The following is an 89740-nucleotide window of genomic DNA, read 5'->3' as shown; positions in this document are numbered from 1 at the left end:
TGACCACTCTTCATCTGTTAAACTGCTTGAGTACATAAGTAATAAAAAATACTTTTAATCTCCCGGTACACCAGATCCCAAATGGGTTCTATAGAAGTTACTGATGTATTAGTATAAACTACTACTATTATGTAAGTATGGGGAATGAGTGAAATTTATGTGTCGTTTGATTTGACTATGCGATGCCTACGGCGGTCACTGACTTGTACTGAGTATCTCGGCTTCTCTACGAGACGCTACGCGAACGCTCGATGGAGCCGCAGTCCTTGGCGCAGCCTCTCCAAGAGTTGTAGCTTTGTCGTACCCCTACGGGGATCTTGCTAGCAAGAGCGTCTCGTAGAGAAGTGCGGTAAACTACGCACTTACAAAATTAGCTGCAAGTAGCTTTTAACTAAGCAGCTAGGCAATAATCAACAATTAAAAATTAAAAATCAAAAAAATTCTGATTTTTAATTTTTAATTTCTCTCCCTTAGGGATTAATTTGTAGTTTGTGCAGCTAGCATCTGCTTCAGCTTTTCTAATTCCGAAGCCCAACGAGGATCTGGACGAATAGCGTCTGAATCTGTAGTTGTAGTCGTACTTTCACGAGAAGCTCCGCCACCGCCACGACGAGGCTTCTTAGAACCTTTCTCACGACGGCTACCTTCTCTATTAACGCTAGGAATGGGGGTACTCGTAGTAGTAGCAAGAGTAACTGCTTTAGGAGCTTGCTCCTCGCCCTCCTCACCCTTTGTCCGAGGTAATGCCTTCTCTAGCTTAATGGGAGTGTCTTTGAACATCTGACCATTATACTTTTCAATGATTTCGTCAGCTTGTTCGTCGTTGTTGACGGTAAGAAAACCGAAACCACGGCATTTGCCAGTTTTGCGGTCTTTAATTAATTTAGTAGTTACAGCATCACCTTCTGCTGCAAAAACTGCTTGCAGATCTTGACGATCTATTTCTTCTTTAGGCAAATTACCTATATATAGGCGAACGGGCATGAACTATACCTCCAGAGTTAAATGAACATGGCAAGGCGAGAAAACAATCACTTGGCTTTGGCTTTTAAATAGATGCTATTGACCAAGACTGCCATCAACCAATTTTTTTGCTCGAAACTGTCAACCTATACAATACAGTTTTTCGTCGGGATCAAGCTTGTTTAATCCAAAGGCTCACACTATTGTGAGCTAATAACACCTTAATTCTAAGAATTGTAAATTTAATAGCCTAGTGCCTGCTAAAATACACGCTTTCTTCCATGCCTTTTTCGCAGAATCAAATACCATTCCTTACATTACCACGGTATTTTCTACGTAGCTAGTTTAGCGCATACATTTGCGACGTTAGTATTATTGCATCGTAACATAACATAAAACCCATTTTTTTATTCAAGGGAGAATATTTTGAAACAAAAACCAGCCAGTGGCTGGTTAATTTCCTGCTGTGTTGGGAGGATAAAAAGGTATGGAGTGGGGAAAAAGCATCCGAGTTCATAACTAAGCTGTAGTGCTGAGTTATGTCGGTTGCTATTGTTTGTGTAAATAAATGTAACACTTTTCCAGAAAACCTGCAATTTTTGTTTACATTTCGGTTTGTCCTTCGTCAGTTGTTTATTTTCTTCTGACCAATGACTAACCACTGAGAAAAACGTATGCGCCCCAAGCCTGTGCTGCAACTGCCAAAAAAATAGACCAAATAGGATGAGGGCTATGAATGGTTTTACCACTTTGAGTTTCCAGGGTTTGGATATCGATCCAAGGTGTTGCTCCTCGTCGGAACCAACCTGTGACGATAATTTGCCGACCGATCAGATCCTGGTGATTGACTGACTGTCCTAGCCAAGAAACGTGGTGTAATTTCACTAAACCTGCACTGGATTGGAGGATTAAATCTTGCGCTAGGGAATTGCTAGTGCCTTGACGACCTAATAGTTTGCCCACAATCCGCACGCTGATACTGTCAATTGGTAAGGCACAAGGGTCAGCTAACAGGTTGGGTAGGCAATCAGTTTGCACGGTGGCAGGTTTAATATCGGGGAAAAAAGAATTAATCCGCATCACTGTACCGATGCTAAAGCCAATTAGAAGGCAGCCTGTAATGAAAGACCAATCTTCGTATATCCACTTTAGATTTAAAAACTTGAGTGCGAATGCTAGTTGCCACGTTAGCCAGACCAAAGCTGCAAACACAACCCCTAAAGGAATTCCTAACCAGGGAGCGATTTGTAATAAGAAAGACTGACGCTTAACCTTTGATGGTTCACTAGGAAAATGTAGTTCGGTGTCTAGATGCCAGTGACGGGCTATTTGGCAGAGGCGTTCGATGCGATCGCCCATCAGCGGATGGCTATTGTTAATTGTAAACCATTGGCGATAGGGATTGGCAGTATCCCACTTCAAAAAGGATTCAAAAGATAGATTGCTGGCAATAGTGCCCAAAGACAGGCTTTGTTGCTGACTCACTGGTGTCAAGAGATTTAAGCTTTCCAGTTGCCAACTGGTGTATTCTTGTTTTTCGATATCAGCTGCAATTCCAATGGCGATTTTGAGTAAGGCGCGAATCAGGGCATTGGGATTACCAGTAATTTCAGCGGCGACGCGATCACTATAATAAAGCCGCAACCGCGACAACCACAATGCAGTTCCAGTCAGCAAACACCAAACTCCATAAATTAGACTAGCCAGAATTGTCACCGGCCAGCGCCAAATTTTCCCTGATATTTTGTCTGCTAACGCCGACACTTGCTGATATAGCTTATGAGTTGGTAGTGTCACCAGCAGCAACAAAGACATCACAGCAAAATCCCAGTGAGCAATATGCCCTAGCTGCGTAGCGTAGATAGTGGCGATTTCATCATCTGCCAGTTGCTCTAATAGCCCTTGACTGACAACAATCCTGGCATTACGTGGTAAACTACCATAGGTCAGGATAATTGGTGCAGCCATTGGTAAAATCCGCAGTTTGGGTAACGGCCAGTGCCGCTGTTGGCAACAACGTTGTAGCACCCGAACGGCTTCGCGGCTATGGGCATTCAATACATCCTTGGGAAACTCTCGCTGACCATACAAGTTCGCCAGTAGCAGATCCAGCAACCAAGGTGATACTCCGATCAAAATTACCAATACTACTAGCAGCAATTGAGTAGGGTCGCGGTATAAAAGCTGCAACGGCTCCACATAGGGTAGTTTGACTAAAGTCAGGTTGATGAATCCCATTGCTAACTTGAGGATTTCTCGCATCACCCAAAATAGGGCGATGAATGTTCCTGCTGCCAGCAACCGCAAAGGAATTAATTTCGGTTTACGTAGGGGTTGCCATGCTCTGGCGCGTTGGGCTTGCCGCCAATAAATAACGCCGAATAATTTGGCTTGGGTGCGGGTAACGGAACCCATGAAACCGTTTAGGGGTGCAGTTGGTGGAGGTAGTGGTGTCGCTACTGTAGCTTTGAGTCTACCTAGTGGCACCATTGGCGGAGTTTCGTCGCTCTTGATTTCTATTACTTGATCTTCTGGCTTTTCCTCTAATGTAGAAGTTGTTGGGGGAGTAACTGGAGGAGAATCTGGGGGAGAATTCTCAAAGGCAACAAATCCAGTTTCGACATTTTTTGATTCTTGATCAGGTTTTTTACGTTTTGTCAGGTGTTCGAGAGCGCGTGTTGCCCACTCTTGAACTTGCGGATTGTTACTCTCAATGAGATTCTGGGAAATAGCGATCGCTTTGGGAACTTCGCCACAGCGAGCATAAGCCATCACTAAACCAACCTGGGCTTGTAAGCTAGCAGTCGCATGATTTTGGCTGCTAGCAATAGGTTCTAGTTGAGCGATCGCTGTTTGATAATTTCCCTGCTTGAGGGCAACTAAACCAGCCTCCAAAGACGATTTGGCATGTGAAGGCATACAAATTCTGGCACTCCAATCTTTTCTAGGTGATCCACGTTTGTGTAAAAGCGCGAACCTCGGATGCCGTGGAACTCAACCGCGCCAAGTTTTGCTTGTCAAGTGAATTATTCCTCCACTGGTTGTTGACTAGAAAATACTGGAGCGATGCCTACGGCGGGCTTTGCCAACGCGCTTAATTTTAACTCTGGATGGTCGCCAAGTAACTGTTGACAATTCCATTCATTCCGGAATAGCAATACTGGGCGTCCCATGCTGTCTTTAACTGTAGTGGTATTGAATATCCGTCCCACCTGTTCTAATGCTTCCCAACCACCCTCAACCCAACGGGCGACACTGTAGGGCAATAACTCTAGTAAGGTTTCTACACCATACTCGTTTTGTAAGCGAAACTGTACCACCTCGAATTGCAACTGACCCACCGCCGCCAAAATTGGATCGCGCTTGGCTTCATCAGTTGAATACATAATCTGCACAGCACCTTCTTCTCGCAATTCCGCAACGCCTTTTTGGAATTGTTTAGACTTCGAGGGGTTGGGATTCCTGAGAGTCGCAAACAGTTCCGGCGAGAAATACGGAATCCCCTCATATTCGAGCTTTTGCCCCGTGTAAATTGTATCCCCGATCGCAAAAACACCGGGATTGTTTAAACCGATCACATCGCCAGGATAAGCCACATCAATCGATTCCCGCTCTTGGGCAAAGAGTTTTTGCGGGCGAGACAGACGGATGAGTTTACCAATGCGGGCGTGATTCACCATCATATCTTTTTCAAACTTACCAGTGCATACCCGGATAAATGCGACGCGATCGCGGTGCTTCGGGTCCATATTAGCTTGCAGTTTAAAAACAAACCCCGAAAACTCCGGGTATGTAGGAGGAACTTCCCCAACACTACTGTAGTGAGAACCGGGTTTAAGGGCATAGTCGAGGAAGTACTTGAGGAATAACTCTACCCCGAAGTTAGTCATGGCGCTACCAAAGAACACTGGCGTCATTTTGCCTTCATGTACCAACTGCAAATCTAGCTCTGGGCCAACTCCTTCTAACAGTTCTAAATCATTTTTCAGTTGGTAGTAGAGGTCTTGTTCTAGCTGCTCTTCTATTCTCGGATCACCTAATTCTATGATCGTATCACGGGCTTCTCGGCTGCCGTGGGCGCTGCGTTCAAACAGATGAATTTGTTGCTTATGTCGGTCAAAAACACCTTTAAAGCGATCGCCCATACCAATCGGCCAATTTACCGCATAGGTTTGCAATCCCAATTCTTGTTCAATTTCATCCAACAGTTCCAGAGGTTCCCTTCCTGGACGGTCGAGCTTGTTGATAAATGTAAAGATCGGGATACCCCGCAACTTACAAACTTCAAACAATTTGCGGGTTTGGGTTTCCAAACCTTTTGCCGCATCAACCAACATTACTGCATTATCGGCGGCGGCGAGGGTACGATAAGTATCTTCACTGAAGTCTTGGTGTCCAGGGGTGTCTAATAAATTTATTTGACAGTCGCGATATTCAAATTGCAACACTGTGGAGGTAATGGAAATGCCCCGTTGTTGTTCCATTGCCATCCAGTCAGAGGTCGCCTTACGCTGTGCCCGTCGCGCTTTGACCGCGCCAGCTTCGTGAATTGCACCTCCGTACAGGAGTAGCTTTTCTGTTAGTGTAGTTTTACCTGCATCCGGGTGAGATATAATCGCAAAGTTGCGGCGAAGTTCAACCGCTTGAAGAAGTTCAGACTGAAGTTCAATTGACATAACTGTATTTGTTTGTGACTTAACTTAATTTTTTTCGACTCTGGCAAGTCTTTTAATCTTAAGACAACGATGCTCGTGATAGGGTCGTAATATAATCAACAAGCTAACTAAATAGGAGAAAGGAATGTACGACACAGACAAGCGAAAGCTTCTATCTGCCTTGTCTCATGGAGCGATTTTTTTCAGCACAACGTTGGTATCTGTAGGTATACCTATTGCCATATTGCTGGTATCGGATGATCCTGTTGTTAAAGAAAACGCCAAAGAATCCATCAATTTCCACTTTAATGTCTGGTTTTATGGAGCAATTCTGGCAGTGCTGTTTTTTCTATTCGGTTGGTTGGTGTTACCTCTATTATTGCTGGGGCCACTAGCGGGTTTAGGATATCTATTGCACTGGGGATTAACAATTTGGGCGCTCGTCGGAGTTTTTAACAATCCTGATATACCCTTCCGTTATCCCTACATTTTCCGATTTATTTAGCAGAAATTAACATTGGGCACTTGTACTGAGCGTTCGCGTAGCGTCTTGTAGAGAAGCCGTTGGCGCAGCCTCTCCAAGAGTTGTATTGGGCAAACAGGGCATTTGTACTGAGCGACTTGTGCCGAGTTTAGCCTGAGCGGCGTCGTTGGCGCAGCCTCTCGTAGAGAAGGGCAAAGCCGAGGTAAGCCGTTGGCGCAGCCTCTCCAAGAGTTGTATGGGGCATTGGTAATTGTGAATTATTTACTATTAAGCTGTTGTGCCTTGAGTTTGCTCGAGACCCGATAGCCAGGATTTTTATTACCAACAGAGGGTCTTACCATTTTGAATTTTGAATTTTGAATTGCTTACTATGTTGTTTTTTTTCTAGTCCGTCGGATAAATGCAAGCAAGCTGTAAAATACAAAATTGCCCCACAGCTTGATTAAGAGTAGGGCAAAAGACAGTTAAGCACTGTTTGTAGTCTGTCTGACGGCAGGAAAGTTTTAGCCTGCTTTTGTGACGCTTTGTTTTGTGTCCATTTGCGTTGTTTTTCATCATAAAATTTTATGTTTCCTATACATCGCCCCCGTCGTCTGCGTACCCATCCCCAACTGCGCCGGATGGTTCGTGAAACTGTTTTGACAACAAGCGATTTAATTTACCCACTATTTGCCGTACCAGGTGAGGGAATCGCTAATGAGGTGAAATCGATGCCCGGAGTCTACCAACTTTCGGTAGATAAAATTGTCGAAGAAGCAAAAGAAGTTTACGACTTAGGAATTCCTTCGATTATTCTATTTGGTATTCCAGCTGATAAAGATGTGGATGCCACTGGCGCTTGGCATGATTGCGGTATCGTCCAAAAAGCAGCGACGGCGGTAAAAGCAGCAGTGCCAGATTTGATTGTAATTGCTGATACTTGTTTGTGTGAGTACACCAGTCACGGTCATTGTGGTTATCTGCAAGTTGGTGATTTAACAGGACGAGTTTTAAATGACCCAACTCTGGAATTGTTGAAGAAAACAGCAGTTTCTCAAGCGAAAGCCGGTGCCGATATCATCGCGCCTTCAGGAATGATGGATGGGTTTGTGCAGGCAATTCGTGTGGGTTTGGATGAAGCCGGATTTCAAGATACGCCGATTTTGTCTTATGCTGCTAAGTATGCGTCGGGTTATTATGGGCCATTTCGGGATGCAGCAGACTCGACACCGCAATTTGGGGACAGAAGAACTTACCAAATGGACCCAGGTAACGCCAGGGAAGCAATTAAAGAGATTGAATTGGATATCGCTGAAGGTGCTGATATGCTCATGGTTAAGCCAGCTTTGGCATACATGGACATTATCTGGCGGGTAAAGGAAGCGAGTAACTTGCCAGTTGCAGCTTACAATGTTTCTGGTGAGTATGCGATGGTGAAAGCTGCGGCTCTCAATGGTTGGATTGATGAGGAGCGGGTGGTTATGGAAACTTTAACTGGGTTTAAACGGGCTGGCGCAGACTTAATTTTGACTTATCATGCCAAAGATGCGGCGCGATGGTTAAAGTAGGCTGGGCGATTCAAGGGTAAGAATTTAATAAATCTCACGCAAAGGCGCAGAGGCGCAGAGTTGTGTTTTGGTGTCTGGGCGTGAGATTGTAATATTTTGGCTAGTATTGAAACATTGCTTTCGTAGTCTTTCTAGGTTCTGTTGATGCAACTCTGGGAAGTTTTCTAAATCATCTATTGACTGTGGTGCAGGAAAGATTACAGCGTCTTCAGAGGTGAATCTATCTAGATAAGTTTGAAAAGCTTCATCATCTTCTCTATGGTCAAGGATATATTAACGCAATTGGGCACGGGGCATTGTCATAAAATCTAGCTTACTCATACATATCTCCACTTCCCGTCTAGGTAAATTATAATTTCATTTTCTTCACCAGCGAGAATTACAATGTTTTTTGTTCGTTCATCGTATTCGTACTAAAAACAGAGGTGAATACATTTTAGTAGCCCAAAAACTTAAGATAAACAACGTTTTCAATTGATTCTACAGTAGGCATCTTTAAATTATTGCTACAACAGATTTTTTCCTCTGACGTGACTTCAGTTAAGTTGGGATCTTTCAACCGGGAAATTTTATATTTATTTTATACATTAGTTCTAAGTTTTATTACGTAAAAAATAGCGATATTTGCCAGAGGGGGAGGCGATCGCTCATAAAACCTCTAAAATCTAAATTAAATAGCTTTGATATAGTTATGGCAATTACTCGCTCTATGCTTGGAGCGGCTCGTTTAAAAAACCAATCTCTAACTAGTGCGATCGCTCACCGTATTTGCGACAGCAGCACGATAAAATTCTAAAACCATAATCATGCTAAAAGGTCTAAATGGCAGAAACACTATTCTTCAACGCCTTACGGGAAGCCATTGATGAAGAAATGGCGCGTGACTCCAGCGTATTTGTTCTTGGTGAAGATGTTGGACACTACGGCGGTTCCTATAAAGTTACCAAAGACCTGTACCAAAAATATGGCGAACTCCGCATTCTAGACACGCCTATTGCTGAAAACAGCTTTACTGGTATGGCAGTGGGAGCAGCGATGACTGGGTTGCGTCCCATAATCGAAGGTATGAATATGGGCTTTTTACTGCTCGCCTTCAACCAAATATCCAATAATGCTGGGATGCTGCGCTATACTTCTGGCGGTAACTTTAAAATTCCGATGGTAATTCGCGGCCCTGGAGGTGTGGGAAGACAGCTAGGAGCAGAACATTCCCAGCGACTAGAAACCTACTTCCAAGCTGTGCCAGGGTTGAAGATTGTTGCCTGCTCCACACCAAGAAACGCCAAAGGATTACTAAAATCTGCTATCCGCGATGATAACCCTGTGTTGTTCTTTGAACACGTTCTGCTTTACAACTTGAAAGAAGATTTACCAGAAGAAGAATATTTACTACCCCTAGATAAAGCAGAGGTTGTGCGCCAAGGAAAAGATGTCACAATTATAACTTACTCACGGATGCGGCATCATGTGTTACAAGCAGTAAAAACCCTTGAAAAACAAGGATATGATCCAGAAGTTATCGACCTGATATCTCTCAAACCATTAGATTTTGATACTATTGGCGCATCAATACGAAAAACCCATAAAGTCATTGTTGTGGAAGAATCCATGCGAACTGCGGGCATTGGAGCAGAAGTCATCGCCTCAATAAATGATCGCTTATTTGATGAATTGGATGCGCCAGTACTACGACTTTCTTCCCAAGATATCCCCACACCTTATAACGGCAATCTGGAACGACTAACAATCATCCAACCAGAGCAAATAGTGGAAGCTGTAGAAAAAATGGTAGCTTTGCGGGTTTAAAAGTTAGGAGTGAGGAGTTAAGAATTTTAAAGTATGAGTCTTAACTCTTAACTCCACCAATTTTGGATTTTAGACTTCGACTGAGCGCTCACACCGAAGTCCAAAATTCAAAATCTAAAATTGAATGACTATCCAACTCCTAACTCCTAACTCATAACTCATAACTCCTCAAAAGAGCGCTATTATAGCGTTTGTCAGTTGCGAGTTATGGTATGCAAAGACAGCGATCGCTATTAATTTTAATTTTAGTCCTGATAATCGCCGCGATAACGGTGATTGCCACAATTCCGATACCCCTTGGGCTGGACTTGCGCGGAGGCTCACAGCTAACAATTCAGGTGAAACCATCACCGGAAATTCCCAAAATCACCGAACGAGAATTGGAAGGTGTGAAGAAAGTTGTCGAAGGTCGGATTAATGGTCTGGGTGTTTCTGAGCCAGTCATCCAAACAGTCAGCTCAGATAAAATCTTGGTGCAACTACCAGGGGTCAATGATCCAGAGCAAGCCGAACGGGTGCTAGGGGGGACGGCGCAGTTAGAATTTCGTAGCCAAAAGCCGAATACAGAAACCCAACTGTTTGCTTTCCAAGCATCTAGATCCGAATTGAAAGTCAAGCAAGAAGAATTGAGAAAGAGTACTGACAAAGCAGCAATTGCTAAGAATCAAGAAGATTTACAAAAAAGTAATCAAGCGATCGCCCAATTGTTTGAAAGCACTAATCCACCGCTAATTGGCAAATACCTCAAGGATGCCTATGGTGAACCCACTCAAAATAACAACTGGCATGTTGGCATTCGCTTCGACCAAAAGGGTGGTGAACTGTTTGCCAATTTGACAAAAAATCTTGCCGGTACTGGGCGTAGTATTGGTGTTTTTCTGGACAATGAACTGATCAGCGCTCCTACCGTGGGTATAGAATTTGCCGCCGCTGGTATTAGTGGTGGCTCTGCCGTAATTACAGGACGTTTTACCGCACAACAAGCCAATGACTTAGGTGTGCAACTACGCGGTGGGGCATTACCCGTACCAGTAGAAATAGTTGAAAACCGTACTGTCGGAGCAACCTTAGGTAAAGATAGTATTCAACGCAGTATTTACGCTGGTATTGGCGGATTGCTGTTAGTATTGATTTTCATGTTAGTTTACTACCGACTACCAGGATTAATTGCCGACTTTTCTTTGATTATCTATGCGCTATTGACCTATGCCACCTTCGCTTTGCTAGGCATTACATTAACTCTCCCCGGTATTGCTGGGTTTATCCTCAGTATCGGTATGGCAGTTGATGCTAACGTATTGATTTTTGAGCGCACCCGTGAAGAACTACGTGCTGGTAAAACTTTATATCGTTCTGTAGAGTCAGGATTCTACCGAGCTTGGTCTAGCATTTTAGATAGTCATGTCACATCATTAATTTCTTGTGCAGCACTGTTTTGGTTAGGAGCAGGTTTAGTTAAAGGCTTTGCTTTGACATTGGCGCTAGGGTTAGGGGTGAATTTATTTACTGCAATTACTTGTAGTCGCACACTGCTGTTCCTAACATTGGGATTTCCCAAATTGCGTAAGCCAGAGTTGTTTTGTCCCAATCTCTCAACGTCAATTAAGTCTGGTGCGGAGGTGCAGTCATGAAATTTAGTGTCGTCAAACAGCGGAGACTTTGGTGGACAATTTCTGCCACCCTGATGATCATTAGCATCCTGGCGATGCTGATTTCTTGGCAACAACTAGGCGCACCGCTACGTCCCAGTTTAGATTTTGTTGGTGGTACACGACTACAATTTGAACGCGATTGTACACAACCAGACAAATGTACTCAACCGATTAATATCTCTGATGTCAGAGAAGTAGTTGACGCTCAAAAGCTGAATAATAGTAGTATCCAAGTTGTTGGTAAAAACCAACAGGGAATATCCATTCGCACCAAGACATTAGATGTGGAGCAACGCACCCAGTTACAAACAGCTTTGAGTGAAAAAATTGGAGCCTTTAACCCGAAAGCTACTCAAATTGACACTGTTGGCCCGACACTTGGTCGTCAGCTATTTACCCAAGGGTTATTAGCTCTGGTTGTCTCCTTTGCTGGGATCGTTATTTATTTGAGTGTGCGGTTCCAGGTGGACTATGCTGTAATCGCAATTATTGCCTTGTTCCATGATGTTTTGATTACGCTGGGTGCTTTCTCCATCTTGGGATTAGTAGCAGGTATTGAAGTTGATAGCCTTTTCGTCGTTGCTATTTTGACTATTACTGGTTTCTCGGTGACAGATACTGTGGTCATCTACGATCGAATTCGGGAAATACTAAATCTACATCCTAACGATCACATTGACAAAGTTGTTGATGATGCAATCAATCAAACTTTAACGCGATCAATTAATACCACGTTCACCGTTTTGCTAACATTGTTTTCCCTATTCCTATTTGGCGGCGAAACCCTGAGAAACTTTGCCCTTGCCTTAATTATTGGATTCACAATGGGTGCATATTCAAGTATTTTCATTGCCGGTTCTCTGCTCGCTTGGTGGCGAGAGCGCAGGAGTCAATACCAGGTGGTGGAGAACGCAGAGCCAATTGATACATCTGCCAGTTCTCAGGATAGTTAAACTTGTGTGCATTTCACAATTGGGTTAAAGCATTTTGAATTGCTCATCTATGCTTTGCAATTTTATTCACCTATGGATCAACCTGAAGAACCATTAACTACTGACTCAGAATTTGAGAACTCTGACGCATCCTTTATTCAACAAGTACAAAGGCTACACAAACTGACAGTATATGGAAGATGGCTGTTTGTCGGTTGTTTGTGGCTTACCATTGCGCCTGTTAGCTTGTGGGATCTACGTGCAGAAATTTCTCTGTGGGAACAATATTTTACCTGGGTAGCGGTGCGATATGGACTTTTCTTCCATCCACTGTCTACCTTCGGTTTAGCCTTTTGTATTGGGATGACTGCTGCTGTTTTAGTTTGGCAAAGTCGAAATATCTTACTCGGACTACCACAGCAGGAAAAACAACGTTTAGAAAAACAAGTTTATCGGATACGTCAGCAGGGGCCTACTCATCCTCTGTGGAAGTGGGTTTGTAATTAATTTTTCTTTCTCGTTGCATATACATATACACGTACAGCAATTTCTCGCAAAATATGACTTAACTATACAAAGATACTGCCAAAAGTGGATGCCATATGAACGAGTCTCAGATTCAATTTAGCGATCGCAAGTCTGAAATTGACCTTCACCAACTGCAAGAACTGTTAAACGTTTCAGCTTTCTGGGCAAAGGGCCGCAGTATTGAGGATTTAGGTATAGCTATTGCTAATAGTGAGCCAGTGATTTCCGTCTGCCTTCGCGATCGACTAATTGGCTTTGCTAGAGCAACATCTGATGGCATATATCGTGCCACGATTTGGGATGTTGTGATTCATCCAGAGTATCAAAGTAGTGGGTTGGGAAGCAATTTAGTAAAAACAGTTTTGAGTCATCCTCGCATCAGGTGGGTTGAGCGTGTTTATCTGATGACTACTCACCAGCAGGGGTTTTACGAAAAGATTGGTTTTCAGCCCAACACCACCACTACGATGGTGCTATACAACCTAGCTAACCTTGCTTTCCTTGCTGCTACAGAAGATCAGCTTCAGGAATCACTAGGGGGATAGAGATTTGTAGTCTGGTAACCTGCCCAGATGCTTCCTTCACAATGGTAGAGGGCAGGATTTCTAACTTTCCTCCCATAACTTCCACTAAAGTCTGATTGATTAATAGCCTCATCCCGGGCGAAAGAGCAGCGTTATTTTGGTTAATCTGGCTTGGCTGCTCTTCAGATGTGATCAAATCAATCGGCTCGCTCCAGGGTATAGCATGGGTTGGTATATCCAGCCAAATGTTAACAAAATTACTTGTAGGCACAGTGCTGCTGGAAATACAAATGCTGCCTTCCTGCATCTGAGTAATGGCAATGTCTATTAAACTTATCAATATTTGGCGGAGCCAGAGGTAATCTGCCAAAACATAAATTTCTGGGTTGGCGGGTAACAATTGCAAGGGAAAATTGCGATTTGCCGCCAGCATATAAGTTAAGTTATGAACCTCTTCCAAAATTTGGGCTAATGGTCTGGGGTGAATATCTAATTTATTGCTACCATGTTCAGTTCTAGCAACGCTGAGAATTTCATCCATCAGCTTGAGTAGCTTCAGCGTTCGCTCGTGAGCTTGGGCGATAAATTCTCGCTCTTCAGCGGCGTCTTCACACAAATCTGACAAAATTAACTGATGCAAGCCAATCAGACCATTAAGGGGCGATCGCAATTCATGGGTAGTCCGCGCCAAAAAACCAGCTTTAAACTGGCCCATTTCCCTTGCCATTTGGTATGCCAGCTGTGTTTGCTGTAGCTGTTGCGATACTGGTGGCATATCCTCTTGATCTAATGGTGCTGGTGGGGATGAGCTAAATGAAACGTTTGACGATCGCGCAAATAACCGATGAAAACTTATACCTAGTGCTAGTCCTGCTCCTAGATATATCCAGTTGCTCCAATTCATAATTTGGCAATTATTAAGTTATTAATTAACCACAACAGCGCAAACTAAAGTTCCAGATATCTCTGTTGTTCAAATCAGGAAAACAATATTATAGCCACCTATATCTGGTTATCAGTTGAAATCTCTAACTTTATCGCACCTTGCCGCAAAATTTGCCAATTTATCCCTGTCCATTTAGCAACGGTGGAAGGTACACCCACCCCTAGTATTTCACCCTGGTATTTTGTGGTTGCTAGAGTCAGAACCTTGGGAAACTGAACCTCAATTTCTGCGATCGTTTGCAAAGGCGGTTGACCGGAAAAATTAGCGCTAGTGGTGGCAAGAGGGCCTGTTTGCGCCAAAATAGTTTGGGCGATCGCATTGTTTGGGACTCGGACGCCAATTGTTGTCGGGTCGATGGGGTTCATAACTTTTGGCAGGCGATCGCTTGCTGGTAAGATTAATGTCAGCCCTCCTGGCCAATATTTGCCTGCTATTTCTTGCCAAACTTTATACTCTTTTTCATTACCTTTAACATACAGCCACAAATCTTCAGCACTAGCAGCCATCAAAATCAAAGGTTTGTCTTGACTGCGTTGCTTCGCCACAAAAATTAATCCTGCTTTTTCTGGTATCGCTGCAAGTGCAGGAACAGTATCCGTGGGAAAGCTCACCAAAAGACCAGCGCGTGCGCCAGCTATTAAATTTGTTAGAGAAACTTGTGTCATGTTTACAAAGTTAGGAGTGAGAAATTTTATAACTCATAACTCATCACTCCTAACTTTTATAAGCAAGGGCAAAGCGTTCAATTCCAGCTAAATCAGCGTGAATTTGAATTTTACAATAGCTACCTTGATTTTGCAAAAGTTCTCGGACTGCATCCGCCTGTCCTGCCATCATTTCAATTAACCACACCCCACCAGGTTGCAAATAGCTGGGAGAAATTTCTATCAAATGGCGAATGCAATCTAAGCCATCGGTGCCACCATCCAAAGCTAGATGTGGTTCATGGTTAACTACTTCTGGTTGCAAAGTCGGTAAGGTACTGGTGGGGATGTAAGGGGGATTAGATACCATACCACTGAACTGACCTTTGAGAAATGCCAGTGGCTCCCACCAGGAACCTTGATAAAATTTAATCCGGTCAGCAAAACCCAAATTATGGGCGTTGGCTTGGGCGATCGCCAGAGCTTCTAAACTGTAATCAACTGCATGAATTGTTGCTTTTGGCAAGACATCTGCTAATCCGACGGCGATCGCTCCACTCCCAGTCCCCAAATCCGCCCAATGTCCTGACACACCGCTAGCAGCTGCTAGAGCTAAATCAATTAAGCACTCTGTTTCTGGTCTGGGAATTAATACCGCACTCGACACCGCGATTTGAAAGTGACGCCAAGGTGTAACTCCAGCAATATACTGCACTGGTAAGCGGTCATTTAATCGCCTCTGCCATAACTGGTCTAGCTCTTCTAAAGGCAACTGCATCTGAATTTGCGGCCAGTTTTTAAAAGACTCCAAACGCAGTGTCAAGCGGTCTAACCCAGCTATCTCTTGCAGCAGCCAATCTACCTCCATTGGTGGCACATCAGTGGCTCCTGCTGCTTGGTGAGCTGCATTCCGCCACTGCCAAAGTTGTAAACCAGAAACTATCAGATGTTTCTCCCCCATGCCTCAACCTTGGAGTGCATATCCGTTATTTTTTCGGAGCGGGCGCAGCAGCAGGCCTGGCAGCTGGTGATTGATTCGGGGCAAGCGATCGAATAAAATTGATTGACTCTCTTGATGGATAAAGAACAATTTTATTTATACCAGGATCGTTGCTGCTATTGAGAGCCTCCATAACACCGTACAAATCCACCACCTGAATCTCAGTATTGTCTGCTTCCTTTGGCACGGCTTTTTTGAATTGGTCTAACAGAGCCACTGCTTGCTCTTTCTCAAAAAAGAATGGGATTAATCGCTCGTTGCCTTTGGGGACGGGAATGGTCAAATAGCTATTATCTTTCTTAAATTTGGGTACAAATAAGGGAATACCATTGAATTGCTGCCCTTTTTTACCATTTTGATTCAGCATACTAGTTGCTGATGCTATTTGTTCTTGCGTCGGTACTAAAGTATAAATTATAGAGTCTGATTTCTTTTTGCTTTCTTGGAGTATTTTATAGTAGTCTGCCAAGGACAAAGGTCTGACCTGTAGCGTGCTTGCCAACTGAGGGTTTTCTTTTTTGAGCCGATTGTCAAGGAATTTTTGAGCATCTTGCTTGCTAATAAAAAATCCCACTTGAGAGACAGGCTTGGATGCGTTGTTTCTCGAAAGAACTACGAATTCGCCTTTAGGATTGGTGAGCGTGAATATAGGTACTTCTTGGAGCTTTTTCACTACCTGATCTTGTGGCAACGCCATTGCCTCTAGATTGTCTATTCCTGGTAGATTGCCTATTCCTGAAAGTCCCGCTAAAAATACACTGCCAGCTATACCTAATGTTGCGCCCAAGCGAATAAATGATTTCATGACTGCTCCTCGCATCAATAATCCAATTAAATTAAACAAATGGTTGGATTTGCACAGCACCAACTAGCTTTAGTTATATAGCAATCTATTTCAGTTGTAAAAAATTCATTGTGCGCCTTGAGGTTAAATGTTAACCGTCAACGGTTCAAATCCAATATTCCACAACTATTTAGGGTTGCTATAGTATAGTATTGTTTTCCCAAATTGACTCTGCTAAAGTTGTGTTTTTCTCGATTTCGCTTTGCTATTCATCACGAAATGCTGTAGATGCATATTATATGTCTATTTCAAACAGCGAAAAGTCTCTCTGGATCTCGGTCTTGGAAATGATAAATGCCATTTTACCGGCTTTTTCTAATATCGCGTGACGCTATTAGTTAATCAATCGTTCCATCTGCGCTTGCTTTAATATCTTCTCAAATTTATACAAAGCTCAGTGTCAGGAACATCTTACTGCTTAAGAAGGAAATTTGCCTGTTAGGCTTTAACAGCAAACCCAACATCATAACAGCCTAATTTCTCTTCTGCCTAAAAATGTACAATTTAATTGCACATCTTACCAAGAAAACTCTAGTTAATCCACCCTAACTGTTAACTATATTAATTAAATCGGGATGACAGGATTTGAACCTGCGGCATCCTGCTCCCAAAGCAGGCGCGCTACCAAGCTGCGCTACATCCCGGTTAGACTTATCTACTTTTTGGGGTTTAGTTTAAATTTCCCACCAAAGCGATCACGCTTTACCAAAAGTATTAACTTAATTATATCAGATAACACGCCTCATGCCTAATATATTTTATTTCCTGTAAAGACGATTAAGATTACATCCTTACACTGATAAAGGTTTTTTGCCGACTTAGTTTTACAAGATATATACTTGCGCCTTCGTCGGCTGAAAAAAAGCAAAACCACATCAAAATAATAGAGTTTCACTATTATACCTGATTTTCTTGGGCAAATCTGGTTTTATTTTGATTGAGCGCTAGTGAGGATACCAGAACATGCCTTTAATACCTTCCGGATCAGCCATAAACCCCATAGTTCGGTAGAAATCTACAACATGGGGGTCGGCGAAGAGAGTGACATTACTAATTTCTTCACTCCTAAGTTTTTTGAGAACGTATTTCATCAATGCTTTGCCCAGTCCTTGACTTTGAAAGTCTGGGTGAACCACCACATCCCAAATAGTGGCATTAAACGCGTGATCTGAGGTAGCGCGGGCAAAACCAATGAGCCGCTTTTGGTTTCCTCTCACCTGCCACATTGAGGCAACAAGAAAACTATGCTCAATAGCTTTTTTCACTTTTCTTAGAGGACGACGCGACCAACCAACTGCATCACAGAGTTCTTCTAGCTCATACAGGTCAATATCTCGCTCCGTGCTGAAGACGATGCGAGCCTCCTTTAAAGAAGCTTCGCTAATGCTGCTGGGGTTGGAGTTGCCCGCAGCATCCACTGTATGTTCTTCAAAGGGGTTTGTCCTACTTGTCGCTACAGATTCAGGAGTACTAAACCAAGTTTTCCAAAAACCCATGCCAACGTGGTTCGGGTAGTATAACTGAATTGGTTTCCACTCTCAGGAGTGTTGATTCACGTTTAACATGGCTACTCCCATTTACTACCCCTTACACTCGAAGTTTTTCAGTTGTTTTCGGGATTTGCAATGGTAACAGGCAGTTAGAGCGTGTTTCACACCAATCATTTTCAACTTTAGCATTTTGTTGCAGAGGCTAGGAGAAATTCACCAAAAGGTAAGGATATAAGCAATTAAAAATTCACTCATTCAAAATTAACTCATTCAAAAACTAAAAACCTAATCCTGGCAATTGCTCGTATAGAGCTTAAATGCACGTTAGCTTAGGAGTGAATTGTATACAAGAGATTGAGTATTTAGGAAAATTCTTCCTTAATCCCCAGTCCCCAGCCCCCAGCCCCCAGCCCCCAACATCCAGCCCCTAGTCCCCAGGTGACGAAAGCAAGCGAGTCTTACCCTTAACAATGGCTTCTGGTTTAAAATCTTCGACACTGGAACTCCTAAAGCGCTTTAACCGAGCGTTTCCCCAGTTTTATGAGCAATTCGTCAGCAGTGAGATTCAACTGCAAAATTTGCGCCTAGCCTACCGTCTCTATAAAACTAGACGCGCTGTTATTGAGCTGAAACCGGAAGGTAGCAAAAGTGCCCTGCATTTTGCTTACCGCAACCAGTCTTTTCTCCTCAGCGATATTTTTGGTGTGCTAGCAGCTTATGGGTTGACTATCCACGGTCTAAGTCTATACGGTCAGATCCGTCCGCCGATGTTAGTTTTTATCAAACTGTTGGTGTCTCGTGGTAGTAAAGCCTTGACCGAGAAAACCGCAGAAAATGTCTGTCGCGCCATTCGTGAGGCTTTAGGAGGTAGGTTTGAGGTAGAAGAGATGCTAGCAGTGGAATTCAATCTTGACACTGGCTTAGAGCAGGTACAAACCGAGTTCTATGTCGATCCGGTCTTTCATCTCCCTGCCTTAGTGATTGAAGCCGATAATCAACCAGGATTATTCTACAAAGTGATGTACGCCATCTGGCAGGAAGACCTGCTGGTAGTCAATGCCAATTTACTGGTTTGGCGTGGACGTACACGCCTAATTCTTTACTTGTTGGGGCCAAATGAAAGCCTCATTCCTGAATATCTCGGTCACAAAATTGCTGAAGGGGTGCGACAGAGGTTGCTGGGTAAATGAAAAAAGTTATGAGTTATGAGTTAAAAATTAACAACTCCTCACTCCTAACTCTTAACTCCTAACTCTTCGCATTCCGTATTTAGTCGCACCCGCCCTTAGGGGTACGATATAAGTATGGCAACTATTGAAATCTTGGGCGTTCCACACGCATACGAGCTAACGGCTCCCACTTCCTGCCCCCATGCTTTAGTATTTATCCACGGTTGGCTCAATAGCCGTGGGTATTGGCAACCTGTGATTTCCCGCCTATCAGATGATTTGCAGTGCCTGTCCTATGATTTGCGGGGTTTCGGTGAATCCCAGTCCCAGGTAAAAACCGATTTTAGTCGGGCACAAACGTCTCTGAGCCTGATGCCCATCTCCAGTAGTGCTGTTGGCTCACCAATCGATTCTCTTTACACTCCTGTTGCCTATGCTCAGGATTTAGCAATTCTCTTGAAACAGCTGAATATTAACAGTGCTTGGCTAATTGGTCACTCCTTGGGAGGCACGATCGCTCTCTGGGGAGCAGAGCAAATACCTGAATGTGTTAAGGGAGTCATCTGTATCAACGCTGGTGGTGGTATTTACCTCAAAGAAGCCTTTGAGCAGTTTCGCTCGGCGGGTCAGAAATTTTTGCAAGTCCGTCCGCGTTGGCTGTCCCAAGTGCCTTTGATTGATTTGCTCTTTACCAGAGCCAGTGTGGCTCGTCCTTTGGAGCGCTATTGGGCACGTCAGCGGCTGATTGATTTCGTCGTGGCTGACCCCGAAGCATCTCTGGGAAGTCTGTTAGACTCCACAACTGAGGAAGAAATCAATCGTTTACCTGAGCTAGTATCCCAATTGAAGCAGCCAGTTTATTTTTTGGCTGGTGCCGAAGACAAGGTTATGGAACCCAAGTATGTGCGCCATTTAGCTAGCTTTCACAGACTGTTCCAATATTGTGGTGACAATGTTTTGGAAATTCCTGATTGCGGACACCTGGCTATGTTGGAACAGCCGGATGCAGTGGCTGATCACATCCGGTCGATTGTCAATAGTCAATAGGTCTTGGGCATTGGGCAATTCAATTTTGGATAATGGAATTGACGATAGCGCAGCGTAAAGCCTGCGGCATGGCAACTCTTAGAGAGGCTGCGCCAACGCTTAGAGCGAGTCCGCGTACCCCTACGGGGAAGCAAGCTAGCAAGAGCGTCTCGTAAGAGAGCGTCTTTTGGATTAAATTTCAATTCTTTAATCCAAAATCGTTCGACTGAGCGTAGCCGAAGTCTAAAATCTAAAATTCTTGCTCCCCTGCCCCTCTGCCCCTTACGACTTCGGGTGATACAACTTCATCACTTGGGTAAGCGCTAACCTAGACTCAACGCTTAGTGTGAAGCGAGATGTATGACCACAGGATAGATGGTCAGCGGCGGCACAGCCGATCATGGCGGCGTTATCGGTACAGAATTTCAAAGGTGGGAATAGGACGCGTAGGTTATGTTCAACGGCGGCGGCTTGGAGATTTTTTCTCAACCCGCTATTAGCTGCTACACCGCCACCAACAGCAATTGTGTCTAGACCATAGTCCAGGGCACAGGCGATCGCTCTTTTAGTTAGCGAGCGCGCTACGGTTTCCTGAAAACTAGCCGCTACATCCGCCACTGGTACTTGTCCACCATCTTTCTCTAAGTGCTGCACTAAACGCAATACAGCCGTTTTTAACCCACTAAAACTCGTATCGTAACGATGAAATCCCCCACCAGGTAAAGAAACTTTTCCTTCTGGTAGGCTAAAGGCTTGGGAATTCCCCTGTTGTGCCAACTTGTCAATCACTGGGCCACCCGGATAACCCAGCTTTAACAATCGTGCCACCTTATCAAAGGCTTCACCCGCAGCATCATCACGGGTTTGTCCCAGTGTTTCGTAAATACCACAACCTTTGACATAAATCAAGCTTGTATGTCCGCCAGAAACTAATAAACTCAAGAAAGGGGGATTTAAAGTTGATTCGCTCAAATAAGTTGCGTAAATGTGACCTTCGAGGTGATGAACTCCCAAAAATGGTTTGTTGTGTACCATCGCCAGGGTTTTGGCAGCAGTTAACCCCACCAACAGCGCTCCTACCAGTCCTGGGGCACAAGTGGCGGCAATTGCGTCAATTTTTTCCCAGTCTAGTTGGGCTTGCTCTAGGGCTTGTGCGATCGCAACATTTATCGTTTCCAAGTGCTGGCGAGATGCTACTTCCGGTACTACCCCGCCATACTGCTGATGGACTAGAATTTGCGAGGCTACAATACTACTGCAAACTTTACGATTGTTAACAATTGCGACGGCAGTTTCATCACAGCTGGTTTCTATTGCTAAAACGGTTGCCATTGAGAGTGTTGAGTCTTGAGTGCTAGGTGCTGAGTCTTGAGTAGTAGAGACAAAATCTTGCTTCTTTACTACCCTACAACAACAATTCTTATCCTTGGCACTCGTGACTCAGCACTCAGCACTCAGCACTCAGCACTTCATTTTGGTTGAGAAGCTTTAACTTTTATTTACTTAAACTTTACTCGGTCACCACCCAAGAGTATGATGACTTTCTAGTTATGCAAATAAACAACTGTACAAGCCGCTTCGTTTTGTACAAAAAACTTCTTGTTTTGTAGTAAAAGGAAACAACTCCATGCGACGATTGTTTGCTTTGATTTTAGCGATTTGTCTTTGGTTCAACTTTGCCTCCCCAGCAAAAGCTTTAGGGGCTAATTTGACACCGTGCAGGGACAATCCCGCTTTTCAACAGCTAGCAGCTAATGCCCGTAATACCACCGCTGACCCCGAATCCGGGATAAAGCGATTTGAGCGTTATTCTCAAGAACTGTGTGGTCCTGAGGGTTACCCCCACTTGATTGTTGATGGTAGTCTAAATCATGCTGGTGACTTCCTGATCCCCAGCATTCTGTTCCTCTATATTGCTGGTTGGATTGGTTGGGTAGGTCGTGCCTACCTACAAGCGATCAAGAAAGAAGGCAACAACGTGGAATTGAAAGAAGTAATCATTGAAGTACCTTTGGCACTGCCAATTATGCTCTCAGGCTTTACTTGGCCCGTAGCAGCCATAAAAGAATTTCTGTCTGGCGAATTAGTAGCTAAAGATACAGAAATCCCCATTTCGCCACGCTAACCTTTGCTGCAACTTTTGATTTATTTAGGAGAATGATTCATGCAACAGAATTATTTCGTGAAATATCTATCCTTGGGACCAGTTTTACTTTTTGTCAATTTGGTTTTTACAGCCGTTGTGTTGATTTTATTTAACTACTGGTTTCCTGACCTACTTTTCCACCCATTACCATAAGCTGAAGATAGGATTAAAAAATTTTGTTAGCTATTAGTTGACAATTAACTACTAACTACTAACAAAATAGTTCTATGAAACTCGTAAGCTGATCCCAGCATCACGAGTTTCATAGTTTTGAAAGCAGCTAAATTAATTTTTCTAAACTTCCCAATCAAAAAACATCTTTAGCCTCAATTATTATTAATATAAAAATGCCACCATTTTAATTTAGAGGCGAACATAAAAATATGGCACAAGCAGTAGATGCATCAAAGAATCTTCCCAGCGATCCCAGAAATCGGGAAGTTGTTTTTCCCGCATTCGGCGATCCACAGCTAGGCAACCTAGAAACCCCGGTTAATGCTTCTCCCTTGAGCAAGTGGTTCATTAATAACTTACCTGCCTATCGTCAAGGTATTAGCCCTGGTAGACGTGCGGTAGAAGTTGGCATGGCTCATGGTTACTGGATATTTGGCCCCTTTGCCAAATTGGGTCCACTGCGGGACTCAGCTGATGCTAACTTAGCTGGATTATTAGCAGCCATAGGCTTGGTTGTTGTCCTCACCGGCGCTCTATCCCTATATGCGAATAGCAATCCGCCCAAAGCACTTCCTAGCGTTACTGTACCCAAACCTCCAGCAGATGCTTTTAACTCTAAAGAAAGCTGGAACGACTTTGCTTTTTCTTTCTTGATTGGTGGTATTGGTGGTGCAGTAGTTGCTTACTTTTTGACTAGCAACCTAGCATCAATTCAAAGTTTGTTTGGTTAATTTAGAAATCAGAAGTTAGGAGTTAGGAGTTAGGAGTTCAAATTCCTAACTCCTAACTCCTAACTTATTTAAACAAAACTGCTTCAATATCATTTAAAGCAGTTTCAAAATCGTCATTAACGATTTGAATATCAAATTCGTCTGCGGCTTGAATTTCTACTTGGGCGCGGAGTAGACGACGGGCGATCGCTTCTTCAGAATCTTGGGCGCGATCGCGTATTCGTCTCTCCAATTCATCAAAGGAAGGCGGTAAAATAAAAATGCTGAAGGCACTGGGGAAGGAAGCACGAATTTGTCTTGCCCCTTCTAACTCAATTTCCAGCACCACCAACTTGCCGGAATGAATTTGGTTAAGTACAGCTTCACGCAAAGTACCGTAATAGTTACCAGCAAATTCTGCCCATTCCAAAAATTCCCCTTCAGCCACTAATTTTTCAAACTGACTACGGCTGATAAAGTAATAATTTTTGCCATCGATTTCCCCTGGACGGGGAGAACGAGTCGTCACCGATACAGAATAATACAGTTCTGGATGACGTTGTAGGAGCGATCGCATTAAAGTACCTTTACCGACCCCACTGGGGCCAGTTAAAACAATCAATCTGCCTAGATGTAAGCATTCTTCGGTAGTAGCATTACTCTGGATGGGTAAAACTGGCATCATCCCTTCAACCTGTGAATCAATCAATAGATATTATTCATTAGTCTTGTGTTCCTGGCCAAGTCCACTATTGACTAAAGAATTTCTAGCATGAGTGAGAGAAAACTTATCTAATTCAGATGGTACTGCCGATATGGTGCAAAGAAGAGTGAGAATAACCCACTGCTAATTAATTATCTACAGTCTGATGATCGCGGGAAATCACAAAGCGATTTGCTACCGTTTCCGGCTGAATCGCTGATAGAATTATGTGGCTGGAATCGGTAATAATTACAGCTCTAGTCCGACGACCGTAAGTTGCATCAATCAGTTGACCTCTGTCCCGTGCATCGGTAATAATCCGCTTAATTGGAGCAGACTCTGGACTGACAATGGCAACTACTCGGTTGGCAGACACGATGTTACCAAAGCCGATGTTGATTAACTGAATCTCCATAAAAAAACTGACGCCAAACGTGGTGTGAGAAGCATGAAATAAACTTATTCCCATGTTATCGCCAAAAAACGGGAGTCACAACGCTTAAATTCAAGCCAGTCTTCGTTTTTAAATAATGTCTGCTTTTTTTCGCTGTTTATCAGCTATATTTCCTGAAAATATTCCTAAAGATATAGGCGCAATTTCACTGATAGAAGCTAGTTGGGTGATGTAAATTTATTTTGTTTTAAATAAGTATCTAACTCAGAAATTGATGCAGGGTAAAATCGATTGGAATCGCCTCGCTTTAACCGTGCTGGCTCAATACAATGTCGGTGCAGCTCAATTAGTATTCTTGGGTCATGGCGAAAATGTAACGTTTAGCGTTGACACTAGAGATGGTGAAAATTCTGCTACTTTTAAAGTACTCCGTATTCATCATCCGATCGCCCAACTGAGCGATCGGATCTGGCAACAACACGCCGTCATTGAGTCGGAACTGATGTGGCTGACTGCTTTACATCAAGATACTGATTTGGCCGTCCCATACCCCTTGCAGAACATCAGTGGCACTTTCATTACCTCTGTAGCAATTGATGATACCAGCGCAACACTCAACTGTACGCTACTAAACTGGGTCAATGGTTCACCCCTCGACAGCGAACCTACATCGACGCAGGCTAGGCGAGTCGGGGAACTTATGGCTCAGTTGCACCAGCACGCCAGCCTTTGGGAATTGCCTTTAGGCTTCACTTCACGCGACCAAAATACGACTGGGAGCAACTACACACCTCACTCATGGGGCTGCGATCGCTAGTAGATACTGGTACGATATCTGTTACTGATTTCGCTGTGCTTGAGAATGTGGTTCAGCAAATTAGTAATGTGATCACAGCACTAGAAAAAACACCTACCAATTGGGGTTTGATTCACGCAGACCTGAATGAAAATAATTACATCTTTTATGCAGGTGAGGCGCGGCCCATCGACTTTTCCTGTTGTGGCTTCGGCTACTACCTTTGTGACATTGCCCATACCCTGTTGCATCTGTTTCCCGAAAACCGTATGATCGTTCCTCAGTGGCTATCAAAGCGTGCGTCAACTGCCTGATGAGTATCAGAGGATCTTGGAGGCGTTCTTTCTCGGAGCAACGGTAAACAATTTTGCTTTTTTGGCGTCGCAGCCAAATGAACACGATTACTTATTAGAAACTGTACCCTACGTTACTGAGAGGTTATGTAGCAAATATATTCAAAGCGAAGCATTTTTGTTCGAGTCATAGCTATTCTGCTTTGATATTAACGTGAGTTCGACGAAGTTCAATTTTGTCTCCCATATTCACAGCACGCATCCGTCGTACACTTCCAGCTTGACAATCGCGTAACCAAGTATTAACCGCTTGGGCAACAGTGCCGTTACTACTATCGCGTGGCGGAGACAGTGGCTGCTGTGCTGAATGGGAACCAGTTTGAGAAAATACCATCACTAAACGCCAACCAGTTTTAGTTTTAGTCAACAACAGCCAGTAGAATTCCTCCAATTCTACCGCTTTCTTGCCTATGTACTGCCGCTCCAAGGTAGTAAAGAAAACTTGCTCAACTCCTGATGCAGAGCTTTTAGGCGCGTCTGCACTATATTCTTCAAGGTTAAGGGGCAGAGGAGTAAACTCAGGTCTTCCTGCCACTAACATATAACTGTAAACATCACTGCTTCTACTGAGGCGGCGGGCGCGTTGACTAACGCGATTGGTATAACTAGGTAAATCTTCCAGTAGCTGTATAGTAAATGTTTCTAAATTTTGCTCAGAACACAAAGACCTCGCCCCACCGTTGACATTTTCCCTTTCTGCTAGCACAGAGGGTTTAGGGGTGAGGTTTATCGATAACGCTGGGTAAGCAAGGCTATTTGATCCTAAAACCCAGAAGCCACAAGCTAAAAGCCAACTATAATTTTTCTTCCTGAGCGAAGAGGTAAGATTGTTCTCCCCTACACCCTGCATCCTATTCCCCGGTTTCTCACTGACTTTTAGCTTCATGCCACCGTGGTTAACTCCTCAGAAATCCTCTTCCAGGCTAACTCCGGCTCAGTAGCAGTAGTAATGGGACGCCCAATCACTAGATAATCTGCACCAGCAATGATTGCTTGTGCTGGGGTGAGCGATCGCTTTTGATCGCCTTTATCTGCCCACGTTGGTCTAACCCCCGGACAAACTAGCAAAAAGTCATCTCCACAAGTTTGCCGTAGTTGTGCTACTTCTTGGGGTGAACAAACTGCCCCATCCAATCCTGCCTCTTGAGCCAGCAATGCCATTTCTAGGGCGTATTCTGGTAATTCTAAAGGAATCTTTAAATCAAACGCTAGCTGTCTTGTAGAAATGCTCGTTAACAAAGTAATAGCGATTAATTTAGGCGGTTTTACCCCTGCTTGGGCTGCCCCTTCTTGTGCCGCTTCTGTTGCAGCTTTGAGAGCATCTATACCACATGCAGCATGGATTGTCAACAGATCCACGCCATAACTAGCTGCACTACGACTTGCACCAGCGACTGTGTTAGGGATATCGTGAAACTTTAAATCCAGGAAGATGCGTTTTTGCCGAGACTTTAGCTGTTTTAGAATTTTTGGGCCAGTGCTGGTAAATAACTCTAAGCCTACCTTCCACCAAACCACTTGCGGAAGTTGATCCACAAGAGCGATCGCACTTTCTTCATCTGGCACATCCAAAGGCACAATAATTCTTCGTTCTGCGTTCATCTCTGGTTTACCATTCCCCATTTAGGGCACTAAGCGCACAAACTTATTTTTTCCAACTTGTAAAACCTTACCTTGTAACTCAGCCGGATCAGCAAAAGTAGTATCAACATCAGTAATGCGATCGCCATCTAAGCGCACGCCACCTTCTTGAATTTTCCGCTTTCCTTCACCTGTACTTTTGCATAAGCCAGTGACATTGAGAATATACGCTAACTTAGTAGGAAACTGCTGCACGTCAACTAGAGAGAATTCTGGAACTGCACCATCCTTTCCGCCGCTTTGGGCTGCTTCTTTTGCCTCTTGGGCTGCTGTTTCGCCGTGGTACTGTTTGACAACTTCCCATGCTAGAAGTGTTTGGCAATCGCGGGGATTTTCTGGCAGATTATCCAAAGGTAAATCCGTCAACAGTTCAAAATACTGCTCCAGCAGATGATCTGGAACTCCTTGTAACTTCTGATACTTTTGTGCCTGATGTTCCGACAACCCGATATAATTACCTAAAGACTTGGACATTTTTTGCACCCCATCCGTGCCAATCAAAATTGGCAGCAGCATCCCAAACTGGGGCTTTTGACCAAAATGTCGCTGCAAATCTCTGCCCACAGCAATGTTAAATTTCTGATCAGTCCCTCCCAATTCCACATCTGCCTCAACGGCAACGGAATCAAAACCTTGCATTAACGGGTATAGGAACTCATGGATAAAAATCGGATTCTCTTTTCTATAGCGATCGGCAAATCCTTCCTTCGCCAACATCTGCCCCACCGTCATCGTGGAGAGTAACTCCAAAATTTTCTCTAAGTTGAGCCCAGAAAGCCATTCGGAGTTATAACGCACCTCTAACCTTCCTGGTGTGTCAAAATCCAAGATAGGACGTACTTGGTCAAGATAAGTCTGAGCATTGTGCGCTACATCTGCTTCTGTAAGCTGACGGCGGACTTCAGATTTCCCAGTCGGATCACCAATGCGTGCTGTAAAATCGCCAATAATCAGAACTGCTATATGGCCTGCATCTTGAAACGCTCGCAGTTTCCGTACTGGTATGCTATGACCGAGATGAATATCAGTACCCGTAGGGTCAATCCCCAATTTGATCCTCAAAGGTTGGTTTGTAGTTACCAAGCGCTTTTCTAGACTTTCACTGTTAACATCAACTGGTTGTGGGAAAACTTCTACTACACCACGACGCAGCCAAGCCAAATCTTGCGTCATACTAGAAAATTCACTATTAGCTATGTTTTGCACACTAGAAGTTAAGTTGGTTATATTCACTGGCAATTTATCCGCTTTCTCATCTGCCAAACTACTATAATTGCAAAAAATTAACCGCCTTGCTTCGTCCAATCAATTACAGTTAACTTTACAAGTGAGGAAGTGAAATCGCCGTGTCGTCTTCTAGGACTTTTGAAGATAAACAGCCACAACGTCGGGCTTCATCAGGTTTTGAGTTTTTGAAAGGAGTCGGTCAGGTTACTGGCGGTACTCTCCTCTCAATCACCATGCTGGCAAGTTCCATTGTAGCCGGAGGACTGGTTGGTTTAGCCATTAGTTTCCGTAATTTGCCAGATGTGAGACAGCTACGTAACTTCTTTCCCTCAGAAACAACTTACATCTATGACGTTAAGGGTAAACTTTTAACGAGTATCCACGGGGAAGCCAACCGGGAAGTCGTACCCCTGGATAGAATTTCCCCGAATTTAAAACGGGCGGTATTAGCAAGTGAAGATAGCCACTTCTACGATCACCACGGGATTAACCCCACTGGTGTTGGCCGGGCTGTAGTAGTTAACGCTGTGGCGGGTGGAGTCCGAGAAGGTGGCTCTACTGTTACTATGCAATTGGTAAAAAACCTGTTTTTGTCTCACAAGCGTGCCTTTACCCGGAAGTTAGCGGAGGGGGTGCTGGCAATCCGGTTAGAGCAAATTCTCAATAAAGATCAAATTTTAGAAATGTACCTCAATCAAGTTTATTGGGGTCATAACAATTATGGTGTACAAACGGCAGCCCGCAGTTACTTTAATAAGTCAGCAGAATATTTAAGCTTGGGTGAGTCAGCAATGATGGCGGGTTTGATCCAAGCACCAGAAGAATTCAGCCCGTTTGTGAGCATGAAGCTGGCAAAACAGAAAGAAAAAGAAGTGCTAGGACGGATGCTGGAATTAAACTGGATCAACCAGTCAGAGTACGACAATGCGCTCAAGCAAGAAATCAAACTTGGTAAAATCAAATCCTTTCAAGGTAGTGCCCTACCTTATGTAACCAATACCGTAGCGCAGGAATTAGCTAAAAAGTTTGGGCGTGAGACACTACTCAAAGGCGGGATGCGGGTGCAAACTACGGTTGACGCCAACTTCCAAATGATGGCAGAGGAAACCGTCACCAAGTGGCATAAAACACTTTTAGAGCAGGGATTATCTAAGAATCAAATGGCTCTGGTGGCAATTGATCCGCGCACACATTTTATCAAAGCCCTGGTGGGCGGTATAGATCCAAAGACCAGTGAATTCAATCGTGCAACTCAAGCTCAACGCCAGCCCGGATCTTCTTTTAAACCATTTGTATATTATACTGCTTTCGCTACTGGTAAGTTTTCACCAGACTCAACGGTGGTAGATGCTCCAGTCAGCTATCGAGATGGTAACGGTTGGTACTTTCCCAGAAATTATGATGGCAGTTTTAGGGGAGCGATGCCAATCCGCACAGCTATAGCTCAGTCACGCAACATTCCTGTAATCAAGGTTGGTAAGGCTGTGGGGATGAATAGAGTGATCGAAACTTGCCGTACCTTGGGCATTATGAGTCCGATGGAACCTGTTAGCTCCCTGCCTCTTGGTGCAATTGGTGTCACACCTTTGGAAATGGCTAGTGCCTATGCTACCTTTGCTAATTATGGCTGGCAGTCACCACCAACTGTAATTGCCCGTGTCACCGATAGTAGTGGTAACGTCTTGCTAGACAATACTCCTAAGCCTCAGCTAGTTCTCGATCCTTGGGCATCAGCAGCAATTATTGATGTGATGCAATCGGTAATTACTGAAGGTACTGGTAAAGGTGCTGCTATAGGCCGCCCAGCCGCAGGCAAGACGGGAACAACATCATCAGAAAAAGATATTTGGTTTGTTGGTACTGTGCCACAGTTAACAACTGCTGTCTGGGTAGGGAGAGACGACAACAAACAATTAGCTGACCATGCAACAGGTGGTGTTATGGTCGCTCCCATCTGGAAAGATTTTATGCAGAAGGCACTTAAGAATGTACCAGTAGAAAACTTTAAGTCAACTTCTCAGTTTTCTCGCCCCAAGTCACAATAATTTGAGATTTTAGGCCGCACCTTTGGTGCGCTGACAGCGCAACTTAGATTTTGGATTGGCAATTAATCCAAAATCTAAAATCTAAAATCTAAAATTGACTAAACCTGTTTTTCTAGCTCGGCTTTCATCCGTTCTAAAGTGAGGTTCATTTGGTCAAACATTTGTTGCGGAGTGACACCAAACTGACCTAATTGGGTTTTCATCTGCTCTACTGTCATTTGTGCCATAAAATCTTCTGATAGCTCGAAGCGCTTCATAAAGATGCGATACCGATCCATCATGGCTTCCATTTGCTCAATAAACACCTTTTTGCCCTCGCGGTCAAATTTGCCGTAGCCGTTACCAAGCTTGATCAGCGCTTGATAATTGTCAAACAGCTGTTTTGCTTCTTGCTGAACTATCTCGGAATCGAAGAATCCCATATTGCTTATATTAAACTGAGCGCCCAGACCCAGTAGCTTAATAGTTTTACTTCTATTTATTATTTTAGTCTAGAGGAGTAATTTAATAACGAAGCTTCGGTTTTAGCACGGTTTTTTACCGAAATTTCAACACTTGACTTGAGAAGCTTTCCACTGTGTAAACCGACTTAATAAAGCCGCAATACTCATAGCTTTAGCCATTGATTTAGGATTGGTGTTTTCACCCGGTTGAATTTTCAGTCTGGGAGCGTATTTCAAAGCTAGTGAATTTTGCGGGTTTAGTTTTAATGCTTGACGGATGTAAACCCTAGCCATCCCTAGAAATTTCTGTTGGATATGTACCAAACCTAATAAGGCATAAAAGTCGCTGTTATTTGGCTCTAACTTGATGGCATCACGCAGTTCTTGTACAGCTAACGTCCAGTTGGCTAGTCTGACGTACTCAATAGCTCGCTGGTAGTGACGTTGAGCGTAGTCTGTCAAAACTGGTTTGAGATTAGGTTTTTCATCTAATGTCAATTCAACTGGCTTGACTTCTACCTCAGGGATAATGGGAACAGTTTTTTGCGGTAGTAACAGGTCTGGTCTATGCAACCGTAAGTAAACTAAATTCAGTATACTAATCTGTTGCGTCACCTGATAAAACTCATGTAGTGATTTGTATTGAGCTTCTGCATAGCAGGCGATCGCTTCTTCGTAAAACAATTCTGCTTGGGGTGGAGACATTTCCATAATTTCCTCAGCTATGGCACTTTGAGAAGACAAAGCTTGCTGCTGTAAGGCTCTTACGTCTGATCGCAGCATGGCTATGGCAATAAAGCGCTTGTGCCGATGTTTCAGGTGTTCATAAGCCGGATTGATTAAACGGCTAAATATTGCCGTTGCTAATTCTTGGTCGGGATTGCTGCTTTTGGTATAGCAATCGGGATGGAGAAACTTCGCTAAAGTGTGATAGCGTTTGCAAATTTGACGATCATCAGCACTCACAGAAATTCCTAGCACAGCGTAAGGATCACAAAGCTGTTCAAGCCATTTTGGCGGTAGAAAGGTCTGTGACATCGTAGTAATCTAGATCCGTTATAAAACTTAAAATTAGCATCAAAGCTCAATGCATAGTCATGTGAAACCTACTCAAATTTACTTAAAGAGTCAGTGTCCTATAGAAGTATTTGCAGACTTTACCGATAAGTATGAAATTCAGATATAAACTCACTACTACCGCTACGCGTAATTTGTAATGGACTACGCCCGGCTACGCTAACGTAATTTGTAATTCGTAATTCTTATACTGCAAGCGTTTCATTGATTGGGAATGGGTGGTTTATTTCCGCGGTACTGTACTAGCTACCAAATCTAGCTTTTGCACATAGTTCCCCTTATGACTGTGATTTGGTAGCAGTTCGACATACCCATTACCATAAATCGAAGCTGTCTTACGATTTAGTTGACTAGAATAGATTCATATAATTGCTGGTAAAGTAAAAATTCTGTAATGCTTAATTTATCAAGGTGCTTTACTACTATGGCTGTCTTGTTGTAGAAACTGTGGTACTGGTAGATTTATTATAAATATGTTAACTAAGCGCAAAAGCCGAAGTGTTGCTGCTGTTTTAGCTTTTTCTGGCACATTGACAATTTCAGGATTGCATAAATTTTATCTGGGACAGCCTCTGTGGGGTATTTTGTATGTTTTGCTTTCCTGGACGCCTATCCCCAAGGTAGCTAGTGCCATTGAGGGAGTTTGGTATTTAGCCCAAGACGAAGAAGCTTTTGATCGTAATTTTAATCTAGGCAAGTCAGCGGCAAGGAACTTACAGGGGGTGAGTAATCAGGTAGGAGCGATCGCTGACGCAATGCGTGAATTAGATGCTCTGCGCCAGGATGGACTGATTTCAGAGTATGAGTTTGAGCAAAAGCGCCGCCAATTGCTAGACCAGATTTCTTGAGGTAAGTGACAATCATGAATAACTGGCTACCTTTAAACTCAAGATTGCAAAAACTCCGGGCCAAGCTCCTCAACGATCCTTACTATCGCTTACAATCTGGGGAAGAAATTCAGATAGCGGCAAAATTAGGTATTCGCATTGATGCTAATCAAGCGACTGTAGATGATTGGTTACGTTTACCGGGTTTGTCAATTCACCAAGCGCGATCGCTTGTAGAACTTTCGCGTTCGGGTGTTAAATTTTACTGTATTGAAGACATTGCCGCGGCTTTGGCTATACCAGCGCCGCGGCTAGAGCCATTAAAGCCTCTGCTGAATTTTATTTATTATGACCACGAATCTCTAGAAAATCCGACCCATTTAGTCAATCCGAATACAGCAACAGTTGAAAAGTTAGCACAAATTCCATTTATAGATTTGTCTCTAGCACAAGCAGTAGTTCAAAATCGGCAATCAGTTGGGCCTTACCATAACCTGGCTGATTTCCAGCGGCGGTTGGAGTTACCTGGTGATACGATCGCCCAGATGATGTATTATTTAAGGTTTTAAATTAAAAGTTAGAAGTTTTAAAATAACTCCTAACTCTGCCAATTTTAGATTTTGAATCGCACCTTTGGTGCGCTGACAGCGCAACTTGGATTTTGGTGAAGCAGCGCGTTCTTCTCACATTGGGAGAGGCTAGCGCCTGCCGTAGGATGCCCGAACGCAAGAGCGTCTCCTGTCTTGAGAAGGGCTGTAGGGGGTCTCCCCCATGAGCGACTGCACCAAGCCGTTCGCGCAGCGTCTCCCCTTGGGAGAAGGGATTGAAGGAAAAATCTAAAATCTAAAATCTAAAATCCAAAATTGATTAAATGAACCCAATGCGGTCGAGAGGCCAAAAGCGAAATGTTGCTCGACCGATGATATTTTTTCTGGGTAAAAAGCCCCAATAGCGAGAGTCATTACTATCGTTGCGGTTATCGCCCATAACAAAAAACTCATCTTCTGGAACTTTCACTGGTCGATATGGTTGATTTGGTGGTTCAGCGATGTAGTCTTCTGCCAAGGGTTGACCGTTGAGATAGACTTTGCCAGAAGCAACACTAATTACCTCACCAGACTTGCCAATAACCCGCTTAATGAAGGCTTGGTCTTTGGGATATCCTCGACGTTGTAGTTCTGCGGGTGGCTGAAAAACAATAATATCCCTAGTTATCGGCGGGTGAAAATGGTAAGAGATTTTTTCAACTACCAAGCGATCGCCAGTATGTAAGGTAGGCAACATCGAATCAGAAGGTATAAAGCGGGGTTCGGCGATAAAAGTCCGGATCAGGAATGCCAAACACAATGCGATCGCAATCAAAATCAGATTTTCTTGCCAACTACGCCATACTTTTAACGACGCACGCTCTTGTTTTGCATCACTTTCGTGAGGAATCATAAAAGTTTCTAGCCAGTTTCAGAAGTGGGACAAATACCTTGATTATTTTGACTCAAAAGGTATACTGATAAACAAGCTGGGTACTGCATAAACCCATACAGATATTAAATAATACAGTTATCGCATCTACCAAAGACAAGCAAAAGTACTGTAAATAAAGCATGACCTGTTTAATGCAATATAAGCTAATGATTAGGATTACTAGATAGATAATTAAAAATCCTAATTCTAATTGCTGCAATTATAAGGCAAGTTATTAAATAATTTTCAGTTTTGCTTTCTCCTGCTAAAAAAGTTAGTTACCGATTGGTAGAGCGATACAGCCAGTCGGTTTTTTCTTTGAGCAGAAAATTGGTCGTTGAATGGCAAAGAAGTTTACCACATGTCTGACAATATCTGCTTTACTTTACTGAAAAAAGGCAGAGGCAGTCTTGCTAGAGGCTGAGTTGAAATAAAATATATTTTGATCTGTATTATTAAGTTATATTACATAAATTTAAAAATTTAAATGTATTTTTAAATACAAAAATTTGGCTTGGTTAAGTGTTCTTAGTAAAAAATATTACACCTAAACCGATAATTTAATGCTTCAATAGTATAGATGCCATACTATTAACGTAAGTTGCTAGTTAGTGCCACGGATGGTATTAGCATCTGACAAAAACATTGATTTTTAGTATTGTGAAATACTAAGTTTTCTGATTGTGTACTTAAAAATAGGCGTTTTTTGATAACTAGCAACTTGGGTTATTACGATTTTAACGACTTGCCTATTATATATGCGATTATTTTCCGTAATTACACGGTGACAGGGCATATGAAATTGTACTATATAATTAAGATATAAATTTCCTTAATTATCTAGAAAAACATTAACAGACAAAAAGCCACTAGCAATTTAGACTAGAGTATGAGCATCAAAAATAGAACTAAACTGCCGAGAAGATTATTTTTGCTGAATAAGTCAAAAGTATCTAAATTAACGAATAAGTGCCCCTTGGCAATGAGAAACCATATTGAATCAATTTTCGTCTGTCTATTTCATAGAAAGTACAAGGTAACATTCTGTCAGTTGGAAATTTAACTTTTTCTTAAAAAGGAAGCAATCACAGTAGGCAGTAGAATATATCTTATCAAGAATAGAGCTAATAGTTTACTAGACTCTTTTTTGAAAAATACCTCGCCTCTTGTAAGTAGTTTTGGATGTTAATCAAATAATTCACTAAGTTGTAAATTATACAACTTTCTTCTCAGAAGTCTGACGATAAAAACTTCAACCTGCAAAAAATAAGTGCAAATTGTAGGTGCGAAAGTTTAGCTCATCTTATTTGTAAAGCTATAAAACTTGAAAGGATTATGCTGCCTTACCAGTGAAGTGAAAGGCAGTAACTAATTCAGAACTCTATTAAGAGGATTTTGGGGTGTGATTAATTGTCTAATTGTGCTCCTTCTTAGAGCTAGCGGTAAAAATGTGGAAGTGCAGACCTTGCCTTTTATGAATGGGTTGATATTAGATAGTACCAAGTATTGTATAAGCGTTCGTCCAAATCTAGAGCATCTAGATTTCAGTTAAAGCCGTATAGTCTGTCTTCTCGATTCTAAATTTCCGTTAGTCCCAATTCCAATTTTCAGGATTACCAGAAAGTAACTGGTATCTAAATATATAAAAAAATATGCTATAACGTACCGTCATCACCGAGGTTGATGGTTTGATCTTTGAAGGAGCTATGAGGTGGAAAACAATAAATCGTTTCTGTGGCCAGAAGGAATATTAATTGCGTTACTTGCCTTAGGTGGTGTTTTTAGCGTTGCTTTCATGATGCTTCTAAGACCAAATGCTTCGGAAGCTCAGAGTAGACAAAGTATAAATGTAAAAGATGTAGCTGCAAACGTAGGAACTCAGCAGCGCATTGAGAAATTAAAGGCGGCGATGCTTACAAGCTGGCAGCAAGAAGCACAAACAAAAGGACTATCTTACGCTATACCACCACATTTTCAAGGGGCAATAATTGCAGCCGCAAAACTCACTCAGGGTGAAAAAGTGATTGCTCTAACCTTTGATGATGGCCCATGGCCTCAGAGCACAGAGCAAGTGCTAGATATTCTGAAATCAAATAATATCAAAGGGACATTTTTTGTCGTCGGGCAGAACCTAAAAAATTATCCAGAAATAGGAAAGCAAATTGTCGCTCAAGGTCACGTCATTGCCAACCATACTTGGCATCACTGGTATCACTTCTTTAATCCACAAGCAGCAGCTTATGAAATTGATCGCACAACAGACTTAATTTATCAAGTTACAGGTGCTAAAACAAATCTGTTCCGACCGCCTGGTGGCATCATGCACAATGGATTAGCTGCTTATGCTAAAGGGCAGAAATATACTGTAGTGATGTGGTCAGCTGACTCCACAGACTACAAATTACCAGCTGTACCAAAGTTGATCAATAACGTGATTAAAGATTCCAAACCTGGTGGTATTGTGCTAATGCATGATGGTGGTGGTAACCGTTCCAGAACTGTACAAGCTTTACCAGAAATTATTAGCTACTTTAGAAAGCAAGGCTATCACTTTGTTACTATTCCAGAACTTTTACAAATAGAAGATACAGACCAAAAGTTGCTCGTTAACAAAAAGTAATAATTATTAATTATCGGTAATTGGTTAATAGTAATTGGCTAAAAAATAAAATTATGTTTTTTGGTTAAGATGCATTATTTGTGACTTGAGTTTAGACTAGTACGCCACGGCGTAAATAGAGCAACCATTTAAAATCCCTAAAAAGCCCATTCCATAATACTTTTGACTTTTGACTTTTGACTTTTGACTTCCGCCTTGCGGTACTAGTTACTTTTTCACTTACTCTGTTTTTTAATAGGATTGAGCGATCGCTCCCAGCGACTAAACGCTTGGGAACAAAGCAGTGTCAGAAATAAATAAACCAAGGCAACAGTGGCGTAAATTTCAAACGAGCGATAGCTTTCTGCTACAATCAGCTGCCCCTTGCGGAACAACTCTTCAAAGCCGATGACAGCAACTAAACTAGTGTCTTTGAGCAGGCTAATGAACTGATTGCCAAGGGGTGGCAGCATCCGCCGCAGGGCTTGAGGAAAGATCACATAGCGCATCGTTTGCACTGAACTCAAGCCCAGTGATTGGGAGGCTTCTGCTTGCCCCGGCTCAATTGATTGAATACCTGCGCGGACAATTTCCGCAATGTAGGCAGCGCTATTGAGACTTAATGCAATCACCGCTGCCACCAGACGATTTAAATTCAAGGTGAAACCAAAAGTTTGGGCTAAAGCAGGCAACCCAAAGTAAATCATAAAAATCTGCACCAGCAACGGCGTTCCTCGGAAGAAATCCACATATGCTCCCGCACAAAAGCGCAAAGGCAAAGCAGGAGAAAGGCGAACAATCCCAATCAGTGAACCGCCGACTATTCCCAGCAATACTGAGAGTGTTGTGAGTTCAAGAGTCACCAAAGCCCCACCCAGCAGGACGGGTAGTGACTTGAAAATAATACTTAGTGAGGTAAATAGCTCAGATACGCCTTTTTTGCTAGTCTGGTTTTCAATGAGCGATTTTTCTGGGAGTTGTGGCGGTTGAATACCAAACCACTTTTGGTAAATTTGGGCGTAAGTGCCATTTTTCAGCACCGTTGCCAGACCTTGATTAATCAGGTCTAGGTTAGGCGATCCTTTGGGTGTGGGAATGCCATAGAATTCTTCTGTAAGCAAACTGCTGACTACTTTTAGTCGGTTCAGGTTGCCACTCTTTATGCCGTATAAGATAACGACTTGATCGTTAAGAACGGCATCGACATTGCCGTTGATTAATGCCTGAAGAGTTAAGGGTGAATCATTAAAAGTGCGAATTTCAGATCCAGGAAGACTTTTAGCCTTAAGTGCGCCGGTGGTTCCAATTTGCACACCAATAATCTTGTTTTTAAGGCTGGCGAAATTGGTAATATTTTGATTGTCTGTGCGTGTGGCGATCGCTACGCCCGATTTGAAGTAAGGACGCGAGAAGGAAATTATCTTCACCCGTTCAGCAGTAATTGCCATAGCCGCAACTGCCGCATCTACAGTTTGCGTCTGCAATGCTGGAATCATACCAGCAAAAGGCATATTTTGGTACTTAACTTGAAAGCCAGCAGATTGCGCGATCGCATTCATCAAGTCAACGTCAAAGCCTTGCAACTCACCAGTTGCAGATTGAAACTCAAAAGGCGGAAACGTAGGTTCTACTGCCACCGTAAGTGTTTTACCAGCAGTGGAACCGTTCGTGAAACTACAACCTGAAAGCAGAAATAAACAGCTTAAGCCAAGAATTAGCCAACGGATAACAGTCAATCGAGCCATATTTTTTAGATTTTTCTCATCTCTCCATTTCATTCAAAGGATAATTGCTCATTCCTTCAGATGATGAATTTCGAGACAACAAATCGTATACAAAAAACCAGGTTAAAGAAACCGAGTTTTTGACTAGTTAAGCATAATTCCTGCGATCGCAATCAAATTTTATCAACTATTTTTAACCTGTCACACATAAGGGAGAGGCAATAAATGTCCAACTTGCCCAATATGTTCCAACGAACTTACTTGAATAGTCAGTAGAGGCATCCGGAACAAACCACTCAGGAATCGCTTTTTGCTGTGCAATTTTTTCTTCCAAGCCAATCTGTAGGCACAGATTTTCGTAAACAATGTTTGCCTTCGCAGTTTCCAGCATTTTTTCTACTAACTTTTGTAGCCATTCCGCTCGAACAAACAGGTTATGATCTGGATGGTTGCCATAATTAAGTCCGACAATTATCACCACATATCCTTTGTCGCTTATTATATTGTCCAGACAAAATTGAATAATTTCCTGCTCATCCTTGTGTTGTTGGCTTTCCTTATCAACGGTATGATATATCATCCCGCATAGTACCACTGCATCAAACTTTTTATTTTCTGTAGCAAGTTGACGCAGAAACACCCATAAGTCTTCGCACACAAAGGTTCTGTTGGGGTATAGGTTTAAACAGTATTTAATGGCATATTCACTGTGATCTACGCCAACGTAGTTGCATTGAGAAGGTAGATATTTGAGCAAAGCCCCATTTCCACAGCCCAGATCCAATAAAGAGAATGACCTTTCTTTAAAAGCATCCTTTAGAAAATGAACTGGTAGTGTATAGCGGGTAGCATTTTCTGGCTGTTCCAAGTAGGAATAACAGTCTGATTGAAAACGTTCTTCTTCAGACATTTTGTATTCAAGGTAATTATCTTCCATTTTGTAAGGATGTCAAATGAATGGTGTCAAGAGCGGAAACTTGTAAACTACCTTCTCGGTAATGGTTTTAGTGGTGGGTAAAGTTTTCACCTGCTTGACTATTTATTTTACAAGTAATGCTACTTATTTAACGGTTGGGCACATCGGATTGTTGGTATTTTTGGCGGCATTAACAGTTACTTAACGTACTCAATGCCAACCATAGGCGCATAGTCAAGGAGATTCTACCAAAACTCTTGACCGTCCAAAGTCCAATTGTGAATCAGTTAGTGAATATTCTCCCTAAAAAAGGGAGAATATTTTTTTCTCTATACGCTCTTTTTAAAGAGTAAATTCAGGCGATTACTTTGGGCATCCAAAGGGTTTTCGCACAGTACCTGTTTATGCAGCTTCTCTGACGGGAGAATGGCTTAAGGCAGAGGCTGAGAACGGTTACAGCTACTAATGACTGCTTACTAAACTGAACTCAGTTGTTTTTTTTTCAGGATCAGCTTCTAGACTATCAGCTTCAGAAGGTGGAACCAACTGCCAGAATTTCGGCAAGAATTCTTGCCAGTTTTGCAGAATCTTCTTCGCCTTTGGTGAACCAGTGCGTTCTGCATGAGTTTGGATTAACTTTTGCAGTTGTTTTACACCTGCTTCTGTAATCACCCGCTGGATTTTGACAATTTCCGGGTTGACTAACTCACGAAAAGAGTCGTCTTCATCCAAGAAGTATGCCAGTCCACCAGTCATTCCAGCTGCGACGTTACGTCCTACCTTACCGAGGACGACAATTACACCACCAGTCATATATTCGCAGCAGTGATCCCCAGCGCCTTCAATCACTGCTATGCCTTTGGAGTTTCTCACAGCAAAGCGCTCTCCTGCTAGGCCGTTGGCAAATAACATGCCACCAGTAGCACCATAGAGGCAAGTATTGCCAACTATCACGTTTTGTGATGCGTTATAGGTAGCATCAGTTGGAGGTTTGATGATGATTTCACCACCATGCATCCCTTTACCTACGTAGTCGTTTGCTTCTCCTTCTAAGGTGAGAATTATGCCTGGGAGGTTGAAAGCACCAAAGCTTTGCCCAACACTACCTGTAAAGTTGAGATTAATTTGTCCTTCAAAGCCACTGTCACCGTATTGAGAAGCGATCGCTCCCGCTAATCTTGTGCCTACTGTTCTGTCAGTATTGACAATAGGGTAAGTCTTGGTGACGGTAGACTGGTTGCGAATGGCAGCTTGAATGTCAGGTTCAGCAAGGAATTTGTCATCCAAAACCACGCCGTTGCTATGGACTTCTTCATGCACCAACCAACTACGATTTTCTCTGGTATCTGGTAACTGAAGTAAACAGTCCAGGTTCAGTGATTGCGTTTTGCTGAGTTTTGCTTCTTGGCGCAGTTTCAACAAATCTGCACGTCCAATGATTTCTGACAAAGAACGGTAACCTAGTCGTCCTAACAGACTACGCACTTCTTCGGCGATGAAGTAGAAGAAGTTGACAACCTGTTCCGGTATTCCCGTAAACCGCTTGCGGAGTTCTTCTTTCTGAGTAGCAACACCCACAGGGCAGGTGTTCATGTGGCAAACTCGTGCCATAATACAGCCTTCGGCAATCATGGCGATGGAGCCAAAACCGAATTCTTCACCGCCCATCAATGCACCTATTACCACATCCCAGCCACTCTTAAGACCACCATCCACGCGCAAAATCACGCGATCGCGCAGGCCATTTTCCATCAAGACGCGATGCACTTCACTTAAACCCAATTCCCACGGGGAACCAGCATGTTTAATCGAACTTAGTGGCGATGCACCTGTACCACCATCATGACCAGAAATCTGGATGATATCAGCGTTTGCCTTGGCTACACCAGCAGCGATCGTGCCAATGCCAACTTCTGCAACTAGCTTCACCGATACTTTTGCTTTGGGATTAATTTGGTGCAGATCAAAAATCAGTTGTGCTAGGTCTTCAATCGAATAGATATCGTGGTGCGGTGGCGGCGAAATCAGCGTCACACCAGGCTTGGAGCGCCTTAACATCGCAATGTATTCGCTCACCTTGGGCCCTGGTAGTTGTCCACCTTCCCCAGGCTTGGCACCTTGGGCAATTTTGATTTCGATTTGTTTGGCGTTGACTAGGTACTCTGGCGTGACACCAAAGCGTCCCGATGCAATTTGCTTAATGGCACTATAGGCTTTATCACCATTCCGCAATCCTTTTAAATGAGGTAGGGTTGGCGAGTGACCATCGTTTACATCATCTAGAACTGTATAGCGCACTGGGTCTTCGCCGCCTTCCCCAGAGTTTGATTTACCACCAATGCGGTTCATAGCGATCGCTAAGGTTTCATGGGCTTCTCTTGACAAAGCGCCTAAAGACATGCCACCGGTGCAGAAGCGCTTGACAATTTCAGATACCGACTCCACTTCTTCTATGGGAATCGGCGGGCGTAGCTTGCCGCCGTAGGCATCGCCTTGGAAGTCTAGCAAGTCCCGCAAGGCTGTTACTGGTCTGCCTTGGAGGTGCTTTTTGTAAACTTCGTAGTGGTCGTAGTTTTTATCATCTACAGCCTTATGCAGTGCCTTAACCATTTCTGGACTATTCATGTGATACTCGCCGCCAGGACGGTACTGCACAAAGCCGAGGTTTTCTAACTTCTTGGTCGTCAGTTCTGGGAAAGCCTTGCTGTGGAAGGAAAGTACTTCATCAGCGAGTTCGCTAACACTCAAACCACCAATGCGGGAAGTCGTACCCCGAAATCCTAGTTCTATTAAATCCCCACCGATGCCAATAGCTTCAAAGATTTGGGCTGCTTGATAGCTGGAGAGCAGAGAAATTCCCATTTTGGAGAGAATTTTTAGCAAGCCTGACTCTATCGCTTTGCGATAGTTTCCTAAAGCTTGCTCTACGGTGAGGGTAGGAATTTTCTTCACAGCCATTAACTTTTGAGTTTTGGGATCAATGCACCAATCACGCACCGTGTCCAAAGCCATATACGGGCAAACTGCACCAGATCCGTAGCCAATCAGACAGGCAAAGTGATGAGTACTCCAGCATTGGGCAGTATTGACAATCAGGGATGTTTTCATTCGCAACCCTTCACGAATCAGGTGGTGATGCACAGCACCCACCGCTAACAGAGGAGGAATGTAGGTATATTCTGTACTGATCCCTTCATTGTCCTCCTTATTAGGAGTTGCTGGGATCTGGTCGCTTAATATTAAAATCTTTGCACCTGCCCGGACTGATTCAGCTGCTTGTGCTTGTAAAGACTGGACTGCGGCTTTCAATCCTTCGGGGCCAGTGGCGATCGCAAATAGGGTTGACAACTCGGCTGTGGCAAATCCTGACAGCTTAATCGCCTCTAATTCAGCATCCGTTAACACTGGCGATTCCAGCTTCAATCTCCGAGCATATTCTGGCTTGGGTTCTAATAAGTTACCTCGTTCACCCAGTTCGACTTTCAAAGACATTACTAGCTTTTCCCGGAGGGGATCGATCGCCGGGTTCGTCACCTGAGCAAAGCGCTGTTTGAAATAGTCATAAAGCAGGTGGGGCTTTTGTGACAGCACTGCTAAAGGAATATCATCCCCCATACAGAAAGTCGGCTCTGAACCTGCGATCGCCATTGGGTGAATCACCATTTCGACATCTTCTGTGGTGTAGCCAAAGGCCATTTGACGCTGAAGCAAGGTTTGCTTGTCAATTTGGTCAGTTATACTATGCCCGTTACCATTTTCAGTAGCCAAATGTCCATTTCCATTCACATCTGACGGCTGACTACTGACAATTTTTTTGAGTTCTTGACGGTGCTGTTGCAGCCATTCTCCATATGGGTGCTGCTTGGCGATCCGCTGCTTAATCTCCCAATTCTTCAGCACTTCATGGTTTACTAAATCTACGGCAATCATTTGCCCTGGGCCGAGTCTACCTTTCTCAACAATATTGGCTTCTGGAAAGTCCACTACACCAGCTTCGGAAGCTACGACAATATAGTCATCCTTGGTGATCAGGTAGCGAGCTGGTCTTAAACCATTACGATCTAGTGTTGCACCAACTTTTTTGCCATCGCTGAATACTAAAAGTGCTGGCCCGTCCCACGCTTCTTGCAAACCACTGTAATATTCGTAGAAATCGATAATTTCTGGAGAGTCACGTAAAGAAGGCTGATTTTGGTAAGCCTCTGGAACCATAATCATTAAAGCTTCCAAGGGGCTGCGTCCAGAACACACCAACAATTCCAGTACGTTGTCTAGGGTAGCTGAGTCACTGTTATCAATATGAACCAATGGCTTGAGTTCATCGATGCGATCGCCCCATACAGGATGATTCAGGCTAGCTTCTCGTGCCATCATCCAGTTGATGTTACCCAACAAAGTATTGATTTCGCCATTGTGACCCAAAAGCCGCATTGGTTGAGCTAGGGGCCACTTGGGCATCGTGTTGGTGCTAAAGCGGCGGTGATAGACAGCAAAGGCGCTTTTGTAAACCGGATTTTTTAAATCTTGATAAAATTCTCCCAATACAGCGGAACGCACCATGCCTTTGTAGACAATTGTGCGATTTGACAAGGAGCAGATATAAAATTCTTCTGAGATGTTGTTTGCTGCTTTACTAATTCGGCGGCGGCTAATATACAACTGTCGTTCCAATTCATCGCCACTTTTGTCAACAGAAGCTAGCAAAACTTGTTCAATCTGGGGTTGATTTTCTCTTGCTTGTACACCGAGTAAATCAGGTTGCACTGGCACTACTCGCCAACCCAGTACGATCAATTTTTCTTCAGCAGCTACTTGCTCAACTGTTGTCCGCGCTTTTCGTGCTGCTTCTTGGTCTTGTGGTAGAAAGATCATCCCCACAGCTATATTATTGGTGGATGAAAATTCCTTTTCTATTTGGGCAAAGTCTTGTTGGAACAACTCCCAAGGGATAGCTGTCAATACTCCTGCACCATCACCAGAGTCTTGATCAGCGCTACAACCTCCCCGGTGTTCTAAGCAGGTTAAAGCAGCTAAGGCTTTTTCCACAATTTCATGGCTGGTATGATTCTGACGATGAGCAATAAAACCGACACCACAGGCATCTCGTTCCTCTACTAACCACTTTTGCCCCTGATAGGTATCTCTTGAGATTATATCCGCTGTGATTTTCTGGTCTTGATTCATCGGTTTATTATTCATACCCTGTTCCTGAAGTATTGAGTTACCAATTTTGCCACTACATTATTGGGAAAAATTTCTAAATTCAGCGATGGAGAAATATATAAGCACCGAAATTTAGGGAAAAAAAATTTTAACTTCGGTTTTACTTTATTAGTTCACCCGTGTTAAAATAGTTGCGTGTTATTTATGTATTTATGCGGTGTTAGACAAGCTACCTCCGCCAAGACATGATTTTTGCCCTGACAGTTTCTTTTTTATATTGTGAAACTAAGTATTTTCTCAATTCTCTTTTTCCAGATGCACGCTAGCTACTCACAGAGCCTATTTCGGCTCACCTGAAACAAAACTAAAACTGAACGCTGTTTTATGTTTTAAAGCCAAACTGATCCTGATCCGGCAATAAAATCAGCGTATTACAATATATACCCATTTGACAATTCCCAAATATTTTTGTTGTTGTCTGGAGTTTTGCTGCTTACCAGTTGCCACATGTCTTACTATTAACTTGACCTTACTGAACTAGCAACACTAGCAACGTTCAACAAGGATTGAATATCTTAATCCAGTTTTGATAACCAAGACTACCGTGTATAGTATGGTTATAATTAGTGCTAGTTAAAACACTTGAGTGCAGTAGCTTTAGCGTCTAAATAGTTTTATATCTAAAAGAGATAACTATCCACTATATAGAATATCATGTTTTTTCAAAAATAAACTCATGTTTTTTTATAGTTCCAAATAATTAGTTAGTTTATACCTTGGCTGATAGTTTTCAAAAGTACCTAGTAAATTATGGTAAAAATGCCGAATTGTTGGCAATCAGGGATTAGCGAACGCAGATTTTTCCGGGTTACTGTGTCACCAATACTTTTAACAATACTGTGCTTAACTACTACCTGTGCTACCAACGCCCAGGAGTCCCCGAAAACCATCAAATTAATCCGCAGGTTAATCTCACAGTCACCTGCACCCCCTTTAACAGGTGTAGCATCCTCTGGTAATCAAATTTCCCTCAATGGGCGTAGTTTACCAGGAACTTGGTTGCAGCGATCTGGAAAATCTGGTCAGAGCACAACTCATCTCAGTGACGGGGCATTCAAGCAATTAATTGGAGTTAATTTCTTAAACAGTAGTAATTCAGATAGGCAACCAGTACAGTGGTTTTCGTCGGTGACAACGCCACTAGTTTTAGCCACCAAGCTACTAGGAGCATATCGCTATTTGGATATTACTAATTTTGCTCAAACATCTGGATGGCAAATCCAAGCCAATGGCAACATTTTGGTGATTGCGACTCCAAAGGCGCAAGTGACAAATATTGTTCAGAGTCAGCAATCTTCAGACACGAGTGTAAATCCTTTGCAACAAGTTCGCATTCTTGTCGATTTAGATCGTCCAACTCCCTGGCAAGTTACACAAGGGTCAACTATTAAAAAAATTCAACCTCCGTCTTCTGATCCAGACACATTAATCCCCAAATCCACTGCACCGCCAAATCGAGAGTGGACAGTTACCCTGGATGGAATAGCCGATCCCGTTTTGATAGAACGCTATACCCCGCAGCCACCAGCACCAACAACTGCACCACCAATATTACTGCCAAACCTGCTCAAACAATTATCACCAGCTACACCAACACAACCAATACTACGAGCACCAGCACCAGCCCCTGAACCACTGATTCAACAGGTGCAGGTGGTGAACAACCAAACCATTATTTCTCTGAGCCTTCCCTTTGGTTTATCGCCTCAAGTTAGTACTGTCGGTAGCCCCAATCGCCTGATTATCGATGTTCGACCCGATCCTTTAGAAGAACGAGATATTACTTGGGCCCCAGGATTGCGCTGGCGACAGCATTATGTCAACTTAGGTACAGAACGCTTTCCGGTGGTCTGGTTAGAAGTTAATCCTCGTAAATTTGGGCTAACGTTGAAACCCATGTGGGCTAGTCTTGATGGGCTTGCGGGTACTGCTCCCTTAATTCAAACAGCACAACGTTACTTAGCAGTAGCTGGAATTAACGGTGGTTATTTTAACCGCAATAACAGATTGCCCTTGGGTGCAATTCGTCGGGATGGTCAGTGGTTATCAGGCCCCATTCTTAACCGGGGTGCGATCGCTTGGAATGATTCTGGCCAATTTTACTTCGGTCGTCTCACCTTGGAAGAAACTTTGATTACGGCAAGTGACCAGCGCTTACCAATTCTGTTTCTCAATAGCGGCTACATCCAAAGCGGTATTGCCCGTTACACCCCAGTTTGGGGAGCAACTTACACGCCTTTGACAGATAACGAAATTATCCTAGTGGTACAGAAAGACCAAATTATTCAACAGTTAGCAGGCGGCAAAGTTGGTGAGACAGCGATTCCGATTCCTCAGGATGGCTACCTACTAACCTTACGCGCCAACGCTGCTACTGCTGCCTCACAGTTACCTATTGGAACTGGAGTAAGTATTTCCAGCGCCACTACTCCCACTGATTTTAGTCGTTATCCCCACATTATCGGAGCCGGGCCGCTATTAGTCCAAAATCGTCAAATTGTCCTTGATGCCAAAGCCGAAAAATTCAGCAATGCCTTTATTGCCGAAAAGGCTATTCGTAGCGGTATTTGCACAACGGCAACAGGCACACTAATGATTACTGCCGTGCATAATCGTGCAGGCGGTTATGGCCCTAATTTGGCAGAACATGCCCAACTAATGCAACTGATGGGCTGTGTCGATGCCCTAAATTTAGACGGTGGTAGTTCTACCAGCCTTTACTTAGGAGGGCAACTACTCGACCGATCGCCTAGTACCGCTGCTCGTGTTCATAATGGAATTGGTATTTTCCTGAAACCACGATTATCAGGGAGTAGGGAATAGGGAAGTGAAGTCTCTTAATCACCAATGTCCCATCCTTTTTTTAAAGTTTAGAACAAGCTATCATTTTGCTTGATGAAGACTTGGTGTAGATACAAGAGTTTTAGTAGTGATGATTTACACCATTACCTCTGACTTTGCTATGTTTATCAAGGTGCGACAAAATTGCTGATTTCCAACGTTGCAAGATAGCGCCAGATTTTTTATCAATAGTTAAGAGTACCGACGGTTTGTTATGTCTTCAAATGAGGTAACTATGGCTCGATATCAAGAAACTACACAGACTGACACTCTCCACCTACCTTCAACTATCACTTCCAGAGGCGTTGCTGCAACTGAGTTACGTCCTTGGGGTGCTTTTACAGTTTTAGAAGAAGGACGCGGATACAAAATCAAGCGCATTGAAGTTAAACCCGGACACCGCCTCAGTCTACAAATGCACCACCACCGCAGCGAACATTGGATTGTCGTATCTGGTACAGCTAGGGTAACTTGTGGTGAGCTAGAAGTACTACTAAGCAATAATGAGTCAACTTATGTACCCCAATGTACATCTCATCGTTTAGAGAATCCTGGCGTGATCCCCTTAGTGTTGATTGAAGTGCAAAATGGCGAATATTTGGGAGAGGATGATATTATTCGCTACCAAGATGACTATGCCCGTACTAAGGATTAAAACCAAAAGAATGTTATTAAAGCTCTAATTCCAAAACTGAATAGATTTTTCGGCAAACCGTCTTTGGTAACTACTACACCCCAGATGTCCCTACTTAGTTAAGGTGGGGACTGAAGCATGTTGTGCTATAAATGTAGTAATAGCGATCGCGCTCATCCCTTCGGTAACTTGGAATTTTACAGAAGCCAGGGCCAACCCAGCTGTAAAATGAAGATGGAATATTCAATTGCAAAAAACGAGTTCCATGATTCATCTGAGTCAAGCAGCCGTGAGTGAGATTGGGCGAATAAAGTCCAAGCAGCAGCCAAATGTCTTGTTTCGATTGGCAGTAAAACCAGGTGGTTGTTCCGGGTTTTTTTATGATATGTCCTTCGATGAAGCGATAAAAGTTGGCGACCAGGTTTTCGACTTGGATGAGATTCAAGTGGTCATAGATAAAGCAAGCTTAAATTACCTCAACGGTTTGAGGGTGGATTATTCAGAAGACTTAATGGGTGGTGGTTTTCGCTTCCACAACCCCCAGGCGATCGCTACCTGTGGCTGTGGTAATTCCTTCTCCATAACTAGTTAACAAATAATTACTAATTCGTAATTTTTAATGACGCTCTCTAGGAAACCTCTTGCGTTCGCGGACTCGCTAACGTAATTAAAAAACGGTCCAGAGTCTGAGACTTGGATTCAAGGTTGACAAAGTTATGGTTGGGGTCTAAATCCCCATCCATAACATAATCACGAATTGTTCATAGTCGTTAATTAGTGATCATTTGCCAATAACAAAGGAAAAATCACAATTGACATAAAACCGTAAAAAACGATATAATCAGGATTTGTTAAAACTTAGACATATAAGCAGCTTTACGCGCTGTAACTCATGCCAACAATACAGCAGCTAATACGTAATGAGCGCGAACAAGCGCGTCAGAAAACCAAGTCCCCAGCTCTGAAGCAATGTCCCCAACGTCGGGGAGTTTGTACCAGAGTCTACACGACTACACCAAAAAAGCCTAACTCAGCTCTACGCAAAGTAGCAAGAGTAAGACTTACCTCTGGATTTGAAGTTACAGCTTACATTCCAGGCATTGGTCACAACTTACAAGAACACTCAGTTGTGATGATTCGTGGCGGTCGGGTTAAGGACTTACCAGGCGTGAGATACCACATTATCCGTGGCACCCTAGATACAGCCGGAGTCAAAGACCGCAAGCAAGGCCGTTCCAAGTATGGAACCAAGCGTCCTAAAGAAGCGAAAAAATAAAATTAGGCGATTAATCGCATCCAACACGATTAATCGTCTAGCTTAGAAGCGCTGAAGGACAAAAAAACTATCAGGGTCTGTGTTCTAACAGCACTTATGAAGGCTGGTAAAGTCTGTTTCAAAAAATCAAGCAAGCTACACCTACACTAAGCGAGCAAGTGTAGAAGTTCTGAAGAGAAGGCTGTAACTGACAGCATAATTCTCATCTGGACATTAAGGTTTACAATCTTGTCGCCTTGAGTATTTAGTTGCAGGTAGCAAGTCAAACAATTTTAGATTTGCGATTTGCGATTTTGGATTGGTCGAACCCACAAGGGGATTAGGCTTACAGACTCTTGATTTTTGATTTGTTTCGACCCTTGGGATCGGAACATATACCGAAAACTTTTAATCCAAAATCAAAAATCAAAAATCAAAAATTGGCAGTAGATTAGGTCAGCCTCGCTGCAACTGTCGAAAAAAATGAGGAAGTCTGAGGGTTGGGTTCCACCGCTTTTAGTTTCCGGTGTCTGATAGCATATAATTTCGTTGCCAATTCCGAATTAAAGGTGAAGTATGTCTCGTCGTGGTGTTATTCAAAGGCGCCCAGTTCCGTCTGACTCCGTATATAACAGTCGCCTAGTGAGCATGATTATCAGGCGGATCATGCGTCATGGCAAGAAATCACTTGCCGCACGGATTGTTTATGAAGCATTAAAAACTATTGAGGAACGCACTGGTAGCGCTGCCTTGGAAACCTTTGAAAGAGCAGTGCGAAATGCCACGCCTTTAGTAGAAGTAAAAGCTCGGCGAGTTGGCGGAGCAACCTACCAAGTACCAATGGAAGTGCGTTCAGAACGGGGCACTACCCTAGCGCTGCGTTGGTTAGTGCAATATTCCCGGTCTAGACCAGGCCGGACAATGGCAAGCAAACTGGCAAATGAGTTAATGGATGCTGCCAACGAAACTGGAAATGCGATTCGGAAACGAGAAGAAACGCACCGGATGGCGGAAGCTAACAAGGCATTTGCACACTATCGTTACTAAGTAGAAAAGCGATATATCGCCTTACCGAAGCGTTATATCGTGGATTTACAAAAAAAAGACGGTTTTCCCTAAAAGTATAGAATCTTAACAAAGAGTAATATACAAGATATCATGAGGCAAAAACTATAGGAGGTAGCTGTGGCACGCACGATCCCGCTAGAGAAAGTACGCAACATTGGTATTGCGGCGCATATAGATGCGGGCAAAACAACAACAACAGAGAGAATATTATTTTACTCTGGGATAATTCATAAAATTGGCGAAGTTCATGAAGGAACTGCCGTCACAGACTGGATGGAGCAGGAGCGGGAGCGGGGAATTACCATTACTGCGGCTGCTATCAGTACCAGTTGGAAAGATCATCAAATTAACATTATCGATACTCCGGGTCACGTAGACTTCACAATTGAAGTTGAGCGTTCCATGCGCGTGTTGGATGGTGTAATCGCAGTATTTTGTTCTGTGGGCGGCGTGCAACCGCAGTCCGAGACAGTGTGGCGTCAAGCAGAACGCTACAAAGTTCCTCGGATAGCCTTTATCAACAAGATGGATCGGACTGGAGCGAACTTTTATAAAGTTCACGAGCAAATCCGCGATCGCCTGCGGGCGAATGCGATCGCCATTCAACTACCAATCGGTAGTGAAAACGACTTCCAAGGTATCGTTGACCTCGTACGGCAACGTGCGTATATTTACGCCAATGACCAAGGAACCGATATCCAGGAAACCGATATCCCAGAAGAATTGCAAGCGCAGGTAGAAGAATACCGCACCAAGCTAATAGAAGCGGCGGCAGAAACCGATGATGCTTTAATGACTAAGTACTTCGATGGCGAAGAACTTACAGAAAAGGAAGTTCGGACTGCCCTGCGTAAAGGAACAATTGCCGGGACAATTGTGCCAGTACTTTGCGGTTCAGCATTCAAAAACAAAGGCGTGCAGTTGATGCTGGATGCTGTTGTAGATTACCTGCCAGCACCAAGTGAAGTGCCGCCAATTCAAGGCTTACTGCCGAATGGCGATACTGTTGAGCGGCGGGCTGATGACAGCGAACCCCTAGCGGCTCTGGCATTCAAGATTATGGCTGACCCTTACGGTCGCCTCACATTTGTTCGCGTTTATTCTGGTGTTCTGAAAAAGGGCAGCTACGTTCTCAACGCTAGTAAGAATAAAAAAGAACGAATTTCTCGCTTAGTTCTAATGAAGGCAGATGATCGGCAAGATGTCGATGAACTGCGAGCGGGTGATTTGGGAGCAGCTCTTGGATTGAAAGACACCTTGACAGGTGACACAATCTGTGATGAAGGATCGCCAGTAATTCTGGAATCCCTATTCATTCCTGAGCCTGTGATCTCGGTGGCGGTTGAACCCAAAACCAAGAACGACATGGACAAACTGTCCAAGGCTCTGCAATCTCTCTCAGAAGAAGACCCCACCTTCCGTGTCCACGTCGATCCGGAAACAAACCAAACCGTGATCGCAGGGATGGGAGAACTCCACCTAGAAATTCTAGTAGACCGGATGTTACGAGAATTCAAAGTGGAAGCGAATGTCGGTGCGCCACAAGTAGCTTACCGCGAAACGATTCGGAAACGTGTCTCCAAAGTGGAAGGCAAGTTCATCCGTCAAAGTGGTGGTAAAGGTCAATACGGTCACGTTGTGATCGATTTGGAACCAGGAGAACCCGGTACTGGCTTTGAATTCGTCTCCAAAATTGTTGGTGGTACAGTACCTAAAGAGTATATTGGCCCCGCAGAACAAGGAATGAAAGAAAGCTGCGAATCTGGTGTCCTGGCTGGATATCCGTTGATTGACGTCAAAGCGACGCTAACTGACGGGTCATACCACGATGTAGACTCTTCGGAAATGGCTTTCAAAATCGCTGGCTCAATGGCGATGAAAGAGGCTGTGCTGAAAGCTTCACCCGTCCTTTTAGAGCCTATGATGAAAGTTGAGGTTGAAGTTCCTGAAGACTATATCGGGAACGTCATTGGCGACCTGATCTCCCGCCGAGGGCAGATTGAAAGCCAAAGCACTGAACAGGGACTTGCTAAGGTCGCATCCAAAGTTCCACTGGCGACCATGTTTGGCTACGCCACTGATATCCGCTCGAAGACGCAAGGTCGGGGTATCTTCACGATGGAGTTCAGCCACTACGAAGAGGTGCCTCGCAGCGTAGCTGAAACTATCATTGCTAAAAGCAAAGGGAACGCTTAGTTAAAATAAGGAAATGAGCATTCATGGCACGCGCAAAGTTTGAAAGGAATAAACCCCACATCAATATCGGTACAATTGGCCACGTTGACCACGGTAAAACCACGTTAACAGCAGCCATCACTATGACCTTGGCGGCTATGGGTCAAGCTATAGCTAAAGGCTACGATCAAATCGATAACGCGCCAGAAGAAAAGGCACGGGGTATTACCATCAATACCGCCCACGTTGAGTATGAAACTGCTAGTCGGCACTATGCTCACGTAGACTGCCCTGGACACGCTGACTATGTGAAGAACATGATCACCGGCGCTGCTCAGATGGATGGTGGCATCCTCGTAGTTGCTGCTACCGATGGTCCTATGCCCCAAACGCGCGAACACATCCTGTTGGCAAAACAGGTGGGCGTTCCCAGTCTGGTTGTCTTCTTGAATAAGGAAGACTTGATGGATGACCCAGAACTCTTAGAACTAGTGGAACTAGAACTGAGAGAATTGCTTACCAGCTACGATTTCCCTGGCGATGATATCCCCATTATCAAAGGATCTGGTCTGCAAGCTCTTGAAGCAATGACCAAGAATCCCAAGACCAAACGGGGTGAAAATGAATGGGTAGACAAAATCTACGAATTGATGGATGCTGTAGATTCTTTTATTCCCACCCCTGAGCGGGATGTTGATAAGCCCTTCCTGATGGCTGTAGAAGACGTATTCTCCATCACAGGTCGTGGTACTGTCGCCACTGGTCGGATTGAGCGGGGTATAGTCAAAGTTGGCGATAACGTTGAACTAGTGGGTATCAGAGATACTCGCGCCACTACCGTAACTGGTATTGAAATGTTCAAGAAGAGTCTTGACCAAGGTATGGCTGGGGATAACGCCGGCGTACTACTCCGGGGTATCCAAAAGGCTGATATTGAACGAGGTATGGTGATCGCCAAACCAGGTTCAATTAAACCTCACCTTCAATTTGAAGGTGAAGTGTACGTCCTAACTGAAAAAGAAGGTGGTCGCAAGACTCCATTTTTTGCTGGCTACCGTCCCCAGTTCTACGTGCGGACAACGGATGTAACCGGCACGATTAAAGCCTTTACTGCTGATGATGGCACTGAGGTGGAAATGGTGATGCCAGGCGATCGCATCAAGGTGACAGTAGAATTGATCAACGCGATCGCTATTGAACAAGGAATGCGCTTCGCTATCCGCGAAGGTGGGCGCACCATTGGTGCTGGTGTCGTCTCCAAAATTCTAAAGTAGCACCTTTTCGCTCATAACAAAGGAGCAGAGATAATATAATACCTCTCTGCTCCTTTCTCTTCAATCTCTAGAACCTGGACAATTAAAGATGGCAACTCTACAGCAACAGAAGATTAGAATTCGCTTACAGGCTTTTGACCGACGCTTATTGGATACATCTTGCGAGAAGATTGTAGACACAGCTAACCGCACCAATGCTACAGCCATAGGCCCAATTCCTTTACCAACAAAACGCCGGATCTATTGTGTGCTGCGATCACCTCACGTAGATAAAGATTCACGAGAACACTTTGAAACCCGTACTCATCGCCGGATTATTGACATTTACCAGCCCTCTTCTAAGACTATTGATGCCCTGATGAAATTGGATCTACCATCGGGTGTGGATATCGAAGTCAAACTTTAATTAGTCATTAGTCATTAGTCATTAGTCATTAGTCATTAGTCATTAGTCATTAGTCATTAGTCATTAGTCATTAGTCATTAGTACTCAGACAAATGATATTAGTATGAATATTTACATAGCCCTGAAGAAATATATCTCAGGGCTTTTATTTAGCTAGGAAACAAATGATAGAATGTAGACAAAGAACGGGAAAAGCAGAGAAAAATAAATTTTAAAGATTAAGTTTATACCAAGGTAACAATGACATCATCTTCTAAAATTGCAGTTCGCGAACTACCTCTGTTCCCGTTACCTGAAGTAGTCCTGTTTCCTACCAGACCATTGCCTCTGCACATCTTTGAATTTCGCTACCGAATCATGATGAACACGATTTTGGAAAGCGATCGTAGGTTCGGTGTTTTAATGGTCGATCCTGTTCAAGGTACAATTGCAAACACTGGTTGCTGTGCGGAAATCGTTCATCATCAACGGCTGCCAGATGACCGAATCAAGATGTTGACTTTAGGGCAGCAAAGATTTCGTGTATTAGAGTATGTTCGTGAAAAGCCATACCGCGTTGGCTTAGTTGAGTGGATTGAAGACCAACCACCAACTAAAGATTTGCGTCCTTTGTCTTCTGAAGTAGAACAACTACTGCGAGATGTTGTGCGTTTATCAGCCAAATTAACCGAACAAAATATCGAACTGCCAGAAGATTTGCCTGACCTACCAACAGAGTTATCTTATTGGGTAGCCGGCAACCTTTATGGTGTCGCCGCAGAGCAGCAGTTATTGCTAGAAATGCAAGATACTGCAACTCGTTTAGAGCGGGAAGCAGAAATTTTAACCTCTACTCGGAATCACTTGGCAGCTCGCGCTGTTCTCAAAGACACATTTAATGAAAAGTGATGAGTAGTCCTCAGTCAAAACTTGTGGCAAATGACGAATGATTAAAGAGCGCTGATCGGCAAAACATTGTAAGCGCCAAGAATTTTTAAAATCTCTGTGTGGATAGTTAATTCTGCTAAAGCAGATTGCATTTGTGCTTCTTTGACATCCGCTTCTAGATCCATAAAAAACAAGTATTCGCCTAGCGATCGCTTTGTCGGACGAGATTCAATCCGGCTGAGGTTAATCCCTAACTGAGCAAATATTTGCAAAGGTTTGACCAATGCTCCGGGTGTGTTGGCAGGCATACTAAAAGCCAGCGATGTGTGACTAGTAGGCACTTTTGATGCCTGGTATCCAGTCTCCGCTTCACCCTGACTTACTACCCAAAAACGAGTAAAGTTTTCTGGATAATCGTTGATATTACTGGCAAGTATGGGCAGGTTGTAGAGTTGAGCTGCTCTACTAGAGGCGATCGCTGCCGTTGTTGTGTCTTGCTCCAATCCCTGTAGCGCTTCGGTTGTGGAATTGGTGGGAATAATCTGTACAGTCGGAAGAAACCGCTCTAACCATCCCTGGCATTGAGCCAAAGCTTGTGGGTGAGAGTAAACAGTTTTAATCCTATCTAAGCTAGACGCGCAAGAAATTAACATATGGGCAATGGGTAATACCAAAGCCAACTGAATTCGCAAACTGTCCAACTGCCATAGTGTATCCAGTGTTGTGGTAACACTCCCTTCAATAGAATTTTCCACTGGCACAACAGCCAACTGAGCTTGAGAGTTAGCAACGGCGTGCAGTGATTGGGAAATGCTGGGATAGGAGCATAACGTAGCTTCAATTCCCGTACTTTTGCTCAACCAGTTGACATAAAGAACAGATGCTTGTTCTGCGTAAGTGCCAGGAGGCCCTAAATGTGCGATCGATAAAGTCATGCCTTTAGCCTTGAGTTATGAGTTTAATGTGTAAACAGAGATTATGATATTTTGGGTTTGGCAAATATATCCAACATCTACTAGTGAACACTGTTATCTCTAAAATTTACGCACTAAACCAATAGACCGAAATATCTATCCTGGAAAACAAGTTATGGAAATCAGCCTTCTAGCAGATAGATTTCCTGGCAGTTTTTTGCTAGATTCCTCTGAAGATTTAAGAGCAATTATATTGGTTTTTGACCAAATAGCAATGCATATTATTTATTTTGTGTCAATCGTTAAATTCTAATATTAGCCCTTTCAAGGTGAGTAAAAATTTTGCTTAAAAAATTCCTCTTTAATCTCTTGACTCTGTGTTTTCTGCGTCTCTGTGGTTAAATAAATCACTTTTAAACCGCTCCAGACACAGAGAGATCAGAGAAAAAAATAGATTTTAGGAGTCAGCTTGAAAGGGCTAATCCTAATCTATGTTTCTTGAACTAAAGATAGTAATGAGCGTAGCAACTTTTTGCTAATAATGCATAGCTGATAAGCAACAATCATTTTTATGCTCAATAAATTTTGTATTTTTCTAATAATCAGAACTAATTTATTAAAAAATATTAAAATTAAGAAACAGATATTTTTATCCGCTCATGGCTACCCGGTTTACTGCCTCCCAATCGGTTGAAATCGCTGTTCCAGAGCAGCCTATTCCCATTCAGCACTACTTGCGTCAGCCTCAACGTTTAGTTAAGGCTTTGGCTGACAACACCCGCATTGAGCAGCTTTCTGAGGAAGTATTTCGCTTGAAAATGCGTCCGCTGACTTTTATGTCATTAAGTATTCAACCTACTGTAGACATGAGAGTCTGGGCAGAATCAAACGGAATAATTTATTTGCGATCGCTAGGCTGTGAAATCCTGGGTTTCGAGTATATTAACCAGCGCTTTACTCTCAATTTAAAAGGGTATTTATCTCCCAAAGAGTTTAGCACTGGCACTCGCCTGCAAGGAAGAGCTGATTTAGAAGTGCTGGTGGATTTGCCACCGCCATTTTCTTTCACTCCTAAGCCGATTTTAGAAGCTACAGGCAATGGTTTGCTCAAAAGCGTGCTGTTGTCGGTCAAGCAACGGTTATTAAATCAACTTTTGGCGGATTATCGCTACTGGGTGATATCACAAACCAAAGATAGAGGACTTGACAGTGACAGTACTGAATTGCCAATCCTGAATGCTGAGTAATGATTTAATCACTCAACACTCGGTACTTTGATTTGGCAAGGACGAAAAGACTGACGATGTAGGGGCGAGGACCCGTATTGTTGCAAAGCCAGCAAATGCCGCTGGCTACCATAACCCTTGTTACGCTCCAGGTTGTACATAGGGTATTTTAATGCTAGACGCATTACCAGTTCGTCACGCCAAACCTTGGCAACAATACTAGCAGAGGCAATAGTGAGCGATCGCTCGTCTCCCTTAACTATTGTTTGTTGGGGCAATAGCAAGTCTTTTATTGACTGATTGCCATCAACCAGGCAGAGCGCAGGCTGTACCTTTAACTTCAGCACAGCCCGCTTCATTGCTAATAATGTCGCTTGCAAAATATTTATCTTGTCAATTTCAGCAGTAGAAGCAAACCCAATTTTCCAGTCTATAGCCAGCCCACAAATTTGCTGTGCTAGTTCAGTTCTCCGAGAACTAGACAACTTTTTACTGTCTTTAATTTTAGCTGCCATTAGTATTGGCAAAGCATGATCTGGTAGGATCACTGCTGCCGCCACCACAGGGCCAAATAGAGCACCTCGCCCGACTTCATCCACACCTGCAACCAACCCTGGAATCCCTGACAAGGTAGAAAACTCTAGCCAACTGGATTGTTCCAAGGGCGTTGGCGACGTTTCTACCATAAAGCAAATTAATTATCCTCGATCGCTGAGGAACGACGGCGGCGGCGACGGCTGGCAGTGGCGGCGCTGTTCGCATCACTTTCATCTGCGATCTCGTTGGCGGCGGAGGCTTTCGCAGACAAGCGTTCCGAAGGGTTCGCAGTCAACTCCGATGGTTCAGTTGTCTCTTCTATCAAAGATTTTTGTTCTGGTTCAATAACTTTTGGTGTCAGTATCTTGCTTGCGGTTACTTCAGGTGTTGCTTTTTGGGCAATAGTTGATTCTGAGGTTGATTCAGTTGGGGTCGTTGGCAGTTGACCAGGCTGAATCACATTAATAATCACAGACTTGGTATTTTTAACTTCTTGCTCTAACTTCACCAAAGGAGAGATTCCCATCAAGGCAAACATATCTTGTTCTTGAAGGCTCATTTCTACAGTTCTAATCTCCGGTGGTTCTACCACTGGTTTAACTGGTTCTGCCTTGATAATTTTAGTGCGCTCTACTCTTTCACTCCAACCTGGTTTACCAAGGGTGGGTAAGGGGATCTCTGGTGCAATTCCTAGTTCTGGTTCCACATCAAGGTCTAAGTCTGGCTCGTTGACAAAAGCCAGTGGATTGGCAATAACCCGAGCTTCATCTTTCCCGTTTAACCCATTAATGCCAATTCGACTGCGGCGAGTGCGGGTACGACGCTTATTATCATTAAGTTCTTGATAACTAGGATGATTGATCAGATTTAGGTTACTTAATTCCGAGTCACCCTCAAATGCTTCCCCAAATCCATCATAGGTTTCTCGTGGTTCTGGGATGCGGGCAGATGGCTGACGTGGTTCTCTGTGAGGCAGGGATACAAAACGCTCACGCTCTGGTGTTTCTGCTGGTATTGGCAATCGGTTTTCGATTTCTCCAGGCAGACGCACAGTATGTCCTAAACCGCCGCAGGTGGGGCAAGTTTCACCAAACAATTCGTAAATATTTTGACCCTGACGCTTACGGGTCAGTTCTACCAAACCCAGTTCGGTGAGTTGGGCAATCTGGGGACGAGCTTTGTCTGCTTTGAGTGCTTTATTAAAGTGTTCGAGAACTTGCAGTTGATCACGTCGCGATTCCATATCAATAAAATCAACAACGATCACCCCAGCGATATTCCGCAGACGCAATTGGCGAGCAATTTCTGTTGCAGCTTCGCAGTTTGTCCACAAAACTGTTTCTCTAGCTGTTGCCGATCGCGTAAAGGAACCTGAGTTAACATCGATTACGGTTAATGCCTCCGTCGGCTCGATGACGACGTAACCTCCAGAAGGTAGGTCTACTCTCGGTTTTAGAGCTTCTCTAATCGCGGCACTGATCCGGAAGTACTCTAAAATTGGAGAGCGATCGCGATGATGGTCAATCAACAATCCTTGCGGTGTTTGACCTCCACTCCAGTTCTGCAAGTACTGCTTTACACGCTTCAAACCAGTACTAGAATCTACGACAATCCGATTTACATCCGCGCCGTACATATCCCGCAATACGCGCTGGATAAAGTCATCGTCCCGATTGAGCAGTGCTGGAGGCCGGGTGGAATGCGCTTCCTGCTGGATAGCCTCCCATTGCTTTTGCAGCACCTCCAAATCTTCCATAATCGCTTCTTCTGGTTTACCTTCGGCTTCTGTACGCACGAGCAAACCCATTCCCGCCGGTTTGACCAAAATTGCCAGTGCCCGCAAGCGGTTGCGTTCACTTTCACTTTTTATCCGTCGGGATAAATTTACGCCCCTACCATAGGGCATTAGTACTACATAGCGTCCAGGTAAGGTGATATTACCCGTTAGCCTGGGCCCTTTTGTCCCTGTTGGCTCTTTCATTACTTGCACCAAAACTTTCTGCTGTGGTGTAAGTAGTTCTGTAATTGCCGCAGCGGTACGCTTTAGCTTCAATGGCCCTAAGTCGGTGACGTGAATAAAACCGTTGCGCTCTGGGTCACCAATATTGACAAAAGCCGCATCTATCCCAGGCAATACATTTTCTACTACTCCTAAGTAGATATCACCTATTTGGTGATGACCGGTAGCAACAACGAGTTCCTGTATTTGATCTTCAGAAAAGACAGCAGCAATTTGGTGCTGCTCCGCGATGATAATTTGTTTTGGCATTCAATTTCCTCAAAAATTGGCAGCACCAATAGGTCTGGAGGTTTGTTATACCTTTGTTGCCCCTGCAACCCTCAAAAGGCGCTACTGGTAATAAAAATCGTAAACCTGATGTTCTAAGTTAAATAGCTATTGGCGCTCTTAAGAGCGTTTTCACGGCGGATTATTCCAGAACGGCTGCATGTTTAAGCAATTAAATCAACTGTCTGTGGTTGATTTGTGATGCAATACCCTCAATAAAGAGAGTTCTGAGTTGAAAGTTCTGAATCCTGAGTGAGTTTTTAACTCAGGAAGCTTCATTTGAGAGTAACCTACTGAAGTCGTTAAGAAAAAGAAACTATTTCTATTTTCCATTCCCCGGATTTATCCTTAGGGTTATACTTAGCAACGCCAGCTTACCCTACCTTAAGCCGTGCTGTGCGCGTCTCGTGAAAATCTGCAAATCCGCATAACTAACGGCAGTTGCTTACCCTACGGGAACGCCAAGGGCGAACAACTCTAGAACAGTAACCACTGGCTCTTAGGCACTACTGTGGATTAGACATTCAGTAGTTGTTTAAAAAGCATGGATTTAGAGAAGTTAACCGAGCCTGCTGTTAGTTACTGATTCACAAGGTAGCTGTAGAAAGAGTGTGTATTCTTTAATCTGCCTCAGTTTGTCTGGGATAAAATCCTAGAAGTTGCACTCTAATATCTTTGCTTTCGCCCCCTGAACACCAGGGTAATGAACCAGCTAATTCAATGCAGCGCCAGAAAATTTCTCTTCACCCCATTCTAACGCAACCTTACTAAAAATCAATTCCGACGATGTGCCATGTTAGGACAACTACTAGCAAGCTGCCCTACAGGGATTATACCCTTAAAATTAGCCGATTGCGGTGGATGTGCAGGAGTTGAAATTCTGCACTAGCCACTATCCCTAGCATAAACAGGATTTGTTCAGGACGCAATAGAAAACCATCTTGGCGATAGCTACCTAGATAACGGATAACAGATATAGATTCTGCAATGCAATTGTAGTTTTCTACTAATTCCAGTTCAAATAAGCGATCGCGCAGATTTATTAACTGGCTTTTGCCTGACTTAGTTGTATGCTCGTACCAGAGCGCGTCTTTTGCTTTGATGGTATCAATCCATTCTTGCCATTGTATAGGTGTTGTTTCTTCAAGTGCTGCTACGGTAATTAAATATTCTGCGGTCTCTAGCAGTTGGGTAGCTGCCGGAGTTTTTAAATCTATCTGCGCCACATTATATATAGGTATGTCTGTGGGCATTTCCTGAACTAACTGTTCTCGAAAACTATCAACTACCACTGGCACAGTTACCTCAAAATCCGCAATTTCACCACTACTAGTAGCTCCTAGAGCCAAAGCAGTTGCTAGAGAAATTCGCGGCATTGGATGAAACCCACCAGTGAAAGCAATTGGCAAGCCTGCTCGCCGCACAACTCGGTCAAACAAACGGATTAAATCCAGGTGGCTTACCAAAGCCATATTACCCTGTTTCCCAAACCAAACTCGCAGTCGTTGTGCCTTAGTTGTGTTGGGGACAAACTCGCCAGCGAATTTCGGGATAGCAGATGGTTTAATCACGACGTTATGCCCAAAGTCGGTGCCACAGACGCCACAGTGAGAACAACCTTCAAAAGAGCAGTCGGGTACAATTGCAACTTCTAAGGCGCGTTGCAAGTCTTCTTTGAGCCACTTTTTGTTAATCCCGGTATCAATATGATCCCAAGGCAGGGGAGTATCGAGGGAGTGGGGAGTGGGGAGAGACGCGATTAATTGCGTCTGTACAGGAGTTAGGAATTGGGTATTTTCCGCATCTTTTGATCTCTTGTGATCTTGTGCGTCAAACAAATTCCATTCGCCATTTTCTACTTGGCGGTATTTCCAATCTAGACCGGCTTGGGCGATCGCAGACCCCCAAGCACTAAAAGCCTGATCTAAATTTTCATACCAGGAATCCATCCCTGCACCCAATTCCCAGGCACGGCGCACTACTTTGCCCAAAGTGCGATCGCCTCGTCCCACAAAATCTTCCATTGCGGAAATGCGGACATCGGTAAAATTTACCTTCACTCCCTTTATCCGCCGGAATTCTTGCCGCAGCAGGTTTTGTTTCCGCTTAAATTCAGTAGTAGAAACTGAGTGCCACTGGAATGGTGTATGGGGCTTGGGCGTAAAGTTAGAAATCGTCAGGTTAAAGTTTAGAGGTTTTCTGCCCAAGCCCCGACATTCTCGCTGTAGCCAGCTTACTGTTTCCGCAATGCCCAAAACATCAGCATCCGTCTCACCCGGTAAGCCAATCATAAAATACAACTTGATTTTATCCCAGCCTTGCTCCCAAGCTCTTTTCACCCCCCGCAACAGTTCTTCATTTGTCAAACCCTTATTTACGATGTCTGGCATCCGCTGAGTTCCAGCTTCTGGAGCAAAAGTCAGTCCACCTTGCCGCGTACCTCCAAGAATGTTGGCGATATTCTCATCAAATCTGTCTACCCGTTGGCTTGGTAGAGTCAGAGAAATGTTTTGATTTTTTAAGCGATTTTTGATTTCCATCCCCACTGCTGGTAGGGACAAATAATCAGAACAACTCAGAGATAGTAAGGAAAACTCATTGTAACCAGTTGCCCGCATCCCTTGTTCAATCGCTTCTACCACCTTATCGGGTTCTACATCCCGTGCTGGTCGAGTCAGCATTCCTGGTTGACAGAAGCGACAGCCACGAGTGCAACCACGCCGAATCTCAATGGTCAAGCGGTCATGCACCGTTTCTACGTAGGGAACTAACCCAATGGAATATGCTGGTATGGGAGTTGCAACCCGTCGCAAAATTCGTTTTGGCACGTCCGGGCGACGAGGATGAACCGAGCCATCCTTGGCGATGTCATAAAACTGAGGGACATATACGCCTGGTATCTGTGCCAAATCTAGTAACAGATGTTCCCGATTCAATCCTGCTTGTTTGCCTTCTTCTAACACCAAACCAATTTCTGGTAGGAGTTCTTCTCCATCTCCAAGGGCGAAAAAGTCGAAGAAGTCGGCGTAAGGCTCAGGATTCGATGTCGCTGTTTGCCCACCAGCAAAAATCAACGGAAATGGAGACTGGAGATTAGTAAATTCTCCTCTGTTTCCCTGCCTCTGTTGCCACGTCAAGGGAATTCCAGCCAAATCCAACATTTCTAAGATATTAGTTGCACCCAGTTCGTAACTGAGGCTAAAGCCTAAAATGTCGAATTCTGTGAGCGATCGCTTTGACTCTACCGCAAACAATGGCGTATTAGTTTCGCGTAGTTTGGCTGCCAGGTCTTGTCCTGGAAGGTAGGCGCGATCGCACAATTGACGCGGTTGGGCATTCAAGATGTTGTATAGGATAATGTGCCCTAAATTCGATGCACCGACTTCATAGACTTCTGGGTAGGTTAAAACCCAGCGTATTGTTGTCGTATCCCAAGCTTTGTGTACTGCTAAACGCTCATTACCCAGGTAACGCCCAGGTTTTAAAATATCCGATGTTATTAATTTTTCAACTGCAACAGCCACTGTGCTATCTTCTAGCTACCTTAATTACAGCTACTCAACCCCAACCTTAGCATTGAATTAGGTTTTATAACATAGTTTATCGTTGCAACTTATAACTCCTTCACATAAAGTCCAAACCTGACGCAAACTTTTTTGCTTTTAGATAAAGTTATCTTGCAGCCAACTCGGCTTCACCGTCCAATATTTCAAACACCCTATCGAGTTGCGTCAGTTCAAAAATAATTTTAATTGACGGAGCAACAGTGCAAAGTCGGAAACTCCGTCCTAAACTAAGAGCCAGCTTGTGTGTAGATAACAATGCCATCAACCCCGCACTGTCTAACGATTCTACTGCTGCTAGATCTACCACCAAGATGGAAATACCATTTTGTGCCAACGCTGTGGTCATATCTCGTTCAAATTCCAAGGCGTTTGCAGCATTCAAACAGCCTTGGGGACTAATAACTGCGACCTTGGGATAGTGAAGCACTGCCTGCATAGTTACATCCTATTGAGAGTTATTAAAGCGTCAAGCTGAGAATTATTTGAACATAAACTTTTTTTTGTTGCATCGACCATACGTCTTAGGTCTCTTTGCTGAATCTTTATTGCTTTAGTATCTCTGTTTAAAGATTGTCATAATTCCAGTTTGAAATGTGTTTATATATACTTTTTTTTTACCCCAGTTCAAAAACAATCAACATAGACAGCCTTAGAACAGAGAAATCATCCGTAACTATGCTGAGAAAACTTACTTAGTCTATAGGACTCATATTTGATTTTGAAATTTACGTAGGGGAGCCAGCGCTCAGAGGGGTTTCCCCAAGTGAAGCAACTGGCGTTGCGTTAGCAAAGCGTAACGCACCTCCCGAAGGTTTTAGTGCCGTACTCAAGGGCGATAACACAACGCCAGTCCGCTCAAGTCGGGAAACCCGCCCAGACGGCTGGCTCCCCTACATCTACTTAAATTTTTTCACGCAATCAAATCGTATTGATATATAACTCAAGCTAATTTAGCCAAGTTTTAACGGTAAGTTAAATCTTCCGCTTTAGCGTTGCTGATGGTATACGGCATAGTCATAGCGAATTATCATCTATCTAACTAATTAAATTGTGATCTAGATCACTAATAAAGTAGTATTTGGATCACTCTTTATACTGAGATGTCTCTGGGATAATTAGTATCATATACAGTTGGATTATTACTTATGAGAACTAAGTACGCTATTCGTAAATTGGTAGAAAAAGCTCTTGACATTAAAAAACTAACTCCTGAGATAGAAAATGAAATCAACTCAGAACTGACGGAACTGGGTTACATTTCTGATGTTGATTACGAAGCTCTAGAATTATTAATGGCAGAGATGGATGCTGGGAGAATTCAGTTGGTTCCTAGCTTTGGATATTCCTAATTGCTTAGGCATAGAGGTTTATTGCCTTTATCAAGTGAATTTGATTAAGGTTGATTCTGGGGTATTTAAGGTAATTCAAGCATGTGCGATCGCAGCTTATTCTCCTACCACTGAAGTAGAATTCTAAGCCATAATGTTGGTTTACCAAAATCGCCGTGATATTATTGTTAATGGACTGCAATCTCTAGGTTGGCCGATTTAGCCTCCGAAAACTCCCCTTTACGTCTGACACCTGTTCCCCCAGGATATTCCTTAGCAGAATTTGTAACGTTGCTACTTGACAAATGTGGTCTTGTTGTGCATCCAAGTAGTGGTTACAGTGCATCTGGAGAAGGCTTTTTCCGAATTGCTTTAACTATTAGCGATGAGCGGTTGCAAGAAGGAATTAGAACGGATGAAATATGCTGGCATCCGTTACGCCTGATGGAGACAAGGGGGACAAGGAAGACCTAATTCCCTGTTTGACCAATGCCTATTGATATGCTTGCCAAAGTTGGTGAATAAACTGATTGAGTTGTTGCTTGGCACCTAAATCAGGTTCAGTTTTTGGTTCTTTTGCTAAAACTTGGCTCAAGAAGGTAATTACTTCTGTGTCTAGTGCTGGCCGAAATAAATTGGCAGGCCAAAGCAGGTCAGACGCATCTCGCAAATCGGTAATTAGCGGCGATTCTTGAATCAAAGTAACCATTAATAAAGGACGCACCCAGCACAACTGGCGGGCAACTATAAATTGAATGACTTCTGCATACAGATTCCTGTCGCCATGCTCTAAAGACACAATTTGTCCTGGTTGAAGAAAATCTAGGCTAATGTCCATCATTACGCAGTTTGGGCAGGGGCAAGGATTATTTTGCAACTTCCTTAATTTTAAAAGTGAAAATGCGCTACGTTTAAGGAAGCTTATGTAACATTAGGTTAGCACTCTCACGGCAACGATGTCTAAGACATCTGCCTCACAAGTGGCTACGCAAAGTTAATACGACCAATCCTTGGCAGTAAAGGGTTTTCCTAGCATAGTATCTGAACAGAAATACTATAGAATAGGTAAATAACTGTTAAGCGATCGCAAGACAGAGATTTTGTTGTAGTGAATTAACGAGAAAAGAGCAAAGATCCGTGTCAGTTGAAACCATTGAAAAGCGTTCCACATCCCGCAAGCTCGCGCCTCGGTATCGCGTTTTGCTCCATAACGATAACGACAACTCTATGGAGCATGTTGTGCAGTCACTAATAGCCACTGTACCAAGCCTTACCCAACCCCAGGCTGTTAGTATCATGATGGAAGCCCACACCAACGGGCTAGCTTTAGTCATTACTTGCGCTCTGGAACACGCTGAGTTCTATAGCGAAACATTGAAAAGTCACGGTTTAAGTAGCACGATTGAACCTGACGAATAGTCATTGGTCAATAATCAAGAGTCATAATCTGGAGTATTGACTGCTGATTATTGACCTATTTAGTATGAAAAAAAACCTTGTCCGTCTAGCTGAACGCCCTGCCCCCATTAGGCTGGGTTCTTTTATTGTGACTTTATTGCTGCTATGGTTCCCCTTAGCTGCACCAATATACTTACTAGTGCATGATTCAAACTTAGAAAGTATATTGACATTGGTATTGTTATATGCAGTATTTATTTTTCTCCTGAGACTATGGGGCAAATATGTCTACCAGCAGCCCCAAATTCTACGGCATTATGGCTTAGAATTCACGCGACAAAACGGTGTGGATTTAGTGCGTGGCTTGGCTATGGGGATAATTAATATTCTGATACTTTTTGGGGTAGAAAGTTTGTTGGGTTGGTTGGTGTGGCAACAACCGAAAGTTTTTTTGCTGAAAGTTATTTTAGAAGGTTTACTTGTTGGCTTGGGCATCGGATTTGCTGAGGAACTGTTATTCCGAGGCTGGTTGCTAGATGAATTACAACGAGATTACAGTCCACGTGTGGCACTGTGGACAGATGCAACTGCGTTTGCGACATTGCACTTTATTAAACCATTGGAGGCAATTATTCATACACTGCCGCAATTTCCAGCTTTAGTATTGCTGGGGTTAACGCAAGTATGGGGAAAGCGTTGGCGGAGGGGACGCTTGGGTTTACCAATTGGTTTACATGGTGGTTTAGTAGGGGGCTACTACATAATTAATGTTGGGAAAGTAGTCAAATATTCTGGTCAAGTTCCTGATTGGGTAACTGGTGTGAATAATAATCCCCTACAAGGAGTGATGGGGGTGTTGTTAATGAGTGTACTAGCTTTGTGGATACGAGAGCGAACAAGAAATTCATAAAATCTTTAACATTAAACATTATTTATAAGTGTTAATACTGCTTTTTTTAAAGTATATAAAACTAGCAGAATTGCTAATGACAGCACATATTTGTTCTTAATAAGATTAAAAAAAACACTTTTTAAGTATTACTAGCTCCTATGAAATCAAATCGAAAACTAATCAGATTTTTTGTTAAAGCAACATGTGCATCTATTGGATCTGTTGTAGGGGGTTTCGCAGGTGGAGGATTTGGATTGGCTTTAGGCGAATTTATTGTTCCCGGACTGATTGAAGGGATAGCAGATACTGCTGCTGAACAAGCCTTTCAGTTTGCTGGGGGAATCGTTGGGACTGCATGTGGTGGGTTACTTGGTGAGGAAGTCGCGGAAGTTATTAACAGCGATAACAGCAATATAGAAGATAGTAGTGAGCCAGATGCTGTAGTCTAATTATGATTTCAAACAAGCAATTAATAAGGAAATACTGAGGTTTTATATTCAAAGCAGCTAGAGAGGCATTAACTAAACTCAGCCGGATAGTTATTTCTCCGACTGAGTTTTAACTAAATACACTGCTTTGCATATAAATGAAGTGAATTTGACAAATAACTCAAAAATTGCCTCTAAAAATATAGCGCTATTACCTATGTAACTGTCACCAAATTGTATTAACACTGGATAATTGAATTTTCTTATCTCGACTAATCACTGGTACTCCCAGATACAAGGCTGTAGCAGCAATAATGCGATCGGGTAAATCTGGTACTTGTGAGCGATTCACCAAGGGCAAAGCTTCAGCTATCTGCCGAGTAAAGGGAACTTCAACTAGTAGAGCATCAGTTGTGTCAACAGATGCAAGCAGCCGTTCAAGTGTCAGTGGAGAAATACGCCCTTTCTTGCTCAAATATACAATTTCGGCTAGGGTAATAGAAGAGAAAGCAACTTGATCTCCAGAAGATGCTATTTGAGCTATGGTATTCTGGACAGTTGTAGATAATCGCAAATCGCCAAAAATCTACCAAATTACTGCATGGGTGTTAGCCACAGCACGCAACATTAAATATCCTCCCGTGGAAAGCTAGCCCATTCTTCACTACGGGCTGCATCAATTTCCTCTGCCGAAGGTGCTTTTCCCAAATCCGCACACAGTCCCCACAATGATTTGCGGAGAACAATAGACGATTTATCTGTTAACTCGCGTTCTATATCAGGAGCAATTTGCTGGATCAAACGTACTTTGTCCACGGTTGAAAGTTGCTTTGCTAATCTGATAACTTCTTTTAGGCTCACAAATTTTCACCTGCTTCATCTGCGAAAATTTTAACAATAGCTAAAAATATTGCGAAACTGCGAAGTAGTGACCTTCGATGGGAATAAAAATGATCGCCATGATTCACTTTGCGCGATCGCACCTACGCCACATTTTTGACTGAGATAATTCCCTCACCATACCACTGGATAAGTAGCCATCTGTCAGAATCTTTATCCAGTGCTGGCTTGAGACGAAAATTAAAAACCTCTTGCCAGACCTCTACTCTATACTGGGATACAAAATCTGCCTCCAGTTCTTTGAACTGTTCCCAGTGCCGATTTCCGATAGCGGTCAACATGGGAATAATTGCTGTGATTGAGACTTGTGCGGCGACTGGTGTCATTCTGGGTAGTCGTCAAAAATACAAATAGTCGGCATAAATGGTTTTTTGGTGTTGATAATTTTAACCAACCGTTTACCTTTGCTTCTGGCAAGTGCAAAACAGGCTAACTCTGTTTCTGCTGCTGACCAATCCCTTGGATCTGTTACCGGGCAAACTCCTCTTCATCTGAATTGTTTGATTGGCTTTCATGGGTGATGCTTTCATTCCTTAACAGGGACTGCTACTGGCTATAGTTAGGCTCACAAATTTTCACCTGCTTCATCTGCAAAAATTTTAACAATAGCCAAGGATAATGCCTTTTTTGGTGCAATCTTTACGCCAGCCTCTCAACTACTGTACCCACCAAACACGCCCTATCCAAATTAACGCCGCTCAAATTAGCACCTTCTAACTCTGCACACAATAAATTCGCCCCCGTTAAATTCGCCCCTGCCAAATTCGCCCCCCGCAAGTCAGCTTCTTCAAGATTTGCTTCACTCAACAACGTCCCTTGCAAATCAGCGCGACTCAAGTCTGCACCTTTAAGATTTGCCCCAGTCAGGTTTGCACCCCGCAAGTCAGCACCGCGCAAGTCCACACCTTGCAAGTTCACGTTCATCAAATTGGCACCACTCAAGAAAGCACCAGCCAATGACACATCACTGAGTCTTGCTCCCATCAAGTTAGCGCCACGCAAATTACTACCCCGCAAGTCAGCACCTGTTAAATCTGCTTGCATCAGGTTTGCTCCCATCAAACTCGCTCGCAAGTCAGTTTCTTGGAGGTTTGCTCCCATCAAATTCGCCCCTTCCAAATGCCCACCTTCGAGTTTGGAAGCAGCAAAATTAGTGCCGACAAGAGTAGCACCAGCAAGATTAATCCGGCTTAAATCCAGTCGGGAGAGTTCCTCGTCTTCTAAATTTGCCCCTGGAAGTTGTTTGAGTTTTCCTAATCTAATGGCTTCAATATTCATGTAAAGTAACTACCAATCTCCTCACTTATCTTGCTGTGGCTATCCCATTGGGAATCAAGTATCCAGATGCCGGCGCTGACTTTGGGTGTGATTACAGGTAAGTCTAGTCCCTGTTGTAAACCCATAACTAACAAAGCCAGAGTATCTACAAGTTTAGGATCAAAGCGGGTAGATTGTTGCTGTCTGCACTCATCTAAAGCTTGAGTAAATATCTGTTCCTGGCTTTGATTTGACAATTTTCGCTGATTGACTCGCCACTGAAAGTCTGCCAATAATGCCAAAATTCTCGACTCTAGGGGAATTTCATCTCCAGCTAAACCAGCAGGTTCCCCTGTTCCATTCCACCACTCGGTTTGGTGAGTGATAATTTGGGCAACTGCTCGTAGTCGTGGCATGGTTCGCAATACTTGCGCCCCCGGTACTAAGGGACAAGTTAAGGGAGAACTGGGGGCATCTTCTTGGTAGCGTGTGGATATACCGCCAGTGAGAACACTTTCTGCTTTCTGTAATGGATCTATGCGATGCAACAAACTCGCCAGCCGCAACCTTTTAATTTGCCATGCAGGAAGATCCAAAAGCTGGGCGATCGCTTCAGCAAGTACCACTACTTCCGCAGCTGCCATTGGATTGTTGACATCTGCCATATCCATTAGTTGCGCCATTCGCAAAAAGGCTTGGATTTCGTTAGAAATCAAGTTGCGATCTAGCGTTTGTTGGCGAAGTGCTATTGGTATGGATAAATTATCTTGCTCAGTCTGGAGGTAATCTACTACACGCGAGACAACTGCACCTAAATTTTGGGATCTGGCCATTGACGGTACAATTTGTTGTTTATCGGCTGTGAGTTTATCCGCCAGTTCTGGGTTGTATTTTCTGATGTGAGCGATCGCTATTTCTGCTGTCTCTTGCACTAACTCTGGCTCAAATGTCCACAAGCCATAAAATTTACGCTCTAAGTCTGATGTCGGTACTCCAGCGCTGCCATAATCAGCCTCTGATAATTCTTGACAAATCACCATCGCTGTGTATTTAGGCGATAAAATAATTAAGTGCCACTCCTGCGCTACTGGATCAATTCGATCTAATGCCACTAAGTCTACATTGGGTAAGAGGCTTGTGGGATGTTCAGCAAAGCCAGATTCAGCGGCAGCCATGATGGCAATTTGGCAGCTGCGCTGGGCGATGTCTGCATATCGTTGAGCTTCTTGTAGATACCATTTACCCTGTTGGAAAGCTGTGATAACTAGGGGTGTACCGTCGTCGGTTAAGATATGGTCTTCTAGAGCGTGGCACAGGGCAACTAGGGTATTTTTGTAGTAAACACCGAATCGAATTGGCCTGGTGGTGTGGCGATGGGCTGTTTCTAGCTGTTGTAGAATTGAACCTTCTAACATGGGATTTGGTAAGAATAACCGCAGAGGCACAGAGGAAGAGAGGGGGAGAAATTCAGAGTTCGTATTTTCTAGGATACACCCGCTAACTGTTTTTCTTTCGTTTCTAATGGTGCTGTAAGTGCTGCTTCTAAGTCGGCACAACCCAGCTTTTCTTCTAATATTTTCATGACTTCACGTCCGAAATCGTTGGGGTTTTGTTGCCAAGCTTGCAAGCAGACTTCTCCGAAGAATGAACCAAGGGGTTCAGGATTCCAGAGGAGTTTTTTGGCTGTCCACGGCATCAAACTCATTGGATCATACCCTGGTTTGAGGATGCCCTCTTTGAAAGCATATTCTTCTAAATGGGTATGGGGTTGCAGTCCAATAAAGAAGATGGCTGGTTCGACTTTATCAGCACCAAAAATCCGTTCTAGTTCGCGGTGGTAGGCGATGGTTTGGCGGATGGTTTCGGGACGTTCATCAATGACGTTAAAGGAGTAGTTGACGGAAACTAAGTCGTTGAAACCAGCTGCTTTTAAATCACGGCAGTTTTGCAAGACGTTTCGCAGGTTATACCCCATCCGCATTTTCCGCACGAGTTCTTGAGAACCACTGGTAATCCCGATTTCAAAATAGTTCATCCCGGTTTTCGCCATCAAGTCGCACAACTGGGGTGTCAAATTGTCGGCTCTGATATATGCTGCCCAGTGGATGTCTGTCATACCAGAATCGACGATTTTTTGCAACAGTTCAATTGCATCGTCGATAAATTTTTTCGCTGGGATGAATTGGGCATCGGTAAACCAGAAGTTGCGAATGCCGCGATCGTATAATTGGCGCATCTCCGCAACTACTTCATCTGCTGGGTTGATGCGTACTTGTTTGCCTTCGACAACAGTGTAGACGCAATAACAACAGTTGTGAGGACAACCACGCTTAGTTTGTACACCTATATAAAAATCTTGCTCTTGCAGATAATAGTTAAATTCTGGCCAGATGCTTTCGATATAGTCGTAGTTACAGGCTGTTTTTTCTAGTGGGGTGGGTTGTTCATGAATTAGTCGTTTGCGTGGTTGAGTTTCTCCTGCAATGTAACAGCGTTCATCTCGAAAATCTCTGCCACTTAAAAGTTTTTCCAGCAGGGTTTCTCCTTCACCCACAGAAATAATTGTCCCTTGGGGTAAGCTTTTACCTAGCTGTTCATAAAACACACTGACTGCACCACCACCTACAACTACACGAGCATTAGAATTATATTTTTGGGCACGCTTTAAACCGCGTTTGATTAAACCCTGATTACGCCATAACTCTATATAGTAAGCGGTGAAGATTCGTAAACCGCCCAATCCACCACGTAGTTTCAAAAGAGGATTTTTAGCATAGTAAAATTCAAAAGCGTTTTGCAGTGGGTTGCCACTACGTCCACCAACTGGAGCATAAATTTGAATATCCCGCCAAGAAAATACTAGCAGTGTCGGTTTAAATTCATCGATACAGCGATCCAAGGCAAAAGTGTAATCTAAAGGTGGCACTGTTCCCAAATCAAAAATGCGCTGTTCGATATTAGGAAACTGTTTGTGGACGTGATCGCTCAGGTAGACAACCCCAATGGGAAAGATAGGGTTACAAGGAAGGCGAACGTAAAGAATTCGATTTTCCATCATAGGTGTTTTGACTTCCATCTTGCCAATCTTTGGGGAAAGCGAGATAAATTCCAGTTTTAAGGCGTGTTTTTGTTTTGGCTGCTCTTAATCTCTTACAATCTTGCTTGACATTGAAGCCGATTATTGATAAGCGTGAAACTTTTGTTCACAGATGCAGGAATCAATAAAATTGCTTTGCATACCAAATGCAGGGGATCAGGAGAGGCTTTATGAAGACATTTGTCATATAGCTTTACGATAACATTGAGTTTATTCATTAAGCGATGATCCCAGGCTTTTGATCCTGGGATATATGAAACACAAAAATACACTCCTGAACTAGGCTCAAGTTAAGGGAATGTTCACCATACCTACCCTGTAATTATTTGCCCTAAAGAAGTTAAAACTTTTTTGCCAGAGATTAAAAACTCAAAGATGTTTACATAGTGTAAAATTGTAGACAAGCATAAATATTTACAGAATTTTTATAACCTAAGATATATCTTTAGGTAGAAATAATCTACAAAGAGTTGAGTTGGTAGTCGGAGCTACAGCAACTGGGGATCAGGCAATGCTAGGCTTGGCTAGTGTAATGTAAAATTGTGGCGTAAAGCTCCTCAGCAGTTATGGCTCAAATATTAGATCCTCTACCACCTGAGCAATCGGGGAAAATTCTCTGCTGCTACATTAATGCCACGAGCAAAATACAGGTAGCTCGCATCTCCAATATTCCCAACTGGTACTTTGAAAGAGTTGTTTTCCCTGGACAACGTTTAGTGTTTGAAGCTCCGCTAAAAGGTCAAATGGAGATTCATACAGGGATGATGGCAAGTGCAATTTTATCTGATAAAATTCCGTGCGATCGCTTGATGCTCGACGAATCTAGCACTGATGAGTTTGATACAGACTCATCAGATGGAAAAGACCCTATTAATACCAAACCAATGGTGCAGCAAATTAATACAAAAATCGGAGATACTACAAAACCCTTACAAATGTTGGTTTAGCATCGTTTGATTAAAAAAACAATTTTACTAAATTTAAGGGTTGCTAATTCAGCAGCCCTTTTTGTTTATTATTTATTGTTTATTGGGCACTTGTACTGAGCTTGTCCTGAGCGTAGCCGTTGGCGCAGCCTCTCGTAGAGAAGGGCGACTTGTGCCGAGCGAAGTCGAGGTAAGTCGAGGTAAGCCGTTGGCGCAGCCTCTCCAAGAGTTGTATTGAGCATTGGGGCAGAGGAGAAATACTTACTACAACTTCTCCTCTGCTCCCCAACTCTCAACTACAATCAATCTTATGAATCTGCCTTCATTTCTTTGGTTGTGGAAAATAGCCGCCTGGTCGATGGGGTTGTCCCTGCTGGCATATCTGATGTTAACAGTCACCGGCGTTTGGATGTTTCGGACGAGAACTTCGCAGCAATTCCCTTTTATTACCCCATTTATGGGTGGAAATAGAGAGGTGCGATCGCTCCACTATACAATGGGCATCAGCATGGTAAGTTTAGTGCTGCTATTGCTGGTGATTGGTATTGTTGGCACTTGGGGACACTTTGGTTCTTTAGGGCACTCGTCACACTTAGTTGCTGGATTGATAGTGGTAGCATTAGTTTTACTGTCTGCTTTCAGTGCCACGCAAATTAGTACCAGACGGCCTTGGGCTAGACCCTTACACATCAGCGTAAATATTATCCTGTTTGTCGGATTTGCTTGGGTGTCCCTGACTGGTTGGATTGTAGTCCAAAAGTATTTACCCTAAACCGATTTTAAATTTTAGATTAGGAAGTGGCTTGCATGACAATCTATTGAACCATCAGGGCAATTTAAAGAAAGTGTTTCTCTGGAAGCTCTACTGGCATGGAGAAAATACAAGCATCAACAAGTATTCGTGTTTGTCTTGCCTGAATGCTTGTCAGGTTCCCAGTTAGTATGAATTTAAAGCCAATAATCGTGATTGAGCCGTGACAGCAAACTCAGCCAATACCTCAGCTTCTGTTTTTCGTCTGTCTCCTTTGATTCGGATAACGCTGCTGAGTTTATATATAGCACTCACAGTCCCATTACCCTTCTTATCGCAGGTAACAGCTGCACCCGTACCCCCAGGATTATTGTGGATAGGGATTAGCATCGGCTTAGTTGCCTTGTATGCTGTATTGACTGAACAAGTAATGGTAGATGACCAGGGAATTCAGGTTACTTACCCCGCTTGGGTGCCTCGCTTTTTTCGTAAAGGCTGGTTCTTACCTTGGTCAGAGGTGAAAGAGTTAAAACCCCGCACCACTGGTCAAGGAGGGCTAGTTTATTACTTCCTCAGCCAGGATGGGAAAGCTTATTTATTACCAATGCGTGTAGCCGGATTTGCCCGTTTCGTCCAAATTGTCCAAGCAAAGACAGGCATTGAAACCACAGATGTTCGCCCTTTAGCACAGCCGTGGATGTACTTGATTTTACTGGGATTCACACTACTGCTACTATTGGTCGATGGCTGGGCGATCGCTACAGCCTTAACTACTGCACAATTAACTTAAAATAGGGTATTGGCCATGGGGCACAAGAGGCAGGGGGCAGGGGGCAGGGGGAGAATTAAAATTACCTCTTTGCCCTCTTTCCCCCCACTCTCTGCTCCCTGCTCCCCTGCTCCCCAATCCCCAGTCCCTTTGAATAATGTCACAGCAAAAGCCATACTTAGGCTAGAGCAAGTTAATCTGTTTACAAAGCTGAAAACCCAACTTCCCGGTAATCAGCAGGGATACCCTATATTGCAGGATATTTCCTTAGAAGTATTCCAGGGCGATCGCATTGCCATTGTAGGCCCAGTTGGCGGTGGTAAAACTTCGTTACTGCACCTCCTCAACCGCCTAATTGAACCCACAAATGGTAAACTGTATCTAGAAAATCAAGAATATCGCCAAATTCCTGTCATTCAGCTACGCCAGATGCTTGTACTTGTATTGCAAGAATCCAAGCTGTTGGGGATGACAGTTCAGCAAGCTTTGGCTTATCCTTTAGTTTTGCGTGGTTTGCCCAAACAGACAATTCAGCAACGAGTCAATCACTGGATAGAACAAATGCACATTCCCAGTGAATGGTTAGGGCGAACAGAGGTACAACTTTCTGCTGGACAACGACAACTAATAGCGATCGCTCGTGCCTTAGTCATCCAGCCTAAAATATTATTATTAGACGAGCCAACCTCTGCCCTAGATGCTGGTACAACTTCGCATCTAATGCAAGTCTTAACCCAGTTGAGTCAAACTCATCAAACCACAATTCTGATGGTAAATCACCAGCTGGAACTAGCCCAAATGTTTTGCACTCGGTTATTACACCTGCAACAAGGTCATTTATTCGCAAATCAAAGAGTCTCTGAGATAAACTGGGTTGAATTACGAGAAAGCTTAATTCAAGCAAAAGCTCAAGACGATTTTGGATTTTAAATTTTGGATGAGTCAGGAAACAGGAATCAGGAGTCGTTTTCTTGCTCCCCCTCACCCCAATACCCTGTTTGCCCTGTTTGGCCCATTTACACTTGACTACTACTAAGTGTTGAACGTTGATTACTAAATCTCTCTCTAGCTAACTTTGTTGTTTGTGACTGTGAAATATTGATATTCAAAATTTCCATGTTAAAACGGTATCCTACATTGCGGATAGTTTGAATCAAGTTGGGTTGCCGGGGATCAAGTTCAACCTTTTTCCGTAGCGACAAAACATGAGTATCAATGGTTCGAGGGTTATCGATAGCGTCAGGCCAAGCACGACGCAGCAATTCTGACCTACTCAGAGGCACTCCCCCAGCTTGTGCCAAAACGTACAGCAAACTGAATTCTTGGGGCGTTAAGTCGATGAACTCCCCCTGGAAGCGGACGCGGCGCTGAACTAAATCGATTTGCAAAGTGCCATAATCCAAATAAGCTGGTGCAGTAGGTGTACGCTTGCGGCGAATCAGTGCCTCTACCCGTGCTAAAAACTCTTGCATCCCAAAAGGTTTGCTCAGATAATCATCTGCACCCGCCTTTAAACCTGCGACGATATCACCTTCACTATTACGGGCAGATAGCATTAAAATAAGAGGTTGCTGCTGATGATGCAACCAACGACAAAACTCAATACCGTCACCATCAGGCAGGTCTGCATCCAAGACTACCAGTGTTGGTTGATGGCTTAAAAATACTTCCCTTGCTTGATAAATACTGGCAGCTTGATGCACACGGTATTCCAGTTGTTGCAAGTGCCAACCCAACAACGACCTCAGATGGGGATTCCCCTCAATGATTTCTATACAAACCGAACCCACGGTGGCAAGATCCCTTAGCGTCGATGCCTTTCAAAGTAACAAGCCCATCTCTAAGGTTTTGTAGCCTTTGTTACTTCAATTGCTATTAGCTTTACATTTCCTCATAAAAAGCGTGGCAATATCTTTAATTTATGCCTTGTCAAAAGGCGATTAGAAATATTATTAAATTTTTATTAAGTTTATCGAAAGTGTTGTTAGACTTATCAAAAGTTCTTTTAGCTTAACATTCTGCTTTCAGATGGGTGTAATGTGGCAAATATCTATAACCCAACCAGCTAGCCGTTACTACAACAGCTTTTTAACCTGATGGTGAAAGGAGATTTTTTCGCAAAATTTAGTGCCCACATCCACGAACATAACACCAATATAATTGGGCTGTTAAGTGTGAAAATCAGAAAAATAACTTAGCAGATAACTAGAATCGATGTTTTCTGGAATAGGATTAAAGTAGCTTGTAACTGCTATGAGGGTACTGCCCAAAGTAGATGTGTTGACTTTGAGTTGATGCCAAAGTGAAATTACAGTTCACATTTGAGCGTGAATCATTTACAATTCTCATTCCAAAGAGATTAATACAGCAGTTATGCTCCAAGACACACAAACCATTCGCTATTACCAAAGACTCACCGACGCCTTCGTCGAGTTATGGAATCGCGGTTATCGCACGGATGATATGCGGATGTATTTGGATGGATATCTAGCCGCACTGCGACATGGCAACATCATTGAACCTTTTCTGATTCATCGCTTAGAAGAGGAAGCCAGCCGCTACTTGTACGATGGATCAAATTTTGCAGTGCCGCAACCACAGCCACAGCCCGATTACTACTAAGTACCATTTACCTGGCCATTGATAGTAACCGTTAATTACCGCAGATAATTATAGCATATTATCTGTATTTGTCAATGGGTTGCCGTGGTGTGAGATTTTGGAGATATTGTATTGAGAAAACGTATCCCCTCAGCCCTAAACTTGGTCTTGCCAATTCGACTGAGGGGATTTTTGACTAACCCTGAAATCAATTCCAAGATAGATCAAGTATTTTTGTCAAAAACCTATTAAAAAACCCTTGAAAGGGAAGAGAAATAGTATCTCCCCTTTCAAGGACATTAAAAACGGCACATTGCCTTGATTGCGAAGCGCAAATTCAGCAGCATACCCTCTGGTTTGCGTAAAAAAATATTACGAGGCTAGTGCTACTTCTACCTTTTCCTGCAATTCACCTTTTTGGTACAGTTCAATCAAGATGTCAGAACCGCCAAGGAATTCACCATTGATATACACTTGGGGAATTGTCGGCCAGTTAGAGTATTCTTTAATTCCTTGACGGATTTCAGAATCTGATAGAACATCAACTGTCTCGAAGGGAACTCCCAAGGTATTGAGAATCTGCACAACGTTGTTGGAGAAGCCACATTGGGGCATTAACTTGTTTCCCTTCATGAAAACTAAAATCTTGTTCTGTTGTAGCAAGTTATGAATTTTCTCTTTGAGTTCTGGCGTCATGGTATTTGTGTTTCCTATGTTGCATTCAACGATGACGAGAGAGAAGTTAAAAATTTATAACTCCTAACTCCTAATTTCTAACTCTATGTTTACGAAGCTGGTGTTGCTTGCCAAGCTTCTGGAGTATATGTTTTTACTGCCAAGGCATGAATCGCTTCAGTTGACATAGCTTGCCCCAAAGCACCATAAACTAACTGGTGCTGCTGCACGAGTCCCTTACCTGCAAAGTGCGATGAAACTACTGTTACCTGATAGTGGTCACCGCCACCAGTCAAGTCTTGCACCTGAACCTGGGCGTCTGGCAGTTCCGCCATGATCATTGCCTCAACCTGCTGCGGACTAATCATCGCTATTCCTGAAAAACTTACTTTTCTATTATTAACAGATATAGAACAATTGCCTGTGCCAACTTAAAGTTTTAGCACAGCTGGGGATAAACTGCCTCTGAGGTCGATTTTTGAGAACGTTGGGTCAAAGACTAGGGCAGATAATCCTATCCTAGCACTGGGGCGTTCCAAGGTGCTGCTCAGGGAGAGAAGGATGTGAAAGATCGGGGAGATGAGGAAAAACAGCCAACGCCAATTTAATTTATTTTTTTGGGGGTGGGGAAGATGAACCACTACCTTCTCTGGGATAGGGAGAATCTACAAAACCTAATTCAAACAACTGCTTATAGGCTTTCTTGCCTAAATCTCGCGTCGGATTTTGACTTTTAATTATTTGAATCAACAACGGTACAGCTAATTCTGGCTGATTTTGTGCCCGATGTACCAATGCTAGCTGAAAGGTCGCTTCATCTCGCTTTTGGGCTGTTACTAGAGCTTTTTGACGCTGAGAATCAGAAACTCTATTATCAATTCCCGAAAAGCTAGCGTTTAACTCTTGATAAAAATTAGATAGCTGATTATAAACCTGACGTGCTTCTAGCAGTTTTTTAGCAGCTAAGGGGTAGTTTTGAGCAGAAACGGCTTTTTCTGCCTCTTTCACGAGGCGATCGCCCCCTTCAATGCTCAAAAGGCTGCTACTTTGGGTTATGGGGCGAAGGTTATTGGGATCATTGGGGTCAATGGGTTGTGGTTGGCTGGTAGTGCCTGGTGACTGTGATACCTGAGCATTCACAGGTGATAGCAGGCTGAGGACTGCTATGACTGATAAAACAGTACGGTGCATCAAGGTAACAGCGGCAGCAGTGTTCATGGGATCAATTAGTGCGACAACTATATAAAAAAGTTATGGAAACTTCGGGTATCTTAACTCTGTTTTGGCCTTGGACAAAGCAAAGACACATCCTAAGTATCTCTGATTTAGGACTGAAAATCGGTTTAATAGAGTTCCCATTACCCTTGTATAGTAATTAACTTAAATCGTCGTAATCAGTGATACCAACAGTGGACTGCGTTAACGTATTAATTCCTCTGATTTTCCAATCATCGGTTTACTGGCAAGCAGCTTGGGAGTAGTTTCACAAGGCTGTGACTAAGAGTTGATTTGAGAAAAGAATTTAGACTGCTTCAGCATCTGTCTGACTACCGATTTTCCTCGCCAATAATTGTCTTAGGTTAACTGGGATATTTGGCAGGAGAATCTTCCCAAAGCACTGCTTGAACTAATTCGCGATCGCACCAAACCACTTAAACATGGCGATGTCCCTAGTCCGCGCTTCTCAAAATTTTGTTTTTACCAGTCATGTTTACAAAATCAAGTAAAATCTAAAGACTTTCATTTAACTGTCTGACCAAATAGTAAGAATATTTCTCATCAACCAATTCAGTATGCAGACAATTATTAGCTGTTTGCTCAAAAAAAATGCCAATTTGGCTGAATATCCCGTCAAGAAAGGGTAATCTATATATGTATACATCCTCAAAGGTTGCAAAATACCACTAATCTTTTGTGACTTCTTCAGGATGGATATGCTAAATTTTGAAAACGTACAGTTTCTGAATTATGTACGGTTAATGGTAAAACAATTTTGGATAATGGAATTGACGATAGCATAGCGTAAGCGAGTCTTTTGCCAAGGGGAGACGCCAAGGGCGAACGAGCGTCTTTTGGATTGACGATAATGGAATTGTTCCGCCCACGCTTGGACGGGGCATGAACCAAAAAAAATCTAAAATCTAAAATCTAAAATCGGCACGGTCAATGGTTAAGAGCCAGTCTTGGGACTTTTGACTAGATTAAGAATTAGTAATTTCTGCAAATGCGTGATTAGTAATTTTTGTTTCTTGATGGCTTAATTGTTGCAGTGCCTTTGCTAAATCAGCCGTCATGTTTTTGGCATCTTGTTTTATACAGCCATTCATGTAATCCGCTACTCTGATTGGGGAGCCAATGTGAATACTCACATCTGTACCCCAATTTGGATAAGGTTGGCTGTAATTAATGCCTATAGGTATGATTTTCACTCCCAGCCCGGAATCACTAGATTCAGCACTTAAAGCCAGACGAGCAATTCCCGGCTTCAACTGGTGAACTTGGCCATCACGAAAAATATTACCTTCTGGAAAGATGACCAGGGTTTTTTTCTGTTGAAGTAGCTCAACTCCATGTCGCAGCGTGCGGACTGACGGATGCTTTAAATTTACAGGAAACCCCCCCAAACGTCGGACAAACCAGCCTTGCAAACCTTGGCATTCGTCAATAGTCACCATAAACCGCAGGTCTTGTTCTCTCCGACAATCAGCCGTAGCGTAGGGTACAAGTAATGCATCCCAACGCGCCTGATGGGTAGGCGCGAGGATCACAGGCCCAGTTGTGGGGATATTTTTTTGTCCGGTTATTCTAATTTGCCCAAAGAATAATGGTAATAGGCAGTGACGCCCTAATAAATATGCCAGAGGACTTAACCAAGGAGAAACCCTTGAGGTAGTACCAGCCACCTCAGAATTTGCTGGTAGGCGTTGACAGGTATCGGATGAAGAGTAAAATTCCATGATGACGGATGCAGCTGATTGACGGGTAAAAATTTAACGAAAAATCTGATTAGTTACACCGTAGATTCTCTTGCGTGAGTTGTGTCCTACTAGATGGACAGTTTTACCTCTGTCCGTAGTTTACCCTACGCCGCCTAGTGGCAAACCAAGCCTGTAATTGCTGACGACAAGCTGACTCTAGAATGCCTCCGATTGTTTGGAGACGGTGATTAGAAGCAGCGCTATCGGGTATGTTAATAACTGTACGAATTGCGCCAGTTTTTGTATCGTCTACTCCATATACAAGCAATCCTAGACGTGCTTGCAGAATAGCACCTGCACACATCGGGCAAGGTTCGAGAGTTACATAGAGGGTGCATTCATTAAGATGCCAATTTTTTAAAGTTATTGCAGCTGTCTTGAGAGCGAGAATTTCCGCATGAGCGGTAGGATCTTTGTCGCGCTCTTTTCTGTTTTCTCCTTGTGCCAGCAATTTGCCAGATGGATCAATGATAACAGCACCGACAGGGATTTCACCTGCATTTCCTGCTGCTTTTGCTAATTCTAGAGCATAACTCATCCATTGTTGATGTATAAGATATTCCGTATACTTAGTTAGCATATTCTTATCAATCCGCGATGTGCAACTTAATATTCTGACCTCACTTCCATTCCTCTCTCCGTTGGCGTCAGCCTGCCGTTAGGCAAGCGGAGAGAGGCTTTGAATTTTCCCCCTTCCGTGGTCAGGAAGGGGGAGCAAAACTCCCCTGTGGGCTATGCCTAATGGTAGGCTAACGCCAGGGTCGAGGGGTTGGGGAAGAGGTTCTTTCGAGATTACTGAATTGGTGTTCTAGAAGTCTGGAGCTAAACAATTCAAAATCCAAAATTGCCCGACATAGGATCACTAAGCCAACCGTTGGGGGTTAATTTGATTTCTAAATAGCGGACTGGGCTAAAAGGGGATCGAGTTGACTTTGTGTGTCTAGTTGATAGAGGTCATCGCAGCCGCCAATGTGCTGGTTATTGATAAAAATTTGCGGTACACTACGGCGTCCGTTAGCGCGTTCTGCCATTTTAGCTCTGGCTGCTTCGTCGCCGTCGATTTTATATTCAGTAAAATTTACACCTTTCCACCACAGCAGCATTTTGGCACGAATGCAGTAAGGACAAGTTTGCCATGTATAAAGTTCGACGTTGGCTTTGATTCGCTCTGGATGGCGATTTAAGAGGGGATTAAGAAAGTCCAGCATATTTTCTTAAGCAAGATTTTAACTATATCTCTAGCCTAGATCATTGCTGGCATTGCCTACTGCCTTGGGGCTGGAACCCACTTTTGAAAACTCTCTAAATGATTCCAGTAAGACAAATATCCAGTCAATGCCCAAATTAGAGCGGCTACTATCAGTACTGCTACGCCAATTAACCGCCAAGTTCGGTTGGTTTTCCAATAGAGAGTTGGGGCTGCAAAAATACCACCTAATCCAGTTAAAATAAAGCAGATTCCCGATAAAAGCGGTTGCTTTGTCAAATTCAAGTTGAGGATGCGGATACCCACTACGATCGCAACTAAACCAGCAAAGAAGCCGTAAACTGCTATTGTCAATAAATCCCAACCTTGAGCAAGAGCGATCGCCGCTGCAATAAACAGATTCCAAATAAGACAGTTGTTTCACCGAAGGCAATATTAAAGCTACCGATTACTGGCCACGTGAAGCTCATGTGTAAACCAGTTGTTAAGGCTATAGCCCCAGTAATTCCAAACCCAGGAATCCACTGTCTTTGATTAGAACTATCTATACCACGATACACATAGTCAGCCAGTAGAAATAACCCAGCTACCATATTGATCAACATTAGTGTGATGTAGTCGATAAACACGATTCACCCCTTAATTTGATAAGCTCTTTACTCTGCGCCTCATTTTTGAGTTTTTAGTGAATTCACTAGCTTTTTTATTTATTATTTTATACCTGAAGAGAGATACTGAAGAAAAGCAATATTCTAGATATTCACTGCTACCTAATTTGTGCTACTTCTTATTTTAGTTACTTTTAAACCCGCTTTATACTGGAGTAAGACGGGTGAAAAAGCAGGATGTCCTAAGTGGCACTTTTGTAACCAGTTAGCAGTAAAACTTAACTTTCTTCCACGTGTATCCGCCCTTTGGTAGACTTGAAAACTGAAATAGCTACATAAAACGACGTAAATTCAGGCAGCTGAGAGGGTAGACTCTGTGGAAAATTCACTTGGGTTAGAGATTATTGAAGTAGTAGAGCAAGCCGCGATCGCATCCGCAAAGTGGATGGGTAAAGGCGAAAAAAACATCGCTGACCAAGTAGCTGTGGAAGCTATGCGGGAACGGATGAATAAAATCTATATGCGTGGTCGCATTGTAATTGGGGAAGGCGAACGCGACGACGCGCCCATGCTATACATCGGGGAAGAAGTTGGTATCTGTACCCAACCAAATGCCAGTAGTTTGTGTAACCCTGATGAATTAATCGAAATTGATATCGCCGTTGACCCCTGTGAAGGTACGAACTTGGTAGCTTATGGACAACCTGGTTCGATGGCTGTCTTGGCAATTTCTGAAAAGGGTGGATTATTTGCTGCTCCTGACTTTTACATGAAGAAGTTAGCAGCACCTGCCGCAGCTAAGGGCAAGGTAGACATCAACAAGTCAGCAACAGAAAACCTCAAGATTCTCGCTGAGTGTCTAGATCGCTCGATTGAAGAACTTGTGGTCGTGGTGATGAAGCGCGAACGCCACAACGATTTAATTAAAGAAATCCGTGAGGCTGGAGCGAGAGTCGCCCTAATTTCAGATGGTGATGTGGGTGCAGCCATCAGCTGTGGTTTTGCTGGAACTAATATCCACGCGCTGATGGGTATCGGTGCGGCTCCTGAAGGTGTAATCTCGGCAGCAGCAATGCGTGCTTTGGGCGGACACTTCCAAGGTCAACTGATTTACGATCCAGCAGTCGTAAAAACAGGTCTGATTGGAGAAAGCAGAGAAGCCAATATCGATCGCTTAAAGTCTATGAATATCAATGACCCTGATAAGGTCTATGATGCTCATGAACTGGCATCCGGTAAAACTGTTCTGTTCGCTGCTAGCGGCATTACCGGTGGTAATCTCATGGAAGGTGTACGTTTCTTCAACGGTGGAGCCAGAACTCAAAGCTTGGTAATTTCTAACCAATCGAAAACGGCTCGATTTGTTGATACAATTCACATGTTTGGTGAACCGAAAACTCTCCAACTGAATTAATTTTTAGGGAATGGGGAATGGTCAAAGTAGGGGCGAAGCTTTTGGAAAGAAATCTTTCTATAAAACGGAAAAATAGTCACCCAAATGCTTTACCCTTACAGTAGTTAGTAGTTAGTAGTTAGTGATTATTTGTTGGTTGGAAAAACTATCAACCAATAAACAAAAATCCCCCATTCCCGATTCTCACTCAATACCTTATTCCCAACTACCAACTAGTAACTACGATTTAGCAAATGAATATAGCAGTGGTGGGGTTAAGCCATAAAACAGCCCCAGTAGAAGTCCGGGAAAAACTGAGCATTCCAGAACCACAAATTGAAAGTGCGATCGCTCATCTGGTCAGCTATCCCCATATTGATGAAGTTGCAATTCTTAGCACTTGTAACCGTTTAGAAATCTACATTGTTACCAGTGAAGCAGACCAAGGTATTCGAGAAATAACTCAGTTTCTTGCAGAATACAGCAAATTGCCCGCGCTTTCTCTGCGACGACACCTGTTTATGCTGCTGCATGGTGATGCAGTAATGCATGTCATGCGAGTAGCGGGTGGTTTAGATAGTCTGGTACTTGGAGAAGGTCAAATTCTGGCTCAGGTGAAGACTACTCACAAACTGGGGCAGCAATATAACGGCATAAAAACCATTTTGAATCGATTATTTAAACAAGCGCTGACAGCTGGTAAACGGGTTCGCACTGAAACTAGTATTGGTACTGGCGCTGTCTCTATTAGTTCGGCAGCTGTGGAATTAGCGCAGATAAAAGTGGCAAATTTTGCTGCTTGTCGAGTAGTAATTCTGGGTGCTGGTAAAATGTCGCGGCTGCTCGTGCAACACCTACTTTCTAAAGGTGCTGTGCAAATTAGTATTATAAATCGCTCTCGTGAACGTGCCCAAGAATTAGCGAAGCAGTTCCCTCAACAACCTATCCAAATTCATCCGCTATCGGAAATGATGGCAGTAATTGCCGATAGCGATTTAGTGTTTACAAGTACTTCGGCAACAGAACCGATACTTGACCGGGCCAAATTGGAAATGGTTTTAGAAGTTCAGCGCTCTCTAATGTTATTTGATATTTCTGTGCCGCGTAATGTTCATGTGGATGTGAATGAACTGCCAAATGTGCAGGCGTTTAATGTGGATGATTTGAAGGCAGTAGTAGCACAAAACTACGAAAGCCGTCGCAAGATTGCACAGGAAGCAGAGCGACTTTTAGAGGAAGAAGTGGAAGCCTTTGATATTTGGTGGCGTTCTCTGGAAACTGTTACCACTATTAGCTGTCTGCGGAATAAAGTCGAAACCATCCGTGAACAAGAATTAGAAAAAGCTTTGTCGAGATTAGGTTCCGAATTCGCTGAAAAACATCAAGAAGTGATCGAAGCATTAACACGGGGAATTGTCAATAAAATTTTACATGACCCGATGGTGCAATTGCGATCGCAGCAAGATGTTGAAGCTAGACGGCACTGTATGCAAACTCTGCAAATGCTGTTCAACCTGGATGCAGGGGAGCAGTTTAGTTAAACTGAACAACAAAATCCCCGACAACTTTTACGAAGTCGGGGATCTAAACTTTTTAATTAGATATACTTCTAATTAGATAGATGTCTAATTAGAAGTTAGTTATGCAACCAGAGCAATTTAACATCTTATTGCGCTTTTTCAAGGCATTAGCAGACGATAGTCGTTTGAAGATTGTAGGTATTTTGGCGAATCAGGAGTGCAGCGTCGAAGAATTGGCGGTGCTACTGCAACTCAAGGAACCGACAGTATCCCATCATTTAGCGAAACTTAAGGAGCTAAATTTGGTGACAATGCGCCCTGAGGGTAATAGCCGCCTGTACCAGTTGGATAGCGAGGCTTTGCAAAGCATTAGCAAGGAAATTTTCACACCTGAGAAAATAGCATCTTTGATTGAGGATGTGGATACTCAGGCTTGGGAAAGCAAAGTATTGAAAAACTATTTTGAGGGCGAATGTCTTAAAGAAATCCCCGCTAGCCGCAAAAAGCGTCTAGTTATTCTCAAGTGGTTAGCAAACCAGTTTGAAGTGCGAGTAAACTACCCTGAACGCCTGGTAAATGACATTCTCAAACGCTACCATCCTGATTGCGCCACCCTCCGACGAGAGTTGATTGCTTCCCAGTTAATGCAACGAGAGAATGGGGTTTATTGGCGGACAACATAGATATGAAAGATGTTTCACAAGAGTTGTTCTGGGTTAATTCCCCGTTCTTGCAGTCGTGTCAATAAATCTTGATATCGTTGGCGTTCTTCCTCCAGTTGTTGGAGAGCTATTTCTTTGGCTTGACGTTCTTGTTCAGCACTTTTTTGAGATTGTTATTTGCCTAAATAAGCTTCCAGAACTTTTGGATTAGTTTGAATTTCTGCTGGCGTCCCGTCAGCCAAATTCTGCCCTTCGGCAAGCACCCAAACGCGATCGCACAAGGACATAATCACATCCATATTGTGTTCAATAATCAAAAACGTCATGCCGTCTTGGCGATTCCAAGTGATAATGCGATCGCAAATATCATCAATCAGTCTCGGATTCACCCCAGCAGCTGGTTCATCCAACAAAATTAATTTGGGATTAGTCATCAGCGCCCGTCCCATTTCCAGCAGCTTGCGTTGTCCACCAGACAAGCCACCAGCATAATCGTGTGCTTTTTTTGCCAAGCCCACTGATTCTAACAGGAACATTGCCCGCTCTTGGAGTTGCTTTTCTTCCTTTGCGACGATGTGTGGCTGCAACTGTACTAGCCAAAAATTTTCACCCGTTTGTTTTTGCGCCGCCAGCAGCATATTTTCTAACACTGACAACCGCGAAAGAGTTCGTGCTACCTGAAAAGTGCGGATTACTCCCTGCTGGGCGATTTGATATGGTTGCAAATTGTGAATAGGTTCGCCGTCAAAAATCACTCGTCCCTTATCTGGGCGAATGAAGTTTGAGAGTAAGTTAAATAAGGTAGTTTTACCAGCACCATTGGGGCCAATCAAGCCTGTGATGCTGCCTTTGGCAACTTCGATTTTCGCCTCATTAACTGCTTTAATACCACCAAAGCTTTTAGAAAGTCCAGTGGCTACCAAAAGGGGAAGTGAGGATGACTGGTTATTTACCAAGAGTGAGTTCCTCCTTTTTCCCTAAGATACCTTGAGGTCGCCAAATCATCAATACCATCAAAATTAGTCCGATTACCATGATCCGAAATGCACCCAAACGGGCTTCATCAAGGGGAACAATTTTGGGTAATACTTCCCGCGTCAGCGCATCGTAAGCAAAGAAAATTACCGCCCCTAAGATTGTGCCAACATTATTCCCAGAACCACCTAAAATCACCATTATCCAAGTGTCAAAGGTAATCTGCGGTTGGAAATTATCAGGGTAAATCGCGCCCAGCTGCCAAGCGAAAAAAGCACCAGCGATACCCGCGATCGCACCCCCTAACATTAATGATTGTAATTTATACCAAAAGACATTTTTTCCCAGTGCTTTGGGAATTTCTTCATCTTCACGGATGGCTTTGAGAATTCTACCCCAAGGCGATCGCACCAAAATTTCTAACCGCCAGTATACAAATGCTAAAACCAACAGCAGCACCAGCATTAAACCCGCTTTTGGGTTGTAATTATACAGTCCGATCACCCCAGAAATATAAATTGCTGCCGCCAAAACTGCTAATACAATTCCCACACCCAAGCGCGACGCCAATTCTTCCTTACTAGTCATCCTTTGGCCTAAATCAGTAGTCCGAGACATCTGGGTGATGCGAATCCATCGCCATAACGTAAAAAAAGTTACAGCAGCTAGCAGGGTTAATAACCCAATCATCACAAATCTGACAAACAAATTCGGCTCTGTGGATAAGGGTATGCGATAACTTTGCACACCAAACGCCCCAGAAATCCAGGTGTCACCCACAGGTAAATCCTGATTATTTACCACCAAACGAATTAGTTCGCCCGTACCGATGGTGACAATTGCTAGATAATCTTCCCGTAAGCGTAGAGTTGCAAAACCAATTACTAAACCCAGCAAGGCGGCGACAATTGCCCCAGCTACTGCCGATATCAGTAGGGGGACGCCCTTCAAGCTTAACAATATGGTTGTATATGATCCCAGAGTCATGAAAGCAATATGACCAAAGTTAATTAGCCCGGTAAAGCCCCATTGCAAATTGAGTCCTAGTGCGAATAGAGCGAAAAGTGCTGTAGAAATTGCTAAGAAAATAAGATATTCAACCATGTTTAGGAGTGGGGAGGTGGCAGTTAGGAATTTCTAACAAATAAATTATCCAATCTTCTAGAGTGGGCATCTGGCACCTGCTCAATCTCCCGCCAAGAAATAAATTTCACAGGCTTTTAGCTTAAGTCCACTAAAGTGGACTGCCATCGATACCAACCATTAATCGAGTTTAGTCCTCTTGAGAGGACTTAAGCTATTAACCATAGGTTTCTAACCTATGGCGGTTTTTGCGACTGATGTAATATCTCAACTTAGGAGTCAAAAGTCGAGAATCAGGAGACAAGAGTTAGAAGTCAAGGCTCAACTTTCAGGTTCAAAGGCTCAACTTTCGAGTTCAAAGGCTCAACTTTCGGGTTCAAAGGCTCAACTTTCGAGTTCAAAGGCTCAACTTTCGAGTTCAAAGGCTCAACTTTCGAGTTCAAAGGCTCAACTTTCGAGTTCAAAGGCTGAACGTTCAAGTTCAAAGGCTGAACGTTCAAGTTCAAAGGCTGAACGTTCAAGTTCAAAGGCTGAACGTTCAAGTTCAAAGGCTGAACGTTCAAGTTCAAAGGC

At 43.4% G+C, this 89740-nt stretch carries 82 protein-coding genes, 1 tRNA gene and 3 pseudogenes; 41 read left to right on the top strand and 45 right to left on the bottom strand.

The window, feature by feature from the left end:
* Positions 1 to 477: 477 nt before the first annotated feature.
* The 3 genes from V7K49_RS06330 to prfC all read right to left on the bottom strand — a co-directional run bounded on the left by V7K49_RS06330 (position 478) and on the right by prfC (position 5639).
* Positions 478 to 984, bottom strand: coding sequence for an RNA recognition motif domain-containing protein (locus tag V7K49_RS06330; protein ID WP_334873949.1), 507 nt, complete (start codon positions 982 to 984; stop codon positions 478 to 480).
* Positions 985 to 1617: 633 nt separating this feature from the next.
* Positions 1618 to 3882 carry a M48 family metalloprotease gene (locus V7K49_RS06325; protein ID WP_335204896.1) on the bottom strand — a complete coding sequence of 755 codons (2265 nt, stop codon included), beginning with the start codon at positions 3880 to 3882 and terminating at the stop codon, positions 1618 to 1620.
* A gap of 107 nt (positions 3883 to 3989) precedes the next feature.
* A complete protein-coding gene (gene prfC / locus V7K49_RS06320) occupies positions 3990 to 5639 on the bottom strand; it encodes a peptide chain release factor 3 (protein WP_334873956.1) in 1650 nt (549 codons plus the stop codon).
* A 124-nt stretch (positions 5640 to 5763) separates the two neighbouring features.
* Here prfC and V7K49_RS06315 point away from each other — a divergent pair, with 124 nt between their 5' ends.
* On the top strand, positions 5764 to 6123 hold the full coding sequence (locus V7K49_RS06315; protein WP_334724089.1) for a DUF4870 domain-containing protein: 360 nt from the start codon (positions 5764 to 5766) through the stop codon (positions 6121 to 6123).
* Positions 6124 to 6668: 545 nt separating this feature from the next.
* On the top strand, positions 6669 to 7649 hold the full coding sequence (gene hemB, locus V7K49_RS06310) for a porphobilinogen synthase (RefSeq protein WP_273763867.1): 981 nt from the start codon (positions 6669 to 6671) through the stop codon (positions 7647 to 7649).
* Positions 7650 to 7673: 24 nt separating this feature from the next.
* On the opposite strand, the gene V7K49_RS34555 is transcribed toward hemB, so the two are convergent.
* Together V7K49_RS34555 and V7K49_RS34550 are read right to left on the bottom strand one after the other, a co-directional pair.
* Positions 7674 to 7919 carry a DUF6887 family protein gene (locus tag V7K49_RS34555; RefSeq protein WP_442948643.1) on the bottom strand — a complete coding sequence of 82 codons (246 nt, stop codon included), beginning with the start codon at positions 7917 to 7919 and terminating at the stop codon, positions 7674 to 7676.
* Positions 7920 to 7966: 47 nt separating this feature from the next.
* Positions 7967 to 8029 carry a hypothetical protein gene (locus V7K49_RS34550; RefSeq protein WP_442948642.1) on the bottom strand — a complete coding sequence of 21 codons (63 nt, stop codon included), beginning with the start codon at positions 8027 to 8029 and terminating at the stop codon, positions 7967 to 7969.
* A 442-nt stretch (positions 8030 to 8471) separates the two neighbouring features.
* Between V7K49_RS34550 and V7K49_RS06305 the strand changes: the two genes are divergently transcribed.
* From V7K49_RS06305 to V7K49_RS06285, 5 genes are all read left to right on the top strand, one after another.
* Positions 8472 to 9455 (top strand): alpha-ketoacid dehydrogenase subunit beta, encoded by a 984-nt coding sequence (locus tag V7K49_RS06305; protein WP_292724784.1) that lies wholly within the window; start codon positions 8472 to 8474, stop codon positions 9453 to 9455.
* Between the two features lie 212 nt (positions 9456 to 9667).
* On the top strand, positions 9668 to 11086 hold the full coding sequence (secD, locus tag V7K49_RS06300) for a protein translocase subunit SecD (protein ID WP_334874519.1): 1419 nt from the start codon (positions 9668 to 9670) through the stop codon (positions 11084 to 11086).
* Positions 11083 to 12060: a protein translocase subunit SecF gene (gene secF, locus V7K49_RS06295; protein ID WP_334873961.1), complete on the top strand. Its 978-nt coding sequence runs from the start codon at positions 11083 to 11085 to the stop codon at positions 12058 to 12060. The genes secD and secF overlap by 4 nt, the downstream gene beginning before the upstream one ends.
* Positions 12061 to 12132: 72 nt before the next feature.
* Positions 12133 to 12546, top strand: a complete 414-nt coding sequence (locus tag V7K49_RS06290) for a hypothetical protein (RefSeq protein WP_334873963.1) — start codon at positions 12133 to 12135, stop codon at positions 12544 to 12546.
* A gap of 95 nt (positions 12547 to 12641) precedes the next feature.
* Positions 12642 to 13112: a GNAT family N-acetyltransferase gene (locus V7K49_RS06285; protein ID WP_335204895.1), complete on the top strand. Its 471-nt coding sequence runs from the start codon at positions 12642 to 12644 to the stop codon at positions 13110 to 13112.
* Here V7K49_RS06285 and V7K49_RS06280 read toward each other — a convergent pair.
* The 6 genes from V7K49_RS06280 to V7K49_RS06255 all read right to left on the bottom strand — a co-directional run bounded on the left by V7K49_RS06280 (position 13075) and on the right by V7K49_RS06255 (position 18021).
* On the bottom strand, positions 13075 to 13995 hold the full coding sequence (locus V7K49_RS06280) for a sensor histidine kinase (RefSeq protein WP_334873967.1): 921 nt from the start codon (positions 13993 to 13995) through the stop codon (positions 13075 to 13077). The two genes, V7K49_RS06285 and V7K49_RS06280, sit on opposite strands and share 38 nt — an antisense overlap.
* Positions 13996 to 14093: 98 nt before the next feature.
* Positions 14094 to 14702 (bottom strand): L-threonylcarbamoyladenylate synthase, encoded by a 609-nt coding sequence (locus V7K49_RS06275; RefSeq protein ID WP_334873969.1) that lies wholly within the window; start codon positions 14700 to 14702, stop codon positions 14094 to 14096.
* Between the two features lie 49 nt (positions 14703 to 14751).
* Positions 14752 to 15642 (bottom strand): peptide chain release factor N(5)-glutamine methyltransferase, encoded by an 891-nt coding sequence (gene prmC / locus V7K49_RS06270; RefSeq protein ID WP_334873971.1) that lies wholly within the window; start codon positions 15640 to 15642, stop codon positions 14752 to 14754.
* Positions 15643 to 15667: 25 nt separating this feature from the next.
* Complete coding sequence (locus tag V7K49_RS06265) at positions 15668 to 16486, bottom strand: Tic22 family protein (RefSeq protein WP_334873973.1); 819 nt, start codon at positions 16484 to 16486, stop codon at positions 15668 to 15670.
* Positions 16487 to 17095: 609 nt separating this feature from the next.
* Positions 17096 to 17169 (bottom strand) — tRNA-Pro (locus tag V7K49_RS06260).
* A 300-nt stretch (positions 17170 to 17469) separates the two neighbouring features.
* A complete protein-coding gene (locus V7K49_RS06255) occupies positions 17470 to 18021 on the bottom strand; it encodes a GNAT family N-acetyltransferase (RefSeq protein WP_273763853.1) in 552 nt (183 codons plus the stop codon).
* Positions 18022 to 18485: 464 nt separating this feature from the next.
* On the opposite strand from V7K49_RS06255, the gene V7K49_RS06250 reads away from it, so the two are divergent.
* On the top strand, positions 18486 to 19205 hold the full coding sequence (locus V7K49_RS06250) for a hypothetical protein (protein WP_012410214.1): 720 nt from the start codon (positions 18486 to 18488) through the stop codon (positions 19203 to 19205).
* Positions 19206 to 19319: 114 nt separating this feature from the next.
* Positions 19320 to 20231, top strand: a complete 912-nt coding sequence (locus tag V7K49_RS06245; RefSeq protein ID WP_334873976.1) for an alpha/beta fold hydrolase — start codon at positions 19320 to 19322, stop codon at positions 20229 to 20231.
* Between the two features lie 261 nt (positions 20232 to 20492).
* Here V7K49_RS06245 and tsaD read toward each other — a convergent pair whose 3' ends face one another.
* Entirely contained in the window at positions 20493 to 21542 is a 1050-nt protein-coding gene (gene tsaD / locus V7K49_RS06240; RefSeq protein WP_335204894.1) for a tRNA (adenosine(37)-N6)-threonylcarbamoyltransferase complex transferase subunit TsaD, read from the bottom strand.
* Between the two features lie 295 nt (positions 21543 to 21837).
* Between tsaD and V7K49_RS06235 the strand changes: the two genes are divergently transcribed.
* From V7K49_RS06235 to V7K49_RS06225, 3 genes are all read left to right on the top strand, one after another.
* A complete protein-coding gene (locus V7K49_RS06235) occupies positions 21838 to 22335 on the top strand; it encodes a Photosystem I reaction center subunit III (protein WP_335069632.1) in 498 nt (165 codons plus the stop codon).
* A gap of 39 nt (positions 22336 to 22374) precedes the next feature.
* Positions 22375 to 22509: a Photosystem I reaction center subunit IX gene (locus V7K49_RS06230; protein ID WP_334873982.1), complete on the top strand. Its 135-nt coding sequence runs from the start codon at positions 22375 to 22377 to the stop codon at positions 22507 to 22509.
* Positions 22510 to 22739: 230 nt separating this feature from the next.
* Positions 22740 to 23261 carry a photosystem I reaction center protein subunit XI gene (locus V7K49_RS06225; RefSeq protein ID WP_334873984.1) on the top strand — a complete coding sequence of 174 codons (522 nt, stop codon included), beginning with the start codon at positions 22740 to 22742 and terminating at the stop codon, positions 23259 to 23261.
* Between the two features lie 64 nt (positions 23262 to 23325).
* Here the strand turns inward: V7K49_RS06225 and gmk are convergent, their stop codons facing one another.
* Positions 23326 to 23925: a guanylate kinase gene (gene gmk / locus V7K49_RS06220; RefSeq protein WP_334874521.1), complete on the bottom strand. Its 600-nt coding sequence runs from the start codon at positions 23923 to 23925 to the stop codon at positions 23326 to 23328.
* Between the two features lie 166 nt (positions 23926 to 24091).
* The gene (gene remA / locus V7K49_RS06215; protein WP_273769630.1) at positions 24092 to 24358 is read right to left on the bottom strand and encodes an extracellular matrix/biofilm regulator RemA; all 267 of its coding nucleotides are present in this window, start codon (positions 24356 to 24358) and stop codon (positions 24092 to 24094) included.
* Positions 24359 to 24611: 253 nt separating this feature from the next.
* Between remA and V7K49_RS06210 the strand changes: the two genes are divergently transcribed.
* Together V7K49_RS06210 and V7K49_RS06205 are read left to right on the top strand one after the other, a co-directional pair.
* Positions 24612 to 25154, top strand: a complete 543-nt coding sequence (locus tag V7K49_RS06210) for a phosphotransferase enzyme family protein (RefSeq protein WP_334873986.1) — start codon at positions 24612 to 24614, stop codon at positions 25152 to 25154.
* Positions 25136 to 25447: a phosphotransferase gene (locus tag V7K49_RS06205; RefSeq protein ID WP_335204893.1), complete on the top strand. Its 312-nt coding sequence runs from the start codon at positions 25136 to 25138 to the stop codon at positions 25445 to 25447. The genes V7K49_RS06210 and V7K49_RS06205 overlap by 19 nt, the downstream gene beginning before the upstream one ends.
* A gap of 172 nt (positions 25448 to 25619) precedes the next feature.
* Here the strand turns inward: V7K49_RS06205 and V7K49_RS06200 are convergent, their stop codons facing one another.
* Genes V7K49_RS06200 through tyrS form a run of 3 tightly spaced genes read right to left on the bottom strand, consistent with a single transcriptional unit; the run spans position 25620 to position 28360 of the window.
* Positions 25620 to 26336: a hypothetical protein gene (locus V7K49_RS06200; RefSeq protein WP_334874523.1), complete on the bottom strand. Its 717-nt coding sequence runs from the start codon at positions 26334 to 26336 to the stop codon at positions 25620 to 25622.
* Between the two features lie 32 nt (positions 26337 to 26368).
* A complete protein-coding gene (gene pyrF, locus V7K49_RS06195; protein WP_335204892.1) occupies positions 26369 to 27088 on the bottom strand; it encodes an orotidine-5'-phosphate decarboxylase in 720 nt (239 codons plus the stop codon).
* A gap of 21 nt (positions 27089 to 27109) precedes the next feature.
* Complete coding sequence (tyrS, locus tag V7K49_RS06190) at positions 27110 to 28360, bottom strand: tyrosine--tRNA ligase (RefSeq protein ID WP_442948641.1); 1251 nt, start codon at positions 28358 to 28360, stop codon at positions 27110 to 27112.
* 113 nt (positions 28361 to 28473) lie between these two features.
* Here tyrS and V7K49_RS06185 point away from each other — a divergent pair, with 113 nt between their 5' ends.
* Positions 28474 to 30399, top strand: a complete 1926-nt coding sequence (locus V7K49_RS06185; RefSeq protein WP_334873994.1) for a transglycosylase domain-containing protein — start codon at positions 28474 to 28476, stop codon at positions 30397 to 30399.
* 98 nt (positions 30400 to 30497) lie between these two features.
* Here V7K49_RS06185 and V7K49_RS06180 read toward each other — a convergent pair whose 3' ends face one another.
* Positions 30498 to 30821 carry a DUF1825 family protein gene (locus V7K49_RS06180; protein WP_334873995.1) on the bottom strand — a complete coding sequence of 108 codons (324 nt, stop codon included), beginning with the start codon at positions 30819 to 30821 and terminating at the stop codon, positions 30498 to 30500.
* Between the two features lie 126 nt (positions 30822 to 30947).
* A complete protein-coding gene (locus tag V7K49_RS06175) occupies positions 30948 to 31880 on the bottom strand; it encodes a J domain-containing protein (RefSeq protein ID WP_335204891.1) in 933 nt (310 codons plus the stop codon).
* A gap of 512 nt (positions 31881 to 32392) precedes the next feature.
* Here V7K49_RS06175 and V7K49_RS06170 point away from each other — a divergent pair.
* Together V7K49_RS06170 and V7K49_RS06165 are read left to right on the top strand one after the other, a co-directional pair.
* Positions 32393 to 32767 carry an NINE protein gene (locus V7K49_RS06170; protein ID WP_334873999.1) on the top strand — a complete coding sequence of 125 codons (375 nt, stop codon included), beginning with the start codon at positions 32393 to 32395 and terminating at the stop codon, positions 32765 to 32767.
* A 14-nt stretch (positions 32768 to 32781) separates the two neighbouring features.
* On the top strand, positions 32782 to 33315 hold the full coding sequence (locus tag V7K49_RS06165; RefSeq protein WP_335204890.1) for a ComEA family DNA-binding protein: 534 nt from the start codon (positions 32782 to 32784) through the stop codon (positions 33313 to 33315).
* A 298-nt stretch (positions 33316 to 33613) separates the two neighbouring features.
* On the opposite strand, the gene lepB is transcribed toward V7K49_RS06165, so the two are convergent.
* Positions 33614 to 34186, bottom strand: coding sequence for a signal peptidase I (lepB, locus tag V7K49_RS06160; RefSeq protein WP_335204889.1), 573 nt, complete (start codon positions 34184 to 34186; stop codon positions 33614 to 33616).
* 1732 nt (positions 34187 to 35918) lie between these two features.
* Between lepB and V7K49_RS06155 the strand changes: the two genes are divergently transcribed.
* Complete coding sequence (locus V7K49_RS06155) at positions 35919 to 36827, top strand: polysaccharide deacetylase family protein (RefSeq protein WP_335204888.1); 909 nt, start codon at positions 35919 to 35921, stop codon at positions 36825 to 36827.
* 215 nt (positions 36828 to 37042) lie between these two features.
* On the opposite strand, the gene V7K49_RS06150 is transcribed toward V7K49_RS06155, so the two are convergent.
* The 3 genes from V7K49_RS06150 to gltB all read right to left on the bottom strand — a co-directional run bounded on the left by V7K49_RS06150 (position 37043) and on the right by gltB (position 44645).
* Complete coding sequence (locus V7K49_RS06150; protein WP_335204887.1) at positions 37043 to 38551, bottom strand: ABC transporter permease subunit; 1509 nt, start codon at positions 38549 to 38551, stop codon at positions 37043 to 37045.
* Between the two features lie 172 nt (positions 38552 to 38723).
* Positions 38724 to 39440, bottom strand: a complete 717-nt coding sequence (locus V7K49_RS06145) for a class I SAM-dependent methyltransferase (protein ID WP_335204886.1) — start codon at positions 39438 to 39440, stop codon at positions 38724 to 38726.
* Positions 39441 to 39908: 468 nt separating this feature from the next.
* Entirely contained in the window at positions 39909 to 44645 is a 4737-nt protein-coding gene (gene gltB, locus V7K49_RS06140) for a glutamate synthase large subunit (RefSeq protein WP_335204885.1), read from the bottom strand.
* Positions 44646 to 45428: 783 nt separating this feature from the next.
* Between gltB and V7K49_RS06135 the strand changes: the two genes are divergently transcribed.
* The 9 genes from V7K49_RS06135 (at position 45429) to V7K49_RS06095 (ending at position 55210) form a co-directional block, all read left to right on the top strand.
* Complete coding sequence (locus V7K49_RS06135) at positions 45429 to 47492, top strand: phosphodiester glycosidase family protein (protein ID WP_335204884.1); 2064 nt, start codon at positions 45429 to 45431, stop codon at positions 47490 to 47492.
* 253 nt (positions 47493 to 47745) lie between these two features.
* The gene (locus tag V7K49_RS06130; protein WP_273763827.1) at positions 47746 to 48165 is read left to right on the top strand and encodes a cupin domain-containing protein; all 420 of its coding nucleotides are present in this window, start codon (positions 47746 to 47748) and stop codon (positions 48163 to 48165) included.
* Positions 48166 to 48409: 244 nt separating this feature from the next.
* Positions 48410 to 48736, top strand: a complete 327-nt coding sequence (locus tag V7K49_RS06125; protein ID WP_273763825.1) for a HesB/IscA family protein — start codon at positions 48410 to 48412, stop codon at positions 48734 to 48736.
* Positions 48737 to 49036: 300 nt separating this feature from the next.
* Entirely contained in the window at positions 49037 to 49420 is a 384-nt protein-coding gene (gene rpsL / locus V7K49_RS06120; protein ID WP_012410236.1) for a 30S ribosomal protein S12, read from the top strand.
* A gap of 555 nt (positions 49421 to 49975) precedes the next feature.
* A complete protein-coding gene (gene rpsG, locus V7K49_RS06115) occupies positions 49976 to 50446 on the top strand; it encodes a 30S ribosomal protein S7 (RefSeq protein WP_273763823.1) in 471 nt (156 codons plus the stop codon).
* Positions 50447 to 50584: 138 nt separating this feature from the next.
* Positions 50585 to 52663: an elongation factor G gene (fusA, locus tag V7K49_RS06110; RefSeq protein WP_334874014.1), complete on the top strand. Its 2079-nt coding sequence runs from the start codon at positions 50585 to 50587 to the stop codon at positions 52661 to 52663.
* A 23-nt stretch (positions 52664 to 52686) separates the two neighbouring features.
* A complete protein-coding gene (gene tuf / locus V7K49_RS06105; RefSeq protein ID WP_334874016.1) occupies positions 52687 to 53916 on the top strand; it encodes an elongation factor Tu in 1230 nt (409 codons plus the stop codon).
* 88 nt (positions 53917 to 54004) lie between these two features.
* On the top strand, positions 54005 to 54322 hold the full coding sequence (gene rpsJ / locus V7K49_RS06100) for a 30S ribosomal protein S10 (RefSeq protein WP_008232935.1): 318 nt from the start codon (positions 54005 to 54007) through the stop codon (positions 54320 to 54322).
* Between the two features lie 240 nt (positions 54323 to 54562).
* Complete coding sequence (locus V7K49_RS06095; RefSeq protein WP_334970314.1) at positions 54563 to 55210, top strand: LON peptidase substrate-binding domain-containing protein; 648 nt, start codon at positions 54563 to 54565, stop codon at positions 55208 to 55210.
* Between the two features lie 41 nt (positions 55211 to 55251).
* Here the strand turns inward: V7K49_RS06095 and pheA are convergent, their stop codons facing one another.
* Complete coding sequence (gene pheA, locus V7K49_RS06090; RefSeq protein ID WP_335204883.1) at positions 55252 to 56124, bottom strand: prephenate dehydratase; 873 nt, start codon at positions 56122 to 56124, stop codon at positions 55252 to 55254.
* A gap of 638 nt (positions 56125 to 56762) precedes the next feature.
* Between pheA and V7K49_RS06085 the strand changes: the two genes are divergently transcribed.
* On the top strand, positions 56763 to 57350 hold the full coding sequence (locus V7K49_RS06085) for a DUF1997 domain-containing protein (protein ID WP_334874022.1): 588 nt from the start codon (positions 56763 to 56765) through the stop codon (positions 57348 to 57350).
* 8 nt (positions 57351 to 57358) lie between these two features.
* Here the strand turns inward: V7K49_RS06085 and V7K49_RS06080 are convergent, their stop codons facing one another.
* The 4 genes from V7K49_RS06080 to V7K49_RS06065 all read right to left on the bottom strand — a co-directional run bounded on the left by V7K49_RS06080 (position 57359) and on the right by V7K49_RS06065 (position 64155).
* Positions 57359 to 58015, bottom strand: a complete 657-nt coding sequence (locus V7K49_RS06080; RefSeq protein WP_335204882.1) for a ribonuclease HII — start codon at positions 58013 to 58015, stop codon at positions 57359 to 57361.
* Between the two features lie 8 nt (positions 58016 to 58023).
* Positions 58024 to 60135, bottom strand: coding sequence for an Rne/Rng family ribonuclease (locus V7K49_RS06075; RefSeq protein ID WP_335204881.1), 2112 nt, complete (start codon positions 60133 to 60135; stop codon positions 58024 to 58026).
* 848 nt (positions 60136 to 60983) lie between these two features.
* A complete protein-coding gene (locus V7K49_RS06070) occupies positions 60984 to 63677 on the bottom strand; it encodes a TIGR03960 family B12-binding radical SAM protein (protein WP_335204880.1) in 2694 nt (897 codons plus the stop codon).
* 148 nt (positions 63678 to 63825) lie between these two features.
* Positions 63826 to 64155: an STAS domain-containing protein gene (locus tag V7K49_RS06065; protein WP_298911697.1), complete on the bottom strand. Its 330-nt coding sequence runs from the start codon at positions 64153 to 64155 to the stop codon at positions 63826 to 63828.
* 709 nt (positions 64156 to 64864) lie between these two features.
* On the opposite strand from V7K49_RS06065, the gene V7K49_RS06060 reads away from it, so the two are divergent.
* Both V7K49_RS06060 and V7K49_RS06055 read left to right on the top strand, forming a co-directional pair.
* Complete coding sequence (locus V7K49_RS06060) at positions 64865 to 65068, top strand: hypothetical protein (protein ID WP_273763802.1); 204 nt, start codon at positions 64865 to 64867, stop codon at positions 65066 to 65068.
* A gap of 49 nt (positions 65069 to 65117) precedes the next feature.
* A pseudogene (locus V7K49_RS06055) lies at positions 65118 to 65492 on the top strand (aminotransferase class I/II-fold pyridoxal phosphate-dependent enzyme); the annotation flags it as partial.
* A 48-nt stretch (positions 65493 to 65540) separates the two neighbouring features.
* Here the strand turns inward: V7K49_RS06055 and V7K49_RS06050 are convergent.
* A complete protein-coding gene (locus tag V7K49_RS06050; protein WP_335204897.1) occupies positions 65541 to 65885 on the bottom strand; it encodes a hypothetical protein in 345 nt (114 codons plus the stop codon).
* Between the two features lie 299 nt (positions 65886 to 66184).
* Here V7K49_RS06050 and clpS point away from each other — a divergent pair, with 299 nt between their 5' ends.
* From clpS to V7K49_RS06035, 3 genes are all read left to right on the top strand, one after another.
* On the top strand, positions 66185 to 66466 hold the full coding sequence (clpS, locus tag V7K49_RS06045; protein ID WP_334874031.1) for an ATP-dependent Clp protease adapter ClpS: 282 nt from the start codon (positions 66185 to 66187) through the stop codon (positions 66464 to 66466).
* Positions 66467 to 66530: 64 nt separating this feature from the next.
* On the top strand, positions 66531 to 67355 hold the full coding sequence (locus tag V7K49_RS06040; protein WP_335204879.1) for a CPBP family intramembrane glutamic endopeptidase: 825 nt from the start codon (positions 66531 to 66533) through the stop codon (positions 67353 to 67355).
* Positions 67356 to 67495: 140 nt separating this feature from the next.
* On the top strand, positions 67496 to 67786 hold the full coding sequence (locus V7K49_RS06035) for a hypothetical protein (protein ID WP_335204878.1): 291 nt from the start codon (positions 67496 to 67498) through the stop codon (positions 67784 to 67786).
* Between the two features lie 205 nt (positions 67787 to 67991).
* Here V7K49_RS06035 and V7K49_RS06030 read toward each other — a convergent pair whose 3' ends face one another.
* From V7K49_RS06030 to V7K49_RS06005, 6 genes are all read right to left on the bottom strand, one after another.
* A complete protein-coding gene (locus V7K49_RS06030) occupies positions 67992 to 68339 on the bottom strand; it encodes a type II toxin-antitoxin system VapC family toxin (protein WP_335204877.1) in 348 nt (115 codons plus the stop codon).
* A gap of 53 nt (positions 68340 to 68392) precedes the next feature.
* The gene (locus V7K49_RS06025) at positions 68393 to 68626 is read right to left on the bottom strand and encodes a hypothetical protein (RefSeq protein WP_335204876.1); all 234 of its coding nucleotides are present in this window, start codon (positions 68624 to 68626) and stop codon (positions 68393 to 68395) included.
* A 122-nt stretch (positions 68627 to 68748) separates the two neighbouring features.
* Positions 68749 to 68991: a hypothetical protein gene (locus tag V7K49_RS06020; protein WP_335204875.1), complete on the bottom strand. Its 243-nt coding sequence runs from the start codon at positions 68989 to 68991 to the stop codon at positions 68749 to 68751.
* A gap of 313 nt (positions 68992 to 69304) precedes the next feature.
* Positions 69305 to 69943, bottom strand: a complete 639-nt coding sequence (locus V7K49_RS06015) for a pentapeptide repeat-containing protein (protein WP_334874045.1) — start codon at positions 69941 to 69943, stop codon at positions 69305 to 69307.
* Positions 69940 to 71337, bottom strand: a complete 1398-nt coding sequence (locus V7K49_RS06010) for a DICT sensory domain-containing protein (RefSeq protein WP_335204874.1) — start codon at positions 71335 to 71337, stop codon at positions 69940 to 69942. The genes V7K49_RS06015 and V7K49_RS06010 overlap by 4 nt, the downstream gene beginning before the upstream one ends.
* Before the next feature lie 68 nt (positions 71338 to 71405).
* Positions 71406 to 72998 (bottom strand): photosystem II high light acclimation radical SAM protein, encoded by a 1593-nt coding sequence (locus tag V7K49_RS06005; RefSeq protein WP_335204873.1) that lies wholly within the window; start codon positions 72996 to 72998, stop codon positions 71406 to 71408.
* Positions 72999 to 73585: 587 nt separating this feature from the next.
* On the opposite strand from V7K49_RS06005, the pseudogene V7K49_RS06000 reads away from it, so the two are divergent.
* The 4 genes and pseudogenes from V7K49_RS06000 to V7K49_RS05985 all read left to right on the top strand — a co-directional run bounded on the left by V7K49_RS06000 (position 73586) and on the right by V7K49_RS05985 (position 76395).
* Positions 73586 to 73980 (top strand): annotated as a pseudogene (locus V7K49_RS06000) (DUF1830 domain-containing protein).
* 275 nt (positions 73981 to 74255) lie between these two features.
* Positions 74256 to 74717 carry a DUF4079 domain-containing protein gene (locus V7K49_RS05995; RefSeq protein WP_334874053.1) on the top strand — a complete coding sequence of 154 codons (462 nt, stop codon included), beginning with the start codon at positions 74256 to 74258 and terminating at the stop codon, positions 74715 to 74717.
* A gap of 202 nt (positions 74718 to 74919) precedes the next feature.
* Positions 74920 to 75486, top strand: a complete 567-nt coding sequence (locus tag V7K49_RS05990; protein WP_335204872.1) for a hypothetical protein — start codon at positions 74920 to 74922, stop codon at positions 75484 to 75486.
* A 129-nt stretch (positions 75487 to 75615) separates the two neighbouring features.
* A complete protein-coding gene (locus V7K49_RS05985; RefSeq protein ID WP_335204871.1) occupies positions 75616 to 76395 on the top strand; it encodes an ABC transporter ATP-binding protein in 780 nt (259 codons plus the stop codon).
* Positions 76396 to 76481: 86 nt separating this feature from the next.
* Here the strand turns inward: V7K49_RS05985 and V7K49_RS05980 are convergent, their stop codons facing one another.
* On the bottom strand, positions 76482 to 77255 hold the full coding sequence (locus V7K49_RS05980; protein ID WP_334874058.1) for a response regulator transcription factor: 774 nt from the start codon (positions 77253 to 77255) through the stop codon (positions 76482 to 76484).
* A gap of 583 nt (positions 77256 to 77838) precedes the next feature.
* On the opposite strand from V7K49_RS05980, the gene V7K49_RS05975 reads away from it, so the two are divergent.
* Complete coding sequence (locus tag V7K49_RS05975) at positions 77839 to 78087, top strand: DUF6761 family protein (protein WP_334824605.1); 249 nt, start codon at positions 77839 to 77841, stop codon at positions 78085 to 78087.
* 351 nt (positions 78088 to 78438) lie between these two features.
* Here the strand turns inward: V7K49_RS05975 and grxD are convergent, their stop codons facing one another.
* The 7 genes and pseudogenes from grxD to V7K49_RS05940 all read right to left on the bottom strand — a co-directional run bounded on the left by grxD (position 78439) and on the right by V7K49_RS05940 (position 83555).
* Complete coding sequence (gene grxD, locus V7K49_RS05970) at positions 78439 to 78762, bottom strand: Grx4 family monothiol glutaredoxin (RefSeq protein WP_334874060.1); 324 nt, start codon at positions 78760 to 78762, stop codon at positions 78439 to 78441.
* Between the two features lie 89 nt (positions 78763 to 78851).
* Positions 78852 to 79109 carry a BolA family protein gene (locus V7K49_RS05965; protein WP_334874062.1) on the bottom strand — a complete coding sequence of 86 codons (258 nt, stop codon included), beginning with the start codon at positions 79107 to 79109 and terminating at the stop codon, positions 78852 to 78854.
* A 241-nt stretch (positions 79110 to 79350) separates the two neighbouring features.
* Positions 79351 to 79959, bottom strand: coding sequence for a hypothetical protein (locus V7K49_RS05960; protein WP_334874064.1), 609 nt, complete (start codon positions 79957 to 79959; stop codon positions 79351 to 79353).
* A 983-nt stretch (positions 79960 to 80942) separates the two neighbouring features.
* A complete protein-coding gene (locus V7K49_RS05955; RefSeq protein ID WP_335204870.1) occupies positions 80943 to 81698 on the bottom strand; it encodes a lysophospholipid acyltransferase family protein in 756 nt (251 codons plus the stop codon).
* A gap of 103 nt (positions 81699 to 81801) precedes the next feature.
* Positions 81802 to 82299, bottom strand: coding sequence for a tRNA adenosine(34) deaminase TadA (tadA, locus tag V7K49_RS05950; RefSeq protein ID WP_335204869.1), 498 nt, complete (start codon positions 82297 to 82299; stop codon positions 81802 to 81804).
* 313 nt (positions 82300 to 82612) lie between these two features.
* Positions 82613 to 82927 carry a glutaredoxin 3 gene (grxC, locus tag V7K49_RS05945; protein ID WP_334874068.1) on the bottom strand — a complete coding sequence of 105 codons (315 nt, stop codon included), beginning with the start codon at positions 82925 to 82927 and terminating at the stop codon, positions 82613 to 82615.
* Between the two features lie 56 nt (positions 82928 to 82983).
* Positions 82984 to 83555, bottom strand: a pseudogene (locus V7K49_RS05940) (DUF981 family protein).
* 355 nt (positions 83556 to 83910) lie between these two features.
* Between V7K49_RS05940 and glpX the strand changes: the two are divergent.
* The 3 genes from glpX to V7K49_RS05925 all read left to right on the top strand — a co-directional run bounded on the left by glpX (position 83911) and on the right by V7K49_RS05925 (position 87130).
* The gene (glpX, locus tag V7K49_RS05935; RefSeq protein ID WP_334874072.1) at positions 83911 to 84948 is read left to right on the top strand and encodes a class II fructose-bisphosphatase; all 1038 of its coding nucleotides are present in this window, start codon (positions 83911 to 83913) and stop codon (positions 84946 to 84948) included.
* Positions 84949 to 85181: 233 nt separating this feature from the next.
* Positions 85182 to 86468 (top strand): glutamyl-tRNA reductase, encoded by a 1287-nt coding sequence (locus tag V7K49_RS05930; RefSeq protein ID WP_334874074.1) that lies wholly within the window; start codon positions 85182 to 85184, stop codon positions 86466 to 86468.
* Positions 86469 to 86569: 101 nt separating this feature from the next.
* A complete protein-coding gene (locus V7K49_RS05925) occupies positions 86570 to 87130 on the top strand; it encodes a DUF2087 domain-containing protein (protein WP_335069559.1) in 561 nt (186 codons plus the stop codon).
* Between the two features lie 152 nt (positions 87131 to 87282).
* Here V7K49_RS05925 and V7K49_RS05920 read toward each other — a convergent pair whose 3' ends face one another.
* On the bottom strand, positions 87283 to 88065 hold the full coding sequence (locus tag V7K49_RS05920; protein WP_273763773.1) for an ABC transporter ATP-binding protein: 783 nt from the start codon (positions 88063 to 88065) through the stop codon (positions 87283 to 87285).
* Positions 88055 to 89188, bottom strand: a complete 1134-nt coding sequence (locus V7K49_RS05915) for a branched-chain amino acid ABC transporter permease (RefSeq protein ID WP_335204868.1) — start codon at positions 89186 to 89188, stop codon at positions 88055 to 88057. Before V7K49_RS05915 ends, V7K49_RS05920 begins: the two co-directional genes overlap by 11 nt.
* Positions 89189 to 89740: the final 552 nt, after the last annotated feature.

Source organism: Nostoc sp. (assembly GCF_036919675.1).
Taxonomy (GTDB): domain Bacteria; phylum Cyanobacteriota; class Cyanobacteriia; order Cyanobacteriales; family Nostocaceae; genus Nostoc.
The sequence above is the reverse complement of the archived record's forward strand: the minus strand, read 5'-3'. Positions and strand labels throughout refer to the sequence as shown.

Bases quoted from the DNA above. Each gene is read 5' to 3' on its own strand.
- V7K49_RS06330 (WP_334873949.1), bottom strand. From the start codon at position 984: ATGCCCGTTCGCCTATATATAGGTAATTTGCCTAAAGAAGAAATAGAT.
- V7K49_RS06325 (WP_335204896.1), bottom strand. From the start codon at position 3,882: ATGCCTTCACATGCCAAATCGTCTTTGGAGGCTGGTTTAGTTGCCCTC.
- prfC (WP_334873956.1), bottom strand. From the start codon at position 5,639: ATGTCAATTGAACTTCAGTCTGAACTTCTTCAAGCGGTTGAACTTCGC.
- V7K49_RS06315 (WP_334724089.1), top strand. From the start codon at position 5,764: ATGTACGACACAGACAAGCGAAAGCTTCTATCTGCCTTGTCTCATGGA.
- hemB (WP_273763867.1), top strand. From the start codon at position 6,669: ATGTTTCCTATACATCGCCCCCGTCGTCTGCGTACCCATCCCCAACTG.
- V7K49_RS06305 (WP_292724784.1), top strand. From the start codon at position 8,472: ATGGCAGAAACACTATTCTTCAACGCCTTACGGGAAGCCATTGATGAA.
- secD (WP_334874519.1), top strand. From the start codon at position 9,668: ATGCAAAGACAGCGATCGCTATTAATTTTAATTTTAGTCCTGATAATC.
- secF (WP_334873961.1), top strand. From the start codon at position 11,083: ATGAAATTTAGTGTCGTCAAACAGCGGAGACTTTGGTGGACAATTTCT.
- V7K49_RS06290 (WP_334873963.1), top strand. From the start codon at position 12,133: ATGGATCAACCTGAAGAACCATTAACTACTGACTCAGAATTTGAGAAC.
- V7K49_RS06285 (WP_335204895.1), top strand. From the start codon at position 12,642: ATGAACGAGTCTCAGATTCAATTTAGCGATCGCAAGTCTGAAATTGAC.
- V7K49_RS06280 (WP_334873967.1), bottom strand. From the start codon at position 13,995: ATGAATTGGAGCAACTGGATATATCTAGGAGCAGGACTAGCACTAGGT.
- V7K49_RS06275 (WP_334873969.1), bottom strand. From the start codon at position 14,702: ATGACACAAGTTTCTCTAACAAATTTAATAGCTGGCGCACGCGCTGGT.
- prmC (WP_334873971.1), bottom strand. From the start codon at position 15,642: ATGGGGGAGAAACATCTGATAGTTTCTGGTTTACAACTTTGGCAGTGG.
- V7K49_RS06265 (WP_334873973.1), bottom strand. From the start codon at position 16,486: ATGAAATCATTTATTCGCTTGGGCGCAACATTAGGTATAGCTGGCAGT.
- V7K49_RS06255 (WP_273763853.1), bottom strand. From the start codon at position 18,021: ATGGGTTTTTGGAAAACTTGGTTTAGTACTCCTGAATCTGTAGCGACA.
- V7K49_RS06250 (WP_012410214.1), top strand. From the start codon at position 18,486: ATGGCTTCTGGTTTAAAATCTTCGACACTGGAACTCCTAAAGCGCTTT.
- V7K49_RS06245 (WP_334873976.1), top strand. From the start codon at position 19,320: ATGGCAACTATTGAAATCTTGGGCGTTCCACACGCATACGAGCTAACG.
- tsaD (WP_335204894.1), bottom strand. From the start codon at position 21,542: ATGGCAACCGTTTTAGCAATAGAAACCAGCTGTGATGAAACTGCCGTC.
- V7K49_RS06235 (WP_335069632.1), top strand. From the start codon at position 21,838: ATGCGACGATTGTTTGCTTTGATTTTAGCGATTTGTCTTTGGTTCAAC.
- V7K49_RS06230 (WP_334873982.1), top strand. From the start codon at position 22,375: ATGCAACAGAATTATTTCGTGAAATATCTATCCTTGGGACCAGTTTTA.
- V7K49_RS06225 (WP_334873984.1), top strand. From the start codon at position 22,740: ATGGCACAAGCAGTAGATGCATCAAAGAATCTTCCCAGCGATCCCAGA.
- gmk (WP_334874521.1), bottom strand. From the start codon at position 23,925: ATGATGCCAGTTTTACCCATCCAGAGTAATGCTACTACCGAAGAATGC.
- remA (WP_273769630.1), bottom strand. From the start codon at position 24,358: ATGGAGATTCAGTTAATCAACATCGGCTTTGGTAACATCGTGTCTGCC.
- V7K49_RS06210 (WP_334873986.1), top strand. From the start codon at position 24,612: ATGCAGGGTAAAATCGATTGGAATCGCCTCGCTTTAACCGTGCTGGCT.
- V7K49_RS06205 (WP_335204893.1), top strand. From the start codon at position 25,136: ATGGGGCTGCGATCGCTAGTAGATACTGGTACGATATCTGTTACTGAT.
- V7K49_RS06200 (WP_334874523.1), bottom strand. From the start codon at position 26,336: ATGCAGGGTGTAGGGGAGAACAATCTTACCTCTTCGCTCAGGAAGAAA.
- pyrF (WP_335204892.1), bottom strand. From the start codon at position 27,088: ATGAACGCAGAACGAAGAATTATTGTGCCTTTGGATGTGCCAGATGAA.
- V7K49_RS06180 (WP_334873995.1), bottom strand. From the start codon at position 30,821: ATGGGATTCTTCGATTCCGAGATAGTTCAGCAAGAAGCAAAACAGCTG.
- V7K49_RS06175 (WP_335204891.1), bottom strand. From the start codon at position 31,880: ATGTCACAGACCTTTCTACCGCCAAAATGGCTTGAACAGCTTTGTGAT.
- V7K49_RS06170 (WP_334873999.1), top strand. From the start codon at position 32,393: ATGTTAACTAAGCGCAAAAGCCGAAGTGTTGCTGCTGTTTTAGCTTTT.
- V7K49_RS06165 (WP_335204890.1), top strand. From the start codon at position 32,782: ATGAATAACTGGCTACCTTTAAACTCAAGATTGCAAAAACTCCGGGCC.
- lepB (WP_335204889.1), bottom strand. From the start codon at position 34,186: ATGATTCCTCACGAAAGTGATGCAAAACAAGAGCGTGCGTCGTTAAAA.
- V7K49_RS06150 (WP_335204887.1), bottom strand. From the start codon at position 38,551: ATGGCTCGATTGACTGTTATCCGTTGGCTAATTCTTGGCTTAAGCTGT.
- V7K49_RS06145 (WP_335204886.1), bottom strand. From the start codon at position 39,440: ATGTCTGAAGAAGAACGTTTTCAATCAGACTGTTATTCCTACTTGGAA.
- gltB (WP_335204885.1), bottom strand. From the start codon at position 44,645: ATGAATAATAAACCGATGAATCAAGACCAGAAAATCACAGCGGATATA.
- V7K49_RS06135 (WP_335204884.1), top strand. From the start codon at position 45,429: ATGCCGAATTGTTGGCAATCAGGGATTAGCGAACGCAGATTTTTCCGG.
- V7K49_RS06130 (WP_273763827.1), top strand. From the start codon at position 47,746: ATGGCTCGATATCAAGAAACTACACAGACTGACACTCTCCACCTACCT.
- V7K49_RS06125 (WP_273763825.1), top strand. From the start codon at position 48,410: ATGATTCATCTGAGTCAAGCAGCCGTGAGTGAGATTGGGCGAATAAAG.
- rpsL (WP_012410236.1), top strand. From the start codon at position 49,037: ATGCCAACAATACAGCAGCTAATACGTAATGAGCGCGAACAAGCGCGT.
- rpsG (WP_273763823.1), top strand. From the start codon at position 49,976: ATGTCTCGTCGTGGTGTTATTCAAAGGCGCCCAGTTCCGTCTGACTCC.
- tuf (WP_334874016.1), top strand. From the start codon at position 52,687: ATGGCACGCGCAAAGTTTGAAAGGAATAAACCCCACATCAATATCGGT.
- rpsJ (WP_008232935.1), top strand. From the start codon at position 54,005: ATGGCAACTCTACAGCAACAGAAGATTAGAATTCGCTTACAGGCTTTT.
- V7K49_RS06095 (WP_334970314.1), top strand. From the start codon at position 54,563: ATGACATCATCTTCTAAAATTGCAGTTCGCGAACTACCTCTGTTCCCG.
- pheA (WP_335204883.1), bottom strand. From the start codon at position 56,124: ATGACTTTATCGATCGCACATTTAGGGCCTCCTGGCACTTACGCAGAA.
- V7K49_RS06085 (WP_334874022.1), top strand. From the start codon at position 56,763: ATGGCTACCCGGTTTACTGCCTCCCAATCGGTTGAAATCGCTGTTCCA.
- V7K49_RS06080 (WP_335204882.1), bottom strand. From the start codon at position 58,015: ATGGTAGAAACGTCGCCAACGCCCTTGGAACAATCCAGTTGGCTAGAG.
- V7K49_RS06075 (WP_335204881.1), bottom strand. From the start codon at position 60,135: ATGCCAAAACAAATTATCATCGCGGAGCAGCACCAAATTGCTGCTGTC.
- V7K49_RS06065 (WP_298911697.1), bottom strand. From the start codon at position 64,155: ATGCAGGCAGTGCTTCACTATCCCAAGGTCGCAGTTATTAGTCCCCAA.
- V7K49_RS06060 (WP_273763802.1), top strand. From the start codon at position 64,865: ATGAGAACTAAGTACGCTATTCGTAAATTGGTAGAAAAAGCTCTTGAC.
- V7K49_RS06050 (WP_335204897.1), bottom strand. From the start codon at position 65,885: ATGGACATTAGCCTAGATTTTCTTCAACCAGGACAAATTGTGTCTTTA.
- V7K49_RS06040 (WP_335204879.1), top strand. From the start codon at position 66,531: ATGAAAAAAAACCTTGTCCGTCTAGCTGAACGCCCTGCCCCCATTAGG.
- V7K49_RS06035 (WP_335204878.1), top strand. From the start codon at position 67,496: ATGAAATCAAATCGAAAACTAATCAGATTTTTTGTTAAAGCAACATGT.
- V7K49_RS06020 (WP_335204875.1), bottom strand. From the start codon at position 68,991: ATGACACCAGTCGCCGCACAAGTCTCAATCACAGCAATTATTCCCATG.
- V7K49_RS06015 (WP_334874045.1), bottom strand. From the start codon at position 69,943: ATGAATATTGAAGCCATTAGATTAGGAAAACTCAAACAACTTCCAGGG.
- V7K49_RS06010 (WP_335204874.1), bottom strand. From the start codon at position 71,337: ATGTTAGAAGGTTCAATTCTACAACAGCTAGAAACAGCCCATCGCCAC.
- V7K49_RS06005 (WP_335204873.1), bottom strand. From the start codon at position 72,998: ATGGAAGTCAAAACACCTATGATGGAAAATCGAATTCTTTACGTTCGC.
- V7K49_RS05995 (WP_334874053.1), top strand. From the start codon at position 74,256: ATGAATCTGCCTTCATTTCTTTGGTTGTGGAAAATAGCCGCCTGGTCG.
- V7K49_RS05975 (WP_334824605.1), top strand. From the start codon at position 77,839: ATGCTCCAAGACACACAAACCATTCGCTATTACCAAAGACTCACCGAC.
- grxD (WP_334874060.1), bottom strand. From the start codon at position 78,762: ATGACGCCAGAACTCAAAGAGAAAATTCATAACTTGCTACAACAGAAC.
- V7K49_RS05965 (WP_334874062.1), bottom strand. From the start codon at position 79,109: ATGATTAGTCCGCAGCAGGTTGAGGCAATGATCATGGCGGAACTGCCA.
- V7K49_RS05960 (WP_334874064.1), bottom strand. From the start codon at position 79,959: ATGAACACTGCTGCCGCTGTTACCTTGATGCACCGTACTGTTTTATCA.
- V7K49_RS05955 (WP_335204870.1), bottom strand. From the start codon at position 81,698: ATGGAATTTTACTCTTCATCCGATACCTGTCAACGCCTACCAGCAAAT.
- tadA (WP_335204869.1), bottom strand. From the start codon at position 82,299: ATGCTAACTAAGTATACGGAATATCTTATACATCAACAATGGATGAGT.
- grxC (WP_334874068.1), bottom strand. From the start codon at position 82,927: ATGCTGGACTTTCTTAATCCCCTCTTAAATCGCCATCCAGAGCGAATC.
- V7K49_RS05930 (WP_334874074.1), top strand. From the start codon at position 85,182: ATGAATATAGCAGTGGTGGGGTTAAGCCATAAAACAGCCCCAGTAGAA.
- V7K49_RS05925 (WP_335069559.1), top strand. From the start codon at position 86,570: ATGCAACCAGAGCAATTTAACATCTTATTGCGCTTTTTCAAGGCATTA.
- V7K49_RS05915 (WP_335204868.1), bottom strand. From the start codon at position 89,188: ATGGTTGAATATCTTATTTTCTTAGCAATTTCTACAGCACTTTTCGCT.